Source organism: Chryseobacterium sp. UNC8MFCol, assembly GCF_000482305.1.
GTDB classification, from domain to species: Bacteria; Bacteroidota; Bacteroidia; order Flavobacteriales; family Weeksellaceae; genus Chryseobacterium; species Chryseobacterium indologenes.
On record NZ_AXUZ01000004.1, the window covers coordinates 346028 to 461370 of the forward strand.

Here is a 115343-nt window from a genome sequence, read left to right on the forward strand (position 1 = left end):
CAAGTTTATACTTGGTCCATCGGGTTCGGGTAAATCGTTCTTCACAAACCATATGGTACGGCAGTATTACGAACAGGGCGCACACGTACTGTTGGTAGATACGGGTAACTCTTATCAGGGCTTATGCGAACTCATCAAAGGAAAGACCAAAGGCGAAGACGGTGTTTACTTCACTTATACCGAAGATAACCCGATTGCCTTTAACCCTTTCTATACAGATGATGGCGTGTTCGACATTGAGAAGCGGGAAAGTATCAAAACCCTGATACTGACCTTATGGAAACGTGATGATGAACCGCCGACCCGTTCTGAAGAAGTTGCCCTTTCCAATGCGGTAAGCGGTTATATCGAACGTATCAAAACGGAAGATGTTTACCCGTCATTCAACGGTTTCTATGAGTATGTAAAAGGCGGCTACCGCAAGGTACTGGAAGAAAAGCAGGTCAGGGAAAAGGACTTTGACATTGCCAATTTCCTGAACGTACTCGAACCCTATTACAAGGGTGGCGAGTATGATTATTTGCTGAACTCCAACAAGCAGTTAGACCTGCTTTCCAAACGCTTTATCGTGTTTGAAATTGATGCGATTAAAGACCACAAAATCCTCTTTCCCATAGTTACGATTATCATTATGGAGGTGTTCATCAACAAGATGCGCCGACTGAAAGGTATTCGCAAGCTCATCTTAATTGAGGAGGCTTGGAAAGCGATTGCCAAAGAGGGAATGGCAGAATACATCAAGTATCTTTTTAAGACTGTCCGCAAATTCTTTGGAGAAGCGATTGTCGTAACGCAGGAAGTGGACGACATCATCCAGTCGCCTATTGTCAAAGAAAGTATCATCAACAACTCCGACTGTAAAATCCTGCTTGACCAACGCAAGTATATGAACAAGTTTGATGATATACAGGCGATGTTGGGGCTTACTGACAAAGAGAAAGGGCAGGTACTTTCCATCAATATGAACAACGATGCAAGCCGACTTTACAAAGAGGTTTGGATTGGCTTAGGTGGTACGCACTCGGCAGTCTATGCCACCGAAGTTAGTTTGGAGGAATACCTCGCCTATACGACCGAAGAAACCGAAAAAATGGAAGTAATGCAGCTTGCTGCTGAACTGGACGGCAATGTAGAACTCGCCATTAAGCATATCGCAATGCAAAGGCGGGACAATTCAAATCAATAGTCATTAACAATTTAAAAATTCAGAAACAATGAAAAAAGTATTGTATCTGGTGTGTACGGCACTGATGCTTGCCGTAGCACCGTCAGCAAAAGCCCAGTTTGTAGTTACTGACCCTGCAAACCTGGCTTCAGGAATTATCAACTCTGCGAACGAAATCATACAGACTTCTTCGACCGTGAGCAATGTGATAAAGAACTTCAACGAAGTGAAGAAAGTGTACGACCAGGGTAAGGAATATTATGACAAGCTGAAAGCCATCAACAACCTTGTGAAAGATGCCCGTAAGGTGCAACAAACGGTATTGTTGGTGGGCGATGTGTCTGAAATGTATGTGCAGAATTTTGGCAAGATGATGAACGACCCAAATTTCACACCGCAGGAATTAGTCGCCATCGGCAATGGTTATTCGGCACTGCTCAATGAAAGTACGGAACTGCTGAAAGAATTGAAGCAGATTATAACCTCTTCAAGCCTTTCGCTAAATGACAAAGAGCGTATGGATATTATTGACCGAGTGTACAAAGAAGTTAAGGATTACCACAGCCTTGTACGCTACTACACCAATAAGAACATTTCTGTAAGCTACCTAAGAGCGAAAAAGAAAAACGATGCCCAAAGAGTGCTTCAACTCTACGGAACTGCTAACCAAAAATACTGGTAAAAATGGAATGGGATAATCTTCACGAACTCCTGCGTTCGCTTTATGACGATATGATGCCGCTTGCAGGCGATATGGCGGCAGTAGCTAAGGGTTTGGCGGGATTGGGAGCATTGTTCTATGTGGCATTAAAGGTTTGGCAGGCTTTAAGCCGTGCCGAACCTATTGATATGTTCCCTTTGCTGCGCCCGTTCGCTTTAGGGCTTTGTATTATGTTCTTCCCGACCATCGTATTGGGAACCATCAATGCAGTATTAAGCCCGGTGGTAGTAGGAACCCACCAAATACTGGAAGACCAGGTGCTTGACCTGAACAAGCTGCAACAGCAGAAAGACCAGTTGGAATACGAGGCAATGGTAAGGAACCCCGAAACCGCCTATATGGTATCAGACGAAGAGTTTGATAAAAAACTGGACGAACTGGGATGGTCGCCCTCCGACATTGGAACAATGGCGGGTATGTATATGGACAGGCAAGCCTACAAGATAGAGAAAGCCATAAAGGATTGGTTTCGCAATCTATTGGAAATACTCTTTCAGGCGGCGGCTTTGGTCATTGATACCATACGAACGTTTTTCCTGATAGTCCTCTCCATACTCGGACCAATAGCCTTTGCTATTTCCGTATGGGACGGCTTTCAGTCCACGCTCTCGCAATGGCTCACGAGGTACGTCAGCGTTTACCTGTGGCTTCCTGTTTCGGACTTGTTCAGCTCAATGTTGGCAAGAATACAATCCCTCATTTTAGAAAGGGATATAGCAATGCTTGCCGACCCCACCTATATACCTGATACGAGCAATACCGTGTACATCATTTTTATGATTATCGGCATCATCGGGTACTTCACTATCCCGACAGTAACAGGTTGGGTAATCCAAGCCGGAGGCGCAGGAAACTTTACCCGCAATGTAAACTCCACAGCAATGAAAGCCGGAAACATCGCCGGAGCAGGCGCAGGCTCAACAGTTGGAAACATCGGCGGTAAACTGATGAATAAATAATCATTAATCATTCTAAAAAATGGAATTTAAAACGCTAAGAAATATCGAAAACAGCTTTAGGCAGATAAGATTATATGCCATTGTGTTTGCGGTTCTCTGCATTGGCGTGGTAGGATACGCCGTATGGCACTCCTACCGCTTTGCAGAAGAACAACGCCAAAAAATCTATGTACTGGATAACGGCAAATCCCTGATGCTTGCCTTGTCGCAGGATGCGAGCATCAACCGCCCGGTTGAAGCAAGGGAACACGTCAGGAGATTTCACGAACTGTTCTTTACCCTTGCCCCTGATAAAAACGCTATTGAAAGCAATATGGGCAGGGCATTCAACCTTGCCGATAAAAGTGCATTTGATTACTACAAAGACTTGTCGGAAAAGGGCTATTACAGCCGTATCATTTCAGGGAACGTGCAGCAACGCATAGAGGTGGATAGTGTGGTTTGCAATTTCGACAACTATCCCTATGCAGTGCGCACCTATGCCAAACAGTTCATCATCCGGTCAAGCAACGTAACCAGGCGTAACCTTATTACTACCTGCTATCTCGTCAACTCCGTTCGTTCCGACAATAATCCGCAGGGCTTCAATATTGAAAAATTTGCAGTCGTTGAAAACAGGGACATTGAAGTTATCGAACGCTAAAAACAATCTTATGGAAGCATTATCAGATTTAAACACGTTCGCAAAAATCCTTACTGACAAAGGATATAACGGGTATTTCCATACGCAGGGTGCGTATGCCGGAAAGCTGAAAGACAGCATCAGCGAATATCTCGAAAGTTGCCAAAAAGGTGCAGACAGTTTACCTAAACAGGACTTGTTGCTGACAGGCTACCTACAATGGTCGGGCGATGACAAGCCCCGTGTAGAATGCAATATGTGGGTAAAATACCTGAATGGCAAATTCTCTCTTAGCCGAATGGAAATAGCCAAGAAAGACGGCTTTGGGCAATTACTCAAAAAAACGGAACTGGCAAACCTGTCAGTCATATCCGCACCCAAATTAACGGAAGCGGTCGCACTGGTCAACAATGAGCCAAAGCAAAAGGCGGTTAAAAGTCCTAAACGTTTCAAGCTATAACACAGAAATAATATGGCTATGAAAAAATTAAGAGCAAATATGGACAGGTACTTTGACAAGTTGGACAAACGTTGGCAGGCATTACCCTTGCGCAAGCAACACCAATATACGCTGTACTTCTTTGTGGGTTACCTGCTGCTTACCGTAGCGGTCATTGGCAAAGTGATGTACGATACTTCAAAGTCCGGTCACGATATGGTCATTGAGCATATCGAAAACCCTGTCCTCAAAAGTAAAAACCCTGCAAGGTTGCAGGATAGTGTATCAACAATTTTAAAAAATCAGATTTATGAAAGAAAATGAGAACAAAAAATCGGTTGTTCGGGTAACCGAGGGAAGCCCGAAAGAAACCGCTGATGTGCTGCAAAACGGCACACAGAATAACAAGGAAAAGCTCAAAAAGCCTTTAATCTTTGGCTTAATGGCGATTGTCTTCGTGGGTTGTATGTACCTCATATTTAAACCGTCCGCAGATAAAAAGGCAATCGAAAACGTTGGGCTGAACGATGCCGTACCACAGGCTACGGGCGCAGGAATGCCTGCCGACAAAGGCAAGGCTTACGAGCAGGAAATGCTCGAACGTAAAGAGCAGGAAAAACGCAATGCCCTTGCAACGCTTTCTGATTACTGGAATACGGAAGATAAGAAAGAGCCGACCGATGAGCAGTTTCCTGACGATGAGGAAAGCAACGGCTTTGGCGGTGGTGGCAGAAATTCGGGAAGAAGCGGCAACCCTGCTTTGAACAGCTATCGAAATACCCAAAGCGCATTGAGTTCCTTTTATCAGGATGATAACGCTGAAACAATGGAACTCCGTAAGCAAGTGGACGAACTTAAAGCAAAGTTGTCGGAAAAAGATGTGCCACCTGTGGCCACCGTTGACGACCAACTCAAATTAATGGAGAAATCCTATGAAATGGCAGCAAAATATCTTCCGCAAAATGCCAATACCGGAAACGCTGCTCCTGCCAACGGTGCAACTCCTGCTGCTGCGGGTGCTAATCAAAAAGAGCAATTTGTATCGTTCACGCCCACAAGAAAGAACATCGTATCAGCCCTGTACCGTGAACCGTCGGACAGTGCCTTTGCAGCCGATTGGAGCCAAACAAAAAACAGGGGGTTTTATACCGCAGGTTCTACCGAACAGGCAATACAACCTAAAAACAGTATCAAAGCCTGTGTACACGAAGCCCAAACGGTAGTTGGCGAAACGGGTGTGCGTTTACGACTGTTAGAGCCTGCTAAAACCCCGCAACGTACCATACCAAAAGGAACGATTGTAACAGCTAATGCAAAATTTCAGAATGGCAGGCTACAATTAAAAGTTACCTCCGTAGAACTGGAGGGCAATATCATTCCGGTAGATATAACCATTTACGATTTGGACGGACAGCAAGGCTTGTACGTTCCGTATTCGCCCGAAATGAACGCCCTTACCGAAATGGCGGGCAATATGAGCCAGACAGGAGGAACAAGCGTAATGCTTACGCAGAATGCCGGACAACAGGTTGCCGCAGACTTAAGCCGTGGCGTGGTACAGGGTATTTCGGGCTATTTCGCCAAGAAAGTAAGAACGCCAAAAGTTACACTCAAAGCAGGCTATCAGGTCTTCCTTGTATCTAAAAAATAATGTTGAACTCAAATAAATAAAACAATGAAAAATCATTTAAAAACCTTTTGGGCAATTGCCCTGATACTCGGCTTTGCCGTAACAACTTATGCACAGGATAGTGCAACTGCAAAAACACCGCTTGCATTGGGCAAGATAGAACCGTATCGTATGGAAGTTACCTACGATAAAACTTCGCACCTGATTTTCCCGACCGCCATCCGTTACGTGGATTTGGGCAGCGAATACCTGATTGCAGGTAAGGCTGAAGATGCCGAAAACGTATTGCGTGTAAAGGCATCGGTAAGGGACTTTGAGCCGGAAACGAATTTTTCCGTTATCACGAATGACGGGCGTTTTTACAGCTTCAACGTGTATTACAGTTCCTACCCGGAGGCATTAAGCTACGACCTGCTCACAATGCAAAAAGCGGTGGATAAAGCCAACGGTAACGATGTGCTTTTTGAGGAACTGGGTAACAATTCTCCCTCACTGGCAGGCTTGCTACTGGAAACCATTTACAAGAAAGACAAGCGCATTGTAAAGCATATCGGGGCTAAGAGTTTCGGCATTCAGTTTATCCTCAAAGGCATCTACATCCACAACGGTAAATACTATTTCCATACGGAATTGAGAAACCGTACCAATGTGCCGTTTCAGATTGATTTTATCAATTTCAAAGTGGTGGATAAAAAGGTAGCCAAACGTACCGTAGTGCAGGAACATCCTTTAACGCCTTTGAGAACTTACAAGCCATTGGACGGCATTGCCGGAAAATCGACCGAACAAAACGTGTTCCTGTTAGACCAGTTTACCATTGCCGATGATAAGGTGCTGCTGATTGAGATTTTCGAGAAGAACGGGGGCAGACATCAAACATTGCAGGTCGAAAATTCCGATTTAATCAAAGCTCGTTTGATTGACGATATGTACCTGAAATTTTAATAACCCTTTAAAGCAATAACAAGAAAATGAAAAAGTATATCTATACCGTGCTGCTTGTCCTGATAGGCATTACGGCTGCACAGGCGCAAAGGATGCTGCCGAAGCAGAAAGGATTGGAAATAAGTGCAGGTGTAATGTCAAATGATAAGATTGGCAATGATTACTACATCAGCGCAGCAATGACGGTAAACGGTAAGAACGGCAACTATCAGCTTTGGGCGTTGGAATATACCCACCAGTACCACGAGTATAAAGACCTCCGCATACCGCAGGAAACCTATTCCGCAGAGGGTGGTTACAGCTTCTTCCTGTTAGGCGATGCCCGTAAGAACATTACGCTGAACTTCGGAATAACAGGCGTAGTCGGTTATGAAAGCATTAACCGTGGCGAAGCGATGTTGTATGACGGAGCGAAAATATTGAGTGAGGACAACTTCATCTATGGAGCTGGCGGACGGCTCACTTTTGAAATCTACCTGTCAGACCGATTTGTGTTAGTCCTACAAGGACGTACAAAGATTTTGTGGGGTACAGACTTGGAACAGTTCCGTCCGTCCGTAGGTGTGGGATTAAGGTTTAATTTTTAAAACGTAAAACAATGATAGGAATATTTAATAAATTCAGAATAGGTTTACTGCCGATATATGTATTGCTGGCAATCCTCACAGCTTCGGTTACGTTGGTATCTTGTAGCAAAGATGATGAACTCGAAATACAGAACGATTTTCCTTTTGAGGTCAACGTGATGCCAGTGCCTAAAGAGGTTGCCAATGGGCAGACCGTAGAGATACGCATTACCATACAGCGAACAGGCAATTACAGCAATACGCAATATTTTCTCCGCTACTTCCAATTTGACGGACAGGGAACACTTAGATATTACGATGAACCGCCTTACCTGCCGAACGATTTGTATTCGTTACCAACTGAACAATTCAGGTTGTATTACACTTCCACGTCCACCGTATCACAGTCCTTTGAGGTTTGGATTTCGGATAGCTTCGGGAACGAAAAGCAATTGAGCTTTCAGTTTAATAGTAGCGATTAAGTGCAACATAAGCGAAGATAAAAACCGACTTTACAGGTCGGTTTTTTGCTTTTCGACTTTCGGCATAGGATGTTTTTGTTTAATTTTACTTGATATAATTATAATCAATATGGATGCGGTTACTGCTCAATTAGTGCTTGGTATTATTCCGCTTGTTATCGGGATAGGGCTTATCTATTGGATAAGCCGCAGGAAATTTTACAGACGTAATGCTGTAGGTGCGGAGGGTTTTTCGAGCTTTGAAGCATCTGTATTTATCCGTTTTATAGAACGTGTTGGCAAGTGGATTGCCTACGCTTTGATTATTATCGGTATTCTTTTCATTTGGTCGTATTCGCAAATGAAAAAAGATAGAGAGAAAAAACAACAGGAAGTAAAAACGGAACAACAACGATAACTAAGCCTATTAGCTTTAAAAACCAAAATAAAGTTTGCGAGGCAGCACAATCAATTTTTATCTAACTTTGCAGAATGAAATTTATATCTTTAATATTAGCCGTCTATGTATTGCTGTTATCAGCCGTACCGACTTTTATTGAGGATAAATGTATGCAGGAACATACCACCGAGCAAGGACAAAACGAACAGGACGACCAAGATTGCAATAAGGGATGTTGTTCGCCATTTTTTAGCTGTAATACCTGTACAGGATTTGTTTTAACTACTTTTCATTTCTCTATCACACATTCAGTAAAAGAACCGCAAAGAAAATTAGGCACAATGCCAACACCACCTATTTCTGATTTTCCCTTTTCCGTTTGGCATCCCCCACAACTTGCTTAATGTATAGTGCTTTCGGCACAAACTAATTGCAAGTGGTGTATCGCACCACTATCATTTATTTATTCACATTAAGTATCATTTTTACAATGAAAAAAATACTCATTGTGTCATTTTTTATGGCACTCAACCTTTGTGTATATGCACAAAATACATTCAAAGCTGTAATAAAAGACAGCGAGAAAAAAGAGCCTTTAATGGGTGTAACTGCACAGATTACAGGCACAACAATCGGAACAACTTCCGATGAAAACGGACAAATCATATTAACAGGTATTCCAAACGGTTTACAGGAAATTCAATTTAGTTATATTGGTTTTGCCCAACGTACCGACAGCTTTAATTTTCCGTTAGCAGATACAACCCCGATTGAGATTTTACTTTATGAAAGTTCAACGGAGTTAGACGGTATTGTTATTTCATCAACAAGAAGTACAAGAACTATACAAAATATCCCTACACGCATTGAGTTTATAGGAAGTGAGGAGTTAGACGAAAAAGGCAATATGAAAGCAGGGGATATTCGTATGCTTTTGAGTGAGAGTACAGGTATTCACGTACAAACCACATCGCCCACAAGTGCCAACGCAAGTATTCGTATTCAAGGGCTTGACGGACGATATACGCAAATTTTAAAAGACGGTTTTCCTATTTATTCGGGTGCTTCAAGTGGGTTAGGCTTGTTGCAAATTCCACCGCTTGACTTAAAGCAGGTTGAAGTTATTAAGGGTTCAACATCTACGCTGTACGGTGGTGGAGCAATAGCAGGTTTGGTAAACCTGATTTCCAAGACACCAACGGAAGAAAGGGATTTGCGTTTTCATTTAAACGGAACATCGGGCAGAGGTTTAGACATCAACGGTTTTTACGGACAGAAGTTTAAGAAAATCGGAACAACAATATTTGCTTCGCATAATCGTAATGGAGCTTACGACCCTGCACAAATCGGGCTTTCTGCCATTCCTAAATTTGAAAGGTATGTACTGAACCCTAAATTATTTGTTTACTTCAATGATAAAACAAAAATGAACTTTGGTATTAACACCACCATTGAAAACCGTTTGGGTGGCGATATGCTTTACATCAAAGGCAAAGGCGATAACACACACCAATATTTTGAAGAAAACAAAACACAACGCTATTCTACCCAATTTGTTTTTGACCATACTGTAAACGAAAACAGTTTTGTACAGATAAAGAACAGCGTAAGTTATTTTAACCGCAATACAGCTATTCCCAATTACGAGTTTGAGGGAACACAAACAGCCACTTTTACGGAAGCAAGCTATACCCACAGCAAAGAAAAATCAGAATGGGTAACAGGCGTTAATGTTTGGACGGACAATTTTAAAGAAAAGCAGATTACCGCATTTCCTTTGAGAGATTACAACCAAACCACATTCGGGGCTTTCGTTCAAAATTCTTTTAAGGCTACGGATTGGCTTCAATTAGAGACAGGTTTAAGAACAGATTACGTGATAGATTATGGAGCTGTTTTTTTGCCAAGAGTATCGGCATTGTTTAAGATTGCAAACGGATTGACTTCACGTATCGGGGGCGGATTTGGCTACAAAACACCAACCATTTTTACCGAAGAAAGCGAACGCATACAATATCAAAACGTAATGCCTATTGATGATAATACCAATAAATTAGAAAAGAGCTACGGAGCAAATGCTGACATAAATTACCGTACTAATATTGGCGATGATTGGACATTTAGCATAAATCATTTATTCTTTTACACCTATTTGGATAACCCTTTGTTGCTTCAAAATATAACTGCAAATACTTATCAGTTCATCAATTCATCGGGCTACATTCATACCAAAGGAACAGAAACAAATATCAAAATCGGTTATGATGATTTTAAATTGTTTTTGGGCTACACTTTTACCGATACCCGATTGATTGAAAACGGAACAAATACCGAAAATCCACTAACACCAAAACACCGCATTAACTCTGTACTTATGTATGAAATAGAGGATAAATGGAAAATCGGTTTGGAAGCCTATTATTTTAGTCCGCAAAAGCTCAATGACGGAACAACAGGAAAAGACTATGTTATATGTGGCTTTATGGCTGAAAAAATTTGGGAACGGTTTTCTTTGTACATCAACTTTGAAAATTTCTTTGATACAAGACAGACACGTTTCGACAACATTTATACAGGTACAATAACCAACCCTGTTTTTAAAGACATCTATGCACCATTAGACGGATTTGTAATTAACGGAGGAATAAAATTTAGACTTTAAGAAGATGAATAAAACCATATTTAATATAACAAAAATGGATTGCCCAAGTGAGGAGCAATTAATCCGTATGAAACTGCAAAACTTTGATACGGTAAAGTCATTGGAATTTGATATTCCCAATAGAAAACTAAATGTTTACCATAGTGGAAACCCAGAGCCGATTTTTTCAGCTTTGGAAACCTTGAACCTAAATACAACGCTGATTTCAACCGAAGAAACTAACGGAGTTGTTGAAACAGATACAAGCAATAGCCAACGGAAACTACTATGGACGGTATTGATTATCAATTTCGTTTTCTTTGGATTGGAAATGTTGTTCGGTATTTTTTCCAACTCAATGGGATTGGTAGCGGATAGCTTGGATATGCTTGCCGATAGCATCGTTTACGCATTGGCTTTGTTTGCTGTTGGGGGTACGATTGCAAGAAAAAACAATATCGCCAAATTTGCAGGTTACTTTCAAATCCTGTTAGCCGTTATCGGTTTTGTTGAAGTTATCAGACGTTTTATCGGAATAGAAGCGATGCCCGATTTCAAAACAATGATTATTGTTTCTGTTTTGGCATTGATAGCCAACGTACTTTGTCTTTACCTGTTGCAAAAGAACAAAAGCAAAGAAGCACATATGCAGGCTTCGATGATTTTCACGTCAAACGATGTTATAATCAATTCGGGAGTTATCGTTGCAGGTTTTTTGGTTCATTGGCTTAATTCAAACTATCCCGATTTGATTATCGGAGCTATTGTATTTGTGGTTGTGGCAAGGGGAGCGTATAGAATATTGAAATTGGCGAAGTAGAACCGCAATAAATCACAGCCTCGGTTTTTTCGGGGCTTTTTTATACCAATCCCTACTATACAATGCCAAATACTGCCTTTCAAAGCCAATCAATACCACATTTTCCAACCTTGCAATATGCCTTTATAAATTCGACTTCCACAGAAAAATTGAGCAGACTATGGAAGTTATCGCTATACAAAAATCCGCATTGGACGGAATGAAGAATGAGCTAAGGGAACTTTTGGAAATGACCGAAAATGCCACGAGGAAATACACGCCGATTTTCAAAAAGGAGAAATGGCTCGATAACCAGGAAGTGTGTTTGATGATGAACATTACCAAACGGACTTTGCAGACCTATAAGGACAAAGGCTTATTGCCTTATTCCAAACTGAACCGTAAAAATTATTATAAACTCTCGGACATACAGGCTTTGCTCAAAGCCGGGCAGCCCTACAATACAAACGACAATGGACTTATTAACGAATGACACCGAAGAAATCATCGCCCATCAGGAGATGATAATGCAGTTGCGAAACCGTATCGAAGAAATATTAAAAAACTATCGTCCTGTAATGAACGGAGAAATTTATTTGTCGGGCGAAGATGTGTGCGAACTGCTCCATATCAGCAAACGGACTTTACAGCAATACCGTGATGATAATATCCTGCCTTATATACAGATAGGGGGCAAAATAATTTATAAGGAGAGTGATATTCTGACAATCCTGGAACGGAACTATATCTCCAATAATACAAATAACAAATAGCCAATTTTAGTACAGATTAATACTTTCGTATCAGAACGAGTTTAGTATCTTTGCTTTTGAAAATATAGAAATACTTAAAGTGTTTTTGCTTTAAGTCCCACATTGAAAACTGGTAATTTTTAAGACAACGGGACAGATAAGTAGGAACGCTCACGTTATAGGCGTGGGCGCTCGCTTATTCGTTGTCGGGTATACCAGTGCCTCAATGTCGGTAAGTGTGGTTGCCTGCGCTTTCTTTTTTGTGCAGGGCTACACTAACATTAAAACTGGTAGTATGGAAACTGTAAATACCCCTAAAGCAATCGGCATTGCATTTATCAACGATAAACGCCTAATAGTTGATTTAGCCTATAACGACCTTGTCACTTCAGGAATTGACGTATTGTTCCGTTCGGAAGACATTAAAGACGGAATATCTCAACTGTCTGCATTAAAGGAACTTCCCCAAATTTGTATTATTGACCTTGATTTTTACGATAAGAATGTGCTGGCACAGCTTCAAGAACTAAGGACACTATACCCAATCATTAAACTGATTGGGCATAGTGATATTGATGCTGAAAAAGTCGTAAAATCTCTTTTGGAAATGGGTTTTATGGGCTATTTGCTTATTGGTAGCGATGTGTATGATTTTAAGAAAGCCATTGAGGTTGTTACTAATGGTGGTAAATATTTTAGTGTGGGAATAGCAAAATTTGCACAGGAATACTTTACTAATAACTAAGATTGCTTTTTTAAATCTGTAATTTTTATTTGGACAATATTGTTGTTATTTATTCCAAGTTGCAATAGTGTTTCTTTATGTGCTTGCTTCTCAAGCTCACTGTAATACGAAACATTCCAAATTACATTTTCATTTAGTTTGGCTTTTAATACCTCAAAATATTTTAAATCTACTTCTGAAATAGAATGCCCTAAGACAATAACTTTTTCAACTTCAGTAAGATTGGTAAAAAAAACAATATTGTTTTCGATAATTGAAGCCGTATTTTTAAATGCCTTTGTATAATAAGATAGTATTTCTTGTTTGGCACTTTCATAAGAATAGTCATATTCATCAGCCTTTTGCTCACGCCATTCGTATAATTCTTCTTCGCTTAATCCTTGTGGCGGTTCTTCTTCTTTCTCATCAAAATTTGCAGGGTCAGTTCCGTGTCCTAAAATAAGAGTACAATTGTCTATATCTGCTCTGTTATGAATATAGGTTATTCGTTCTTCGGGAATGCCGTAGCTTTCCTGTAGTGTTTTAGTATAATTGAAATTTAAAAAATGGCTATCGTCTTCTAAGTCAATTAGCACATCATCAGAAATACTTTCGTATTTGACTTCAAGAATAAACTTATTAAAGTCGCTAATTAGAGTGGTCGTTAAATCCTTAATGATTTCTTCCATCTCTATCTGATAACTATGCCAATCTCTATCTCGAAAATCTTCAGCACCAGGGCGAGCAATTAAGTCGGAATTATCGTCCAATACCGATAAATAATCCAAGTCAGCTAAGGCTTGCTCAAATCTTGACCATAACGCATACTCTTCATCTGTCAATTCAGGATTTGTAATATCAGGAAGTCCATAATAATTTAATAAGAGTTCATAAACCTCACTATCATTTTCAGCCAAGTAGTTTGCAAAACTTTGATACCTTGTGTCTAATTTATGATGGATGTCAAATCCATTACCAATAACGTATAATGTTTTCATTAATTCAGTTGTTTAATCTATTTTTTGGGTTATAAACCACTTCGTTTTCCAAATATCGGGCTTAACTTATCCCAAAATTGCTGTTCAAGAATTTCGACAATGAAACGTTCAATAATTTCATTGCTTTCTGAAATGACTTCGTATGCAAAAATATTCAAATCGTATTCTAAACAATTGTCCCACTTGCATAAATGCAAACTATAAACCCGATTTCCTTCTGTGCCAAGATGGTTCTTAATTCTTGTCTTGAAATCAGTCGTTGAGCTTCCAACATATAATATATCTGATGAAGTCTTGTTGTACCGGGAAAGGTTAACACGGTCTTTATTCTTTACTTTTAGCTTATTTGCTGATTGATAATCTTCAAAATAATCAATCAGCGTGCTTAAAATTTTCGGGGATTTAATCTGAATAATATAAATGAGTGGATTGTCGCTTTTAGGAATTTTATGCAAATAATTTGAGAGCGTTTTCCTATCTCTATATTCCGATGAATGAAAGGAAATTTCACAGAACGGTCTAACTGTTATTTTTGAAATTTGCTTGGCTATATTCAATGCAAACTCTTCAGATTGCTTTACAATATGTTCACTGTCAATTTTCATTAAATAATTTTCTTTCTTTTTAAGGTGTTCAATTTTACTTTTTCTCTACTTAATTCGTCATCCCAAAAAAACACTGCCGATTGATGATTTCTATTTTGCGATGAGGGATAAATAATCCCCGATATTTTATTCTTCCTATTTTTATTGAATGGATACCTTAAAAATTCAGTCACAACTTGAGTTGGAACGTATTCGGTATGTTCTTTACCATCCTTAATAATTTGTTGCGTTATATCCCTTACAAATGAGTATAGAAATAAAATAAGGTAATATCGTTTCTTGTCCTTAATGCCGAAAATACTTGGAATTTTTGGGAGCTTATTAAAATCAACAACAACCTGATTTTCTAAGGTTTCAAATTCCGCAATCGTTACATACCTTTTGTATTTATCTGTCCTGCTTATTGTTTCTAAAATTGCTGTATCATCATCAAAAGCGGAATAAAACATTGATATTCCTGAAGGGCTAAACCTATTTGGATAAATTGCTTTTTTGTTAGGGGGAGCAGTGATTTCGTTAAAATCTATAATTTTTGTTTTGAAGTCGTGTTGTCTACAACGATAAAGTTTTGTTCCTGCCGGGATAATCCTGATTATATTTAATTTTGATATAAGTTTACCAACCTCTTGTAGTATTTGCAAGGCTTTAGGAAGGCTGCTGTCTGCTGATGAAAAAAGGTAGCGGGATTTATGTTTGATGATTTCTTTAAAGTAATTCCACTGAAATTCTAAATCATCTTTAATATTGTCGTAATACAGGTCAGGTTGAGCCCAAGCAATATCTTCAATTGAATTAACAATATCTTCAATAACCTCAAAAGGTTCAGCATTTAACTCTATGTGTTCTTGTATAAGTTCGTCAGGGGTATAGATTTCTCCAAGATAACCTCCCTCTCTTGAATTGTAACTCATAAAGTTGGCGGCATCTTCATAGAAATTTGAAATACCATCCATAATAAATTCCATTAAATCTTCAAGAGAAACTACTTTTAGTTCCTTAGCGCAATAATCACAATAACCATCGTGATAGTTTTGCCTAATAAAGCGATTAATGCTTTTATCATCAAAATGTTTGATACAAATATTCTTATCTGGAATATTGCTTAAATTTCTACTTTCTAATTCAAGCCATCTCTGTTTAACTCCTCCCATATATTAATTTGCAGTTTTTGCTATAAAACAAATTTAGCAAATTTAAAAAAGTGCATTAACCCAGATTTATGAAAATTCAAAATCAATTAGTCAGTGTCTTTTCTTTGTTCGCTGATTAAGAAAGGAAGTTATTATTATTATTATTATTATTATTATTATTATTATTATTATTATTATTATTATTATTATTATTATTATTAACCAATCATTGGGATAATGAATATCCCAAACAATAACGCTGCAACCTGTTTGGTAAAATGGAGAAGAAAAAGGAATTGTGTAGTGGTGCATTTTACTAAAGGGGATTGCTCCCATTTAAAGCAAAAAGACTGCCCGACCATCGGGAGGATCTGTCTTTTTGCCGCCCGACTTTTTGGGTCGTACGGTGTTTTAATTTTTCGGCTTGTTTAACTGTTCTCTTAAAGCTATTAATTTCTTGTGCATATCTGTCCAATATGCCTGCCTTTCCTTGTCGCTTTTCACAGGTGGATTATGCGGATATTCTTTATACCACCCAGTTTGTTGAATAGCTTTTTTAAGGTCAGTAACCTCAATCCAGTTCCCGTTTTTATCTCTAATTTTCATTGTGCTGAATTTTAGCATTAGCCATTTTACGCTCTAACAATGTGTCGAGAATTTCCCACTCGCTGTCATACTCCTTGCCCTCAAAATGGTAGGTATCTGTTTCCTCGTCTAATTCGTAACTGTCAAAGTCCTGGCTATCTAAGCAGGTGTCGTTTAGTATGCCGTTTTCAAATATTGCCTGACCATATACTAAGCATCCTAATTCCTCATAGTCCTGTGTGAAATTCACTTTGAAATGTTCGGCTATCTGCTTTACCGCTTCCGTGTTTGGCGACCATTTTGTTTCATACTGAAACACGCCCGCACTTTCATTATCCTGACTGATATTGTAGAAATAATCTCCGTGCGTGTCCTGTACGAAATCGGGTAATTGCCCGCAGTCGTCTTTATGTTCCTGTTCAGCCATTGATTTGAATAGCTGTGTTATCTGTTCGATTGCTTCGGGTGTTCCCTCAAAAATAACCCAGTTGTTGCACCAATTAGCCATAATTATTTATCGTTTAAGGTTATCTGTAAAAATTTGTCGCTCCCGAAAAGCAGGTGTATCGCCTGTTTTAATTGCGGGTCGCATTGTGCATCATCTGTATATTCAATCAGGCAGTGAATAGCGAAAATTGAATTGTGTCCGTCAAAAAAATGGTCTGTAAACCAGTTCGGGCGTTTCCAAAGAGGTTCATTTTGGGCTGTTCCTTTTTGTGCATTCTGCACAAGCCTGTACCAAAATTCAGCGGTGAAAAATCCCTTTTGATACCAACCCTCACGGAATGCTGTTTCATTTTGCAGGAAGTAGTCGCATTGCGTTTTTATAGCGTTTTGCAGGTTCTCCAGTTCTGCGGGAAAAAGTTTGCACAACAAGCCCGCTTTATCGAGGTTGTCCATTTTATCTAATGCTTTCATATCTTTTATTTTTAGTAGGCGACCACCTTTGCAGGCAGTCGCCTTTGATGATTAATTGAAGTTGAAAATCTCTGCTCCTGAATAGGCAAAGTCTGTACACAGTTCAAAGGCTTTTTGTGTCTTTAGCTGTGCTGTACCGCCCATTACAATGGATTGTAGTTTGGCTTCGCCATCCCTGTAATTGCGTACATTCTGAAAGTAACCTGTAACGGCATTGTAAGTCCCGAATAATGTGCCTTTGGTAGTTGCCATTTGTTGGGTGTCGCTTATCATAGCGTATTCAAAGGCATCATCTACGGTGTTTTTGAACACGGTGGAAACTTCATCTTCCGCACCTTTTTTGAGCAGGTTAAACGTTTCTTTGTTCGGGCAAAGTGCCAACTGGATTAGCTTTCTTACTTCTCGGTCTGTTACCCTTACTTTAGCCCAGTCATTAAAAATGTTCTCTAACTGTGTGCTTAGGGTGTTGGCAAGTCCCATAACCTTGTGAGCGTTTTCAAGGCGTTGTTTTGCTCCTGACGTGTGTTTGATACGCACTACGTTGGTCATACTCCGCAATGAAGCGTTAAGGGTGTTTTGGCATACGATACGGATAGGGGTAAATGCTGCGGTAATACTTCCGCTACCGTCGTGGCTTGTGGTTAAGAAAATGTACTTTTCTGTTACGTCGTCGCCGTTACCTACACGGATATAGTCGGGTAGCTTGGCAGTGATAAAAATGCGTTCCCCGTTGCCCAATGCCCCTGCGGTTTCGTACAATATTCCCTCGCCTCCACCTACAATAGCATCAAAGAAATTAAATGCCTCACGGTTTTGTACGATATGGTAGTCTTTGCCTACTACGCCTAACGGTGTATTGGTGTCGGTGCGAAGTGTGGCGAAACTGTTAGGTACTAAGATGTCGTTGGCTTCAATCAGTTCTCCGCTGTCGCCTATGCTCATTGTTCTGCCCTGTGTAAACAGTGGGGATTTGATAACCTCGTAATCTAAACCTGCGTGTACTATTGCTTCCTCGCTTGTTGGGTACTGCTCTACGATTTGCCCCAAACCGTGCCACGCTTTTTGTTGAACGCTGAAGAATGAATGACGTCCTGTTTGCTCGTTGAAATTGATGTTGTGTGCCATAATGCTAAAATTTTGATGTTTGAAAAATGTTATTTACTCACTCGCTTTCCTCGTTTCCCGCTTCCTGTTGTGGTTTGCTCCGCTTCGCTTCGCATAAATTTTTCCAAAAGAAAAACCGGAAAAAAGAAAGCAGATAATCCAAGCGGGCTAAGCGGAAAACCAAAAGGAAACGGAATAAGTCCCGGAGGGTGGCAAGGCAACACACAGCAATTCGGCGAAGCCAGCATTTTGCCTTGCCATTATGCCGTAGTCTTTTGGTTGGGCGTGTGGGGTGGCTGCCCGCTATAACTTAGCTGCCTTTTTACCGGTTGATTGTGGAAATTTTCTGTTCTAAATTTTTATAGCATTAATGACCAGGCTATGATAGCCTGTAATAGAGATTTGAAAAATGGAATAGCAGGGAGCGTTAGATAAGGGTTTCGTTTTTCAATTTTCTATTTCTGAAGTAGGTAATAAGCTCTTTTACAGCGTTGGATTGCGTAGAGGAAAGTAAATGTGCTTTACCTACACAAAAAGTATAGGCATAAAAAAAGCAGAACCGTTAAGTTCTGCTCATTGTGATTAACTAAAAGCTGATTAGATTGCCATCATAAACGCTTCTTCCATCGCCTTAAATTTAGGGGTAACTAAATCCATATCCTTACTGATTTTTTGGCTTGTGATTTTAGCATAAATCTGTGTAGTGGAAATATTTTTATGCCCCATCATTTTGCTAAGGCTTTCAAGCGGTACGCCCTCGGTCAAAAACATTGTTCCGAAAGTATGCCTTGCTGTGTGAAAGGTTACTTTTTGCTCCGTAATGATTTCTGCTTTTTCAACCAGTTTACCTATGTGCGTATTGCAGGTTGCATTGGTCGGAACTGGAAAGATAAATTCATTCCTTGTCGTACCCTGATATTTCTCAATGATACGTTTAGGTATTTCCATTAACCGAACATTGGAAGCAATATCTGATTTTTTTCTTCTGCTGATAATCCACTGATGACCGTCAAAAAAAGATTGAATGTTGTTCCTTGTCAGTTTCTTAATATCCGCATAAGCAAGTCCTGTAAAGCAACTGAAAATGAATAGGTCTTTTACAAGTTCATATCGTGGGTGCGATGGTGCGCACATCATCAACCTTTCTACATCTTCTTTAAGGATATAACCCCGGTCGGTTTCTTCCATATTGATTTCGTAATCCTGAAACGGATTATCACGTATCAAGCCTTTTTTAATAGCCAGTTCCACCAGACTTAATACAGGCATAGTGTAAACCCAAACCGTATTATGGGAAGATTGTAAATCGTACCGGAGGTAAAAATCAAACTCACGGATAAAATCGGCAGTCAATTCCCGAAAAGCCATATCATCACGATGATAGCGTTCTTTTATAAACGTGGTAAGATGATTGTAAACCGTGATATACTTGTTGTAGGTGCTTTGTGAGCGTTCTGCCTTTTCGACCAATTTTTTAAAACCCTCATTTTGGTCGCTGAAAACTTTAAGAATTGCATCATCCATTACACCTACACCCAAAAACGATAGCTTTACTTTTTGGGCGGTCGCAAAGCCCTCGTGCTTCAGCATATCTTCATAAATCTTGTCGATGCGCCCACGTATATTATCCAGTTTTTTATTGATGCTTAATGCCTGCGCACTTTTTCCCTGAACTCTTCCGTGTTTTAAATCCCAGTTATTGGGGTTTATTTCTAACTTTGTTCCGAAAGTTTTAGGGGTTCCGTCAATGGTAATACGTGCCATAATCGGGGCATTACCGTTCTTTTTCAGTTCGTTCTTTTTCAGGTAGAAAAGTAGTTTGAACGTGGATTTTTTTGTCTGTTCCATAACTCAAATATTTAACGTTTAAAATTAAATTACATTGAGTTACAAGGGAATGTAGAAAAGGGTGCAAAAAGCTGAAATATAATCAGTTAAGCTATGTAGTTACCTTTATCAATCGGTAACGAATTAGTAACTTAACCTTGTCATTTTAAGCCCAAAACCTATCAGACACCGACTTCCGAACTAAGACTACTATTTTTATAAAGCCTTGTATAGCAACGGTTTTAACCGTTTTGCTTATTTTTGCTTTTTACTAATCTTTTTTTTCAAAAAAAGAGATCTATGATCAATTCATATAATTAAGTAAAAAATAATTCCATAGATCCAAAAAACATAGATGGAGGAGTAAAAAAAGCCCAATCCAAGACTTTTTAATATATTTCCTTTACATTTTCCCGAGTTCTTGAATATCAACCTCAATGCCCTGAAAAATATCCAGTACAACATGGCACTTAAAGACAAAACAGCAGACCAGAAAAAGAGTCCGAGTAATGGTAAAAGAAAAATGAGCAAAATTGAAAATACAATCCATAAAACAACAGAAAGCACAGCGCCTCCTATTCCATCTCCTGCGTCGGGTGGATCAAAGTCAAAGCCATCTATTGTTGGAGCCTTATCTGCATAACGTTTAATTCGTTCTTTATTCAGGATATTTCCTATATTATCTTTTAGTCTTAAACCATAATACAAACCAATGCTTATAAATAAGAAAAAAGATCCTGCAAGAATGGATGTTGATAAGATGGAATTCTGGAATAAAGAACGATGAGAAGCCATCCCGGAAATCCACACACAAAGGATTACCAACGTAATGATTGCTAATGTAGAATAAAACAGAAGTTTTGTTGGCAGAAGTTGTTTCCCTGAAGGTTTCATTAAATGAGATCCCTATTAAAAAACTTTGGCTCCGTTCAGCCTGACGATGCTAATCCTATAGTTTTAACGGTGTCATGCTGAGCAAAGCCAAAGCATTTATTTTTGTTTTGAATTTACTTTAAATTGTTCAAAGCATTTTCCAGTTTCGGAAGCATTACTTTGATTTCATCTACAGCCAGTCCTCCTACTGAAGCGCGGAACCAAGGCTCTGATTTATCTTCTCCAAAGGCAGAGAATGGTACTAAAGCAACACCCGCTTCATTGATCAGATAGAATACAAGGTCGGAGGAGTTTTCAATGACAGCTCCGTCAGGTTTTGTTTTTCCGATATAGTCAAGTTTGATCGTAAGGTATAATGCTCCCATAGGCTCAATGCTGTCTACTGCCAAACCTTTTCCTTTTAAATCCTGAACTCCGCCGTGAAGAACTTTTAAGCTTTCTTCCAGTTTCGCTTTGAAATCTTCTACGAATACGTTTACGTTTTCAGGATTTTCATAAAACTTTGCAGTCGCTTCCTGTTCAGGTTTTGGTGCCCATGCTCCTACGTGTGTAAGCAGAGCTTTCATTTTATCAATGATATGAGCCGGTCCGAATCCCCATCCTACACGTACTCCGGTTGCGGCAAGACATTTTGAAATCCCGTCGATATAGATGGTATAGTCTTTCAATTCAGGGAAAAGAGAAACCGGATCTACGTGTTCTGCACCAAAAGTAAGGTTAGAATAGATCTGGTCATACATAAGGTATAACGGTTTTTCATCTGCTCCTCTTTTTTTGTTTTCGGCAATGACCAATTCACAGATATCAGAAAGTTGCTCTCTGGTAAACATCGTTCCTGTCGGGTTCAATGGTGAACAAAGTGCCAATAGAACAGCCCCGTCCAGATGTGGTCTCAGGTCATCTGCTGTCGGAAGGAAATTGGTTTCAGGTTTTGTTTTTACTTCTACAGCAGTGGCAGAAGTAAGGTACGCATAGTGATTGTTGTTCCATGATGGTGTAGGATATACTACTTTATCTCCTTCATCAACGATTGTTTTGTACACAGCATAGATCAATGGTCTTGATCCTGCGGTAATCAAAATATCATTAGGGGAATAGTCCAGGTTCCATCTGTTTTTTAAGTCTTTGGAAACTTCTTTTCTTAAAGATAAAAGTCCGTTGGCAGGAGGATAATTTGTCAGGTTATTCTGATAGGCTTTCTGAATCTCTTCCTTCAGCAATGCCGGAATAGGATAGATATTAGAATTCAGGTCACCAATAGTAAGATTGGCAATTTCTGCTCCTTTTGCTTTTAGATCATTTACTTCGTTACCAATTTTTACAATTTCAGAACCGATCAGGTTCGCTGCTAATTTTGAAACTTTCACTTTATTCTTATTTAAAATTTACTAATATTTTTTTACATTGATTTCATTATCTATCTTATTTTCAGAAACATGAACATCAAATCGGCTATTAGTTCTTTAGTTTTTATAGTTATAGGATTCACTAATTCCCGGAAGATAGTGTTGGAGTTTTCACCTCACAAACCGCAGTTTCCTTTTTACAGGAAACTATAGTAATGAACAGTATCAACTGTTGTTTTCAGGGTCTGCCAGTGAAGATTAATCCAGTTGTAAATCTGTTTTAACTGCACCTATTTTAGCTTCCAATGATTTTAATTTGTCTCTGAAATCAGCCTCAGAACTGATTGCATCTTTTACTGAAACATAGAACTTGATTTTCGGTTCTGTTCCTGAAGGCCTTACACATACTTTTGTTCCGTCCTGAGTGTAGTAAATCAATACATTCGAGGAAGGGATGTCATTCATTACTTTTTTCTCGTTTGTTGAAACGGTAAAGCTTGTTTGTTCTTTAAAATCCTTAATTTCTTCTACCGGAGAACCTGCCAGTTCTTTTGGTGGATTTTCACGGAAGTTTTTCATCATATTCTGAATTTCTTCAGCTCCTTCTCTTCCTTTTCTTACAATATTGATCAATCCTTCATAATACATTCCTAAGTCTTCGTAGATCTCAATCATGTATTGGTACATTGTTCTTCCATTGGCTTTGCACCATGCCGCAATTTCGCAAGCTAAAAGAATACTTCCGCAAGAATCTTTATCACGAACAAAATCTCCGGTCATAAATCCGAAACTTTCTTCTCCGCCACACACAAATTTTTGTGTTCCTTCGGCTTCACGGATCATTTTTCCGATCCACTTGAATCCTGTAAGACCTACTTTACATTCAACTCCGAACTTCTGTGCGATATCATAGAAAATGTCGGAAGTTACAATCGTAGAACCGATGAATTCTTTTCCGGTAATTCTTTCCTTTTTTCTCCATTCGTTCAGGATATAATACGTAAGGATTGTGTTGGTCTGGTTACCGTTCAGCAATTGCATTTCACCATCAAGATTTCTTACGGCAATTCCCAACCTGTCTCCGTCAGGATCTGTTCCTATTACGATATCTGCATTGGTGATTCTCGCGAGATCCATAGCCATTTCCAATGCTGCAGGTTCTTCCGGGTTTGGAGAATCTACTGTCGGGAAATTTCCGCTTGGAATCATTTGCTCTTTTACAAGATCTATTTTTTTAAATCCTGCCTTTTCAAGAGCTTTTGGAATGGTAGTATATGTTGTTCCGTGAATGGAAGTGAAAACAATGTTTAAGTTTTCTTTTCCTACATTCTGATAGGTAGAGTTTTCGATGCAGGCATCGATGTACACTTCATCCTGCTCCTCTCCGATCCATTCGATCAGTTCGTCATTTCCGTCGAATTTAATTTCATCAAATTTTACAGAATAAACTTCTTTGATGATCGCTTCGTCATTGGGCGGAACAATTTGAGCTCCGTCATTCCAATATACTTTATACCCGTTGTATTCGGGTGGATTGTGAGAGGCTGTCAATACAATTCCTCCGTTACATTTTTTATCACGAACCGTAAAAGACAATTCAGGCGTAGGTCTGTGATCTTTGAAAAGTAGCACTTTAATTCCATTTGCTGTTAAAACATCAGCTACTAATTTTCCAAATTCTTTTGAATTGTGACGAACGTCGTAAGCGATTGCCACCTTAATCTCTTCTCCTTTGAACTGCTCCAGCATGTAGTTGGCCAATCCCTGAGTTGCCTGTCCCAGAGTATATTTATTTAAGCGGTTGGTTCCTACACCCATAATTCCACGCATACCTCCCGTCCCGAATTCCAATTCTCTGTAAAAAGAATCTTCAAGATCAGGGGAATTGCTGTCGATTAAAGCTTGTACTGCATTTCTCGTTTCTGCATCGAAAGTATCACTTAACCAAAGTTTCGCTTTTTCTAATGTGTTCATATTTGTACGTTGTTCTTTTATAATTTGTAAAGTTCCTAGTTTAATGTATGCTGTTTTTTTAATCCAGCTTTTTATTTTCAACCCTGGTGGTTTTTTCCACTTTAAATGCTCTGATCGGATCGTTGTAATAGATAAATTTTGCAGTGTTTTGAATATGACCTTTTAAAGAATCTTTGACGTTTACCTCAGCATAATTCCCATTTTTAGAGTCAATATTCAGATTGGTGATTTTCCAGTAAGGAGCGATCAGACTGGCTGTATCGGATATTTTAATTACTGCATCTTTTGTTAATCCCAAAAAGTTGGCTCTACTCCTATTCTGCATTTCCACCTCTGCTCTTCTGGTATTCACAGAACCCATGAAAGTAGCGTAATTTTTTAAATTCAGTTTAAAATTATCTGTTTTTATTTCACTTGAAATATTCATTTCCACAGAATCTGAAACGGCTACTTTTTCAAGATTATATTTTGAATAAATGGTTACATTGTAAAAATCAACCCCTTTTGTACCTCTTTTTTCTTTGATAGAAAGGGTTTTATCTTCCACATCCACATCAAGGTTTCCTGCCACATTCGGGTAGGTTTCTATTTCTACAAAATTCTTTGGTCCTCTGGCATAAAATACACGGAATTTACCCTGTAGGTCCAGATTAACAAATTCGGGGACATCCACATCTTTCTTTTCAATATTCCCTTTCGGCGTAACTTTTCCACAGGAAACTACAGCAACCAGCATCAATGTGCATATTATTTTCTTCATATTTACTTTACAATATTCTGTTACTTCATGATTATTAAGCATGAACATTCTTATTGGGAGTTTTCAAAGTCATTTGAATGGCTCATTTCAGAAAACTCACAACATATTCTTTAACAAAAATAGGATTAAAATTTTTAAAAAACTTTGTCTTTTGGCAATAAAATACCTGATAATTGACAATTTTTTGCTTTTCGGTTTTTTTATTATTAGGTTCTATTAACAAAAACACCCCGGGAAAATTTCCCGAGGTGTTTTTTATTTTTATTGATATTATTTATTGCTTATACCGTTTCAGCTGAAGCCGAACAGATAGCCAATGTTACAAGAATTGCCACCAGAATAAGTCCGATAATTAAAGGTTTCCAGATGGGTTTCTTTGGATATTGCCATTCATTGGGAAAATATTTCGGAACAAAATAATCGGATAATAAAGCTCCCCCTGCGAATCCGCAAACATATGCAATGGCACTGATAGGTTTTTCCGGAATATTAATAACAATAGCCGTGAGTATCGTAATGACAACGGAAATTCCCAGTGTGGTATAAGCTTCTTTCTTCCTGTTGACGCTCATCAGGTTTTGAAACAACAGAACGCCTCCAAACAGGGTGGAAAGAAAGATAGAAAATCCTAAAATTGCTTTTTTTGAATAGATTTCGGGCAGCTTCTCTTCCATTATATCACTTCGTCAATATTGTAATTCTTATGCTCACGGTTAGTTCGGATGATCATCTCTCCTAAGAATCCGGCAACGAATAACAATGTTCCTAAAATCATCATGGTTAAGGCAATAAAGAACCACGGATTATTGGTAATTAAATGACCGTAAATTCCTCTGGCTACGTCAATAAGCTTTGAAATTCCCAGCCAAAGTGCCGAAAGAAAACCGAAGATAAACATCAGCGTTCCTACAGCTCCGAAGAAGTGCATCGGTCTTCCTCCGAAACGACTCACAAACCAAAGGGTTACCAAATCAAGAAAACCTCTGATAAATCTTTCGGTTCCAAATTTTGAAGTACCATACGGTCTTGCCTGGTGCTGTACTTCTTTCTCAGTAATTCTTCTGAATCCTGCATTAGCAGCCAATACCGGAATATAACGGTGCATATCTCCATATACATCGATGGATTTTACAACCTGCTTTTTATACGCTTTCAGCCCGCAGTTAAAATCATGAAGATAAACTCCTGAAACTTTTCTTGCTGCTGCATTGAATAATTTTGACGGAACATTTTTGGTCATCACATTATCAAAACGCTTCTTTTTCCATCCTGAAACGATGTCATAATTATCGTTGGTCACCATTTTATACAGCTCAGGAATTTCTTCCGGAAAATCCTGTAGATCAGCATCCATGGTAATCACTACCTCTCCGTTTGTTCTTTCAAAAGCAGCATGAAGGGCTTGTGATTTCCCATAATTTCTGGAAAATTTAATCGCGTGGATCTGAGGATACTGTACTTTCAAATTCTCGATAATGCTCCACGACAAATCCGTACTTCCATCGTCTACAAACCAGATTTCATAGGATAAGCTGTTGGATCTGCAGACGTTATCAATTCTTGAAAAAAGCTCTTCCAGAGAGTCTTCTTCGTTCAGTAACGGAATAACTATAGATAAATTCATTTAATCTTTAATAAAAATTAGGCTTGATTTGTTTCCTCGGGTTGATGAATTGTTCTTGTTCTGAAAAATGCTCCGAAAAACACCGACAAAACTACGTAAAATATAAGAATTGCTGCAAAATATCCTGAAAAATGACTTGCGGTAAGCATATCTTTTCCTTTAACGGCTTCCGGTGTGAAGCTCTGTAACCTTTCTTTGTATTTCTGATCAAGCTCATCAATATCTTTCTGATGCTTCATAATCTTTCTTGCAGAAGTATATTCTGTATCCAATTCTGATTTTTGTCTTTGAACGTACTGATAGTTTAAGAGTTTTTTTGCATCGGTGTCGGCAAAGTTTAAAAAGGCATAAATACTGAAAATGGAAAGAATTCCTCCGATAAACATCGGGACAAAAGCTCTTTTGAAAGCTTCTTTAAAGCTTACTACTCTATGGGTGTTCCAGTATGATTTTACAGACCAGAAAGCAGCTCCGGCATATAAAACAGGTAACACAAAAGCATTGGCCTTCAGTGAGATATCGAAATAATTAATTCCTGAGAAAAAGGTATATACTACAAAGAAAACGATCATTGTAGCGATAAAAAGTATAATTCCTAGTGTTGATGGACTTTTAGTCATATTTAAATTTTTAGAAAAAAGTTGAAAAATTATTCCCCTTAATGTCAGCTGTTTAGCTCTACGACTGCATTTTTTCTACTAATTTTCTTTGATAAAGTTTTGAAGTTTATAAATATTTCCTACCTTTGCAACGGCAAGTCCTAAACAACCAGCTCCTGAGAATCCTCCAGGGTGGGAACGCAGCAAAGGTAATCGGTCGTAGCGGTGTGATTTAGGTAGCTTGCCATTTTTTTTTGTCTTAAAGTAAGAAGAGAGGTAATTTGATAATTATCTTTTTTTGTTTTTAATACCTTACGCATCACTTTCATTTTTTCTAATTTTCAGTTTACCTCTGTCAATAATTGATTAAAATTCGAACGTCTCTCCCAATTTTGGTAAAACAAGTTCTACATTTTTGTCTGCAAAATGCTTCAATGCACTTTCATGATTGATTTCAATCGCAGGGAATGTATCAAAATGACATCCGATTACTTTGGGAGTCTTTAATAATTCTGCCGCAGCAAAAGAAGCTTTTCTAGGACACATTGTATAGTGACTACCGATCGGAAGGATAGAAAGGTCTAAATTCCCGTATAATCTTGGGAACAGCTCCATATCTGCCATCACTCCGGTATCTCCCGCCAAATAGATATTCTTACCTTCAGGAAGTCTGAAGATATACCCTACAGGAACGCCTCCATAGCTTCCATCCGGGAAAGAACTTGTATGGTGAGCCGGAACCATGGAAATTTTAAGATCGTCGATTTTTGCCGATCCTCCTAAGTTCACATCATCAATATTTTTAGCCTGTTTGAAGTAACCACATACTTCCGGTACTCCGATCAAGGTAGCTTCCGGATAATGCTGCAACACTTCCGCTACATCTGCAATATGATCTCCATGGGCATGGGTCAACAGAATATAGTCGATTTTTTGTGCGGCAATATCAAAACCTGACTCCGCTTTTTTGTAATTGTAAAAAGGGTCGCTTAAAATGGTCTTGTCCTTGTAGGTGAACAAGAAGCAATTTTGCCCTAAAAATTGTATTTTCATTGTACGTTTAATTTTAAATTATTATTAAACACAAATGACTCAAATGATTTCACTAATAACACCATAAGGATCGTGACATTCGTGAACGCGTTTCTGTCATCTGTGTTTCTTTAAAACGCAAAGCGTTAATTGAGCTATTTTGAAGGAAATTTATCTTCTATGAGCCTCAGGTTGATTCCATGTTCCAGATACGCCTTACAACCGTCCAAAACCGTCGTAAAACCACCTGTATTGTCATTAATCTGCTTAAGGAGTTCTTCGCCTGTCTGACGAAAGCCGTAGCTCTTAATTACCACAAGAGTTCCGTTTTCCATCTTCTTAAATTCATAGTCTACGTTTACTGACGGCTCGCCCCATTGTGTTTTGATGAGTTGGTTGGGAATAATCCGGAGAACGTTTACTACGTTTTTTACGTTGTACATTTCCCACTCCCAGGTTATGGTCTTACCTTCTTCTAATTTTCCGGTAGATTTTGTAAACCAGAAATTAGTGGTCACTTCAGGGTTGATGAATGCTTCAAAAACATCTTCAACAGGTTTTCTGATAAGCATTTGTGCTTCAACATAGACATTGGAACTCATGATAATAATATTTTAGATTTAGTTAAACAGATTAAGACCTGCTGCTGTAAGGATAGCCATTACAAACGTCATAATTCCTACCTGCTTCAAATATTGATCAAGCTCCTTCGGCTCCTTTACAGACATGATATTTCTTCTCAGTTTTGCTAATGGAAACAACAGGATCATGACGATGAATACATAGTAATTTTGCGCCTGAATAAAGCCATTTACTCCTAAAAAGATCAGAATCAATACCAAAGGAAGCTGTAGCAGGATCATTTCATAGATCATTGCATTTTTGAAACCGATTCTCAATGCAAAACTATTTTTTCCTGATAATTTATCGCTTTCAATATCTCGCATATTGTTGAGATTCAAAACGGCCATACTCATCATTCCCACAGCTGTTCCGGGTAACAACATATCCCAGCTGAATGTTTTTGTAAACAGGAAATAACTTCCACATACGGAAACAAGTCCGAAAAAGATAAAAACAAAAACATCACCCAACCCCATATATCCGTAAGGTTTCTTCCCTACCGTATATCCGATCGCGGCTAAAATACATGCTACTCCCAACCCTATAAACATGTAGAATTCATTCATATATTCAGGAATAAAAGCAACATATAATAAAGCAATAGTTGCAATAAAAGACAGCGCAGAGAAAAGAATGACCGCATTTTTCATTTGTTTTGCCGTAATTTTCCCTGATGCTACTGCTCTTGCTTCTGCTTCATTGATTCTTTTTGCATCGGTTCCTTTTACTCCATCACCGTAATCATTAGCATAATTTGATAGTATCTGATATAAAAGCGTTACCAAAAGTGCCAGAGCAAAAATTCTCCAGTCCCAGATTCCGCCTTCCTGATAAAGTCTCCATTTTGCAATGAAAGCTCCCATAATGATTCCGCTAAGTGATAACGGTAAAGTTCTGAGCCTCGCGGCTTTTATCCAATCTGTCATAATTTATAAGTAATGGGTAATGGGTAATAAGTAATGGTATTATGACACATTATTTATTACGCATCACCAGTGTTATGATATCCACTGATCTTCTCCGAAGTTTGGTTTTCTTTTTTCCAGGAATGCGTTTCTTCCTTCTTTAGCTTCTTCTGTCATATAAGCCAGACGGGTTGCTTCTCCTGCAAAAACCTGCTGTCCCACCATTCCATCGTCAGTAAGGTTCATTGCAAATTTCAGCATCCTGATTGACATCGGAGATTTTGCTAATATTTCCTGTGCCCATTCATAGGCTGTATCTTCTAATTCTGCATGGGGAACTACTTTGTTTACCATTCCCATTTCGAAGGCTTCCTGAGCTGAGTAGTTTCTTCCTAAAAAGAATATTTCACGGGCTTTCTTCTGTCCTACCATTTTTGCCAGATAAGCAGAGCCATACCCTCCGTCAAAGCTTGTTACATCGGCATCTGTTTGTTTGAAAATAGCATGTTCTTCACTTGCCAGCGTCAAATCACATACTACATGAAGTGAATGACCACCACCAACTGCCCATCCCGGTACCACGGCGATCACTACTTTTGGCATAAAACGGATAAGACGTTGAACTTCCAGAATATTCAGACGGTGTCTCCCGTCTTCACCTACATACCCCTGATCTCCCCTTGCCTTCTGATCGCCACCGCTACAGAAAGCCCAACCGCCATCTTTAGGACTCGGCCCTTCTCCTGAAAGCAAAACAACTCCTATTGAAGGATCTTCAGAAGCGTCATAAAATGCATCATACAACTCTGAAGTTGTTTTGGGTCTGAAAGCGTTACGCACTTCCGGTCTGTTAAAAGCAATCCTTGCTACTCCATTACATTTTTTATAGGTAATATCTTCGTATTCTTTGGCGGTTTTCCACTCAATCATTTTGTAAAAATTTTTCTCAAAGATACGGAATTACAGAGAATTTTCGGGGTGAAATTTAGCATTCCGGGGTGTTCATTTTTATAAAAAAACCGGAACATTTCTGTTCCGGTTTTTAATTGTGTAGTAAATACGAAGATTATTTGGCTGCAGCGCTTAATTCAGCTTCTTTCGCTTTCATTTCTTTTACTTTATCTATATTCTTTGTTACTACATAAATTTCTTTCAATGTAGTTACAGCATCAATGCTTTTTGGAGCTACTTTGTACCATCCTTCTGCGAATGGAAGAGCTTTAGTAAATCTTTCTCTTCTTGCATCAATGAGCTTAGAAGCTTCATCCGGCTTATCTTTTCTTAAAGCGTTGATATCTGCTACAACTTTACCATCGTCTCCGATAGTTGTGTACACAAGATTCTGGTAAGCTTCAGCAAAATCAGGCTTAAGCTCTATGGCTTTTTTGAATGATTCCAGTGCATCGTTCGTTGTGGCAGGAGTTTTAGCCTGCATCACCCCAAGGTTGTACCAGTTGGTTGCATCGTTAGGGTTTTTAGCTAACTGCTCCTTCAGACCGGTAACAAATTTATCTGTATTTCCTGACTGAAGATATGCTGTCGTCTGAGCTTCTTTAAGTTTAGCATTGTTTGGGAATTTTGCCAATCCTTTTTCAATGATAACAAGAGCTTCATTTGATTTTTTAGCATTAAGAAGCAATGAACTTAGTGTTTCATATAATTCATGTTCTATACTTGGAGTCTGTTCTGTTTTGAAATCAGAGTATTCTGAATTCTTTTTCATAAGATCCCAGGTAGCTTTGTCTAAATTCACAACCTGTCCTGACTTCTTTTCCTTTGCAGTATAGGTAGTTTCTACCCCTGTAAATCCGGAGTTAATCAGATCAGTATATATCTTGATAGATGCATCACTGTTGTTGGCTAATGCATGGCTAAGCCCTGCATAATACATATAAATTTTATTATCCTGACCATTTGCTTTCAATAAGTCGTAGATTTCTACAAACTTAGGGGCAGCAACGGCATAATTTTTAGCATTATATGCATCCATAGCAGCTTTGTTAGCAGCCTGGAGCTGAGCATTTATATCACCTTTCTGCCCGAAAGCAAAAGCTGAAGCTACGATAGCCATTCCTAAAATTAGTTTCTTCATAATAACTATTTTATATTTAATTGTACAATTTATTCTTCAGAATCAGAATTTCCGTTTTCTTCTGCAGAGGTTTCATTATCATCTTCAAGGTTATCAAATAATGAGCCTACTCCTTCTTCGATTTCCCCTTCCAGTCTTTCTGCTCCTTCTTCAATCTCTTCAGAATCATCTTCTACCTCCTTATCCATTTCTACTTTGGCAATGGCAGCGATTTCGTCATTTTTCTTAAGATTGATCAGTCGTACTCCCTGAGTATTTCTTCCCATTACTCTCATTTCGTCCATTCCCATTCTGATGGCAACTCCTGATTTATTGATAATCATCAATCCATCTTCGTCTGTTACATTTTGAATAGCAATCAGATTTCCTGTTTTTTCGGTAATGTTTAGGGTAATAACTCCTTTTCCTCCTCTGTTCGTAATTCTGTAGTCTTCTACTGCAGTTCTTTTTCCATATCCTTTTTCAGATACTACAAGTACAGTTTCGTTCTCTACATCATTCACAACAATCATACCAATAGCTTCATCACCGTCTTCAAGCAAGATTCCTCTTACCCCGATCGATCCTCTACCTACTTCTCTTACTTTTTCTTCAGGGAAACGGATACACTTACCGTTTTTAGTAGCAATCATAATCTGAGAAGATCCATTGGTAAGGTAAGCTCCTAATAACTGGTCATTATCTCTGATCTCAATGGCATTCACCCCGTTTACCCTTGGTCTTGAATAAGCTTCCAATGATGTTTTCTTAATAGTACCGTTTTTGGTTACCATTACAACACTCATCTGGTTTACGTATTCAGCATCCTTAAGGTTGTTGGTTCTGATGTATGCTTTAATTTTATCATCCGGTTCAATATTGATCAGGTTTTGCACTGCTCTTCCTTTTGCTGTTTTTGAACCTTCAGGAATTTCAAATACTCTTAGCCAGTAACATCTTCCTTTTTCAGTAAAGAACAACATATACTGGTGGTTGGTTGCGGAAACAATGTACTCCAGGAAGTCAGAATCCCTTGTTGTAGCCGCTTTGTTTCCTACACCTCCTCTACTTTGGATTTTATATTCTGAAAGAGAAGTTCTCTTCACATATCCGGCATGTGAAATCGTAAGAACTACGGATTCGTTCGGAATAATATCTTCAATAGACATTTCTCCTCCTGAATAGTCGATTTCCGTTCTTCTTTCGTCGCCGTATTTTTCTTTGATTTCAATCAATTCATCCTTGATAATCTGGAATCTTCTTGGCTCATTGGCTAAGATATCTTCTAAATTCTCAATCTCTTTCATGATGGCATCATATTCGTCACGGATCTTATCAAGCTCCATTCCGGTCAGACGAGCCAATCTTAGATCAAGAATTGCCTGGGCCTGGATTTCAGATAATTCAAAGGCTTCAATCAAGCCTTCTTTTGCAGCCTGAGGGTTTGCACTGTGACGGATAATAGAAATCGCTCTGTCAAGAGCATCTTGGGTCCCGATCACTTTCATGAATCCTTCCAGGATATGGGCTCTTTCTTTCGCTTTCTTAAGCTCAAACTGGGTTCTTCTTACAATAACCTCGTGTCTGTGATCTACAAAGTGATGGATAATATCCTTCAGGTTCAGCTGCTCAGGTCTTCCGTGTACCAATGCAATATTGTTGACACTGAAGGAAGTCTGAAGAGCGGTATATTTATATAAAAGGTTCAGAACAACATTCGGGATCGCATCATTTTTCAATTCATATACAACACGAAGTCCTGTTCTGTCTGATTCATCTCTGATCTCGTGGATTCCCGGAATTTTATCGTCTTTCACAAGCTCGGCAGTTCTGGCAATCATATCTGCTTTGTTGACCTGATAAGGAACTTCGGTAACGATAATAGCGTTTCTGTTTCCGATTTCTTCAAAATTAACTTTAGCTCTTAGTACCACTCTACCTCTACCGGTATGGAAAGCATCCCTCACTCCGTCATATCCGTAGATAATCCCACCTGTGGGGAAATCCGGAGCAATGATGTGCTGCATCAGTTCGTCGATGGTGATTTCTTTATTGTCGATATAAGCACAGATAGCATCTACAGACTCGGATAAGTTGTGCGGTGCCATATTGGTTGCCATACCTACAGCAATCCCTGATGTTCCGTTTACCAAAAGGTTGGGAACTTTTGTTGGCATTACCGTTGGCTCCTGCAAGCTATCATCGAAGTTATTCTGGAAGTCAACCGTTTCTTTATCAAGGTCTGAAAGAACCTCATCAGAGATCTTTTTTAATCTTGCCTCCGTGTAACGCATTGCTGCAGGCGGGTCACCATCCATTGAACCGAAGTTACCCTGTCCGTCTACCTGAGGATAACGTAGGCTCCAGTCCTGCGCCATTCTTACCATTGCATCATATACAGAGGAATCTCCGTGTGGGTGATATTTACCCAAAACATCCCCAACAATTCTAGCAGATTTTAAATATTTTCTATTAGAAAAAACCCCTAATCCATACATACCATAAAGCACTCTTCTATGAACGGGTTTCAAGCCATCTCTTACATCAGGTAACGCTCTTGAAACGATAACTGACATCGAATAATCGATATAAGATGACTTCATTTCATCAACAATGTTGATAGGAATCAGTCTTTCTCCTTCTTTTTGCATAAACAAATTTTATTATAATGATAGTCAGGCTTTTAGCTGTAAGCCTGAAAATTATTTATTTCCAATTTTTATTAACGGGCTAATTTACGAAAAAAATGCCGATTTTTGCCCTAGAATTTATCCACAAAATCTTAAAAATTCTTAAAATATGAGCGTATTAAGTATAACTTTCCACTGCACGAAAGATAATCTAGAAGAATGGGAAAATTATATTGATGAAACCCTGGTTTTGATGACCGAAAATCTTATGGATGTCAACAAATATATTTTATCTGAAGTTCATAGTGATTATATTGATGAAGGAAAAAATTATAATTTGCTGTTGGTCTTTGATAATGATGAACTGAGAAATGATTTTCTTGAAAGTGAATTGAAAAATATAGCGGAGCGAATTGAAGCTCAATTCGGACAGGAAGTACTGATCTTCGACACGCTCCTGAATCCGAAGAAATCTAAGCTGTAAAGCTACAAACAAAAAGCACTGAAATTTCAGTGCTTTTTGTTATCTGTGATGTCTATGGCCACGACCTTTGTGGTGATGCCCGCGATCGTCATTAATATATACCCGGTCTGCATGACCAGGAGCATAATACCTGGCACTTCCTCCATATACTCTTTTTGCATGCCCGGGAGGCATTCCTCTTCTGTCATGAACCACACATGATGATAACATGACCACCATCACTACTCCCGCTGCAATTTTCAACATACTTTTCATTATTTCACTTTTTCAAACTTAGTAGCAAAATATATCAATGTTGATGCCAAATCGACTTATTAATTTTTCCGGTTTTTTCTTTAATATCCTCTTCTCTTTTTAACCTGTCCGGGAGCATAATCTTTAGCGCTTCCTCCATAGATTTTTTTGGCTTGTCCGGGAGGAATTTTATTTCCATTATGATAGCCATTATATCCCCTATTGTCGTATGCCACACATGATGTTAACATCAATGTCACAATAAGGACTCCTGTAATTTTACCTATATTTTTCATTATTTTCACTTTTCCAGTCTTAACGGTGAAATATATCAATGTTGATGCCAAGATATTTTTAACGTAAGAATTGTAAATAAATAGTTGATAAAATCAAACCAGGATGATGATATTTATAGCATTTCACTTCTTTTTTCAAACATGATAACGTCTTTCCATACACCGTTGAGTTTTCCTAATCTTTTGCGAACTCCCACTATTCTGAAGCCGTTTTTCTGGTGAAATTTAACTGAAGCGTCATTGTCAGAGAAGATGTTGGTCTGTAATGTCCAGAATCCGTGGTCCTCGCTATCTAAAATCATCTTTTTAAGCAATACCGAACCCAATCCCTTTCCCTGATATTCATTATCGAAATAGATACTTACTTCCGCCACTCCTTTGAAACATTCTCTTTTGCTTACCGGCTTTAGGGCACACCATCCCACGACTTTATTATCTTCGTTTTCGAGTACCCAGCGGCAATCATTAAAATATTCCATATCCCAGGCCTCAGCGGTTGGAATTTCTGTTTCGAAAGTGGCCATTCCGCTATCCACACCTTGTTTAAAGATTTCCAGCACACGGCTTTCGTCGCTGGGAAGCATTTCTCTTAATTCGTAATTCATTGCGTTTAGTGATATTTTCTTTTTATTTTTCTTTTAATCCTTGCATAATGGGTCTGTTTACTTTTTCCGTCTTCAGAAACCACACTGATATTCCCGTCTACTTCCAGAACAGATAATTTTACATGTTTTATATCTTCAATACCATGTTCACGAATAGCTTCCTCCAGTTCGTCCTGTGTAATTTTTACACGGTTTAAAGCCGTCTGATCCGCAATTCCGTCCCTAATCAATATGACAGGTTCATCTTCCATAAAGGTTTCGAAAGAACGGCTTGAGAACATTAACCGTTTCAAAATGAAATTAGCTAAAAACAGGACGAGCGCAGCCACAATGCCACCTTGTAATGATGTGTCGGGTCCTACCATTGCGTTTTGAACTGCATTGGAAATCAAAAGCAACAAAACAACATCCCCGGCATTAAGCTGAGAAAGCTGATTTTTTCCAAACAGACGAATTCCGATTACCATAAACAGGTAAACACAAAGGGAACGGACTGCAACGTTGAGAATAGGATCCACTATTTTTTTATCTACTCAAATGTATTGATTTTTTACGATTGATGCGAAAAGTATTTATTGCATTTACGGAATAAAATACACAAAAGCAGTCAGGATAAAATCCTCCTGTAAGAGACTTTGCCCGTTACTTAAATATATTACAGCTTTGGTATATATTTTGAACCCAAAGTGTGAGTAAATACACAAATCATGATGAAACAATTTCTGGTATATCTTGGTATTTTATTTTTCGCTATCTCCTGCAATAAAAAGGGAGAGTCAGCTGCATCAGTCAGTGACAGCATTAGCATTACAGCAAAGATCAATGCACTGTACAGCCAGTATGGGAAGTCTAATGAAATGGTTTACAAGCAACCAATTCCGGGCGATTTATTTTCAGAAGGCCTGAAAAAAGAACTGGAAAAAGCCATAGAAACTTCAAAAGCAGATATAGAAAAAGTGAAAAAGAGCGCCCATCCGGACGAGAAACCCCTGATATTTGAAGGAGCCATTTTTTCAAGTTTATATGAGGGCTTTACCAGGTATAAGATTCAATCCACAGATATTCATGATACAACAGCTGATGTGACGGTTCAGTTTGAATATAATCAGGCTACTCCTCATGTAGTATGGACGGATAAGGTACATTGTATCAAGGAAAATAACCAATGGAAAATAGACAATATCAGTTTTGATCCGATAGGGAATTCAGGAAACCTGAAGATAAGACTTTCTGATTTTATTCAAAATACGCCTTAATAGAAAAACCGCTTTTGGAAGCGGTTTTATATTTTTTTACGGACATTGAACGATTGGAACGTCACTGCAAAAAACTTTATTTGCCCATTCGCAATACGTGCAGTATTGTTTAGGTTCTCCTCCGTACACTGATTTCAAATCTGACTTCGTCAGTTTCTTTACATTTTTCATATGGTTTTAATTTTATGGTATTTCAAAAATATATCTATTTTATACCTGATATATTATAGGTTTACCATAAAATTTTACAAGATTATCACCCATATTATAAAATGAAAACATTTTTGAAATACGCAACTCATACAATTCAAAGGAGATAGGATTTTTGACCGTTTTTTTCTTTGCTATCTGTTATTAATCTCGACAGTTACCGGCATCACGTAAGTATAGGCAACCATATTGTCACTTAGTTTTCTGCGGTCTACTCTATAATCCAGTTCACTGAGAACGGTTTCAATTTCTTTGCTTACAGTTTTGCAGTCTCCTGTTGAATGTACATTGACAATTTTTCCGTTATCCGCAATATCAAATTTTACTACGGAATTCACTGTTCCCTGTTTATAGTCTGTATTGGTAAGATCAAAATTTTCAACCAGCTTATTTCTAATATCGTTAAAGGTTTCATTTTTATTCAGTTGGATTTCCTCTATGGTATTGTGGTCTGTAGCCTGAGCCTTAACCGTATTGGATACTGTTGCGAATCCACAAACAAAAAGTGCTGCCATTATTATTTGAATTCTATTTTTCATAACTATTTGGTTTTAAATATTATACTAAACTTATTCTGAACCTCTTACCAAAGTTATTAAAATTATTCATACTAAATTCATATTGAGTTAACATTCAGTTAACATTAAAACATAAATAACTGATTTTCAATTAAATAAATTTTAAATAATTGAAAAATTTAATATTGGAACCTCTTGAAAACAAAAAAAGAATCTGCTTTTGCAAATTCTTTTTTATAAATATATTACTATTATCTTACTCCAGTTCCCTCTTCAAAAACTTCCCAGTCAGGCTTTTCTTTGATTTTACAATTTCTTCAGGAGTTCCCTGTGCTACAATCTGCCCGCCGTGTTTTCCTCCTTCCGGTCCTACGTCGATGATATGATCTGCCAATTTGATGACATCCATATTATGTTCGATGATGATGAATGAATTTCCTAGTTCTACCAGTTGATTAATAGCATCCATCAAAATTTTCACATCTTCAAAATGAAGTCCTGTAGTAGGTTCATCAAGGATATAAAGGGTGTTTCCGGTTTGTCTTTTTGCTAATTCGGTTGCCAGCTTGATACGTTGGGCTTCTCCTCCTGAAAGGGTTGTTGATTGCTGTCCTAAGGTAATGTATCCTAATCCGACATCCTGTAAGGTTTTAACTTTGGCAAAAATCTTAGGAATCGGCTGGAAAAATTCTACGGCTTCATCAATCGTCATGTCCAGTACATCAGAAATGGATTTTCCCTTGTAACGAACTTCAAGGGTTTCCCTGTTAAAACGTTTTCCATTACAGGTTTCACAATGAACGTAAACATCGGGAAGGAAGTTCATTTCAATCACCTTTAATCCTCCGCCCTGGCAGGTCTCACACCTTCCACCTTTTACGTTGAAAGAGAATCTTCCAGGTTTGTAGCCGCGGATTTTACTTTCCGGCAATTCTGCGAAAAGGTTTCTGATGTCGGTAAACATTCCTGTATACGTAGCAGGATTGGAGCGCGGTGTCCTTCCGATCGGAGTCTGGTCTACATCTACAATTTTGTCGATATTTTCCAGGCCCTCAATTTTTTTGTACGGTAGAGGTTCCTGAACGGCTCTGTAGAAATGCTTATTCAGGATCGGATATAAAGTTCCGTTGATCAGGGAAGATTTTCCGCTTCCTGAAATTCCTGTAACGACAACTAATTTTCCAAGGGGAACATCAAGGGTTACATTTTTAAGGTTATTTCCTGTCGCTCCTTTCAGTACAATATTTTTGCCACTTCCGGCTCGTCTTTCTGCCGGAATTTCGATCTTTCTTTTTCCGTTGATATATTGTGCAGTAATGGTATCTGCCTTTAATAAATCTTTCGGTTTTCCCTGCCAAAGTATTTCACCTCCAAATTTTCCGGCTTTCGGGCCGATATCCAATACCTCATCGGCTTCGAGAATCATATCTTTATCGTGTTCTACCACCAATACTGAATTTCCGATATCCCTCAGGTTTTTCAGTGAGTGAATCAGTCTTTCATTGTCTCTCTGGTGAAGCCCGATACTTGGCTCATCAAGAATATACAGGACATTCACGAGCTGAGATCCGATCTGAGTGGCCAGACGAATCCTTTGTGATTCTCCTCCTGAAAGGGTTTTTGAACTTCTGCTCAGGCTTAAATAATCTAACCCGACATCTAAAAGGAACTGAAGTCTTGTTTCAATTTCCTTTAAGATTTCGTGAGCAATAATTTTATTTTTCTCCGAAAATTTATCTTTAACATCAGCCAGCCATTCTTTTAAATCAGCAAGACTTAAAGCATTGACCTCAGCAATATTTTTTCCGTCAATTTTAAAGCTTAAGCTTGAAGGCTGAAGACGGGTTCCGTGACATTCCGGACAGGTTTCTTCTGTGGTAAAATGTCTTTCCAGTAAAATAGCTTCGTACGATTCCCTCTCATCAATAATCTCTTCCATGAAAGCAATCAAACCATCGAAACTGATCTTTATTTTCTTGGTGATTCCTGCATACTTAAGGTCTTTATTGAATTCTTTGTGACAACCATTATAAATATAGTCTAATGCTTCATCAGGAATATCCTGTAAAGGAGTTGTCATTCCAAGACCAAAGATCTCGAGGATATTTTTGATCTGTGACAGAATCCATTTGTTGGATTTGATATCTTCCAATGGCAAAAGCCCACCCTGGTTGATGGATAATTTAGGATTGTCTACGAAGTAATCTGTATTGATCTTTTTAATCATTCCCAGCCCCTTACAATTGGGGCAGCTTCCTTTCGGAGAGTTGAACGAGAATGTATTCGGTTCCGGCAATGCTAATGAATGTCCGGTTTCAGCATCCATAAGGTTTTTGGAGAAATACTCAATTTCTGAACTTCCGAGTTTCTGGATTCCTATAATTCCTTCTCCCATTTCCATTGCTGTCCGCAATGATTTTTCCATTCTACTTTCGGAAGCTTTTTCTCCAATGATCCAGCGATCGATTACAATATCGATATCATGGGTTTTATAACGGTCAAGTTTCAGGTCGTATTCGATATCCTGAACTTCGCCGTCTATTCTGGCCTGCCCGTATCCTTTTTTGGCCATCTGTACAAAAAGTTCATGATAATGTCCTTTCCTGGATCGTACTACAGGAGCCAGCAACATGATCTTTTCTGTTTTGTAATTCTGCTTGATGGTTTCAAGAATCTGCTCTTCGGTATAGCTGACCAGTTTCTGACCTGTTGTTAATGAATATGCATCAGATACTCTTGCATACAAAAGACGCAGGAAATCATAGAGTTCGGTAACCGTTCCTACAGTAGAACGGGGATTTTTATTGGTTGTTTTCTGCTCAATAGCGATCACAGGAGAAAGTCCTTCGATTTTGTCTACATCAGGACGCTCCAGGCCTCCTAAAAACTGACGTGCATAGGCAGAGAATGTTTCTATATACCGACGCTGGCCTTCTGCAAAGATGGTATCAAAAGCCAGTGAAGATTTTCCACTCCCGGAAAGACCGGTGATTACGACCAGTTCATTACGCGGGATTTTTACATTAATATTTTTTAGATTGTGTTCACGAGCTCCGTAAACTTCTATATATTCTGTTGATTTGCTCATAATTCGGGATGATTTTGCCTGAAAATCACAACGTGCAAAATTACGGAAATTTTGTGGAATTTTTTTAACTATCTCATGGATAAAAGTTATACCTGCCCGATCGTTTTTGCCACTCAAATTATGAAATGAAGCTGAAAGTGGCCGAGACCATGTTCTGAGACTGTTTGTTTTTGGTGAATAGAAATAAAAAAGACTGATATTATTTGTATCAGTCTTTTTTTGAATATTTTTATTTCACAAACGTATTGTAAGCACTCAAGACGCTTTCATAAGAGGAATCCATCTGTTGAATATTGCTATCCGGGATCTTACCGGCTTCTTTGGAATCTCTGATGAGCTTTCTATAATTATCTACAAAACCTGAGGCAGTTTTGTTAAAGCTTTCAAACTGAGATTTTTTATAAGAATACTGCTGGTCTTTTACATTGAAATCCATTTTGGAATTGGCTTCTACCAGTCTTGCAAATTCATCATATTTTTTCTGGGCTTCAGCCTCATTAAATTTTCCTTCATATTGTTTCCCTAAAAGATCAATCACTGAATCTAAAGAATTCATCACATTTTTGGATGAGATGATATATTCTTTCATGGGATGGTCTTTTAAAATCACTTCTTCTGCGGCATCTGTAGCAGGTTTTATCTTTGCCATCACATTTTCCCCTGCTGTGAATAAAGCATCTGCATCAGCTTCAATTTCTTTTTTGATGGCTTCTGCCTTTGCCCCTTTATCATCTTTATAATCCTCAGAATTCATATAAGACTTAAGTTCCTCGACTTTTTTTTCTATATTTTCTTTTTTGGCTTTATAGGTATTAAAATCGGCTTCAATAGCAGCTTTATCTTTTCCAAATCCGGAAGGAACTTCTTTAATCTTTGAAATCGTATAATCCATGGAGCTGGTGATAATAGGCATAATCATCACTCTTCCTCCTTTGGACTTTACTACTGCTTCTTCTGTATATTTTAAGATTCTCTCAATATGTTTGGAAGTATTTTTGTAGGAATCAACAAAATTATTATTAAAATCAATAATAGAATTGGCTTCCGTCTCTCCTCCCAGGTTTAAGACAGCATTACCAATTTTTTCTGCGCCTTTTTTACAACTTACGGCAGTAGCTGTCAGAGACAGGGCCATTGCCAACACGATAATCTTTCTCATATTTTATTCGTTTTGCTTTTCATTTATATATCCTGAAAATCAATATCTTCATTACTTATCTTTACTATATATTCAATCCCATCTATTGCTTTTGCAATGATCTGGTTTCTGATAATATTAGCCATATTTTCCCAATAGGCTCTTCCGTAAAAGGAATAATTCTGTGGAATAATCTCTACTTCAACGGTTCTTACAAAGCCTTCTTTAGGTTTATTGCTGATCATGGTACCTCTTCTGACTCTCACTTCTCTGAGTTCATCTTTCAGTATCATACGGCAATAATTTTTAACATCTTCAAGAGAAATAATCTTATCTCTTGTTGTCAGCGCATATTTATACGCCTGAATGCTATCTGTCCCTTTCTGTTCTTCCGAGCCGCCTAAGGTTTCTGTAAGCAAGACAACCGTCTGCGATTTCAGCTGATTGGAAAGTTCGGTGCCCGGACGCATATGATTGGCAAGTGTACAGTGGGTAACCCAAAACGCCGCATAGGTATGGTCTGTTTTTTCTACAGGCTCCATAATGACGTAGTTCAGCTCCTGTCTGATATTTCTTTTGGCATTGTTAACTTTCTGCACCATTGATTTCATCTTATCAGACATCTCACTGAGCACGCCTTTTACATTATCCCTGTTTAGTAAGGAAAATGCTGCAATCTCGTCTCTTGTCAATTCAAGAACATTCGCGATCATGTCTACGGCATTTCGATTGGTGAAACGTTCCATTCCTCCTTTTCGTACGGTATATAAACCTTTTTTCAGATCATCAGCAGGTGTGAAAGGGATTTCTGAGTACTTTCTTCCATCACCGTCCTGAACTTCATCTACATACAGGAAATGTTCTCCTTCATCTGTTACCAGAGGGATGTTATTTCCCATGATATCGAGACTGTATTCTGTTTTTTTCCAACCTCTGTTGTAGATCGGGAAAGCATTGAGTACAAATGAAAAGTTATCCAGGATTTCTGCGGAAAACTGCGGTGGAAACTCAAAAGTAAGCCATAAGTACGGTTTATTGTCCAGATATCTTGTAATCTCCTCTTTTTCGGCAAGGAAATCAAGATTTTGAGGAAGCTGGCCGGGTGCTGAAACTAGGCTTTGAGAAATTCCTGTCACTTCAATAAATTTATGGCGATAGATACTCTTGATATCTTCAATTATTTTATTACGGATCGACTGTTCTTTAAACATTTGTTCGTACCCGTCAGAATGGCTTTCGGTAAGATAACTCAGTCCTTCTCTTACAAACAAAGGGTTTCCGTTGCTGGAAACGGTAATATACGGTAACAGTTTATACACAAAATCCAGGTGTTCAAAAGCCGGATTTGAGCAGAAAATACTTAAATATTTAGGGAAGTTTTCACTGATATATTTGCTGCTATCAATTCCTATGGTAATTTTTCTGTAATCTTCAGTTCTTCCCTGAAACCTTGCAATAGGAATCTTATTGAACCTGTCGTCAATACTGTAGCAGGTATTTCCCACAAACATTACAGAGGTATGAACTTTATTGATCCGCACATTGCCTACGGGTGTAAAGGGAATGTTCAACTGCTTATCTGATTCTGATTTTACCGTGGAAGTCATTTGTTTACGGAAGAAAAATTCTGTGTGCTCCAGTAAAACTTCTGAGGAATCGTAAGGCTGCGTAAACGCAACTGCGTGGGCCGGTATAGGATGAGTATATATAGATGGGGTCAGCAGTTTTGCCAGTTTTTCTAAAATTCGGGCATTCACTGTCTGTATTTCATTATTCGCTTTAAAGACTTCTGTGCTGAATGCGTCTATGAGCAATTTTACAAAAGGATCCAATGACTGCGGGCTTTTCAATCCCCAGACTTTAGTTGCATTCTGAAGCATTCTTGCTTTTACAGATTCTTTAGAATAAATATTCTGATCTAAATTCATGATTTCTTAGCTGTTAAAAATATTAATCAATAGACATCGGGCTCAGGAACAATTCTGTTGAAAAACTGAAACGTTCTCCTGTTTCCTCCATTTTGGCATTGATGGCAATTCTTACTTTCTTTTTAATTTCTGTGTGTTCTTTGGTGTCGTAGCTGTGTTCTACGAATTGGATATGAGCATCAATCTGCGGGTGTACAATTCTTGGTTCGTATTCCTGAATTTGTCTGCGAAGGCTTTTGATAAAAACATTTTCCCAGACGGCACTTGTAACTCCGTTGTCGAATTCCAGGTTCCAAACGTCGTTTCCGTAGTTTTCATCATATCTGTTTTCTCCCTTTTTGGTGGTGATCAGCAGCATAATATTGTGAGCTATGCTTTCTCCCATATCGCAGGTATCGATACTTCCGCCTTCGGTCATTAAAGTAGACGGCACGAAAGGCATTCTGTAATTTGGTGTATCCATAACTTTTTGTTTTTACTTCATGGTTGTGTTTACTTAAAAACGAAAGACCAAAATACAAATTTTCACTAAATAATTATTACAATACCTTAAAATATTATTCAAAAACAGGGCTTTCAAAACAAATTGAAAGCCCTGCATTGGTTATTTTTAGTATGTCATTCTATGGGTTTTGATCTTTATTCTTCCGGTTAATAAAATAATATACCGGCAGTCCCAGTAAAACCATGACAAAGCCCGGCCAGGTGTATTGTTGTTTGTAAATCAATAACAAAATACAAAAGCCTGTTCCTATTACAAGATATATAATCGGTGTTACCGGATACAGCCATGTTTTATAAGGTCTTTCAAGGGCAGGTTGCTTTACCCTTAGATAAATAACTCCGAAAACAGTAATCATATAGAATAAAACGATTACAAAAGAAATCATATCAAGAAGGTTTCCGTACTGCCCGCTCAAACAAAGGAGCGAGGCCCAGATTCCCTGCATCCAGAGAGCATTTTCCGGGACTTCATTTTTATTATTTTTAACAGCTGACTTAAAGAACATGCCGTCTTTTGCCATGGTCTGAAAAACCCTGGCTCCGGCTAAAATCAATCCGTTATCACAACCAAAAGTTGAAATCATCACCAGTAAGGCGATAATAATGGTTCCTGCACTTCCAAAAATATTCTGTGAAGCTCCTACTGCTACCCTGTCTGTCACAGCAAAGGCAATTCCATCCCTGTCCAGCGCATTTAAATAGACAAAATTGACGGCGATATAGAGAATCATCACAGCAGAAGTACCAAAAATCATTGATTTTACGACATTCTTTTTAGGATTATCAATTTCTCCGGAAACAAATGTTACGCTTTCCCAGGCTACCGAACTGAACACAGATCCTACCATGGCAGCTGCAATACCTCCCAATAAAGTCATTCCTCCGATAGATTCCCAACCTTCTTTAAGAAAATTCCCCTGTATATCTTTCTTAAGATTACTGAATGCGCTGGAACCGAAACTGAAATTTTCTGCCAGATGAGAAGCATTTACAAGGATAAAACCTAGGGCGATCAGTCCTAATAAAGCTATAATTTTAGAGCCCGTAAATATATTCTGAAGAAATTTTCCACTTTCTACACCTCTGGTATTGATGTAGGTAAGAAGAAGTATCACGGCTATGGCCAGAATTTGCATCCAAGTGATTTTAAACTCTCCACTTTGAAACAAAGGGGCAGCATCGTTAAGTGCGGGAATAAGGTACGCGGTATATTTACCAAAAGCCATGGCTACTGCAGCGATTGTTCCCGTCTGTATCACGGTAAACAGTCCCCAGCCATACAGGAAACCCATTTTTTTTCCGAAAATTTCCTTCAGGTACGTATATTGTCCTCCGGCTTTAGGAAACAGTGCGGAGAGTTCACCATAACTGATAGCAGCTGCTACCGTCATGACTCCGGTGATAACCCATACTACAATAAGCCAGAATCCGGAGCCCAAATTACGCATCATATCAGCGCTTACAATAAAAATTCCGCTTCCGATCATGGATCCCATTACGAGCATAATGGCGTCCCATAGTTTCAGTTTTTTTTGCATAGTCAAGTATAGGCGTCAAATATAAACAAATCTGCCTTTTATTTTGAAATTTGTTTAAAATTTACCAAAACACATTATTTTTATCATTTATTATTCTGTTATGATTCGGTTTTAATTAGTATTTTTGGAAAAATTATTAAAAATGAAATTCAAAGCTTTATTATTGGCTGCGACAGTAAGTGTTTCTTCATTGGCTTTTGCCCAGGAGGTGGGGCCGCCGGCAGGGAATGCACTGGTAGGTGATACTTATGGAGGTGAGGTTTCTTCATCTGTTGAATCTAAAGCCATTACGGTAGATAAACTGAGCAAGCAACTTAAAAAAGACAACAAAAAGGTTGAAAATGTTGCCATTAAAGGAAAGGTAACGGATGTTTGTGATAAAAAGGGATGTTGGCTTACCATTCAGACGGAAGACAATTCAAAGTTTTTTGTTAAAATGAAAGACTATGCTTTCTTTGTACCGACGGCTTTAAAAGGTAAAAATGTAGTATTGGAAGGAAGCGCTGAAAGAAAAGTAACTTCTGTGAATGAACAGAAGCATTATGCGGAAGATGCTAAAAAACCTCAGGCTGAAATTGATGCTATCACGCAGCCTAAAGAAGAAATCAGATTTGTAGCTAACGGAATTAAAGTGGTTAATTAGACTTTACTATATCCAGAAAAGCACATTGAGCAAATTCAATAATAAAACAGAAGCTCCGGGATAGATTCCGGAGCTTCTGTTTTTATAAGATTTGGATAAAATCTTATTTCAATTTCGTGTTGAGATCTTTTATCAACTTAGAGAAATATTGTTATCTTAACAACAAAATTATGATCTTAAGAAGCTTTAAAAAAGCTTTGTTAAAAGTTTCGGCAATCCTTCGGATTGCCGAAACTTTTACTCTTCAATTGTAAAATCTACGGCTGCATCCAATTTGGGATACTTATTGGCAGAAATAAATTTTTTCCCGGTACAGTCTATTTCCAACCATCCTTTTCTTCTTCGTACTTCACCGGCTTCCATTACGAAAGGAACAAAAGAGATTTCATCTTTTCCATCTTCTTTTATTTCTCTGTACTGAACCGCGATATCCAGGATACACTCATGCTCTGTATTAAGTTTTACGTTTCTATAGATAATATCGTAGTGCGTTTCTTTATTTTCAGGAATTTCAAGATAGCTCTCCCATCCTGTTGTATCAGAATTAAGTTCACACATTGCCTTCAATGCATAATAAAGAGCAATAGTATAATATTTTCGGGTTTCTTTTCTGGTATAGTCATCTATAAAGTGACCACCTTCGAATAAAATGGTAGGCATTCCTCCTTTAATGAAATTATCTCCCGTAGAAGTTGGATAAAATTCATCAGAATATCTTCCGATATGGTTCGGGATCATTTCTTTCAGGTGGTTAAAGACACTTCCGATCACTGCCATACATTTCTTCCTGTTTTCGGTTACCGTACGCTCCACATTTTCGGAAGGTGCTAAAAAAGAAAGGGTAGCAGGATGAGTACCGTCTGTAGTAAAGATTGTTCTCTGCTCGTGTAAATTTAATGCATAATCATATTTCTTTGCAGCCACGGCATTTTTAAGATATTTAATCTCCTTGCTGGCTTCGTTATGAAAATCTCTGTTAAGATCAATATCTGCTGCATTCAGTCTGGTCCATCGTTCAGAACCGTCCGGGTTCAGCATAAAAATAAAATCCAGTTTGATTTTACTGAAAAGGTCATCTTTTAGCTCAGGAGCAGTATCAAGGCTTTCCAAAAGATCGAGCATCGCATGGGTGGCATTGGATTCGTTTCCGTGCATCTGTGACCAGGCGAGAACCTGAATGTTACCGGTACCGACGCTTAGCCGGTAAATAGGCTTACCCAAATAGGATGTTCCTATCTGTTGAATATAATCGCTGAGATTGGTCTGTAGGTAAAAAAATAATTTTTCAGGGGAAATATAGCGATTTGAGAAATCAGGGGTTGGAGTATAGATCTGTTCAAAATTCATTGTTGGAATAGTTTACAAAAATCAAATTTAACCATTTTCAAGGATAAAAAGAGGATTAACATTAGTAAACGAAGGCAAAAATCAATAATTTACAAATGTGTCGGCCTATAAATTCGATTTACATAGGTTAAATATTATTTGATTTTACAATAAGCAAAAGATTAACAATCGTAACATTGTTAAACACTTGGGTGTGACAAATTGTCTGTGGATAAAAATGTGGATTGCGAATATTTTAAACACATACATTTAATATTATAATTATCAATTAGTTACACTGATTATTTAAATAATTTTTATAAGATTACTTGAAGTAATAAAATAGCTGTTTTAGGCCGAATAGGTATAATTTTTTTAAACAATCCGGATGACGAAAAATCTAAAAATTCAGCCATTTATATAAATGTAAAACGATAAAAAATCAGAAATTTAAGATCCATTATCTTTCTTGATTTTAATTTGCTCTTACTTTTCCATTTCGTAAATTAAAGACCATATTTTTGTATCATACTACGGGTTACAATTTATTATTTGGGTGTTTACATAAGTAATTTACAAGATAATTTACCATTGTATATCAATATAAACTATTATATAACAGAAAATTATACCTTATTATTCGTTTTTTAACCGATATGTAGCGCAAAGTATTATTTACGGTTGTAAATATGTATAAAAAGGATATTTATCAGTCAAATACCCCTCTTATTTGATGGAAATTCACAATATTAAATCCCTTTATAGGATCATTATGGTTAAACTCAACTTTCCTCCAGAACCTTTTTTGCTTAGTGATAAATGTAATAATACAAATATAATTAATACATAAATAACTGGTTTTTAAACATATATATTTTATTTACAAATGTATATTATTAAAATAATTCATAGTTTACATTTGTAGTTTGCTTTTGTAAATTTATTGTTTTACATTTGTAACATAATAGAAAGTTTATTTTTATGAGTCTGAACGAAAGAATTTCCAAAGTGATAGAGTATTCCCGACTTACTCCTTCTGAATTTGCTGATGAGATCGATGTACAACGTTCATCCATTTCGCATATTACCTCAGGAAGGAATAAACCTTCTCTGGAGTTTATCGTAAAAATAAAGTCCCGTTTCCCGGAACTTCTTTGGGATTGGTTGGTTACCGGTGAAGGAGAAATGTTACAACCGGAATTACCGGAAACGGAAGAAGCACCTGCTGCGGAGGACGATGAGAAAATAAAAACAACTCCTCTACCCGATCTTTTTACCATGATCAATACCGATGATGATTTTGGAGCGGATGAGACTGAAGCAGAGCCTCTAAAAGTAAGTCCCGGAGAATCGTTTATACCGTCCGGGAATAAAGCTCCTGAAAAAATAAACGATTCTCAGCGATTAGAAAATTCAAGTGAACAAATATTAAGTCAAATGTTTGGTAATCAAGAGAATAAGATAAAACGTATTGTCTTGTTTTATGATAACGGAAAATTTGAAAGTTTTGAGCCATAAAAAACCTGATCAAAGAAAATGATCAGGCTAAAAAATATTTGAAGAAGAAAACTAAAGCTATTTGCTTTACTTTATTGTTAAAATCTTAGTGCCATGCTAAGAAGCTGCTTTTTACCTCTCCAGCTTCCGGCTTAAGTCATTAGCATCTAAAAATTTTTGGATATGATGAGTAAGTGATTATTACTTTTCCTGACACGGAGATTATTCTGTCACGGGAAGATAAACAACAATCATTGAAGATATTTTTCATGCATTAGTTTTTTATGATTATACCAAATATAATAATATTAAATTAAATTAGCAACAAAAATTAATTTATTTTAATAAATAATTAACCTTTAAGTGATTTAGGATTATTATTGTTAATCGGAATCTATAAAACCTGATATGGTAACCAGAGCTTTGTATGAATGTTTTAAACGGAAAAACAGATATTATTTTCTTCCGGATCGCGTTCATAGAGCTTTTCCTTATTCTTATCCATAAAAAAACCCGCGAGATTGCGGGTCTGTATTATATTTTACAACAATTTTTATTGCTTTTTTCTTCTTTCCAGTTCTTTCTGAATCAATCCAAGCTCTCTTCCGGTTTGTCCGGCTACAGAAGTATTTTCTCTTGCTCTTCTTGTAAGATATGGCACCACATCCTTAACAGGGCCATATGGAAGGTATTTAGCCACGTTATAGCCTTTATTGGACAGATAGAAGGTGATATTATCACTCATTCCGTAAAGCTGTCCGAAATAAACGTGTGGATTACCGTTTTCCATCGATTTAGCCTTCATCTTATCCATGATCAATTCTGACGAAATTTCATTATGGGTTCCGAAGAATGCCGATACTTTATCCAGATGATCCATCACAAAGTCAATTCCTGCATTGTAGTTTTTATCAGATGCTTCTTTGGTTGGCTGAATCGGATCAGGATATCCTTTTTCTGCGGCTCTGGCTCTTTCTTTTTCCATGTAAGCACCACGAACAATCTTATAACCGATAAAATAATTCTTTTCTCTGGCTCTTTTAAGATTTTCCTCCATATACTCCAGTCTTCCTGTTCTGTACATTTGGATCGTGTTCCAAACGATAGGCTTTTGCTGGTTATATTTTTCCATCATTTCCTCACAAAGGTGATCTGCTGCATCCTGCATCCAGGTTTCTTCCGCATCAACCATTACTTTTTTATCATTTTCATGACAAAGGGCACATACCTCATCGAATCTTTTTACGACTCTCGCCCATTCTTCTTTCTGGCTTGTCGTAAGTTCTGCTCCTTTTCCAACCGCTTCGTAGATATCAATTCTACCAAAAGCTGTAGGTTTAAATACAATAAAAGGAATTGCCGGATTTCCTACCGAGAACCTTACAATATCCTTAATTTCTTTACATACTGCATCAAAAGTTTCTTCATCTTCCTTACCTTCAATAGAATAATCGAAGATACTTCCCACTCCTCTTTTGAACAATTGTTTAACCACTTTCATGCTCTCTTCACGGGTTTCTCCTCCGCAGAATTGCTCAAATAAAGTGTTTTTCACAATTCCTGTAACGAAAGGAAAATTATGATGTACTGTGAAATTAAGGACAGAAGTTCCAAGGCTTGTAAGAGCAGGCTGTTCAATCATTTTAAACATCCAGTACGCCTTTCTTAATTGTGCATCAGATTTATCTGCAAATGCAACTTTAGTATCGTTAAAAATGGGCATTCCTATTTATTAAATTTAGTTATGCAAAGGTAATAATAACCTTAGTTTATTTAAAGATTTTTTTTACAATTTATGCTCTATTCCGTTTAAAAGCATTGCAATAATTCCTACAAAAACCCAAAATCGCAAAATATTCAAAGTCAGGAAGTTACTTCTCCTTGAAGAATTTAAGAAGAGATAAATGCAAAAAATCATCACAAATAATCCTGCGGCAAAGTAATAGGCCATGAAGCCTGATACCCCTGTTCTGGTAATTATTTTCATCGAAACAGCCATAGTCACCACCAATAAAGTGATCAGAATTGCTTTCGTGTTCCTGCTTTTAAAGTAATTGGGAATGGTTGTGTAGCCGAATGTCTTATCTACGGTCCTGGTGAGCGTGTCTTTTACAATGTCAATACATAAAAGAATAAGGAAAAGAAATACGGCCATCAGGAATACCTTTTTAGAAAAAGTTTCATAATACACCATCATTCCAAAAAAAGGATATAGGGTAAGGCTTACAAAAGTAAGATTGTTTATAATCAAGATACGGCTCAGTTTATGGCTGTAGAACCACATAAAAAACTGATAGACCACAAAAAACAGGAAAACATTATGGGAAATCATCCATGCCACACCCAGCGAGATAGCGCTCAGCCCCAGGTAAGCATACAGAAAATATTTCTGCTTGATAAAACTCTGAACCCTTGTTCTGAAAGGTTTTACGATGTGATCTTTTTCCAGATCATAAAACTGATTAATAATTCCTCCCGCCAAAATGGTAAGAACCGTGCAAAAGATAATGCCGTGAACTTTAAAATCGAATACAAAATTCCGGAAACTTTCCTCCTGGTTGAAGAGGAAAAAGGTAGAAACATACAGGGCAAAGGTAAGCAGAGCGGCTACAAAGAACCTTGCTCCGAGCAAAAAGCCCACGAATTGTGAAAATCTGTAAAATAGAGATTTTGAGACATAATTTTTAGATTGGAAAGTTTCTTTTTCAGAATTCATTTCCAACCTGTTTAAAATCTGTAAATCACCTCTTTTTGGAAGCCATCAAGCATTTTTTCTGCTTTTTCATAGTCTTTGGTAAATCCAAGGATGTAGCCTCCGCCGCCACTTCCGCAAAGTTTAAGATAATAGGCATTGGAATCCAGTCCTTTTTTCCAGATGTTAAAAATACTTTCCGGAATCATCGGACGGAAATGTTCGTAAGCCCAATAGGAGAGTTTTTTGAGGTTTCTGAAGAAAGGATTCATATCTTTTTTCAGGAACGAATCAATACATGCGTTGTTATAACGGATAAATTCTTCTTTAAGCGTCTTGCGGAAACCTTCTGTTTTCATTTTTTCAAAGAAAATCTGAATCATCGGTCCTGTTTCTCCCGTAATTCCTGAATCAATAAGGAAGATTGCTCCTTTTCCCTCTTCTCCTTCGGGGATAGATACCCGGTCTAAATTTTCTTTATTTTCGATCAGAATCGGCAGGTTCATATAACAGATCAAAGGATCCATTCCTGAACTTTTACCATGGAAATAGCTCTCCATTTCCCCGAAAACAGCTTTTAATTTTTTGAGATTATCTTTTGATATATTTTCAGGATTTGATTTACTGACCGAATATTTTTCAAAAATAGCGGCTACCAAAGCTCCTGAACTTCCCACACCATATCCCTGAGGAATATTGGAATCAAAGAAAAGCCCATTGGCAATATCATTTTTGAAGGCTTCAATATTCAATTTGAAATCATCAGAAAGATCAAGGGTTGTAAGATAATCTGAATATTTTTGCAGATGTCTGTTGGAGCTAAGTTCAAATTCAGAACTTAAATCTGAGAATTTTAAAGTTCCTTTATAGAAGCTGTATGGTACAACAAGCCCCTGGGAATCTTCAATCATTCCATATTCTCCGAACAGAATTATTTTTGCATAAAATAAAGGGTTGGTCATATTGACAATAAATCTTTTTGCAAAGTTAAAAATTATTCCGCTGAATATAAACAAAATTCAGGCCGAATTGCTGCCTGTTTTGATTTAATGTATTTCTAAATGATAAAAAATCCTGATAGCCCCAGGTTTTATGAAGTTAATCCCTGTAAAATTATCGTTGTATCAACTTTTTCTTTATAGTTTGAATCGATGAAAGATTAATTTCCTGCTTAGTCCTTTTCAAGATGAAGACAACATAATAATTGAAATTTAATTTAATAAAATAAAAAAAGACGTTAAAATTAACGCCTTTACTTTTTTATAATGTTTCTCTATCTTTTCTCATTTTCACCTTAAGGAAGCGAATCAATATTAGTCCTGCCCCGAAAAATATGGTCATTGACAAAGCAGCAATACGCATATTATTAAAATGTTCAATCAATGTGGCAAAAATAAATGTTCCGATAATAATTGCAATTTTTTCCAATACATCGTAAAAGCTGAAATAAGTTGTATTTTCCATAGAATCTTCCGGAAGTAATTTAGAATATGTAGATCTCGACATAGCCTGAAGGCCACCCATCACTAATCCTACTACTGCAGCTACTCCGTAGAACTGATATTCTACCGTCGGATTTTCCTTGTTCAGGAAATAAGCCCAGAGACAGGCCACAATCCATAATATAATGGCTATTGAAATTACGTTTTTGTTTCCGATTCTTTTTGACAGTCTGGAGAAAATAACGGCACCGATGATTGCTTCGATCTGAATGACCAGAAGTGTACCAATCAGTTTATCCTGTGCCAGGTTAATTTCACTTTTTCCAAACAAGGTAGCCATCAGGAAAATAGTCTGCATACCGACACTGTAGAAAAAGAAACTCGATAAGAAAAATTTCAGATTCCGGTCCTTGAAAAGCTCCCCGCCCACTTTAAACAGTTCATGGAAACTCTCTTTGGCAATATCGATATAAAAGCTCATATTATCCTTCAATACTTCAAAAAAGCCTCCCTGCTCCTCATGTTTTTTAAAGATGTTTTTATAGTTCAGCAATACTAAATCTTTGGGCAGTTTTTCTTTTACGTTTCCAAACTGTGGAAGATGTTTGAATGTGTATTGGGAAAAGCCAAACCACCACGCTCCGGTTAATAAAAAGCTGATTCTTGTAAATAATAGCTGTTGTGCCGCACCTTTGGCAAAAACCTGAATTAAAATCAAACATAAAACGACTAAAACGACAGAGCCAATGTATCCATACACATATCCTCTTGCAGAAAGGGCATCCTGTCTATCCGGTGTGGCAATATCGGGCAAGAATGAGTTGTAAAATACAAGACTCCCCCAGAATCCGACACTGGCCGTAATGCTAAAGAGAAGCCCCAGAAATACATTATGCATTCCGGTAAACATCGCAAGCCCCATACAGGAGGTAGCACCCAGATAGCAGAAAAACTGCAGGAAAGATTTTTTATTCCCGATGGTATCTGCCAAAGAAGATAAAAACGGAGAAAGTAATACCACAATAAAGAATGATATCGTTAAAGAGTATCCGTATACGGCATCGGGCTGATATTCTTTTCCAAAGATTTTAATCATGTGTCTTACCGGTACATCAATCCATTTTTTTGTTTCCACTATATACTCTTTTTTCTCGTATGCAGTGGTAAGGATGGAGTAATAAATAGGGAAAATGGTAGAGGTAATAACCAAAGAGTAGACAGAATTTGCCCAGTCATATACAGCCCAGGCTTTCATAATCTTCGGATTATTTTTTATGTTTTTAGGCTGTCGATTCTCAGTTTCAGACATTTCAGATAAATATTAGTAGCACAAAAATAAAAAAACCATTAAGAAATGGATAAGTTTTTAGAAAAATTATCTATTCCTTAATGGTAATATATTATTAAACAGAATATTACATATTTTCGATAACGATAGCAGAAGCACCTCCACCACCGTTGCAGATCGCTGCTGCCCCGTATTTAGCATTATTCTGCTTCAATACATTGATCAATGTAACAATAATTCTTGAACCTGAACTTCCCAGTGGGTGTCCTAAAGCTACAGCTCCTCCGTTTACGTTTACTTTTGAAGCATCTAATCCCAAAATTTTGTTATTCGCTAATCCTACTACAGAGAAAGCTTCATTAAATTCAAAGAAATCGATATCTGAAAGCTCCAGTCCTGCTTTTTTAAGAGCGATCGGCAATGCTTTAGCCGGTGCTGTTGTAAAGTTTTCAGGTTCTTGTGCAGCATCTGCATAAGAAACGATTTTAGCCAGGGGTTTAAGGCCTAATTCTTCCATTTTTTCCTTAGAAACAAGAATTAAAGCAGAAGCTCCGTCATTCAAAGTAGAAGCATTGGCTGCAGTCACTGTACCTTCTTCTTTTTTGAAAACCGTAGGAAGAGTTCTGATTCTGTCGAAGTTGACAGCTTTATACTCTTCATCTTCAGCAAAGATCACAGGATCTCCTTTTCTCTGCGGAATGGAAACCGGTACGATTTCGTCATTGAATTTACCTTCACTCCAGGCTTTTGCTGATCTGTTGTAAGATTCAATGGCAAAATTATCCTGATCTTCTCTGGTAATGGTATAATCTACCGCACATTTCTCTGCACATACTCCCATATGTACCTTATTGTAAACATCGGTAAGACCATCCAGAACCATACCGTCCTGCATTTTGATATCGCCTAATTTTGTAGCAACTCTTGCGTTATAATAGTGAGGAACCAAAGACATGTTTTCCATACCTCCGGCAACAATTACGTCTGCATCACCAGCTTTGATCGCTTGTGCAGCCATAGTTACAGCCTTCATTCCTGAAGCACATACCTTATTTACTGTAGTAGAAGGTGTATTGACTGAAAGACCTGCTCCTAAAGCTACCTGACGTGCAGGTGCCTGTCCTTCTCCTGCCTGCAATACGTTCCCCATATAGATTTCCTGAACCTTGTTTGGGTCAAGACCAATTTTGTCTAATGCTCCTTTTACGGCAGTAGCTCCCAGTTTTGTAGCGGGAACTGTCGATAAGCTTCCCATAAAACTCCCCATAGGTGTTCTTACTGCGGAAACGATGAATACTTCTTTCATGTAGATAATTTTTATTTTTAGCTAAAAAGGAACGAGTGTTCCACTTCGATAGATAGATTAATTTATTTTTCTTTTATATAAACTACATCAAACTGAGAGCCCTCAATTTTCATGTTAATTTTAATCAGGTTATCCTGAGTAGCAACAATGGTGTTGCTGAAGACATCTCCGATCTGCGCAGGATCGTCTTTATCAGATTTCTCTGCAACAGTTGCTTTATAATGGCAATCGTCCTGAAACACGAGTGTTGATTTTATAAAATCTTTTCCGTTATTAAAATATTCAGTCTGGACGTTATCCTCAATGGTCATATACCAGACAGATTCCGGATAGTTAACGCGCAGAAATTTACCTTCTTTAATCTGGGTACATCTCGGCGGGTTGTCGGGCTTTTTTTGATCGGTCGCCTGGGCCTGAGCCTGCAAAGCCAGCAATCCTAACATTCCTGTTGAAAATATTTTAAAAAAACTCATATTTATACCTTTCTGGTGTTATTTACTTTTTTACTATTTCCTGCAGCAACCATCAAAAAGGCTCCTAGAAATTCTATGATCCATCCCCACTTTAGCTTCACTATTCCTGCAAAGGTTTCTCTCCAGGATTTAAAAGGTAAAAAGCTGAAATATTGCAGAGACTGCATTTTCACAGCAACCAGTGTTAAAGCAAATAAAAGAAGAAGAAGAAGAACTCCAAAAAACCTTACTGTTTTTGCATTGTTATTTACGATTCCAAAAGCTGCACATGCTGCAAAAACCCAGCAGGCAATGGCCAGATAATGGTCAAGTTTCCAGTAATTCCAGTTTCCGATCACAGGAACGTGCACCAGGGGAAGAAAACTTCCCACAACCACCAATAATAATCCTAATAATTGAATATTTTTCATATTTACTAAAGTGCCAAAATACGAAAAAAAACACATTTTCAAACCATCTGTTATCAATCTAAAAATTACATCCCCTAACACTCATTAGCTTCAATAAAAAACATATAAAAGTATATATTTATCAACAATACCAACCATACGTTGATTTAATTGAAATTAAACATCTTACCGGATGTGCTTTTTATATTACTTTTTTCTATCCGGAAACCGGCATTAATGATTTGAATATTTTATATAAAAAAATTGCACTTCCTGTACGAAAGTGCAATTCTGTATTTTACAATTATATCTGATTAATGACTTACTGAAGATACGTCTTCAGGCTTGTGTTTATGCCTGAACAGTATCGCAAAAAATATGGCAAGAACCAACGCATAGATGGCAAAGGAAAGCCATATCTGCTGCCAGTCTTTTACCATTACGACAGTAGAAAGGCTGCCATCGGTATTTACTACGGTATTGAAACTATTTTTCAAAATCTCAATAAAAGTAGGATTATCTGAAGTTGTATCCAGATAAGCAGACAAATCTGAAGCGGTAGTAAATTTACGGGTAAAGAACTTATCGATAGCCCAGCCTGCAATATAACTTCCAAATACAGCTCCAAAACCATTGGTCATCATCATAAACAATCCTTGTGCTGACGAACGGATCTTCTTATCTGTGGTGGTTTCTACGAAAAGGGAACCTGAGATATTAAAGAAGTCAAAAGCCATCCCGTACACAATGCAGGAAAGAATGATAAGAGATAATCCGAAACCTTCCGGAACTCCGTAGGCAAAGAATCCAAATCTCAACACCCATGCCAGCATAGACATCAGCATTACTTTTTTGATCCCGAATTTCTTCAGGAAGAAAGGAATTGCCAAGATAAACAAGGTTTCTGAAACCTGAGAAATTGACATGATAATGGTTGATCTCTGTACGACAAAAGAGTCGGCATATTTAGGAAAATGGGCAAATTCACTTAAAAAGACATCTCCATAGGCGTTCGTTAGCTGAAGTGCTGCTCCCAAAAGCATGGAAAATAAAAAGAATAATGCCATTTTATAGCTTCCAAAAAGCTTAAATGCATTTAATCCTAACTGTTCGGATAACGGAGAGTTTTTATCGATTAATTTTTGCGGAGGACATTTCGGTAAGGTAAGCGCATAGATTCCTAAAAATATAGCTACCGCACCTCCAATGTAAAACTGACCTTCTGTTGCTTTGTTTCCACTAAGATTGGTGATCCACATCGCTACAATAAAACCAATGGTTCCCCACACACGAATCGGCGGAAAATCTTTTACTACATCAAAATTATTATTTTTAAGAATGGTGTAGGAAATTGAGTTGGCCAAAGCAATGGTTGGCATATAAAAACACATTGCGACAAGCATTACCGAAAAAAATGAATTCGGGTCTGCAGAGTGCGGCAAAATGAAAAGAATAATCCCATACAGGATATGTAATACTGAAAAAATACGCTCGGCGTTTACCCACCGGTCAGCAATAATTCCAGTAATGGTAGGCATGAAAATAGAAGCAATTCCCATGGTTCCGAAGACAGCACCAAACTGTGTTCCTTCCCAGTGTTTTGTGCCAAACCAGAAGTTTGCCATCGTAATCAGCCATGCTCCCCAAACGAAAAACTGGAGAAAACTGAGGATGGTCAGTCGTAATTTTAAATTCATAGTTTATATAAAATATCTCTTTTTAGTCAATTTTCTTTTTCCTCCTCTTGATTTCTTCCTGAATTTCAAGGGCCGTATCATAATCTTCTTCTTTAACAGCATCATCGAGTAATTTCTGAAGCTCTTCCATAGAAAGGGACTTCAGATTATCTTCAGTCTGTACTGTTTCTGAGAAGCCCTGTTCTTCTTTTGAAACATCTTCCAGTTCCAGTAAAATTCCGGCTTCATTTAAAACCTGCTGTGTGGTAAAAATAGGCGCGTCAAATCGTACGGCCATTGCAACAGCATCAGAAGTTCTGGCATCAAGAATGAGTTCTTCTTCGGTAACTTTATTTTTGAAGTTAATATTTGAAAAGAAAACACCATCTACAATTTGGTAAATGATAACAGAAACCAATTCGTAATTGGCAGAAACTATAAATTTTGTGAATAAGTCATGGGTAAGTGGACGCGGTGGATGGATGTCTTTTTCCAGTCCGAGAGAGATAGACTGAGCTTCGAAATTTCCTATAACAACAGGTAATTTTATGTGTGTTTCTTCATGCTCCAGTAACAATGCGTACGCCCCCGATTGGGTTTGGCTGTACGATATTCCGCGAATAATTAGCTGCTTATAATCCATAATTGCAAATATAGATTAATTTTTTATTGTGATTTTACTTTTTACACAAAAATAAAAGCCCGGAAAGCCGAGCTTTTATTGTATTATATCCGATTCAATGGTGATTATGAATTTTCTTTCTCCCATCCTTTGAATAAACAATCGATTGGCGGGTCGGATTCAGTATTACCATTTATCTTTTTATCCTTTTAACGCCTTGATTTTCTCTGTTAATGCAGGAATGATCTGGAAGGCATCTCCTACTACCCCGTAATCGGCAGATTTGAAGAATGGTGCTTCTGCGTCGTTGTTGATTACTACGATAGTTTTTGAAGAGTTTACTCCGGCAAGATGCTGGATAGCTCCTGAAATACCAATAGCAATATAAAGGTTTGGAGCGATAGCTTTCCCCGTTTGTCCCACGTGTTCAGTGTGAGGTCTCCATCCGATATCAGAAACCGGCTTAGAACATGCTGTAGCAGCTCCTAAAACGTTTGCCAGATCTTCAACCATTCCCCAGTTTTCAGGACCTTTCATCCCTCTTCCTGCAGAAACAACGATCTCAGCTTCTTTAAGGTCTAATTTACCTGAGCTCTGCTCATGAGAGATCACTTTAGTGTCTTCATTAGCTACAGAAAGGTTTTTAACTTCTTCTGAACCTGATACAGCGTTTTCTTTAACACCGAAAGCATTCTGAGAAACGGTAACGATTACTCCGTTTCCTTCAGCTTTTGCATGCATGAACCCTTTTCCTGAGAATGCTCTTCTTTTTACCTGGAAAGGCGAAAGGCTTTCAGGAGCTTCCAAAGCATTGGTAATTAAAGAATAATTCTTCATTACTGCCAGCATTGGAGCGATTGAAGAAGCGTCTGTCGTGTGAGGGAAAACGATAATGTTTCCGTCTGCCACTTCGCTTACTGCCTGAGCATATGCTTTAGCAGAGAAGCTTTTAAGACCTTCGTCTTTGATATTGATTACATTGGATGCTCCATATTTGTATAATAAATCTGAAGAATCCGTAGGGTTTACAGAGATTGCCGTAACGGTATCTCCTGCTTTATCTGCAACAGCTTTAGCATAAGAAACTGCTTCAAAAGCTGCTTTTTTGTAAACTCCGTTTATATTTTCTGCGTATACGAATACTGCCATTTTCTTAAATTTAAAGATTAAAAAATTAAAGGATTAAAAAGATTAGATCACTTTAGCTTCCTCGTGAAGCAGTCTTACCAATTCATCTAAATTATCCGGAGAAACCATTTTCACAGCTGCTCTTGCAGGCACGCTGTCATAAGATACTCCCTGAACTTTTACTTCAGAAGAAGTAGGCTCTACCACCTGCAAAGGTTTTGTTCTTGCAGACATAATTCCTCTCATATTAGGAATGATAAGGTCTTTCTCGTCTACTAATCCTTTCTGGCCTGCAATAATTGCCGGTAATTTTACAGAGATAGTTTCTTTACCTCCTTCAATTTCTCTTACTGCAGTAGCTTCACTTCCGTTCACATCCAGTCCTACAGATGCATTTACGAAAGGCTGGTTTAATAATTGGGCCACCATTCCCGGAACAGAGCCTCCGTTATAATCGATAGATTCTTTACCACAAAGAATCAGGTCATATCCTCCGTTTTGAGCTACTGCAGCGATTTCTTTCGCTGTAGAATAGCTGTCTTTAGGATCAAGATTTACTCTTACAGCATCATTAGCTCCGATCGCTAAAGCTTTTCTGATGACAGGTTCTGTAGCGGCATCTCCAACATTAATTACTGTTACGGTAGCCCCCTGAGATTCCTGAAGTTTAATTGCCTTTGTCAACGCAAATTCGTCTAGCGGGTTGATTACCCACTGAATTCCGTTTTTGTCGAAAGCAGATTTATCTGCTGTAAAGTTAATTTTGGAAGTAGTATCCGGAACACTACTAATACAAACTAATATTTTCATATGTTGTTCTTAATTTTTTTATTTGGTAGATGTAACCTTTCGGTTGCATGTGTACTATTTTATTTTCCCTCTCCAGGCACAAAATATTGAAAGTTTATGCAGAGATTTTGTTCGAATTAATTTTTGCTAATATAAATAAAAAATATATTATGCATGCATAATACTTATTAATTTATTATTCAATACATTAAATGTACTTATTTAGCAGGTTGTGTTGCTCTAAACTCTATTTTGCTGGGCAAAACCCTCGGATTCATCTTTACAATATCCAGTATCAGATCTCCCATATCCTGTGGCTGAATCTTCCAGCTGTCTTTTTCCGAAGGAGTATTTCCGTTGAAATGAGTGGCAACGGAACCCGGCATGATCACAGTTGATTTGATGTTATATTTTCTAAGGTCAATCATAGCAGCCTGTGTAAAACCTACTACACCGAATTTTGACGCATTATATCCTGTTCCGTTTTCAAAGAAATTGGCGCCTGCCAGGCTTGAAATCGTGATATAATAGCCTTCGGTCTTTTTAAGCTGTTCCACAGATGCTTTTAAAGTATAAAAAACACCTGTCAGGTTTGTGTCTATCATATCATTCCATTCTTCAGCTGTAAGCTCGTCTACAGGCTTAAATATCCCCAGCCCTGCGTTGGCAATCACATAATCAAGTCTTCCGAATTTTTCAAGCACGTACCGTACTGCTTCCTGCTCGCTTTCAAGACTTCTCACGTCGGAAACAATCCCCAGTACATTTTCCGAAAACTGTCTGAGTTCTTCCTCAGCTTTCAAGACATCTTCTCTCTTTCTTCCTGAAAACGCTACGGAAATACCATTTTCAAGCAAAACTTTAGCAATCCCGAACCCTATTCCTTTGGTTCCTCCCGTTATATAAGCTGTTTTAATTTCTGACATACGTAAAATTTAATGCTCTAAAATAACAAAAACGCTCCAATTGGAGCGCTACAATGAGACTAAGATTTATCAGTTATTTTTTATAAACTTCATAGCGGTTTTACCTTCATCTGTTTCCATAGTAATAAGATAACTTCCGGCCATCAGATTTTTAAATTTGTCTATGAAAGGTAGAAACTCTCCTATTGTATTCCAAACTAAAAATGCAAATAGTATGAAAACAAGCCAGAATGAGCAATAAAAAGGTATTTAACTTGTTTAATTTTAAAAAAAAATCAGTTTTGATGAATATTTTACAGTTTCGGAAATTAAAAAACAAATCACCATTTCCATTTTTTACAATACAATATAAACTTTACTTATTTTTTTATAAACTTCTCTGTAAAAATTTTGGCATCTGTTTCTATAGTAAGAATATATTCTCCCGCAGGTAAGTCCTCTACTTTTATCTGATTTTCATGGAGCCTGACATCAACGCTTTTCCCCGTCAGTTCGATGGCTTTTACCTGTCTGATCTTATGTAGGGTCCTTATTTTCACCACATCTGATGAGGGATTCGGATAAAGCTGTATCTCCTTTTCAGCCGGCTTAGAATCTTTGACAGCCATCATCAGTTCGGTATTGATCTTAATATTATCCACATACGCTGTCCCTACAGCATTGTCGTGTACAAAACGGAGCTGATCAATATTAACGGGATTTACAACCGTTCCTGTGAAAACCTGTACGTCATTAAGATAGTATTTTACCTCCGCAGGCGTCCCGACTACCTTGAATCTGTACCATGTATCAGGAGACCAGTTTCCTGAAGCCGGAACAAGTGTCTGAATTCCTGACAGTGTATGTAAAACTTTGATCCCACCTGTGTTGTCAAAATCCATCCTGACAATATATTGCTCTCCGAGAGCATCCATCGCCTGAAATCCAAACACGGAACCATCAAGCTGGGACATATTAATATCAAATGAAACGGAGAAGTTCGAAAAATCAAGAGGCGTCTGCAGGTTGTAAAATCCTCCGATAATGGGTTGCGTCTGAGTTCCAAAAACCGGTTCTTTAACGATCTTTAGAGAATAGTTACCAGCACTGGCCATATCCTGACTGATCATCTGATGGGTTACATTGGCGGGTATATCTCCTGTTGGAGTGCTGATCCACAATCCCTGCCCGTTAATATCACCTGTTGTAAAGCCTTCATAATCTTCAAAAGAGACTGATTGTTGTGCTATAGAAAGCGCAGAAAGCAAAGAAAATGCAATTGAGTAAAATGTTTTCATAAAATTCAAGTTTTGTATTAAAATTATAAACTTTCCTTGAATAGTGAAATAACTTACTAATAAATAAAAATAAATCATTTATTATCAATTAATTTAATTTTTATTAACTAATAATTCAAACTTATAACATTATTAAGTATAAAGTAAAAACATCTGTCTTCTTTTCTGTAAATAAATATTTTGCCAGCGATACATGGAATCTAGTGAGAGAGAAACCAGGTTTTCCTGCATACTTCCCTAAACTAAAACAAGCCGTCTCATTTCTGAAACAGCTTGTTTTTATAGGAAGCAAAATGCTATTTTGAATAGTTTTCAAAGAATAGCGGAATACTTTCAATCCCTTTATAGAAATTAAATAATCCGTAATGCTCATTTGGTGAGTGGATGGCATCAGAATCTAATCCGAATCCCATCAACACAGATTTAGCATTTAAAACTTTCTCAAACATGGCTGTGATCGGAATACTTCCTCCACTTCTGTAAGGTAATACCTCTTTACCGAAAGCGGTTTCCATAGCTTTTTTAGCTGCTAAAAACTCTTTAGTATCACTCTGTAATACGTAAGGCATTCCTCCATGATGAGGAGTTACTTTAACTTTTACGGTATCCGGAGCAATTTTTTCAAAATATTTTGTGAATTTCTCTGTAATTTCTTCCGGAGTCTGATAAGGAACCAGACGCATTGAGATTTTAGCAAAAGCTTTTGAAGGAATTACTGTTTTGGCGCCTTCTCCTGTATATCCTCCCCAAATACCATTACAGTCAAGGGTAGGACGAATGGAAGCTCTTTCAAGGGTGGTATACCCTTTTTCTCCTTCAATATTGCTTAATCCGATTGATTTTTTGTATTCTTCAGGATTATCCTTCAGTTTGTTCATTTCTGCTCTGTCAGCGTCTGAGACAACTTCCACATTATCGTAGAAGCCATCAATGGTAATATGTCCGTCTTCGTCAATAAGGTTGGCAATCATTCTTGAAAGCACATGAATAGGATTTGGCACTGCCCCTCCGTAAAGTCCTGAATGTAAGTCCCTGTTTGGTCCTTCCACCTCTACTTCAACGTAGCTTAGTCCCCTTAAACCTGTGGTTACAGTGGGCTGTTCATTGCTGTAGATATGAGTATCTGAGATCAGAATACAGTCACAAGATAATTTTTCCTTATTCTCGTTAACGAAATCCCCAAGACTTACCGATCCTACTTCTTCTTCTCCTTCAAGGATGAATTTAACGTTACAAGGAAGCGTATTGGTTTTCATCATGGCTTCAAAAGCCTTTAAATGCATAAAAAACTGACCTTTATCATCGGCTGATCCCCTTGCAAAAATAGCGCCTTCAGGATGTAGCTCAGTTTTCTCGATATAAGGTTCGAAAGGTGGTTTTCTCCATAATTCCAACGGATCTGCAGGCTGCACATCATAATGTCCGTATACCAGTACCGTAGGAAGGTTTTTATCAATGATTTTCTCTCCAAAAACGATAGGATACCCTTTGGTTTCGCAGATTTCAACATTGTCGGCACCTGCGTTTCTAAGATGCTCTGCGCATACATCCGCACATTTCAACACATCGTTTTTATAGGCAGGATCTGCGGAAATAGAAGGGATTCTCAATAACTCAAATAATTCATCTACGAAACGCTGTTTGTTTTCGTTGATGTAATTTAATGTCTCTTGCATTGTAAAAATTTGTTTGGTTAAAATTAAAAAAAATGCCTTGCAGGAACAAGCAAAACAAAGGATTTTTCCAATAAATCACTTCAATCGCATTCATGACCCGGTTAATCATTTTTTGTAATAAAAAAATGCCCTGTAGCAAACAGGGCATTGTATATTGTATACTAATAATTAGTGTTCAGCTTTTGGAGCTTTTTCTGCTTCAGCAGGTTTTGCAGCAGCACTGTCTTTTTTAGGTGCTTCAGCTTCAGGCTTTACAGCAGCAGCCTCCTCTTTGTGATCTGCAGCAGCTTCATGACCGTTTCCGTGAGCTTCTGCACCTCCCTGAGGATCATCTGAGTATCTTTCTACTCCATCTTCCAGCTTTATAACTGCTTTATTTCCTCCTTCCGGCACTTTTTTACAGCTTACAGCTACAGTTGCAATCGCTAAACATATAACTAATTTTTTCATATGTAAATTTATTTTTTAAAAGTTCATATGGAATCGCACTTTATTCTGATTACCTAAACAGCGGGCGATTTCATGCTTAAATTTTTGATTGCCCAAAAGTAAGAAATCCTGCTTTTTTCGGCAACATTTTTAGACTGATTTTAATATAATTTTTCCTTTTTTGGATTGTGTAAAAATAAGGTAGTCCTTTCCACCGTCTTTTAAGCCATATTTCTTTTTGATTTCTTCGGGTTTTAAAGGATAGTTTTTTGAAATAATATTAAACTGCTCTTTCTTTTTAATTTCTTTAGAATCAATCATTTTCATTTCAAAAATCCGTCCCGGAAAATTTTTCACCTTTTCCGAAGACGTATAAAAATGACTGTTGGGATGTAGTTTTTTTAATCCGAATTTCTGAGAAATTAAATTAAATACACCAGCCTTTAAAATGGAGTTATTGGGAATATAAATGAATTTTTCAGGATCAGTGTATTCCGACTGGGCGTTTTCTTCTTCCCCAAATTCATATGTAAAGACAGATTCTCCGCTTTCAAGATTCACACAATGGCAGATAATATCCTTCGAAACCTCTTTTGATAAAAAAGCAACGACTTCCTTCACATCATTTTTTAACGCAATGATATCAATCCTGAAGATATCCGGTACAACAGAGATAAGATACTTGAGATCAATTAACGGAGATAATTTGATCACTACCTCAGAGGAAATGGACAATAATTTTTCCTGAATTTCAAGGATGTTCGGAGAAAGGTCTTCTAAAAGGAAAACTTTATTTTTATTCTGGTCTCTTCTTGCAGGATCGAGATAAATCACGTCGAATACCTCATGATTTTCTTCTAAAAAATCTTCCAGTTTTCTGTTGATAAATCTTGCCTTCCTACCTAGGACACTCCAATTATGCTCTACAGTCTCCAAAAGTTCAGCATTTTGCTCTATTAAAGTGATGTCTTCAAAATTCTGAGATAAATACCAGGCATCAATTCCAAACCCACTTGTAAGATCGATAAATTTCTTCCCCCGCAGGATCTCAGATTTGTAGAGAGCTGTTTTTTCGGATGAAGATTGCTCCAGATTGAGTTGTGGAGGAAAAATGATACCTTCTTTCAGTAAAAACGGAAATTTCTTTTCTGCCACCTGCTTTCCTTTAATCTGTTGCACAATTTCATGCATGGAAACCTCAGGAAACGGAGATTTTTTTAACAGTAATGAGTGCAGATCAGTTTTTAGATTTGCACTGATATAGGTTTGAATGTCTTTATTTAGTAATGTATTTCCCACAAATAGCATGGATTTTCAAAGATGATTATGCTTAAATCAGTTAAAATGAAAAGATTGTTCTTTACATTTTTCAAGATTATTTTATATTCCCTTTTAATCTAAATCACCATTTATTTCTTAAAGATGTTTTCATCAATAGGATCAGTGTTAAAATGCTCCAGTTTAAATCTGTAAGCCTCAAAATACCTGATTCGATAAAAATACATCTGAATTCAATGTCATTGGAGGTTGAGTCTCGGTTTTAAGCCGTTATTTTCAAGTTTATAAGCTAAAAATTTTGATAAAATTTCTCCTATAGTTCCGGCCCTGGCTCAAAATCTTGTTAGAAAATGACGATGTAATCAAATTACCTCTTATAGAAAATATAGTCCGTTAATATCGGTGCCAAGCCATTCTGCTTAAGCAAAGAATTAATTTGCCCCCTGTGATAAGTAGAATGGTTCACTGCATGAAAAAGCATTTCAAAAATACTATTTTCAAATTTTGTTCCTCTTGAATTCTGATATTCTATTCTTTTATCCAAATCAAGGTTACTGATAATGTCTATACTTTTAAGAAAATTCTTATGATCAATCTCCTGCAGGGACTCCAGAGGATTGATCTGCCAGACCTCAAAGGTAGATTCTCCCAGTATCCTGGCATTCCAGATCTGTTGTGCGTTAAGGGTATGATTAATCAGACTGATTGTTTTATCATCTATCAGTTTTCTGTTCTCAGAAATAACTTTAATCATTTCAGCATTGAAATGATGAGTGTACTCAAATAAATCTATCAGTTTTTCTTTCATTATTCAAACATTTCTGCCCAACGAACGGCTTTTATTTCTTTTTCGTTGTATAGATCTGCGATCGACTTTTTGACGTCCAATTTGGGGTATAAATTCACTCCGATCAGCTTTATTTTACCTTCTTCAATCCACTGCTGTTCTTTAACTGCATGATCGTAGATTTTTTTCTGGATAATTCCTTGACGTAACAACTCAAGATATCCACCGGTTTCTTCTATTTCTACAAATAAAGCCCAGGATTTTTCAGCGATCTGTCTGGTGATGTCTTCCACATAATAACTTCCGTTGGAAGCGTCTTCAAACACATTGATGATACTTTCGTATGCTAAAACAATCTGCTGTTTAAAAGATATCTCCTCTGAATTACCGGTACTTCTGTCTACAAGGTAATTGTTTGAGAATACCGCATCTGCCCCACCAATCATAGCCGAAGCAAGTTCAAGGGTGGAACGGATCAGGTTGTTCTCGTTATCAGAGACCGCTTTGTTTCTTAAAGAGGTTTCTGCAAAAATGTAAGGAACTTCGTCCAGCCCATATTCTTTGGAAAGCTGGTTAAAAACTATTTTAAAAGCTCTTAATTTTGCCATTTCAAAGAAATAATTTCCTCCTACAGCGATTCTGAAAACTAGTTGATTGATAATATCAGTGCCATATTTCTCAACCAGTTCTTTAGTTTTGGCAAGTGCGATACCAAGCTGTTGATAGATAGCTGCTCCTGCATTCTGATGCAAGGACACATCTACGCAAATGCTTCTTTTGAATTCTTTTGCCAACAGTTCTTTCGCCAATTGATCATCAATACTTCCCTCATGCTCATTAAATACATCGATCAAAGAAAAGTACTGGTCTTCTTCTTTGGGACTGATGTGTCCTGCAAGATCTTTGTTGTTAACAAAAATGGTCTTTTCTTCCAGGTTTTCAACGTTCTGATCAAAAATAAATGCAAATACTTCTTCTTCCAGACTTTCATGGTAGCTGGCTACGAGATGGGTGCTTTCTTCAACTCTCGGTAGGTTCACCAAAGGTTTCTTAACTTCTGTATAAAAGGGTTTTACTTCTATTCCTTCAAGGTTTTCTTTTTCTAAAATAGGGTAAATATCCTCCGTTTTAAGCTGTTTTTTTACTAAGCTTTCCCAGTTTGGAAGTGTATTATCTGACATTAGTTTTATGTATTTGTGAATGGTCAACGGTGAATGGTCTGAAATGGAGAGGCAAAAGCCTACTGACCAGTCACCATTGATCTGATTTATTCAACTTTTATTATTTTTTGGCGACTTTTGTACTGTCTACTACCAAAATGAAGATCTCTTCATTCGGCTTTTTCATAAAATAATTTTCTCTTGCGTATTTTTCTTTTTCTGATTTGTTGTTCATCAGTTTTTTATAAAAAGCATCGTTCTTCTCGTATTCTTTTTTGTAATACTGCAGCTGCTCTTCATATTTATGAATCTCACCATTCAGTTCATTGATCACAAGAAATGAGGTTTTGTCAAAGAAAATCATCCATACCAAAAACAGACAGATCGTAATGGTATATTTATTCAGAACATATTTTTGGATAAGTTTGAATGTTTCAGATTTCGGCTGAATGTCTTTGATAAGTTTGTTTTCTTCCATTTTTTAATGTTTTTTCAACGAGTTTTTAATAACGGTAGTTAAAAAATCAATGGCTACGGAATTCTGTTTCATATTGGGGATAATAAGATCGGCATCATTTTTAGATGGCTCGATGAATTCCTGGTGCATTGGTTTCAAAGTGGTCTGGTAGCGATGGAGGACTTCACTCAGATCTCTTCCTCTTTCCTGGGTATCTCTTCTGATCCTCCTTATCAGCCTTTCATCAGAATCTGCATGAACGAAAACTTTCAGATCAAATTCTTTCAGTAATTCTTTATTGGTCAATACAAGAATTCCTTCTACTACCAATACATTTTTAGGTTCTACAGTGACATGATCTCCTGTTCTGGAATGTGTTACAAAGCTATAAATCGGCTGTTCGATAGACTCGTTATTTTTTAAAGCTTTCACATGTTTTATCAGCAATTCAAAATCTATGGACTTCGGGTGATCATAATTGAGCGCTTCCCTTTCTGTCAGAGTAAGATTTGGATTATCATGATAATAATTATCCTGAGAAAGGATATTCATTCCTTCAATATCAAGCTGCTGAAGTATCTTGTCAACAACTGTAGTTTTGCCGGATCCTGTACCACCGGCAATTCCTATTACAAGCATTATTTTTTGTTTCTTTATAGTTGGTACAAATATACTATTTTCGATAAAATGTGACAATGCAGAGAGCGAAATTGAGTAATCAGGAAATTCTTATATTCTGAAGGTAAAGAAATTAGTCGCAAAAATTATGACAATCTCAAAAGTTGGGTGGGTTTACATGAAAAAACTGCTTTTTTAGCTTTAATCTTTTTCTTTAAACGCCAGGAATACGCTGGGATTTATAAAATTGTATGAATATTTTTCTTTCGCAAGGGTATTTCAGCAATGGACCTGACTAAGTGCTTATGCTATGCGAACGGAGCTTTTACTCTTTTAATTAATAACTTTAAGAACTCTGTATTAAAATAATTTATGAGCACAATAAGAACCGAAGGTCAATTTAGAATACTCATATCATAAGATTCTTCCTTCATCGGAATGACAATAGCATATCTTGGAGTATCCATAAAAAGTTTTCACAAAAAAACCCGGTCAAAATATGGACCGGGAATTTTTTTATACGATTTCACTTGTTAATTCGCGTGAAAGTAATTTTTCGTGCATGGGCTTCAAAATATCTAATGAGCCAGTTTTTACGGTACATTTGCCCTTATAGTGGACAAGAATTGTACATTGTTCTGCCTGTTCCAGGGTATGCTTACATATTTCAATCAGGCTATCGATTACATAATCGAAGGTATGAACATCATCATTATGCAGCACCAGTTTATAAACGTCATCCGTATCATCCAGTACAAGAACTTCTTCTTCGTACTGACGTTTCGGGTTTTCGTAATCTTTTATTGTATTGTAAAAATTCATTTCAGCTGTTTTTTAAACTTCACCAATTTTGTCTGCCAGGCTATCTATGGCATTCGGTTCCTGATATACAAGCTCTACAAGTTCAACGCTTTTATTGTTCATTTTCAAAATTTTGAAATGATAGTTGTCAAGATCAAATTCCTGGTTTTCTTCAGGAATTTCTTCCAGCTCATACAGAATAAATCCTGCCAATGAGTTGTATTCGCTTTCTTCGGAAAGAGGCAGTTTTTTAGGCAAGAATTCGTTGATTTCATCCAATGGCTGTGTAGCCTGTACCCAATAGGTATTCTCGGCTATTTTATCAACAATCTTCTCTTCATCATCTTCTTCATCCTGTATTTCACCTACCAGTTCTTCTAGGATGTCTTCTAAGGTAATGATACCTTCTGTACCTCCAAATTCGTCGATAACAATAGCAATGTGCTGCTTTTTAAGCTGGAAAGTTTTCAATAAGTCTGAAACTTTTTTGCTTTCCACCACGAAAAAGGCGTCACGCATCAGGTCTTTAAGGTCTTCATGATCCAGATCTCCCTTTCTTTTCACGAATTCTCTTATAATTTCCTTAGTGTAGAAAATTCCGATCACATTATCAATAGAATCAAGGTATACCGGGATACGTGAATATCCGCTATCCATAATTTTGTTGATGATATCATTTACATCCTCTTCAAAGTCGATGGACGTAATATTTTGTCTTGGAACCATGATCTGTTTGGCAGAGTGATCTGTAAAATCAAATGCATTTTTAATGATCTCATAGTTCTCTTCTTCAATTTCCCCACTGTCTGCACTCTGTTTTACCAAAAGCTGAAGCTCTTCCGTAGAGTGAATTTCCTGCTCAGAAGCCGGATGTATTTTGATCAGTCTTAAGAAACCATTTGACATTGAGTTCATCAACCAGATAAACGGTTTGAAAATCGTGTAAAAAATTCTCAACGGGACAGCGGTTGCCATCGTGGTAGCTTCCGATTTTCTGATCGCAATTGATTTGGGAATAAGCTCACCAAATACAATATGCATGATGGTAATCAGTACAAAACTGATGATCAGTGAAACCGAAGTAATGGTTGCCTGGCTCATCTCAAAATTGAGAGAATGGAAAATATTTTCAACAATATGATGCAAAGCACTTTCTCCTACCCAACCCAGGGCAAGGGAAGCCAATGTAATTCCTAACTGAGTAGCAGAAAGATATTCATCAAGGTGTTTGATAATATGCTCTGCCTGTTTTGCCATAGAGTCTCCCTCAGCGGCTTTTAATTGAATTTGAGAGTAACGAACTTTAACAATTGAAAATTCTGCGGCTACGAAGAAGCCATTGAGTAAAACAAGAAATAAGGCCAGCAAAAGCCTGACTATGTCCGAGTCCATTTAGAAGTTGTATAAATTTTATTAAGTACAAAGATATGTAAAATATAAATAACCTGAATCTGCTATATCTTTTTTCAATGAGGATTTTTGAAAGATAAAAATGAAGCTTTATAATATATGTATTTTGAATAAAAAAAATATTCTAATATCTTTCCTTCAAAACATGCATTACAGACGATTTTACAGTATCAAATATCGTTTTTAAACTTTTTCACATAAAAAAAGCACCGATAGTATCGATGCTTTTTTATTATATCAGAATAATTCTTTACGAATTTTTCAAAGCTTCTGCTCCGGAAACAATTTCCAAAATTTCATTGGTAATTGCAGCCTGTCTTGCTTTGTTGTAGAAGATCACAAGATCATTCTTTAAAGCCTGAGCGTTGTCTGTTGCTTTGTGCATTGCCGTCATTCTCGCTCCGTGCTCTGATGCTATTGAATCTAAGATTGCTTTGAAGATCTGAGTTTTGATAGACTTTGGAATCAAATTATCAAGAATCTCAGCTCTGTTCGGTTCAAAGATATAGTCTGTTTCAACCTCTGATTCTGTGTTTTCAGGCATTGAGATCGGAAGAACCTGTTCTGTAGTTACTTCCTGAGTTGCAGCATTAACGAATTTATTGTAAATAACATATACTTCGTCAAATTTCCCTTCTGTGAAACTTGTCATTACTCCTTCAACAATGTGAGCAACAGTATCAAAGTTCATGTTATCATACACAGAGCTTCCATTGGCATATACCGTACGACTTTTTCTTACTGCATCATATACCTTTTTTCCAACAGGAAGAACTTCAATCTCATATTGAGAATTGTTCTGAAACTGAAGGTTAAGCTCTTTTACGATTGAAGAGTTAAAAGCTCCCGCAAGACCTCTGTTTGAAGTAACAGCGATGAAAAGTATTCTTTTAACCTCTCTTTTCTGAGCATATACAGAAATCTGATCAGGATCTGAGCTAGAATTTACATTCTGGATAAGCTCCTGTAATTTTTCAGAATATGGTCTTAGCATTACGATTGCATCCTGTGCTTTTTTAAGTTTCGCAGCGGAAACCATTTTCATAGCACGTGTAATCTGCATCGTAGATGAAATTGACGTAATTCTGCCTCGTATTTCTTTTAAGTTTGCCATTAATGTGGGTTCAAAGTTTAAGGTCTAAAGTTTAAGGCTTAAAACATTATATTTTAAACCTTAAACATTGAATTTTTTTAGTTGTATTTAGAAGCTAAATCGTTAGCTGCCTGCTTAAGAACGCTTGTAATATCATTATCGATTTTCCCAGCTTTAATTGCAGCCATTGTATCAGGGTGCTTGGATCTTAGGAATTCGATGTATTCAGTTTGGAATTCTTTTACTTTTCTGATAGGAACGTTTCTCAACAAGTTCTCAGTACCTGCGTAGATCATAGCTACCTGGCTGTCTACAGGAAGTGGAGAGTTAACCGGCTGCTTAAGAAGCTCTACGTTTCTTTCTCCTTTAGAAATTACTGCCAAAGTAGAAGCATCAAGGTCAGAACCGAATTTAGCAAACGCTTCCAGCTCCTTGTACTGAGCCTGGTCAAGCTTCAATGTACCGGAAACTTTTTTCATTGATTTGATCTGAGCGTTACCTCCTACTCTCGATACAGAGATACCTACGTTGATCGCAGGACGAACCCCTGAGTTGAATAGATCAGACTCCAGGAAGATCTGTCCGTCTGTAATAGAGATTACGTTTGTAGGGATATATGCAGAAACGTCACCAGCCTGAGTTTCGATAATCGGAAGTGCCGTTAATGAACCACCACCTTTTACAATTGGTTTCAGAGACTCTGGTAAGTCATTCATCTGGCTTGCAATATTATCATCAGCGATTACTTTTGCAGCTCTTTCCAATAGTCTTGAGTGAAGATAGAAAACGTCTCCAGGGTAAGCTTCACGGCCCGGTGGTCTTCTTAAAAGTAGAGAAAGCTCACGGTAAGCAACAGCTTGTTTAGATAAATCATCATAAACGATAAGCGCCGGTCTACCTGTATCTCTGAAGAATTCACCGATAGCAGCACCTGCCATCGCAGAATATACCTGCATTGGAACAGGATCTGATGCGTTAGCCGCAACGATTACAGTATATGCTAAAGCTCCTTTATCAGAAAGAGTTTTAACGATTTGTGCTACAGTAGAAGCTTTCTGACCGATAGCAACATATATACAATATACTGGCTGACCAGCATCAAAGAATTCTTTTTGGTTGATGATCGTATCGATCGCAACAGTAGTTTTACCTGTTTGTCTGTCACCGATGATAAGCTCTCTTTGTCCTCTTCCTACAGGGATCATAGAGTCGATTGCCACGATACCTGACTGTAAAGGCTCAGTTACCGGCTGTCTGAAGATAACTCCAGGAGCCTTTCTTTCCAATGGCATTTCGTATAATTCTCCAGTAATAGGACCTTTACCATCGATAGGGTTACCAAGAGTATCCACTACTCTTCCTAACATTCCTTCTCCTACTTTGATAGAAGAGATTCTGTTTGTTCTTCTTACTGTATCCCCTTCTTTTACTAATTTACTTTCACCAAGTAGAGCAACACCTACGTTGTCTTCTTCAAGGTTAAGTACAATACCTTCTACATCACTAGAAAATTTCACCAACTCTCCGTATTGTACGTTTTCTAACCCGTATACACGAGCAATACCATCACCGATGGTTAAAACTGTACCTACTTCCTCAACGTTTGATTGAGTATCGAAGTTGGCCAATTGCTGTTTTAAGATCGCAGATACTTCTGCCGGATTTATTTCTGCCATTGTATGGTTGTTTTTCTTAATTTAATTGAAAATCTTTTTTAACTTGGTTAAGTTTAGTCTTCACAGATGCATCTACCTGCTGGTCACCTACTCTTAGAACATATCCTCCAAGAATTTCCGGTTTTACAGTCACTGTAAGATCAAAGTTTGAATCAGCATTTACAAGATTGGTGGATCTTAAAATCTGATCAAGGTTTTCTTTTGAAAGCGGAGTTGCTGTGGTAAGCGTTACTCTCTGTACACCGCTAAGATCTTCAACTTTATTGATGAATTCCTGTGCAATGTTTTTCAATTGGTTCTCACGACCGTGTTTGATCACTAATCTGATCAGGTTTTGAGAAGAAACAGATAAACCTTTGAATATTTCGTTTGCTACTTCTATTTTCTTCTTAGAATCGATGTAAGGAGTAAGGAAAAATTTGTTTAAATCTTTAGATTCAGACATTACCTTTACTACATCTTTCATTTCTGAAAATACAGTAGCCGTTTGACCTGCTTCATTGGTGAAGTCAAGTAAACCTTGTGCGTATCTTTTAGCTACTTTAGATGTAAGCATTCTTAGTTAAGGTTTGATTTGTTTAAATAATTTTGAACTAATTCGTTTTGAGCTTCGCTGTTGTCTAATTTTTGTTTCAAGATAGACTCAGCAATGTTCACAGATAAAGTACCGATTTGAGTTTTGATGTCTGCCATGGCAGCATTTTTCTCAGCCTGGATAGTCTGCTTGGCAGCTTCGATCAATTTGTCTCCTTCAGATTTAGCAGCATCTTTAGCTTCTCCTACGATTCTGTCCTTAATCTCTCTAGCTTCTTTAAGGATAGCATCTCTTTCGATTTTAGCTTCACGAATAATTCTTTCGTTATCTTCTTTTAAAGTTTCCATTTCTTTTCTAGCCAATTTAGCTTGATTAAGAGCATCAACAATAGAAGTTTCTCTGTCGTTGATAGACTTTAAAATAGGTTTCCAAGCGAATTTACCTAACAGAAATAATAACGCTAGAAAAATAACAGACTGGATAATAAATAATCCTGATGAAAACTGATGAATTAATTCCATTATATAAATGTATAAATAATTATTACTTTTTTTAAAGAATCATTACCTGCAACCAACCGTTGCAGATAATGATTTGAGTTTAATTAGTTTACTGCGAATAGAGCAGCAAACGCAACACCTTCTACAAGTGCAGCTGCGATAAGCATAGCTGTTTGGATTTTTCCAGATTGTTCAGGTTGTCTAGCGATAGCTTCAAGAGCAGCAGCTCCGATTTTACCAAGACCGATACCTACACCTAGTACTACGATACCAGCACCTACAATTTTAGGGATTTCCATAATATATAATTTTAAAAAATTTGTTTAAATACTATTAATTTCAATTTGATTAGTGAGCTGCGTGGTGTTCATGCTCATGCTCTTCCACTGCCATTCCGATAAACAAAGCGGATAACATCGTAAAGATATATGCCTGAAGGAATGCTACCAATACTTCCAATAAATAAATTACTAATGTTAAGAACGGGAATGCTACACCAGCAATAAAGTTCTTGAATACATAGATCAAACCGATCAAACTCATTACCACGATGTGACCTGCCGTCATGTTGGCAAAAAGTCGGATCATCAATGCAAATGGCTTAGTGATTGTTCCTAATAATTCGATAGGAAGCATGATCAGCTTCATTGGCACTGGTACTCCCGGCATCCAGAAGATGTGTTTCCAGTAATCTTTATTGGCAGAGAATGTAGTAATAAGATATGTAAGGATAGCAAGGAAGAATGTCATTGTAATATTACCTGTAACATTGATTCCGAAAGGCATCAATCCTAAAACGTTAAGGAAAAGAATAAAGAAGAATACCGTCAATAAATAACCCATAAATCTCTTATACTTATGTCCGATGTTTGGAATAGCCACCTCGTCTCTCACAAAAATAATCAGTGGCTCCAAGAATCTTGCTGCTCCTGTAGGGATAGCAGACTTCTTGTAAGATTTAGCCATTCCTGTGAACAACGCCAACATAAAGATTGACACTAATAAAATAATCAGTACACTTTTTGTAATTGAAAGATCTAATGGTTTTTCATTAGTCGGATGACCGTGATCATCAAGAGTTATTGTTCCTGCTGCATCCGTCTTATAAATCTTTTCGTGGTGCAACACATAAAAAGATCCGTCTACTTCAGTCGGCTCACCGTGCATAAAGCCTTCTTTATTACTCATGAAAGCGTGAAAACCGTTATCATAAATAATAACCGGAAGAGGGAAACCGATATGGTGACCATCTTTGTCAACCATCAATGTGAAATCATGAGCATCCAATAAGTGATGATCGATGAATTCTTTGTTTTCTTTACTTACTTTGTCTTTCTCTGAAAGCTCTTGAGCAGGAGCCGCCCCAGCAGTAGCCTCGCCGTGCTGTGCAGACACCAAGTTTAATACAAAAATACTGTAGAATAAAACTGCGAATTTCTTAAACATTGATAGGTTTTTTTCGTTGTGCAAAAATATAATATTTTTTCTAGTTTCAATAAATAATTTTACTGTTTTTTATCATGATTAATGAGCTTGATTGCATAGTACGTAAGCAGTGCTGTCAGGACGAAATATGGCATGATAAAATGAAATTTATAGCCCGGGATCGTCTCAAAGTTCAATTTTTTCCTGATTAAGTACATTAAACCGAATTTTAAAAGGATCAAACCGATAACCGATAATCCTAAAAATTCAGGGGCTACTCTATTGATCAGAATAATCAGGGTAATCATCATCATAAACATGACACTCAGGAAAAGATAAAATTTAATGATGATTATTTCATCAAGATGAAAAACAAATTTCCATAGAGAAAAATGAATGAGGAATGTTAAGAACAGTAAGACGACTACAAGAATATTAGGATTAGATTTCATTCTCTATTTATTTTCGTCCATGATATAAACCATGGCCAATTTTAATTGATCGCAAAAATAGACTTTTTCTATCGTATTATCCTATGATTTGATAATTATCATTTTTATCTATATATAATATGGTACATACCAATCAAATAATCTGTTTGACACCGTAGAAAAAAAATATTTTTTCCTATTCACATCATCAGCAAAACTAACATTACAAAACCACACATCAGAGGGCAAATTCTACTTTTCAAAAGAGCATTATTGACAATCAGACGGTTATTCTACTTGTCTAATTCTATTTAATCGCTGACATTTATAAATTCAGACCACTTAATTTATAAATGTAGAGATTCATTGTTTTCAGTATAGAAAGGGGCTGCGTAAGTTTGCTCAACAAGAATAAAAGGTTCTGCCTTATAAAATTTACTATACACCTAGGAATATATAGTGTCTGCTATTTGGACAGAATTAAATAGCTATCAAAAGAATTCCCTGATATAAAATATGGAGTTCAATATTTTAAAAATTAATAATATGAAATTCAAATTCGATTTGAAATCAGATCTAAAAAAAATGGAAAAGCATTCTGATTCATTACAAGACAAATTCCTGAAAAACGAAATGAGTAAAACAATTAAAGGAGGAGGAGGCCCTCCTGAAGATCCTTATGATGAAGCGTGGTCGAATAACTGGTCTAACCTCGGATGGCCTAATGCATGGTCAAACGGATGGAGAAATGGTATTAAGTGGTAGAAACTAAAAGCATCAATTTTGGGTCTGTTACAAAACAGACCCATTTAAATTAGAAAAAATAGAAATGGAAGTAAAAATTGTTGTATTAAAAATTGCGAGCAGATGTAATTTGAATTGTTCTTATTGCTATATGTATAATTTGGGCGATAACACCTATAAAAACCAGCCTAAACTAATGAGCAAAGAAACAATTGAAAATATTTACAATAGAATTATTGAACATTGTGAAGAACACAATATTAAAAACTTCAGTATTATTCTACACGGCGGAGAACCATTGTTAGCCGGGCAAAAATACATAGAAGACTTTGTAAATACAGGAAACAGAATGGCTGAAGGAAAAGTAAACTTCAGGTACAATCTTCAAACTAACGGCATCTTACTTAATGAAGACATCGTCAATTCCTTGGAAAAATTAAGAATAGATATAGGAGTAAGCCTTGACGGTCCCAAAGAAGTAAATGACAAAAATAGATTTTATCATAACGGAAAGGGATCTTATGATGATGTGATAAAAGGCATCAATGTTTTACTTAATAATAAATCTTACAAAGAACGTACTGGATTATTATCAGTAATGAATATCGATTCCGATCCTATTGAGTCCTATGAGCATATTAAAAGTCTGGATTTAAAAGGCGGTGATTATTTATTTCCTTACGGTACATACGACAATCCGCCAATAGGAAAAACGGAAGGCACTGAAAATACATATTATGCAGACTGGCTGATCAAAATTTTCGATACATGGTACAACGAAAAGGAAGAAACAAGACCCTCTCTCCGGTTATTTGGAGATATTACCACTTCCATATTAGGTAATGATCTTATGGCAGATTATCTCGGAAACAAAAACAATGAAGTACTAGTTATTGAAACCGATGGTTCTATGGAAGCTGTAGATGGACTGAAATCCTGTGGAGACGGCTTTACAAAAACAGGTGCCAATGTAAGTTCCTTTTCTATTAATCAGGCTTTAGACACGCCTCTAGCCAAGCTTTATCATCATAGTCATAAACATTTATGCAAGCAATGCAGATTATGTCCTATTAATGAAACATGTGGCGGCGGTGATTTAGCCAACAGATACTCTTCCGAGAATGGCTTTGATAATCCTCCCATTTATTGTTCAGATCTAGAAAAGCTGATTTCCCATATTCAAAACAGAATAATAGACAGATTACCGGAGCAACTTGTAGAAGAAGCCGGAATAGAAAGATTAACTCCTGAAAAAATTCAAAAAATAAGAAATCAAAATATTATTGAAGATACCGCAGTTTACACAGACGAACTATTAAGTCATTTTTACGCAAAAGCTTAGCATTTATAAACATATATCGTCTGCATAAATAAGAATTTTAAAATTAATTCCTTATTTTTGCAAACCTATAATTTACAATACATATGTTTAATAGTTTACAGGATAAATTAGACAAGGCATTACATAATATTTCCGGACGTGGAAAAATTACCGAAATCAATGTAGCGGAAACCGTAAAGGAGATCCGTAGAGCATTAGTGGATGCCGATGTTAACTATAAAGTTGCAAAAGACCTTACGAAAAGGGTTCAGGATAAAGCCTTAGGAGAAAACGTTCTTACTTCCCTTACTCCTGGACAGTTGATGACTAAGATTGTTCATGATGAGTTGGTTGATCTGATGGGAGGTTCTCAGGAAGGGATCAATCTTTCAGGGAAGCCGACCGTGATTCTTATTGCAGGTCTTCAAGGTTCCGGTAAGACAACTTTCTCAGGAAAACTTGCCAATTATCTACAAACAAAAAGAAATAAAAAACCTTTGCTGGTAGCATGTGACGTATACCGTCCTGCGGCGATTGACCAGCTAAAAGTATTGGGAGGACAGATTAATGTTCCCGTATATACTGAAGAAGGCGCTACAAATCCTTCTACCATTGCTGAAAATGCCATCAACTTTGCGAAAGCCAATAATCATGACGTAGTTATCGTGGATACAGCGGGTCGTTTGGCGATTGATGAGCAGATGATGAACGAAATAAAATCTGTGCATTATTTCATCAAACCACAGGAGACGCTTTTCGTAGTAGACTCTATGACAGGTCAGGATGCTGTGAATACTGCAAAAGCATTTAACGATGCTTTGAATTTCGATGGGGTTGTTTTAACCAAATTAGACGGTGATACAAGAGGGGGTGCTGCCCTGACGATCCGTTCCGTGGTTGAAAAACCAATCAAATTTATCTCTACAGGTGAAAAAATGGAAGCTTTAGATCTTTTCTATCCGGAAAGAATGGCAGACAGAATCCTGGGAATGGGAGACGTTGTTTCCCTGGTAGAGAGAGCCCAGGAGCAGTTTGATGAAGAAGAAGCCAAAAAACTTCACAAAAAGATCGCTAAAAACGAATTTGGTTTTGACGACTTCCTGAAGCAGATCAACCAGATCAAGAAAATGGGTAACATGAAGGACTTAATGGGAATGATCCCCGGAGTTGGAAAAGCAATTAAAGATGTGGAGATCAGTGATGATGCTTTCAAGCACATTGAAGCAATTATCCACTCCATGACTCCTGAAGAAAGAAGAAGACCCTCTATCATCAACACTCAAAGAAAGAACAGAATTGCCAAAGGTGCGGGAAGAAAAATTGAGGATGTAAACCAACTGATGAAGCAATTTGACCAGATGGGTAAAATGATGAAGATGATGCAGGGACCTCAGGGAAAGCAGATGATGCAGATGATGAGCAAAATGCCGAATATGCCGGGAATGGGCGGAATGTTTGGAAAATAATCCAAAAAACGAACCTATTAAAATACAAAATCCGACTCAAAAGCGAGTCGGATTTTTTTATTTTGGTCTACAATAAATAAAATTATTTATCTGATTTTTGTGCTTTACCTCTGATGAAATAAGACATTCCAATGTTAACTCCGAAAGTTTTAACGTTGGTTTTAACCTCTTTATTCAATACTGTCTCTTTATTGGAGAACTGATCATAAGAAAGCCCTAAATTTAGTCCTAAAGATGGGGTTGCCATATAAGTTACTCCTCCTTTCACTTTCCATGCCAGCCCGTCTGTTGTTGTCTCATTTTGCAATAACGGATCGCCAATATACCCTCCATCACTCTTAAACTTTGTCGTATTCGAGGAATATCCTATGCCTGCTCCTAGGAACGGTACAAATTTCGTAGAATTGGTGAAATAATAGGTAGCTGTAGGCATTACAGAAAAAGTAGAGCTTGTAGATTTATTGCCTTCAAACTTAGTGGTCGTAGTCAGATAGCTCAGTTCCACGCCAACAGCCAACTTATCAATGACAAAATATCCTACAGAAGGAGAAATGGAAAAAGTATTTGTTTTAGGACCATCAATAGACTGACCGGCTACCTTTATTGTAGAGGTGGTATTATTGAATCCCATTCCTGTGTTTCCACTGATTACCCAATCTCCTTTAGTCATCTGAGCGTTTGAAAGTCTGAAAAGTGCTACAGCACCTGCTAATAAAAGTTTATTCATGATTATTAAAAATTTGAGCAAATATAAAAAAACCCCAAGAAAATCTCAGGGTTTTATGTGCTATATGTTTTGTTTATTATTTTGCAAATACATACTTAACTCCGAAAGTTACAGCTTTTAAGTTTAAACCGAAGTCATAGTTGTTTACTCTCTTAGCTCCGTCAACATCCACTTTAGAAGTGTTGTATCCGAATTCACCGATAGTAGCTTCGATAGTCCAGTTTTTGTTTAAGAAATAATCTAAACCTGGCTTAATGTTAACACCGATAGAAGTTTTGTTGTATTTATCAGAAGATGAAACAACAGATGTACCAGCTCCTGTAGTAGTTGTAGCAGTTTCTTCGTATTTAGTTTGACCAAATGCCATTGGAACTTCTAATTGACCGAAAATATATAATTTATCAGATAAAGTCCAATATTTTCTTACGAATGGAGCTACAACGAATGCAGATTCAGTATCTTTAGTTTTTAATACTGTGTTACCTGCTTTATCTTCAGTTGTTTTAGTGTTAGCGTTTTGGTAACCAAGTCCTAAACCTACTGCTAAGTTAGTGTTTACGAAATATCCAACAGTTGGAAGAATTTTGAAATTTTCATCTCTTTGATCCTTAGCATTATTATACTCTTTTTGAGAATAATTTACTTGTCCTGATAAATATGTAGTTCCTTTAGCAATCTGAGCGTTTGATAAACCGAAAAGTGCAACAGCACCCGCTAATAATATTTTTTTCATTTTAAAAAATTTTTAATACTTTCTGGGGGCAAATTTACAGTGGCCTCCACGAATATTAAAATTTGTTAATGTGATTAATATCACTAGTATTTTTAAGCATTTTATAAAAATAAATCATATAAAATAACCCGCTTTGAGTTTTTCACAATATTATGAATAAAAAAATCACAATTTATCAACCGGATCCCGATATGTTTACTCTTTTGTATTTGTTAATTTCCCCTAAAAACATCCCAATTTCATCCAAAAGTTAACGGTAGAGAGTTAAAATATTAACTTATAGGCCATTACCTTTAAGATTTTAAACACCTGTTTATAATTAAAAAGGGAAGTTTAATGAGTGATCAGTATCTAAAGTTGGAGACTGGGTAAGTGGTTTGGTTACTCTGAATTTAAACTGTTGTCCTTTATCCCCTTTAAGGTACATTCTAAAGCTTTACAAAACGCAAAGGCAAGATTCTATTCCTTAGTGATGAAAGGATTAAGAAACCATAAAATCACTGATGAGCCTTTATGGACAATACTTGTGCTTAGAAAGAATCCATAAAGTTGATTTCAATTCTTTGTTTCCCTAAAATTACTCGTAAACTTTGTGTTGCATTGGAATTATATAGATATAAATATTCCAGCTTTCCGGTTTTTGAGATTGTTACCTTACTATTGCAATTCAGAACTAAAAATTAGACTAAGCGTGTAAAAAAGCGGAAGCTCCGGCCTTGCGGCCGGAGCTTCCCTCAATATGATCAATAATCTCCTTATTTTAAGAAGAAATTATATCCAAGGTTGACAGCTCCTACATTCCAGCTATCTCTGTACCATCCGTGATCACGTCTGTTGCTCACAGACTGGTATCCTAAATACAACTCGCCGGTCTTCATTTGATATCCGAATTTTGGCTGAGCGTAGAATCCACCATCTACCCCATCCTTCGTAGAAATACCATATCCAAGGTCTAATCCTACAAAAATAGGTGCTCCGGCAAATTTATACTTCCCGGAAACCGCTACAGGAATAAACCCGAAATCATCGAAGTGATCTTTTCCAAAGAAATGAGAATATCCTGTGGTAACTCCAAGATCAAGTCCTTTAGTGATATTCCACATATAAGCAGCATCTACGCCTAATGTAAAGGAAGATACGTCAGATGCATCAGATACAGGAACACCAATATGCCCACCGATTTTAAAACCTTCCTGTGCCTGAGCTGCACCTCCTAAAAGTGCAAAAGCACCTAGTACTAATAGCTTTTTCATTTTTTTAGTAGCTTTTAAATTAAGGCCACAAAATTACTAATTATTTTCATCAAAACAGCACATTCAACGTTTGATATACCATACAATAAAAAACAGGACAAATTTTGTCCTGTTTTTTATCAATTATTGGTTACATTCTTAGTTCCCTCCGAACTTGAAACCTACACCTACCTGAATAAAGCTATTTGTCAGTTTGTACCCTCCTTCAGCATGTTTTGCTAAGTTTGATACACCCAGGTTATATCTTGCATCAAAGAAGAGTCCGTTCTCCAACATATATTCAGCACCTAAGAAAGGTGCCAGGTTTAAAGTATTCAGCTGATCTTTAATATCAGTCTCATCACTTCCCTCCAGCTCAACCAATGGTCCCAGTCCCAAATCAGCAGAGTATTTTTCTTTTGCGGCAAGGATCAAACCAACATTAGCCCCTGCAGAAACAGATAACCCTTCAGTAATGAAGTATTTCGCTGAAATAGGAATCAATAAGGTATGGTAAGTTTGTTTTGCTTTAACGTTTAAAAATGTAGTTGGATTATTTGGATCAGCCGTTTCTATTTCCATTTTTCCACCAAGTGGAGAATATAAAAGTTCTCCCTGAAGCGCAAATTTATCACTCAGCTTATATTCTACCAATCCACCGATATAATAAGTATGCAGGGGATCAGAAGTTTCAGAGTGACCATCACCTTTCGCCTTTAATGTAGAATAGGAATATCCGGCTTTAGCACCAAATCTTACTTCCTGAGCGTTTACATTTGCTCCTAGAACAGCGACTGCTGCAATAAGTAAAAGTTTTTTCATTGTTAACTAGTTTTTAATTAAGGATTGCAAAACTAATTAATTTTTTCAAATTAACAAATTTTAATAAAATAATTAAACGTTAATAGAAATTTTATGAAAACTTTTACATTTACTTAGGAGTCGTTTCTCAATCTCTTATCCTCATCGTTATAAGCCAAAATAATTTTTCTTACCACAGGGTGTCTTACCACATCTTCCTCCGTAAGATGTACAAAACCGATTTCTTTCACTCCGTGAAGGATCCTCATCGCTTCTTTTAACCCTGATTGCTGGTTTTTCGGAAGGTCAATCTGGCTTGGATCTCCTGTAATAATAAACTTCGCATTCATCCCCATTCTTGTCAGAAACATTTTCATCTGTGCATGGGTTGTGTTCTGAGCTTCATCAAGAATTACAAAGGCATCATCAAGCGTACGCCCTCTCATAAAAGCCAATGGAGCTACCTCAATTACCTTTTTCTCCATAAAACCTTCCAGCTTTTCATGAGGAATCATATCACGAAGCGCATCATAAAGGGGCTGTAAATACGGATCCAGCTTTTCTTTAAGGTCTCCGGGTAAAAATCCAAGGCTCTCCCCCGCTTCTACAGCAGGTCTGGTTAAAATAATTCTTTTTACTTCCTTATCTCTTAATGCTCTGGCAGCTAAGGCAACACTCGTATAGGTCTTTCCTGTCCCGGCCGGCCCAATTGCAAACACCATATCCTTTTTCTCTGTCTCTTTAACAAGCTTTTTAAGATTGGTGGTTTTGGCTTTAATAATTTTTCCATTGACTCCCTTTACAATAATATCCTGATCAAAAACCAATTGTTTTTCGTTTTCATCTTTAATATTAAGGATATTTTCAACGTCTTTCAGACCTATTGAATTGTTTTTAGAGATAAAGTTTACAATGTCATCCAGTTTTTGTTTCAGTATATCTAAAGCCTCCTGATTCCCCATAGCAAAGATAAAATGATCTCTTCCTGTAATTTTAATGGTCGGAAAGCTTGATTTTATTAAGTTGAAATATTGGTTATTAACTCCATAAAAGATTTTTGGATCGATATCTTCCAAATCAAATGTTAATTCAAACATGCAGTATTTTTATTTTTAGATTTTAAAATTAAAGCTTTTTTTTTAAATTTATATGAAATTCTTTTCAACAATCTTTCGGGCTTTCTTTTTATTTTAAATAACTTTGCAAGACTACACTATTCTATAAATTGCTCATGTCAATTATTACCCTTACTTCGGATTTCGGAAATTTGGATTACAGAGTTGCTGCTGTGAAAGGCAGTATTCTGTCTCTAAATCCTGAGGTTAATATTATTGATATAACCCACGATATCCAGGCTTTCAACCTTATACAGACTTCGTACATTGTACGGAACGCCTATAAATATTTTCCTAAAGGATCTATCCACATCCTAGCCGTAGACAGTTTTTATCACAAATCAAGAAAAAATATTCTTTACAAATCAGACGGTTCTTACTTTCTGGCGGCAGACAACGGCCTGTTGAGCCTTATATTTTTTGATATTAAACCTGAAGCCATATACGAGCTCACGCTGAATAATCGGTTTGATGATGTCATCGACTTTACTTCTACGGATATTTTTGTTCCTGCTGCGGTACATCTCGCTAATGGCGGACTTCCTGAAGTTATAGGAAGAAAAATAGATACCGTAAAGCAACTGATGTTCCCGAGAGCGGTTTACAATGAGTCTGAAGCCATGATTATCGGAGAAGTGACTTATATTGATAATTTCGGAAATATAATATCAAATATCAATAAAGATTTTTTCGAAAATATCAGCAAAGGATACAATAGTTTCACCATAAAATTCAGGAATCTTAGCCTTTCCAGAGTCTTTTCCAGTCATACGGAGGTTGTTTCCGACTGGGAAAGGGAGACCGAATTCCATGGGCAATCGGCGGCCATTTTCAATGACAGTCAGTTATTGGAGCTGACAATTTACAAAGGAAGTAAGAAAAACGGGGCTAAAAGCCTGTTTGGATTGAATGTAGGTGAAAATATTTACATTGAATTCACCTAAGATTATATATTTCATAAAAAAACCGATTTTTTTTATATATTTGTCAAAATCTAAAAATCAAAAATGGCAGAATACAAATTATTGCTTCCTTCCATGGGAGAAGGTGTTATGGAAGCGACAATTATCACTTGGTTATTCAATGAAGGTGATAGCGTAAAAGAAGATGACTCTGTAGTAGAAATTGCTACAGATAAAGTAGATTCAGACGTTCCGACACCTGTTTCGGGAAAAATTATTAAAATTTTAAAGCAAAAAGATGAAGTTGCCAAAGTAGGTGAGGCCATTGCTATTTTAGAAATTGAAGGAGAAGGTACCGCTTCAGAAGAAGTAAAAACTGAAACTCCTGCTGCTACCCCCGATGCAGAGACATTAAAAACGATTGAAGAGCCTTTACAGACTGTGGCTGCTTCTAACGTAGAATTCTCAGGAGACCTTTATTTATCTCCATTAGTAAAATCAATTGCACAACAGGAAAAAATTTCTGAAACTGAACTGAAAACCATCAAAGGAAGCGGTTTGGAAGGAAGAATTACCAAAGAAGATATATTAGCGTACGTTGCCAACAAAGGAAACCAGCCTGCTCAGCCTGCAGCTGCAGCCCCTGTAGCATCTACTCCTCAGCCGGCAGTTTCTGCTCCTGCAGCAACGATTACCGCTGGTGCAGGTGATGAAATCATTCCAATGGACAGAATGAGAAAGATCATCGCTGAAAACATGGTAAAAGCAAAACAAATCGCTCCGCATGTTACTTCTTTCATTGAAACTGACGTTACCAACGTTGTAAAATGGAGAAACAAAAACAAAGCGGCATTCGAAAAACGTGAAGGTGAAAAACTGACTTTCATGCCTATTTTTGTTAAAGCTGTTGTTAAAGCGATCCAGGATTTCCCAATGATCAATGTTTCTGTAAGTGGTGAGAACATCATCAAAAAGAAAAACATCAACATCGGTATGGCTACTGCCCTTCCGGACGGAAACCTTATCGTACCTGTTATCAAAAATGCTGACCAGCTTTCACTTTCAGGGCTTGCCAAAGCTATCAATGATCTGGCATACAGAGCGAGAAATAAGAAATTGAGACCTGAAGACACTCAGGGAGCTACCTATACTATTTCTAACGTAGGAAGCTTTGGAAACCTTATGGGGACCCCGATTATTCCTCAGCCTCAGGTTGCTATTTTAGCCATCGGAGCTATCGTTAAGAAACCGGCTGTTCTAGAAACTGCGGATGGTGATGTGATTGCTATCAGAAACTTAATGTTTATGTCTCACTCTTACGACCACAGAGTGGTAGACGGTTCTCTGGGGGGAATGATGCTGAAACATGTTCACGACTACCTTGAAAACTGGGATTTAAACACAGAAATATAGTATATCCCTTCAGATCAGTTAAAACTTTACATTAATAACCAAAAACAGACAGATTATGAAAAACGCGACGATCATTGCTATACTATCACTATGTGCCATTATCCTTATTGATATTATTCAGCTTGCATCCAGCTTTTTTGACTTCTATTCGATGAATCTGTTTCGTGTTTTTGGAGTGTTAAATCTCCTTGGTTATATCGGGATCCTGCAATTTTTTGTTACACTCTACAACAAACAGAAAGAATGAGCCCCGAACTAAGAGAGCTTTTTGAAATAAAACAGGGCAACGAAAAGAAAGCGGAACCTGGGGGACAAAATGTAACACGACACATTTTGATCCGTCTGGCAGTGCTGATCTTCGGAACTGTTGTTTTTGCCATTGCAATGAGTCAGGCAAAAGGATGGGACGGACTGGCCTATCTGATCTTTATGATGATTTTCCATGGTTTGTGGTTTCTGTTCATCATTATTGAAGCTACGGTTCTCCAAAGCAAGGATAAATTAGCGCTCAGGAATGTTAATCTGATCTTTGCCGGTAGTATATTACTGATCTACGGTATAGCAGCCGCCCTCTTTTTTGGCGGATCTTAAAAATAAACAACTACAGAATCTCACTCTTTACGGGTGAGATTTTTTTTGGATTGAAATAATATTTCTCAAAATTTTACCGTAATTTCATCCAACAAAACCGACAAATGCTGAAAATCCTTATTCTGATACGAAAATCCATCAAAAACTCCTTTGACAATATCCGCAATGAGCAGTTGAAATACAACCTGCTTCAGGCTATTCCGTTTTGGATAGGATCAGTTATTACAGGTTTCCTTGCGGTATTGTATGCGCAAATATTCGCATGGGGAGAAAATCTGATGAATATTATCTTTGAATGGCATGCCTGGATGATTTTCATAATCGCACCTTTTGGCTTTGTACTTTCCTGGTGGCTGGTAAAAGAATTTGCTCCCAATGCTAAAGGAAGCGGTATTCCTCAGGTAATGGCTGCTGTGGAACTTGCCAACCCGAAAGAACACAGAAAAATCAGAAGCCTTTTAAGCCTTAAAATCATCATTTTTAAAATTCTTTCTTCCGTTATTCTCGTCATTGGCGGTGGTGCGGTAGGACGTGAAGGCCCGACGATTCAGATTGCAGGCTCCGTTTTCAGAAAAGTGAATGAATATCTTCCGGAATGGTGGCCGAAGATCTCCAAGAAAAATATGATTATGACAGGCGCTGCAGCAGGTCTCGCAGCGGCGTTCAATACCCCGTTGGGCGGAATTGTATTTGCTGTGGAAGAGCTTTCGAGAACCCATATTAATTACTTTAAAACAGCTTTATTTACCGCCGTCATTATTGCCGGATTGACAGCCCAGACATTGGCCGGATCCTATTTATATCTGGGATATCCAAAAACCAATGATGTTTCTTTAATGGTGATGTTCCCTATTATCCTGGTCGCAGCAACGGCAGGTATTCTGGCGAGCCAGCTTTCTGTGATTATGCTTAAAATAAACGGCTGGAAAAAGAGAAAGTTAACGACAGATAAAGCCAATGTGATATTCCTTGTGGGCTGTGCCCTGATCATTGCATCAATTGCTTATTTTATCAACCACGAAATTCTGGGGTCCGGAAAAGAAATTATGGAAAGGGTTCTTTTTACGAAAGACAAACATGAAGACTGGTATGTTCCCATTTTAAGAATGCTGGGCCCTGCCCTTTCCTTTACCTCTGGAGGCGCGGGAGGCATTTTTGCCCCGGCTCTTACCGCAGGAGCAAGTATCGGATCTGTTATTTCCGGAGCGATTCATCTGACTCCCAATGAAACCAACGTAGTCATCCTGGGCGGAATGGTTGCATTTCTTACCGGAATCACCAGAGCTCCGTTTACATCCGCAATTATTGTCCTGGAAATGACCGACAGGCATTCATTGATATTTCACCTGATGCTTGCCGGCATGGTTTCCTCTATTGCATCTATTCTGGTCAGCAGACATTCGTTGTATGATGTTCTGAAAGTAAATTTCCTTACAGAAATCAGACAACGTGATTAATATATCAGTCTTTTTTCAACATGATTTTCAGATCTTTCATAGCTTCTAAAACATTTTCGGCTGCCTCATAATCTGTTAGTTTAATAACCAGCTTACTTAATGCTCTTTTGGATTTTGTGATTTTATAGGTAACTATATTTAAATAGGCAATATTATCCTTTCTTTTAGAAATGTTATGAAAAGCCACTACTTTGCTTAGGTCCCAAAAATCACCTTCATGAACAATGCGTCCCTTGGCATTAAGGGAATTGATTTTAATATTGTCACCATCAAACTCAGCACGAAGTGATAAATCGTTTCTATCACGGTCAATTCCATAGTCATTAATTTTGGAGACAATAAGATTTTTGGCTTCATCAACAGTTTTATATTTCCCTAAAACCTCTGTTTTTCCATTACTGTATGTTATTTGATAGATTTCAGATTTATCTAAAGAATGAGTGGGTCCTTCGGGATTGTCCAGCTCTTTATAGGTAATTTCGGAAGAACCGACATCTATTAATTTAGCGTCAAAACTACTTCCGTTTTTCTTTGAAATTTTGTCTTGGGAGTATAGAAGATTCCCGGCTACCAGTAATGGTAAAATGTAATAATTAATTTTCATTGTATAATAAAATTTGTTTTTCCTGATTAGAAGTGAAGATCTGAATGCAAAAATCGGTCCCGAACAGTAAAATCCTGTGTATAATCTAACGTTCCTAGTAAACATCGTGAATCAGTTCAAGAAAAATTCTCTTTTATAAAAATTTAATGCCATTCTCTTTAGTGCTTTTTAATTTTCCCACCTTAGCGGGAGGTCGCCAACATTGCTCCGGCAACTTTAAACTTTCAATTATTCCAACAATAATATTGCATATTACAAATATATTCTCTACTTTTGCACCTCGAAATAATTAACAAATTTATTTAACATTATGAACAATTACGAAACTGTTTTCATTTTAACTCCCGTTCTATCTGAGTCACAGGTAGAGGAAGCAGTGAACAAGTATGTAGATCTTATCAAAGAAAAGAACTGCGAAATCGTTGCTAAAGAAAATTGGGGATTGAAAAAATTAGCTTACCCTATCCAATTGAAAAAGAACGGGTTCTATACTCTAATCGAATTCAAAGGAGAAGGTACTATAGTAGCTGATTTAGAGCTAGCATTTAAGCGTGACGAAAGAGTAATCCGTTACCTTACTACAAAACTTGACAAGCATGCTGTTGAGTACGCTGTAACTAGAAGAGCTAAAGTAAAAGCAGCTAAAGCTTAATTAATTAACCCTATTTTTTAAAAAAGACAAGACATGGCAATAGATGAAATGGCTAAACAAGCCTCAGCTGGAGGAGAATCAGAAGTAAAATTCCTTACTCCGCTTGATATCAATACAAAATCTGAAAAGAAATATTGTAGATTCAAAAAATACGGAATTAAGCACGTTGATTACAAAGACGCTGATTTCTTATTACAATTCGTGAACGAGCAAGGTAAAATTTTACCAAGAAGATACACTGGAACTTCTTTAAAATATCAAAGAAAAGTTTCTGCTGCTATCAAAAGAGCAAGACACCTTGCATTACTACCATACGTAGCTGACTTATTAAAGTAAGATATAAAGAAACAAGAAGAAAGAGAAAAGACTTCGGTCATTTTCTCTTTTTTTAAGTTGCTGAATAAATAATTAATTCTAACGATTTTTAGATTAAAGAAAAGAAATAATTTCTAAGACATCAGTCTTTTTTCTTTTTTCTTTGTTCTTTTCTCTAAAACTAAAAAACGGACAACAACAATGGAAATTATCCTAAAAAAAGACGTAGAAAACTTAGGACTTGAGTTTGATACAGTAAACGTAAAGCCAGGTTATGCTAGAAACTTCTTAATTCCTCAAGGAATTGCTCTTTTAGCTACCCCTAAAAACAAAGCTGCTTTAGAAGCTACATTAGAAGCTAGAAAAGAAGAAGAAGCTAAATTAATCGCTACTGCTAACGCTGTAGTTGACCAATTGAAGAAAACATCTATCACGATTCCTGCAAAAGTAGGTACTGGTGATAAATTATTCGGATCTATCAACAACGCTGATCTTTCTGCTGCTTTAGAAAAAGCTGGAGTTTCTGTAGAGAAAAAATATATCAAAATTCCTGGTAACACGATCAAGAGAACTGGTAAATTTGCTGCTCTTATCAGACTTCACAGAAATGTTGAGTACAACTACGAATTCGATATCGTTTCTGATGCTCCGGTTGAAGCTGCTCCTGCTAAAAAGGAAGAAGCTAAATCTGAAGAAGCTTAATCAAACGACTGAGAATTTCTCACCATACAAGACCACTTCAATTTTTGAAGTGGTTTTTTTGTATCACTATACTTTTACTACTCCCATCTTTTTTACGGAGAAAAAACAACCCTTCAGAGAAGGGGAATATAGGAGGTTTTAAGATATACCCGTCATTTTTATAGAGTTACTTTTATCCCAAAGACTCTCCCACCCTCAAACTATCTATCTCCTCTCAATTTCAGCTGATACTCCGTAGGAGCCACCCCGATTACCTTTTTAAAAATATTGCTAAAGGAAGACAGGCTATTGTAGCCCACCATCATTGCAATTTCGTACATATTGTACTTTCCTTCCAACATTAATTCAAGAGATCGGGTAATTCTCAGGGCACGCAGAAAACGGACGTAATTCATCCCTAAAGTCTCTTTAAACTTCCTGGACAGGGTTCTAGTACTCATTCCGAATTCCTTTGCCGTAGACTCTATGGTAAGAGGTTTTTCGAGGTTGGCATGAATGTACTTGGCAATTTTAAGCAGGGTTTCATCTTTTGGGAAGGGATGCTGCACGGGAAATGCCAGCTTTTTATCTCTTTTTTCAGGCAAAACACCTTTTAATGCTTTGAGAAAATAATATTTAGAACTATCGTTTTTTGTGATTTTGCCATTCCATTCTTTTGTATGTAAAATCATCTCTCTGAGGAGATCATTAACCGAATAGATATTAATTTCATCAAAAAAGCCATTTTCACCTTCTTCCTTTTTACAATAAAAATTATATAAATTGACCTTAGGACTCGTTGAAAAAAGATAATGAGGTGTGCCGGCAGGAATCCACATAAAGCATCTGGCCGGAAGATACCAGTGTTTCAGATCAGTAAAAACATGTACGATCCCGCCTTCTGCATACACCAGTTGTGCTGAACTGTGATAATGGATATCTGTGGTAATATTTCCCGTAAGCACATGATACACGTAAAATTCTGCATCTTCGTCTTCCACATCCTTAAAATGGCTGTCATTCATGAAATAAAGGTAAGAATATTTTTTAAATTGGCGTAAATGAGCAAATCTTTTTCTTGTTTCACAAATCATGTCCAGCTGTTACCGTCGTAAATTTGCCCTATCAAAATCAATTTAGCAAAAATCCTTTAATTAATTTATGAATATGATATGTAACGCATGCAGGTATCTGTGCATTGCGTTGTGCTTATTATTGAGCAACCATTTTTACACACAGATGATCGATTACCAGTATCTCAGCCTGAAGCAGGCTGTAGAAATTGGGCTCCAAAACAACAAAAACATCAAGATAAGTCATCTTAAGCAGGAAATGTCCGTTACCAGAGAGAAAGATCTCAAAATGGAAAAACTACCGGACATTGAGTTTCATACGAGCTATATGCAGGTGACAAATCTTTATCAACACCAGGACGGTGTTTTTAATAAAGCCACGACATACAACGCCATCAATGCCATGTATGATTTTACCTTATCCGCTTCTATTCCGGTGTATATGGGCGGAAAAATCAAAAACACAGAGAAAAAAGCCGCTATTGATACGGAAATCTCTTCTTTAAAGACCCATCTGGATGAAAGACAGCTTACAATGGAAATCATTACCGCTTTCCTTCAAATCCATCATTTAAAAGAACAACAGCACCTTATCAGTGATAAAATGAAAGAAGATTCTGTCAATATCAAACAGGTAAAAGCTCTGAAAGCTAATGGTGTGGTAACAGTGAATGAAGTGCTGAGAACGTCATTACAACTCTCCAATCACAAAATGAGCTGGACAGAACTGGATAATGATATTCAGATTGTGGAACACAAACTGAAAACCATTCTGGCCCTTCCGGAAAACCAGGAAATGCACGTCAACACCGAAGATCTTATTTCTGATAAAACGACCATCCCTTTCATTGAGAAATTGACGGAAATCGCCTTAAACAAAAATGAATCGGTTGGAATTACGCACAAAAACCTCTCTCTCAAAGAACTGGATCGGAAGATCACAAAAGCCAACTATCTTCCTAAAATTACAGCCGGCGGAGAATATTTTTTAAAGTATCCGAATATGATGTTCTTTCCCCCTGAACCTTATGCTTATCGCCTGGGTATGATTGGAGTGAATCTCACCTATCCTATCGAAAACCTGTATAAAAACAAGTTTAAAATGCAGGAAGCCAGAGAAAATATTGATTTGGCAAAACTTCAGATCGAGGAGAATGAGGAAAAGATCAGACATCAGGTGTACGAAGCGTATAAAAAGTTTGAAGAAACTGATCAGAAGGTAGCTATAGCGGAAGAAGCCATCAGCCAGGCAAAGGAAAATTACCGTATTGTAAGAACAAAATACGCTAATAAATTAAGCCTTATCACTGAACTTATAGATGCAGACAACGCTTATCTGGAAGCAGAATCCAACCTTATTTCCGTAAAAATCAACAGACAACTAAAATACTATCAACTCCAATATACGATTGGAAACTTATAAAAACTATGGCACAGAAACAACTGACACAAAAGGAAAAAAGAATCAATAAGACGATTAGTTTACTCGCCTGGATCCTGATCATCAGCGGCGTCACGGGAATGATAAGTTTTTATCTTTTTTCAAGAAAGAATGTGACCACCAACGATGCACAGATCGAACAGTATATTACACCTGTTTCCAGTAAGGTTTCAGGGTTTATTAAAACAATAAAATTCAACGAAAATCAGTTCGTTCACAAAGGTGATACCCTGGTTGTGATAGACAACAGGGAATTTATCAATCAGGTGCATATGGCAGAAGCCAGCCTGAGCGCCAATACTGAAAATATTACTACGATACAAAGCAGTGTCAATACAAAAGAAAGTGACACCAAAATTATCGATGCCAGGATTGCCTCTGCAAAAATTGATATCTGGAGAACAGAGCAGGATTTTAAAAGATATAAAAACCTGTTGGCAGAAGATGCTGCCACTGAGCAGGAATTTGAAAATGTAAAAGCTTCTTACGAACAGTCAAAAGCCAACCTGATGGCATTAGAGCAACAAAAAAATGCAGTAAGAGCAGGTGCCAGTGAGCAGCAAACAAAAGTAGCGCCAGCCAAAAGCCAGATTCAGCAAAGCTCTGCTAGCCTGAACAATGCCAGGCTATTTCTTTCTTATACGGTTATCACAGCTCCTTATGACGGATGGGTAGGCAAAAAAACAATCCAGGAAGGCCAGCTGATCAAAGAAGGTCAGGCTTTGGTGCAGATGGTAAGCAAAGAAAAATGGATTATTGCCAATTATAAAGAAACCCAACTTGGACAGATTGACCAGAAACAGGAAGTTATCATTACCGCAGATGCCTATCCGGGTATCGAATTCAAAGGAAAAATTATTTCCGTATCACCTGCTTCCGGATCACAGTTTTCTTTGGTTAAACCGGATAATGCGACAGGAAACTTCGTGAAAATAGAGCAGAGATTTCCTGTAAAAATTATTCTTGATCATAATAAAGAGAACGAAAAACTACTCTCCGGAATGAATGTTCTGGTGAGCGCAAAGAAAATATAATTTGAGGAGGAAAGGATGAATACAAATTATTTTATTCGAATGCGTGTTTAAATTATTGAAAAATTTATTTGAACTATTAATCTCAGCTCAAACTTAAGATTCTGAAAATCGTAAAAAACTTAAAGGTGAATTTACTCGTCATCAAAAATGGCAAATCAATTCATTTTCAAATCTTCAGATATAATAATTTTTCCGCGAAAGGACAAGACTGCAAAATAGCGAATCTGCTAATTTTTTCTTACGCATATTTGCCATTTTACCTTTTACTTTTACTCTTTGCTTTTTTGTCTTTTCGCATTTTTTTAAAGCAAAATTAACAACAACAATTTGCTTTCCCGGCTTCCTTAGCCTCATTAGCTATTTACACAAATCTATGCAACACAATACAGTTTATCATAAATGGTTACCGCAATGGCTGAAACTGCCACTTCTTATTCTGGCGTTATTTCCGCACATCATGCTGTTGTCATTGCTGCATTCCAATAGTGCCTTCACGTCTTCTTTTATGGATGTGGATTCAGACGATATCCAATATCTGATGATGCTGATGTATGGAACATTCGTAGTTACCCTTTTGGTTTTACAGCGTTTTATGTCCTATTTCAGCGTGAAGTATTATGTTCTGCTGATGTCTTCCGTTTCCGTCATTCTCCTGTACATCTTATCGGTCACCCATGACTATCATGTCATCCTGGTCATCCGGTTTCTGGAAGGATTTTTTGGTTTGCTGGAAGGCGCTATCTTTTTGCCTTTGATAATCGCAGAATTAAAAACACGCCACGCCAAAGTGATTGCCTACCTTTTTATGTATTCTCTCATGCTTACCGGAGGCACGGTGACTACCACTCTGCTCAAATCGAGCATTCAGGATTATGACTATCAGCATATGATTCTGATGATGGCATATTTCCATGTTTTTGTTCTGATTCTTGGATTTGTTATTTTCAACAAAAATCGCTTTTTCCCGAAAAAGCCCTTATATCAGATGGATATTCCAAGTTGGTTTTTGTTGTGGGCCTGCCTGCAATCCGGGGCTTATGCTATCGTATATGGAAAGAGGCTGATGTGGCTGGAGTCCGACACTATTATAATCTGCGTGTTTATATTTCTGATTTCAGGAGGTTTATTTATGTTGAAACAAAGGAATTCAAAACGGCCTTTATTCCATTATGAAGTTTTCAGCTCTAAAAATGTGATTGTAGGAATGATTCTGTTTTTTATTTTCTATCTCATCCGTTCGGGGTTAAATAATGTGTACAGCATTATGGCAACCGTTTGGAAATGGCCGTGGGATTATATTGTGAACATCCAGTACTGGAATGTTGCGGGAACATTGCTTGGCGTCCTTTTATCAGCATTTTGTCTGGTACGTGGAATTTCTTCCAGAATTGTTTTCTTTACCGGATTCCTTTTGCTGGCTATAGATTGTGCATGGTTTACATATACTTTTTATCCTGATACGACACTCAGTACGATATGTCCGCCGCTATTTTTGCAGGGAATTGCGCAGGGATTATTATTTACGCCCTTGGTATTCTTCCTGATTTCCGGTATGCCTGAGGAATATGTAGCTAATGCCAGCGCAATGGGTACCACTACCCGCTTCTGGGCAACAGCGATTGGGTATGCCCTCATGCAAAACCTAATGTTATTTTTAACGTTAAAACATTCTGATGTTTTGAGCTTCAATCTTACCGATACCAATCCCGTTTTTTATAGTCAGTGGAATCAGCTTTTCGGTACCCAGATTTCAAAATTACCGGTGAATGAATCCTTATCGATGACCGCGGGAGCTTTTAAAGCAAAAATAACCGCTCAATCTATCCTGCTCTCAAATATGGAAATTTTTACAGGATTATTCTGGCTGGCATTCATAACTGCTCTTCTGCTGCTGCTTTATCATCCGGTAAAAATAGCCGTAAGGAATATTATGTAAAAGAATGAAACCGTACGCCGGAAGTAATCAAGCGTACAATTATTTTCTTACAATAACCGACAATATACCAACATCAAAAAAAACGTCCAGCCTCGCGCTCCCATCTTGCAGCACTATGCACTTTGGCCGATTTCTTGTTGCTTCTCTCAATCAATACTATCACATCAGGATTTACGTTAAAAAACAAAAGCTTACGTATGGAAATTGAAAAAATTTTACAGAGTCAGAGAGAATTTTTCAAGACTCAGCAAACCAAGAGTCTGGCCTTTAGCAAAATGTATCTTGAAAAACTCAAAAATCTTATCATTTCAAATGAAGATCTTCTGTGTGAAGCTATTCATAAAGATTTTGGCAAGTCTAAATTTGATACATTTACTACAGAAATTTCTTTTATCCTGAATGATATTGATTATTACCTGAAAAATTTAAAATCTCTTGCAAAACCTAAGAAAGTAAGCACCAATATTGTCAATCAACTCGGAAACAGTAAAATCTATGCGGACCCTTTGGGCTGTATTCTGGTAATCGGAGCATGGAACTATCCTTATCAGCTTTCCCTTTCACCCATCATTGCCGCCATTGCCGCAGGAAACTGCTGTATTCTTAAACCCAGTGAAGTTGCTGAAAATACAATGAAAGCGCTTTCAAAAATCATCAATGAAAATTTCCCGTCTGAATATCTGTATGTATATGAAGGAGGCATTGATGAGACCACTGCCCTTTTAACATTGAAATTTGACAAAATATTCTTTACCGGAAGTACCAAGGTCGGAAAAATTGTATACAAAGCTGCTGCAGAACATTTAACTCCTGTAGTACTTGAATTAGGTGGGAAATCCCCGGCTATTGTTTCCAAAGAAGCCCATCTTGAAACGGCTGCCAAAAGAATTGTGTGGGGAAAATTTCTCAATGCCGGACAAACCTGCGTTGCTCCCGACTATCTTCTAGTTGAGGAAAGCATTCAGGAACAGTTTCTGGAAATGCTCAGGAAATACATCAAAGAATTCAATTACAGTCCCGATTCAGCGCAGTATACCAGAATTATAAACAAGAAAAACTTTCACCGACTCACTGATCTCATCGATAGGGAAAAGGTATATTTTGGAGGTAGTTATGATGAAGAAAAGCTTTATATTGAACCTACCATCCTGAATCATATCCATTGGGAAGATCCTGTAATGGAGGAGGAAATCTTTGGTCCTATCCTGCCGGTTATCAGCTTTAAAAACTTTACTATTGCAATCAATACCGTTTCCGAACAGGAAAAACCGCTTGCCGCCTATTTATTCACCAAAAATTCAGAAGAAAAAGAAATATTCACCCGAAAACTTTCTTTTGGAGGAGGCTGTATCAATGATTGTGTCATGCATTTAAGCAATGACAATTTACCTTTTGGTGGCGTTGGAAGTTCAGGAATAGGAAGTTATCACGGGAAATATGGTTTTGAAACTTTTTCACATCAGAAATCTGTTCTGGAAAAAGCAACATGGGGCGAACCCAATATCAAATATCCGCCGTATTCTGAGAAAAAATTAAGCTGGATCAGAAAGCTTTTGCGGTTCTAACAGATTCCACAGGTCTTTGGATAATAAAAAAGGTTGCTTCCAGTAGAAACAACCTTTGTAATTTTTATGCTTTAGGTATCCATTCATTAAAGAATGCTTTAACCTTTTCTAAACTGTATCCTTTTCCGTCCTCAAAAACATCACTCTGCTGAACTTTAATCATTTTTCCGTTTTTATCCAACACGATAAAGACCGGATATCCAAATTTATCACCAGGATTGCCATACTGTGCAAAAACTTTTTCATTTTTGTTATCCGGCGAGAAATTCAGGTGATAGTATAAGTAATTTTTATCTACCAATTCCTTCAATTCAGGAGTTGTCTGCACAAAATTATTAAAACGAAGGCACCAGATACACCAGTTTCCTCCTGCCTGAATCATAATATTTTTCCCTTCTTTCTTTGCCTTAGCTACTAATTTATTGATATCTGCCTGGGCATCTGCTTTAGGATTGTAAGGCTTAGGAAGTTTGGCTTTTTCTTCACCTGCTTTCTTTTTCGCCTCTAATTCAGTTTGTTCTGTCGGTACAATAAGAGCATTCTTTTGCTTCCCATTGTCCGGTGTATTCTTTACATCCTGTGAAAAAGCGAAAAAACTTAAACCCAGGAACGCTAATATTGTCATTTTTTTCATAACATAAAAATAAAAAAATAATATTTATCCCTCTGCAAAAATAGAACCATAATTTTATTATCACTAAATTTGCCTGTTTTATGAAATTCCTAATCAAAATATTATTTTTCATCTCCAAACTTCCGCTAAAGATATTGTACATTTTTTCGGATGTTATCTTCTTCCTCAACTATTATCTGGTAGGGTACAGAAAAAAGGTGATCACCCAGAATCTAAGAAATTCTTTTCCAGACAAATCAGAAGAAGAAATCAGAAAAATCCGCAAAAAGTTTTATCTGAATTTTTCAGATTATCTGGTAGAAACTATAAAATCTTTCAGTATTTCTGAGACCGAGGCCCGGGTAAGAATGCAGCATATCAATCAGGATCTGTTTCATGAGGCTAAGCAGGAAGGTAAAAATATTATTTTACTGGCCGGCCATGTTTTTAACTGGGAATGGATTAATGCACTGGCAACCATCATTCCCCAGGCACACTGTCATCCTGTTTACAGAAAAGTGAACAGTGATTTTTGGGAAAATCAGATGAAGAAGGTCCGAAATAAATTCGGGAATGAAGCTCTGGAAGCTAACGAAGTTATCAGACATATTTTCAGATCTCAGAACAATGGAGATGCTGCTTATATGTTTGTAGCAGATCAGACCCCACATTTCTCCCACGTCACCTATGGTTTAGAGTTTTTAAATCAAAGAACTCCTGCTTTCATCGGTTATGATAAACTGGCTACCAGGATGGATCTGGCCTTCATTTATTGTGAGATGAAGAAAGTTAAACGTGGTTATTACCAGGTTAATTATCACAGAATATATCCGGATAACGAAAAGTTTACAGAAAATGAAGTGGTAAAGAAATTTCACAAATTATTAGAAAACACTTTACATAAATATCCCGACAATTATCTGTGGTCACACAGAAAATGGAAATATCAGGATTCTATTAAAACCTACGATTCTGATAAAAAATAGTTGATATACATGCAGAAAAAACTGGCAATTGCCATCTTAAACTGGAACGGTAAAAACTGGCTTGAAAAATTTCTTCCAAGTGTGGTTCAATATTCTCAGAATGCAGATATTTATGTGATTGATAACCTTTCAACGGATGATTCGGTAGCATTTCTTACAACGAAATTTCCTACGGTAAAAGTTATTAAAAATGATAAAAACTACGGTTTTGCCGGTGGTTATAATGAAGGATTGAGATCTATAAAAAATGAATTCTATTGTCTTCTGAATTCGGATGTGGAAGTGACAGAAAACTGGATTGAACCTGTTGTAGAATTATTTGAAAAAGATGCCTCTATTTCAGCTATTCAGCCTAAAATTTTATCTTATTCTGATAAAAAATATTTCGAATTTGCAGGTGCTGCCGGAGGATTGATTGACAATCTGGGCTATCCGTATTGCAGAGGAAGAGTCTTTGAAGAGGTGGAGGAAGATAAAGGGCAGTATAACGATGAGACAGAAATTTTCTGGGCATCGGGATGTAGTTTCTTTATCAGATCCAAAGACTTTTGGGAACAAAATGGTTTTGATGAACGATTTTTTGCCCATCAGGAAGAAATTGACCTGTGCTGGCGGCTGATTAATTCAGGAAAAAAGATTTTTTATACCGGAAAATCTACAATATATCATGTAGGAGGAGGAACATTAAACAAACAGAGCGCCCAAAAGACTTATCTCAATATCAGAAATAATCTTTCAATGATGCTTAAAAACCTTCCTTTTCCTGAATTAGTAGGGTTGATTTTTTTCAGGCTTTGCCTGGACGGAGTAGCGGGAATTTATTTTGGATTAAAGAATGGCTTTCCGCATCTCTGGGCCGTTGTAAGAGCTCATTTCGGCTTTTATGCACAACTTCCCGGAACCTGGAAGCTCCGTCAGAAAAACCAAAAAGAAAAATTCTATCAATCAAAATGGTTGATTTTTAAACATTTTTTAGGCGGTAAATAATTGACTTCAAAAAATGATGCAACTCATAACCATTATGAACATTAACATTGAACTGGAGAACCCGTAAAAAAAACTTACAAAAATGGATTTCTGCGCAATAGATTTTGAAACAGCTACTCACGAGAAAAGTTCTGCGTGCGAAATGGGTATTTGTATTGTTCAGGATTCTAAAATTGTTGAGACCAGAACATGGCTTATCAAACCGCCTAGCTTTCCTTATTTCAATAAGTTTAATATTGCTGTACATGGCATACAGCCGGAAGACGTGAAGGATGCGCCAACCTTTGATGAAATATGGTATGAAGCTCAGGATATGATGTATGGCAGTTTAATGATCGCGCATAATGCCGGATTTGATGCTTCTGTTTTAAGGGGTTGTCTTGAGCATTATGGAATGTTTACTCCCAGTTTAAATTACCTGTGCAGCATTCAATTAGCAAAGAAATCATGGAATTACCTTCCAAAATACGGACTGAAACCATTAGCAGAATATCATAAGATTGATTTCAACCACCACAGGGCCGGAGCTGATGCAGAAGTATGTGCCAAAATATCGCTATTGGCTTTTGAGAGACTCTTCCTCACCAGTAATGATGAAGTGAATGAGTATATGAAAGCGAAAATCAAAAAGCTTTAAATAATAGAGGTAACGGACCCGGGTTCCATTATCTGTACCAATCATTGATTAATAAAGCTATTAATTACTTAAAACTTCAGACAACAGATTGAATTTCGGGATATCAATCTCAAAAGTTTCCTGCGTCTCCATATTTTTAACCAGGTATTTTCCACTCATGTTTCCTACTCCCGAGCGAAGCATTACATTAGAAAAATAAGCAAAATTTTCGCTGGTTCCTATTTCAGGAGTAAGGCCGATAACGCCATCTCCTATAATCTCTGTATATCCAAATCCTACGTCAAAGATTAACCATTTTCTTTTTAATACTTTTATTGGAAAGCCTCCGTCGTTTTCTATAGTTATGTTATATTTGAAAACATAGCGGTTTTCGGATGGATAACTGTTTTTACTATCATATTCAGGTATTACTGAAACTTTGATATTAGAAGTCATTTTTGAGAACATCATAATTGTATTTCCTTAACAGATACAAAAATCTCGCCCTTTTTAAGGCGAGATTGTATATTTATATTATAATTTTATTAAAACTATAATCCAAGGCCTTTTCTTTCATCGCCTCCCAATAGTATTTCAACCGGGTTATCGATACCTTCTTTTACCGCAACAAGGAATCCTACAGACTCTTTACCGTCGATAATTCTGTGGTCATAAGACATGGCCACGTACATCATTGGTCTGATGACTACCTGCCCGTCAACAGCAACCGGTCTCTGGATGATGTTGTGCATTCCAAGGATTGCAGATTGAGGAGGGTTGATGATTGGTGTAGACATCATAGAACCGAAAGTACCACCGTTTGTAATCGTGAAAGTACCACCAGTCATCTCATCAACAGTAATTTTACCGTCTCTTACTTTTACAGCAAGGTCTTTAATGTTTGCTTCTACAGCGCTGAAAGACATGTTTTCTGCATTTCTCAATACAGGAACCATTAATCCTTTAGGACCAGAAACAGCGATTGAAATATCGCAGAAGTCATAGTTTACTTTGAAGTCTCCGTCAATAGATGCGTTTACGTCCGGATACATTTGTAATGCTCTTGTCACTGCTTTTGTAAAGAAAGACATAAAGCCAAGTCCTACTCCGTGTTTCTGAGCAAATTCTTCTTTATATTGCTTTCTTAATCTGAAGATTTCAGACATGTCAACTTCGTTAAACGTTGTTAACATCGCTGTTTCATTCTTCACAGAAACTAATCTCTGAGCGATTTTTCTTCTTAAAACTGAAAGTTTAGTCGTTGTAGTAGATCTTGAACCTGTAGCGGTAAGAGGGCTTCCTCCTAAAGCAGGAACTGCTGCCAATTCAGCATCAGTCTTAGTGATTCTTCCGTCTCTTCCTGTTCCTGAAACCTGTCCTGCATCAACTCCTTTTTCGTCAAGGATTTTCTTAGCAGCAGGAGATGGAGCTCCAGTAGCGTAAGTTTGTGTAGCAGCAGCAACCGGAGCAGCTGGCTTCGGAGCTTCTTGTTTAGCAGGCTCAGCAGCTTTCGGAGCTTCTTCCTGTTTTGGAGCTTCGGCAGCCGGTGCACTACCTGCTGGTTTTGCAGCATCCATATCAATTAAACAAACTACCTGACCTACTTGTACTACATCACCTTCTTCTGCTTTTAAAGTGATAACACCACTTTGTTCTGCAGGCAATTCAAGAGTTGCTTTATCTGAATCCACTTCGGCGATAGGTTGATCTTTTTCTACATAATCACCATCTTTTACAAGCCAAGTTGCAATTTCAACTTCTGTAATTGATTCGCCCGGTGAAGGAACTTTCATTTCTAAAACTGACATATCGAGTATTTTTTATTTTTTAACTGATTATTATTTAAATTAAGCTGTAACGGGTCTTTTTGCAGGAGCATCATCTCTGTCGAAAACTCTGTTGATCACTGCATTCTGGTTTTTCTCAAACATTTTGTGGCTACCCGGAGCAGGAGCACCGCTTGGTACCGGAGAGATTACCTGGATTCCTGTATCTCTGAAGTTTCTTAAGATATAAGACCAAGCTCCCATGTTTTCAGGTTCTTCCTGAGCCCATACCAATTCTTTTCTGTTTTCATATTTATTGAAGATCGCTTCGATAGCATCGGTTTGAAGTGGATATAACTGCTCAAATCTTACTAAGGCAATGTTTTCACAGTTTAATTCTTCTTTCTTTGCTAATAATTCGAAGTATAGTTTACCTGAACAAAGAACTAATTTTTCTACTTTTTTAGGGTCTGCAGTAGGATCGTCTAAGATAGGCTGGAATGAACCGTTTGCAAAATCTTCAAGTGGAGAAACTACTTTAGGATGTCTCAATAAAGATTTAGGGCTCATTACTACCAACGGCTTTCTGAATGCCCATTTCAACTGTCTTCTCAATAAGTGGAAATAGTTGGCAGGAGAAGTGATATTAGCGACTACCATGTTCTCGTTAGCACAAAGGGTAAGGAATCTCTCTAATCTTGCTGAAGAGTGTTCAGCTCCCTGTCCTTCCGAACCGTGAGGTAACAACATCACCAATCCGTCCTGGATTTTCCATTTTTCTTCAGCTGCCGCTAAGTACTGGTCAACGATAATCTGAGCACCGTTCACAAAATCTCCGAACTGAGCTTCCCAGATGGTTAATGTATTCGGAGAAGCCATTGCATATCCGTAATCGAAACCTAAAACGCCGTATTCTGAAAGGTGAGAATTGAATACATCAAATCTGCTTTCTGAAACATGTCTTAACGGGATATATTCTTCTTCTGTATCTTCTGTTTTTACAACGGCATGTCTGTGAGAGAATGTACCTCTTTCCACATCTTCTCCGGAGATTCTTACGTTGTGACCTTCCACAAGAAGCGTAGCATAAGCTAACCACTCTCCTAATGCCCAGTCTAATGAATTTCCTTCAATAGCTTTGATACGGTTTTCAAACAGTCTTGTAATTTTGTTCAGGAATTTTTTATCAGCAGGAAGCGTAGACATTTTAAGTGCTAATTCTTTCAATTTAGCTAAGTCATATTTAGTGTCTACCGGTAGTTGAACTGCTCCTCTTTTTCCGATCGGATAATTTACCCAATCATCTGCCATAAACAGGTCCATTACGTTTTTCTCGATCTCTTTAGAAGCGTCAAAGTCTTTATCTAAAAGCGCTTTAAATTCCGTTTCCATTTTAGCGATCACATCGTTGGAAGTAATGCTGTCTTTAAGTAATTTATCTTTATAAATTTCTCTTGGATTCGGGTGTTTTGAGATGGTCTTATATAAGTTCGGCTGAGTAAATCTAGGCTCATCCCCTTCATTGTGACCGTATTTTCTATATCCTAAAAGATCGATGTAAACATCTTTACCGAATTTTGCTCTGAAATCAGCTGCAAAATGGATCGCATGAACCACAGCTTCAGCATCATCAGCATTTACGTGCATTACAGGAGATTCTGTAACTTTTGCAATGTCTGTACAATATGTTGAAGATCTCGCATCCATGTAGTTGGTGGTAAATGAAACCTGGTTATTTACAACGATATGAACGGTACCTCCTGTTCTGTATCCTTCCAGAGTCATCATCTGAGCCACTTCATAAGCAATACCCTGACCGGCAATAGCACCATCACCGTGGATGATGATTGGCAATACTTTAGAGTAATCTTTATATTTGTCGTCTACTTTTGCACGGCAGATTCCTTCTACAAGAGCTGCTACCGTTTCAAGGTGAGACGGGTTTGGTGTAAGGTTAATGCAAACTTCTTCTCCTGAAGCCGTTTTGATCTTTTTAGAAGATCCCAAGTGATATTTAACGTCACCGGAGAATACATCTTCTTCGAATTCTTTACCTTCAAATTCTGAGAAAATCTGTTTGTAAGACTTACCGAAAATATTGGTAAGCACATTCAATCTTCCTCTGTGAGCCATACCTAATACGACTTCATCCACTCCAAGTTGAGAAGATCTTGAGATCAGCTGATCTAAAGCCGGGATTAATGTTTCACCTCCTTCTAATGAGAATCTTTTTTGTCCTACAAATTTTGTGTGAAGATAATTTTCAAAGGCTACAGCCTGATTTAATTTTAATAAAATTTCTGTTTTTTCATTTGCAGAAAGATTGGGATGGTTTTCGTTTACCTGAAGCCATCTCTTGATAAAATCTTTTTCTTCAACATTGTTGATGTATGTATATTCCACTCCGATAGAATCGCAGTAAATATTTTCCAAGTGCTTAATCAGATCTGCCAGTGTAGCAGGCTCTTTCATTCCTGTTTCTACCGCGCAGTTGAATTTTGTATTTAAATCCTCTTTAGAAAGACCGAAATTCTCGATATCTAAAGTTGGAGTATAGTGTCTTCTTTCTCTAACCGGGTTTGTTTTTGTAAACAGGTGCCCTCTCGTTCTGTAAGCCTCAATAAGGTTTACTACCTTAAATTCTTTTTTGATGTGTTCAGGAACCTCTCCGTTTGATACTGCCTGAGAGATTTGCTGTACTGCCGGAGCAGTGTTGGCCGAAGCCTGAATAAATTGAATGTTATCGTCATCTCCGTAGTTCTCCAAAGCAAAATCGAAGCCTTGAAAGAAGGCTTTCCATGATGGTTCTAAGGAGTCCGGGAATTTTAAGTACTGTTGGTATAAATCCTCAATTAACTGAGAATGAGCTGCGTTTAGGAATGAAAATCTGTCCATTATTACAGTTTATCTATTTATTAAAATTTATTTGTAGAATTAATCTTCAAATTTAATAAAAAAAACCGAGTTAGAACAGTCTAAAACCGTTAAAAAAAGTTAGGAAAAATTTAATTTACAAAAAACTATTTAAATACTGATAATGAGAGCTTTACGTTTACAGGCTCACCTTCCATAGGACGCTCAATAAACGTTTGCCGGATATCTCCGAAGCGCATTTCATCTTTTTTGGCTTTCTGAATGAGTTGCTGGATTGCCTTAATTCGTCCCTCGTAGCCTCCTTTGTAGTACATCACGTAATTTTCTGTCGGATTTATGGTCCTAAAATTAAAATTATTGTCCGTGACTCCGATTTTCTTGGAAAGTGGAATTCCGAGGAAATAAGACACCTCTTTATCTTTATAATTATCGGCATCTGTAATCAGCACAGGATATCCGAATTCATCATCTTTTTTCCCAAGATCCATCGAAACGAAATTATAGATTTTATTATAATTCATCACGATATTTTTGTACAGGGCATCTTTCTTATTGGAGGTACTTACATTAATCCCCAAAATAAGCATATCTTCATCTTTTTCCACCATCAGGCTATCATATTTGATGGCTGCCATCAGATTGTCTTTCTCAACCTTGTTACCCAGAACATTCTTCAGATTAACCATGCTTTTGGTAATATTTTCTGCAAAACGATCTTCTGTCCAGAAATTTTCAACTCTTCTCCAGACCGAAAGTTTGGGAGTATGTACATACCACGTTATTCTGGTCTTTTCTGCTGAGATTGGTTTAAATTTGACATCTACCAGGGTGGGATTGGCATTTTCATCTTCAAAAAGCTGATATTTTAAAGTTTTATTGGGATTTTCATACCTGATGAACATTTCTCCATCGGTATCATTTTTAGGATCTACATAACTGATGGCACTTCCCTGCCCTTCATAGGGCGTATAATAATCGATATCGATAGACTGTGAGCTTGAAAAGAAATTATTCCATCTAGTAAAATTCTGCAGATTATTGAACTGCGCAAAGACTTTTTCAACCGGATAATCGACTTCTTTTTCGATCGTAAAGTTTTTGCTTTCATCTACAAAATAATACATGGAAGCAGCATAAGCACCTCCAAGCAAAATAATAATTACCGTTAATATTTTAAAAATACGCATCGCACAAAAATAATACAAATAAAAAAAGTGACCAATATGCTGATCACTCTTGTTGTATGTTTAACAATAATTAACCTGCTTAAAGGCTGAAAGACGGATGAGGGAAGCTGTAAGTGCTGTTATTCCTATAATTTATCTAATAGTTTGGGTTAAGATTATTCCTATGCTATCAGATTCGCTAAGATTCAGCAAATAAAAACTTGTAGTTATATTACTTTTCAGCAACTTCCGGCTTCCCCACCTATTATCCTATATGCGTCCCGGCAGGCAGTACTGCACCTTTCTTCACCACCACAATACCATCCTGTACAGAATGAGTTCCATAATCGCCGTCCGGAATATGTTTGCCGCCGATGATTTTGACATTGTCGCCGATGTAGCAGTTTTTATCAAGGATTGCCTTTTCTATATAGCAGTATTTTCCGATTCCCATATTGGGGCGGCCAGCTCTGTCGTTGAGGACGATTTCGGTTGTATTCTGATAGAAATCCGCACCCATTACATAAGAATTTACGATGGTACTTCCTTTATCGATACGGGTTCTGTTTCCTATGACTGAATTTTCTATTTTATCAGCCATGATGATACATCCGTCTCCGAAAACTGCTTTACTTACATAAGAACCATTAATTTTCGATGGCGGAAGCATTCTTGCTCTTGTATAGATTGGAGAAGACGAAAACAGGTTAAATTGGGGAAGATCAAGACAAAGATCAAGATTGGCTTCGTAGAATGATTCTATCGTTCCGATATCCGTCCAATACCCTTCGTATTGATAGCTTAATGTTTTATATTTTCCGATTGAGCTTGGAATGATATCTTTTCCGAAATCATCACCGGCCCCTTCTTCAAACATCTTTTTCAGGATATTTCTGGTAAAAATATAGATTCCCATAGAGGCGAGAAACTCCTTTCCTTTATGCTTATTCGCGTCGGATACTTCAGATTTCAGGCCTTCCAGCATATCATAATCCGGTTTCTCGTAGAAAGAAGTAATATTTCCTTCGTCGTCGGATTTCAAAATTCCAAAACCGGTTGCATCTTTTGCATTCACAGGAATCGTGGCGATGGTAAGATCACCCCCATGTTCAATATGAAAGTCCAGCATTTCTCTAAAATCCATCTGATAGAGCTGATCTCCGGAAAGGATCAAAATATAATCGTAATCATACTTTTCAAGATGCTTCATCGACTGGCGAACGGCATCAGCTGTTCCCTGATACCAGCTTTCGTTTTCCACATTTTGTTCTGCAGCAAGAATATCTACAAATCCCTTGCTGAAAATGTCGAAGTGGTAGGAATTTTTAATATGTGAATTTAATGAGGCTGAGTTAAATTGGGTCAGAACCAGGATTTTATTCAATCCCGAATTCAAGCAATTTGAAATAGGGATATCCACTAATCGGTATTTTCCGGCAATCGGTACTGCCGGTTTTGATCTCGAATAGGTTAACGGGAATAATCTTGTCCCTCTGCCTCCTCCCAGTACAATGGAGATTACGTTTCGTTTCATAAATATCTTGCGTGTTTATTTTATTAAATATACAGTTTTATTTTTGGTGTTTACGTGAAAAGTACAGCAATTTATTTTTTCATTTTTTTCATCAGAGCCATAGATTTTCACTTGATAGACTCCGGATTCCTTCAATGGCCATACTTCTTTATCTACGCCGTCAATTTCTATATGGTGTTTTTCAATTTCTGCCCTGAAAGTTTTATTGGTAATCAGAATATCCATAATGTCAGCTTGTGCAATTCCTGCATCAATTATGTCTTTCTCATATTTTATCTTCCAGTCTTCACCGTACTTCTTCTCTATTTTCGCGTAGGTTTTTCTATTTTTATCTTCTATTTTTCGTTCTGTTTTTCCATCGATAGCGCAGCCTGCCGCTTCCTCATATTTTATTTTCCATTTTTCAGAAATACTCTCTGCAAGTATCAGGCGTTCTGTATTTGGATATCCATAATACAAAATGGTAAAGTAAGAGCCATCTCCGGGAATATTATTTTCCTCAGTCAATTCCTTTGTTGTTGTACAAGAAATCATACTTAACATAAGGACTAAAAGAAGAATCTCGCGTATCATATTAACTATTGTATAAAGCCATGTATTTTTCAGCAGATTTTTCCCAGGCAAAATCAAAGCTCATATTGGCTTGAATCAGGTCTTCCATCACTCCTTTCTGGTGATAGATTGCCAAAGCTCTGTTCATTGCATGTACAATATCATCTACTCCGGGATAGGAAAAATTCAGACCCGCACCGCCGGTTGAAATATCTTCTACCGTGTCTCTCAGGCCTCCCGTATATCTTACTACAGGTACAGTACCATATCTCATGGAGTACATCTGATTCAGCCCGCAAGGCTCTACTCTCGAAGGCATCAAAAGAAAGTCTGCTGAGGCATAGATTTTATGGGAAAGATGTTCTTTATAGCCTAGATCTACTGCAAAATTGCTGTAGATATAATCATATTCTTTCAGTTTATTCTCAATATACGTATTACCTGACCCGAGGATCATAATATTTAAAGCGCCATAGCTTTGTTTGATACTTCTCCAGACAACATCGGGCAACAGGTCTGCTCCTTTTTCTTTCGCAAATCTTCCGATAAAAGCAAATAAAGGAAGTTCAGGTTTCAGCCCATATTCTTTACAAAGCTTTTCCTTATTTTTTTTCTTTTGGAGAACGGCATTTTTACTGTTAAAATTAAAATCCAGCATCGGATCTGTTTCAGGATTCCATACTTCAGTATCTATACCATTAATAATTCCATAGGCTTTTCCGAATTCCTGACGCACCAGACTTTCCAAACCACGGAAACTTACAAAAAGCTCTTCCAAATATCCCTCTGATACTGTGGTAAAGGCATCAGCACATTTAATCATACTTGCCAAAGGATTGATCAATCCGTTCCAATCCAGCAGTCCCCATTTGTAATGATCAAATGAAGGCAAATAATTTGCCATATTCCAGCTCATCATTCCCTGATATTCTCCATTATGGATTGTTCCGATGGTTTTTACTCCTTTCAGGAATTCAAATTCAGGGCAATTTCCGACCATGAAAGGCACCAATCCGGTATGGTAATCATGGCAGTGTAAAACATCAGGACGAATTTTCATGGCCGTCAGCCAATGCAATACTCCATGTTGAAAGGCAATGAACTGGAAGCTTTCATCCTGATAGCCGTAGGGATTATCCCTGTCCAGTAATCCCGGAATTTTCACCATATATAATTCAAATCCCAAGACATTTGTTTTTTCTTTCATGACCTGAACCTGCAGCATATTGGGTCCCTGATGAATAAACCCGTCAAAAACCACTTCAAATTCATGATCATAGACAAACGGTTTATTATACCAGGGCATTACTACCTTGGCCACTATGTTTTTTATCTTATTCTGATATTTCGGCAATGCCCCAACAACGTCTGCAAGGCCTCCTACTTTTGCTACGGGATAACATTCTGTACTTAAATGATAGATAACCATGCTTTATCTTCTATGTTTAATTCTGTGTAATTTATATTTTTTGTCTTTATGCTTTCTTAAAATAATTCCAGCGAGCGGAGGTAATTGTATGGTCATCGTTTTCCGGTGACCACGCCATTCTTCATATTTTTCTTCAAGGATTTCTGGCATTACCCCACTACCACTGTAGTGTTCAGCATCAGAGTTGAAAATAACCTTCCAGTGTGTCCCCTGTGAAATACCTATTTTATAATCCAATACCTTTGGAGCCAGATTCAGAATGATCATCAGTTGGTCATCGCGTCTTTTTCCCTTCCTTACATATACATAGACTGAATTTTCAAGATCATCGGCTTCCACCCATTCAAATCCGTGTTTATCAAATTGGTTTTCATAAAAGGCCGGTTCTGTGGTATACAAGCGATTCAGCTCCTTTACCAGATCCTGCAATCCTTTATGTACAGGATATTGCAGCAAATGCCAGTCTAAACTCTTCGTAAAATTCCATTCACCCGTTTGTCCGAATTCATCTCCCATGAATAGAAGTTTCGCTCCGGGATGGGTATACATATATACGTACAAGGTACGAAGATTGGCAAACTTCTGCCATTCATCACCTTTCATTTTATAAATTAAGCTTGCTTTTCCGTGTACGACTTCGTCATGGGACAAAGGCATTATGTAATTTTCATTATACATATACATAGAAGCAAATGTAAGTTTATGATGATGGAATTTCCTATTGCCAAAATCTTCTTTAAAATAATCCAGGGTGTCGTGCATCCATCCCATCATCCATTTCATGCCAAAACCGACTCCACCATCGTGAACCGGTTTTGTGAGTAAAGGAAAATCTGAACTTTCTTCAGCAATGGTTATAATATTGTTTCCAAATTCTTTGTATACTGCCGTATTGAATTCCTGTAGAAAAGCTTTGGCTTCCAGATTTACATTGTCTCCATATATATTGGGTTCCCATTCTCCTTCATTTCTTGAATAATCGAGATGAAGCATAGAGGTGACGGCATCTACCCGTAAACCATCTGCATGATAACGGTCCAGCCAAAACATCGCATTGGAAATCAGAAAAGATTTCACTTCATTCTTACCATAATTGAAAATATGTGATTTCCAGTCAGGGTGAAATCCTCTTTTAGGATCTTCGTGCTCATATAAATGTGAACCGTCAAAGCGATACAATCCGTTAGCATCACCCGGAAAATGGGAAGGTACCCAATCCAGGATTACTCCAATATGGTTTTGATGAAGTTCCTCAATTAAAAACATTAAATCCTGAGGGGATCCAAAACGGGAGGTTGCTGCAAAAAAACCTGTAATCTGGTATCCCCAGCTCGGCTCATAGGGATACTCCATAACGGGCATCAATTCCACGTGGGTAAACCCCATTTCTTTCACATAGGGCACAAGTCTGCCTGCGATGTCCCGGTAATTCAGAAAACGTTCAGGATTATCTTCATCTCTTATCCAGGAACCAAGATGCAGTTCGTACACAGATATCGGTGCTTCAAGATTATTTTTCTTCCAGCGGTTCTCCATCCATTCCTGGTCATTCCATTCATACCAGGTCGTCGAAACCAGTGAAGCTGCCTGAATGTTCTGTTCCCAGCTCACCGCATAAGGGTCACTTTTTTCCAGGATCTCACCTCCTATCGTTTCAATGGCATATTTGTACAAAGTTCCCCACGTGAGGCCTTCAATAAACCCTTCCCAGATTCCTGATTCATCCCATCTGGGAAACAGAATATGGTCTTTATGATTCCAGTTATTAAAATTACCAATAACAGAAACCTTCTTTGCATTGGGTGCCCAAACAGAAAAATAAACTCCCTTTTTTCCTTCTTTTTCCGCAGAATGAACTCCAAATTTGTCATACAGCTTATAATGTCTTCCTTCTTTAAAAAGATAAACATCTTCATCGGTGAAAAGCGTATAGGTTTTAACAGAATTCATCAAGATCGGATTGTATTAATATTTTCCCTGAAACTACGAAAAATACTAACAATAGCAGTTAATTATTCATCAAATAATTATCAAGTTAGTTTTCTTCTTCTTCCTGGGTCTATCAAATATATCAATTTTTAAAATCATTTTTTTATGATCTTAAAGCAATCTTTTTTATAAATTTAGCCATCTAATATTATTAAATACACATTAAACACTCAGGATGAAGTTCGAACTCTATACAGAAGAAAAGGATGAAAGACCGGTTTGGATCACCGGAAATTTCAACAAATGGGACCCGAAAGATGACAATTACCGGCTTACACAAATCGATTCCAGCAATTATTCCATAGAAATTGATGACTCCCTACTTCCTGACGATATTGAATATAAATTCACCAAAGGAGGTTGGGAAAATGTGGAACTCGACCGATATGGAAATATTACGCCAAACCGGAAAGTAAAAAAAGTGATCGGGAAAGTTTCGGACACGGTAGACCAATGGCGATTGAACTGGGGCCCTTTTAAAGAAGAGTTTTCCCCTATTGCAGAAGTGATTTCGGAAGAATTTTATATTCCTCAACTCGACCGGTATCGTAAAGTCTGGGCTTTGTTACCTCATGACTATTATATTTCTAATGAAGCGTATCCTGTTTTATATCTTCAGGATGCCCAAAACCTGTTTAATGAAGGAAGTGATTTCGGTAATTGGGAAATTGATAAAAAATTATCCATACTTTCAGAGTATGGTCGCGGTGATGTGATTATTATTGCTATTGAACATGGCAGCCAGAACAGGATTAAGGAATATATTTTTGATAATGACAATGTAGCCAGTGGCTCAGAGGGAAAAAAGTATATCCGGTTCATTACCGATACGTTAAAACCGTTTGTAGATGAGCATTACCGGACTAAAAAAGACCGTGAAAATACAGGAATCGGAGGAAGTTCATTGGGTGCTCTCATCAGTATTTACAGTGGTTTTCTTTATCCGGAAGTGTATTCAAAACTATTGATCTTCTCCCCTTCCCTTTGGGTGGAACCTAATAATAACTTCCCGATGATGAATTTCAGGGT

119 protein-coding genes and 1 other RNA gene (2 of these 120 running past the window's edge) are annotated in these 115343 nt (G+C 37.4%); 42 read left to right on the top strand and 78 right to left on the bottom strand.

From position 1 onward, the window contains the following. The 17 genes from M030_RS0104770 to M030_RS0104850 all read left to right on the top strand — a co-directional run. Positions 1-1186: the 3' end of a TraG family conjugative transposon ATPase gene (locus M030_RS0104770; RefSeq protein ID WP_002978494.1), read on the top strand. 1319 nt of this gene lie to the left of the window's left edge; 1186 of the gene's 2505 nt are visible here — the last part of the coding sequence; the start codon falls outside the window, past its left edge; its stop codon occupies positions 1184-1186. 28 nt (positions 1187-1214) lie between these two features. Beyond that, entirely contained in the window at positions 1215-1847 is a 633-nt protein-coding gene (locus M030_RS0104775; protein WP_002978496.1) for a DUF4141 domain-containing protein, read from the top strand. Between the two features lie 2 nt (positions 1848-1849). Further along, complete coding sequence (traJ, locus tag M030_RS0104780; RefSeq protein ID WP_002978499.1) at positions 1850-2845, top strand: conjugative transposon protein TraJ; 996 nt, start codon at positions 1850-1852, stop codon at positions 2843-2845. Between the two features lie 19 nt (positions 2846-2864). Beyond that, positions 2865-3488: a conjugative transposon protein TraK gene (gene traK / locus M030_RS0104785; RefSeq protein WP_002978501.1), complete on the top strand. Its 624-nt coding sequence runs from the start codon at positions 2865-2867 to the stop codon at positions 3486-3488. Between the two features lie 10 nt (positions 3489-3498). Next, complete coding sequence (locus M030_RS0104790) at positions 3499-3927, top strand: hypothetical protein (RefSeq protein ID WP_002978503.1); 429 nt, start codon at positions 3499-3501, stop codon at positions 3925-3927. Positions 3928-3945: 18 nt separating this feature from the next. Further along, positions 3946-4230, top strand: coding sequence for a nitrogen regulatory IIA protein (locus M030_RS0104795; protein WP_027372463.1), 285 nt, complete (start codon positions 3946-3948; stop codon positions 4228-4230). Beyond that, complete coding sequence (traM, locus tag M030_RS0104800) at positions 4217-5557, top strand: conjugative transposon protein TraM (protein WP_002978507.1); 1341 nt, start codon at positions 4217-4219, stop codon at positions 5555-5557. Before M030_RS0104795 ends, traM begins: the two co-directional genes overlap by 14 nt. Before the next feature lie 24 nt (positions 5558-5581). Then, a complete protein-coding gene (traN, locus tag M030_RS0104805) occupies positions 5582-6481 on the top strand; it encodes a conjugative transposon protein TraN (protein ID WP_002978509.1) in 900 nt (299 codons plus the stop codon). 26 nt (positions 6482-6507) lie between these two features. Continuing rightward, positions 6508-7068: a conjugal transfer protein TraO gene (locus tag M030_RS0104810; RefSeq protein WP_002978511.1), complete on the top strand. Its 561-nt coding sequence runs from the start codon at positions 6508-6510 to the stop codon at positions 7066-7068. Positions 7069-7079: 11 nt separating this feature from the next. After that, positions 7080-7529, top strand: coding sequence for a DUF3872 domain-containing protein (locus M030_RS0104815; RefSeq protein WP_002978513.1), 450 nt, complete (start codon positions 7080-7082; stop codon positions 7527-7529). Positions 7530-7638: 109 nt separating this feature from the next. Beyond that, on the top strand, positions 7639-7926 hold the full coding sequence (locus M030_RS0104820; RefSeq protein ID WP_002978515.1) for a hypothetical protein: 288 nt from the start codon (positions 7639-7641) through the stop codon (positions 7924-7926). Positions 7927-8000: 74 nt separating this feature from the next. Further along, on the top strand, positions 8001-8312 hold the full coding sequence (locus M030_RS0104825; protein ID WP_002978517.1) for a hypothetical protein: 312 nt from the start codon (positions 8001-8003) through the stop codon (positions 8310-8312). 86 nt (positions 8313-8398) lie between these two features. After that, positions 8399-10570: a TonB-dependent receptor plug domain-containing protein gene (locus tag M030_RS0104830; protein ID WP_002978519.1), complete on the top strand. Its 2172-nt coding sequence runs from the start codon at positions 8399-8401 to the stop codon at positions 10568-10570. Positions 10571-10574: 4 nt separating this feature from the next. Continuing rightward, positions 10575-11369 carry a cation transporter gene (locus tag M030_RS0104835; RefSeq protein ID WP_002978521.1) on the top strand — a complete coding sequence of 265 codons (795 nt, stop codon included), beginning with the start codon at positions 10575-10577 and terminating at the stop codon, positions 11367-11369. Between the two features lie 160 nt (positions 11370-11529). Continuing rightward, on the top strand, positions 11530-11841 hold the full coding sequence (locus M030_RS0104840) for a helix-turn-helix domain-containing protein (protein WP_002978523.1): 312 nt from the start codon (positions 11530-11532) through the stop codon (positions 11839-11841). After that, the gene (locus M030_RS0104845) at positions 11822-12121 is read left to right on the top strand and encodes a helix-turn-helix domain-containing protein (RefSeq protein WP_002978525.1); all 300 of its coding nucleotides are present in this window, start codon (positions 11822-11824) and stop codon (positions 12119-12121) included. The genes M030_RS0104840 and M030_RS0104845 overlap by 20 nt, the downstream gene beginning before the upstream one ends. Before the next feature lie 274 nt (positions 12122-12395). Then, the gene (locus tag M030_RS0104850; RefSeq protein ID WP_034722103.1) at positions 12396-12845 is read left to right on the top strand and encodes a response regulator transcription factor; all 450 of its coding nucleotides are present in this window, start codon (positions 12396-12398) and stop codon (positions 12843-12845) included. On the opposite strand, the gene M030_RS0104855 is transcribed toward M030_RS0104850, so the two are convergent. The 7 genes from M030_RS0104855 to M030_RS0104885 all read right to left on the bottom strand — a co-directional run bounded on the left by M030_RS0104855 (position 12842) and on the right by M030_RS0104885 (position 18185). Beyond that, complete coding sequence (locus M030_RS0104855) at positions 12842-13822, bottom strand: bacteriophage abortive infection AbiH family protein (RefSeq protein WP_002978529.1); 981 nt, start codon at positions 13820-13822, stop codon at positions 12842-12844. The two genes, M030_RS0104850 and M030_RS0104855, sit on opposite strands and share 4 nt — an antisense overlap. A gap of 29 nt (positions 13823-13851) precedes the next feature. Next, a complete protein-coding gene (locus tag M030_RS0104860) occupies positions 13852-14427 on the bottom strand; it encodes a hypothetical protein (RefSeq protein ID WP_002978531.1) in 576 nt (191 codons plus the stop codon). Next, positions 14427-15578 (bottom strand): HEPN-associated N-terminal domain-containing protein, encoded by a 1152-nt coding sequence (locus M030_RS0104865; RefSeq protein WP_002978533.1) that lies wholly within the window; start codon positions 15576-15578, stop codon positions 14427-14429. Before M030_RS0104865 ends, M030_RS0104860 begins: the two co-directional genes overlap by 1 nt. 390 nt (positions 15579-15968) lie before the next feature. After that, positions 15969-16163 (bottom strand): hypothetical protein, encoded by a 195-nt coding sequence (locus M030_RS0104870; RefSeq protein WP_002978537.1) that lies wholly within the window; start codon positions 16161-16163, stop codon positions 15969-15971. After that, positions 16153-16650, bottom strand: a complete 498-nt coding sequence (locus M030_RS0104875; protein WP_002978538.1) for a hypothetical protein — start codon at positions 16648-16650, stop codon at positions 16153-16155. The genes M030_RS0104870 and M030_RS0104875 overlap by 11 nt, the downstream gene beginning before the upstream one ends. A gap of 2 nt (positions 16651-16652) precedes the next feature. Next, positions 16653-17060 carry a hypothetical protein gene (locus M030_RS0104880; protein ID WP_002978541.1) on the bottom strand — a complete coding sequence of 136 codons (408 nt, stop codon included), beginning with the start codon at positions 17058-17060 and terminating at the stop codon, positions 16653-16655. A 51-nt stretch (positions 17061-17111) separates the two neighbouring features. Then, positions 17112-18185, bottom strand: a complete 1074-nt coding sequence (locus M030_RS0104885) for a DUF932 domain-containing protein (RefSeq protein ID WP_002978543.1) — start codon at positions 18183-18185, stop codon at positions 17112-17114. Between M030_RS0104885 and M030_RS25710 the strand changes: the two genes are divergently transcribed. Further along, positions 18144-18473, top strand: coding sequence for a hypothetical protein (locus M030_RS25710; protein ID WP_185097381.1), 330 nt, complete (start codon positions 18144-18146; stop codon positions 18471-18473). The two genes, M030_RS0104885 and M030_RS25710, sit on opposite strands and share 42 nt — an antisense overlap. A 288-nt stretch (positions 18474-18761) precedes the next feature. Here the strand turns inward: M030_RS25710 and M030_RS0104895 are convergent, their stop codons facing one another. The 8 genes from M030_RS0104895 to M030_RS0104935 all read right to left on the bottom strand — a co-directional run bounded on the left by M030_RS0104895 (position 18762) and on the right by M030_RS0104935 (position 27209). Then, positions 18762-20012, bottom strand: a complete 1251-nt coding sequence (locus tag M030_RS0104895; RefSeq protein WP_002978546.1) for a site-specific integrase — start codon at positions 20010-20012, stop codon at positions 18762-18764. Between the two features lie 288 nt (positions 20013-20300). After that, the gene (locus M030_RS0104900; RefSeq protein WP_027372464.1) at positions 20301-20885 is read right to left on the bottom strand and encodes a hypothetical protein; all 585 of its coding nucleotides are present in this window, start codon (positions 20883-20885) and stop codon (positions 20301-20303) included. Positions 20886-20998: 113 nt separating this feature from the next. Continuing rightward, complete coding sequence (locus M030_RS0104905) at positions 20999-22252, bottom strand: pyridoxal phosphate-dependent aminotransferase (RefSeq protein ID WP_027372465.1); 1254 nt, start codon at positions 22250-22252, stop codon at positions 20999-21001. Positions 22253-22489: 237 nt separating this feature from the next. Continuing rightward, positions 22490-24205: a phospho-sugar mutase gene (locus tag M030_RS0104910; RefSeq protein ID WP_027372466.1), complete on the bottom strand. Its 1716-nt coding sequence runs from the start codon at positions 24203-24205 to the stop codon at positions 22490-22492. A gap of 58 nt (positions 24206-24263) precedes the next feature. After that, positions 24264-24965, bottom strand: a complete 702-nt coding sequence (locus M030_RS0104915; protein WP_027372467.1) for a GIN domain-containing protein — start codon at positions 24963-24965, stop codon at positions 24264-24266. 281 nt (positions 24966-25246) lie between these two features. Continuing rightward, a complete protein-coding gene (locus tag M030_RS0104925; protein ID WP_027372469.1) occupies positions 25247-25639 on the bottom strand; it encodes a rhomboid family intramembrane serine protease in 393 nt (130 codons plus the stop codon). After that, positions 25639-26589, bottom strand: a complete 951-nt coding sequence (locus M030_RS0104930; RefSeq protein ID WP_027372470.1) for a glycosyltransferase family 2 protein — start codon at positions 26587-26589, stop codon at positions 25639-25641. The genes M030_RS0104925 and M030_RS0104930 overlap by 1 nt, the downstream gene beginning before the upstream one ends. A gap of 17 nt (positions 26590-26606) precedes the next feature. Beyond that, positions 26607-27209 carry a DUF4199 domain-containing protein gene (locus tag M030_RS0104935; protein WP_027372471.1) on the bottom strand — a complete coding sequence of 201 codons (603 nt, stop codon included), beginning with the start codon at positions 27207-27209 and terminating at the stop codon, positions 26607-26609. 131 nt (positions 27210-27340) lie between these two features. On the opposite strand from M030_RS0104935, the gene ffs reads away from it, so the two are divergent. After that, positions 27341-27438: signal recognition particle sRNA small type (gene ffs, locus M030_RS25235), an RNA gene on the top strand. 116 nt (positions 27439-27554) lie between these two features. Here the strand turns inward: ffs and M030_RS0104945 are convergent. The 6 genes from M030_RS0104945 to gyrA form a co-directional block, all read right to left on the bottom strand. Beyond that, a complete protein-coding gene (locus M030_RS0104945) occupies positions 27555-28241 on the bottom strand; it encodes a metal-dependent hydrolase (protein ID WP_027372472.1) in 687 nt (228 codons plus the stop codon). A 134-nt stretch (positions 28242-28375) separates the two neighbouring features. Continuing rightward, complete coding sequence (locus M030_RS0104950; protein ID WP_027372473.1) at positions 28376-28822, bottom strand: SRPBCC family protein; 447 nt, start codon at positions 28820-28822, stop codon at positions 28376-28378. An 18-nt stretch (positions 28823-28840) separates the two neighbouring features. Further along, entirely contained in the window at positions 28841-29770 is a 930-nt protein-coding gene (gene menA, locus M030_RS0104955; RefSeq protein ID WP_027372474.1) for a 1,4-dihydroxy-2-naphthoate octaprenyltransferase, read from the bottom strand. Between the two features lie 72 nt (positions 29771-29842). After that, on the bottom strand, positions 29843-30679 hold the full coding sequence (locus M030_RS0104960) for a 1,4-dihydroxy-2-naphthoyl-CoA synthase (RefSeq protein ID WP_027372475.1): 837 nt from the start codon (positions 30677-30679) through the stop codon (positions 29843-29845). Positions 30680-30815: 136 nt separating this feature from the next. After that, a complete protein-coding gene (locus M030_RS0104965; RefSeq protein ID WP_027372476.1) occupies positions 30816-31841 on the bottom strand; it encodes a tetratricopeptide repeat protein in 1026 nt (341 codons plus the stop codon). A 29-nt stretch (positions 31842-31870) separates the two neighbouring features. After that, positions 31871-34471 (bottom strand): DNA gyrase subunit A, encoded by a 2601-nt coding sequence (gyrA, locus tag M030_RS0104970; RefSeq protein ID WP_027372477.1) that lies wholly within the window; start codon positions 34469-34471, stop codon positions 31871-31873. A 148-nt stretch (positions 34472-34619) separates the two neighbouring features. Here gyrA and M030_RS0104975 point away from each other — a divergent pair, with 148 nt between their 5' ends. Beyond that, a complete protein-coding gene (locus tag M030_RS0104975; RefSeq protein WP_027372478.1) occupies positions 34620-34934 on the top strand; it encodes a DUF4286 family protein in 315 nt (104 codons plus the stop codon). A gap of 39 nt (positions 34935-34973) precedes the next feature. Here M030_RS0104975 and M030_RS0104980 read toward each other — a convergent pair whose 3' ends face one another. From M030_RS0104980 to M030_RS0104995, 4 genes are all read right to left on the bottom strand, one after another. Next, complete coding sequence (locus M030_RS0104980; RefSeq protein WP_027372479.1) at positions 34974-35189, bottom strand: hypothetical protein; 216 nt, start codon at positions 35187-35189, stop codon at positions 34974-34976. Between the two features lie 80 nt (positions 35190-35269). After that, the gene (locus M030_RS0104985; protein WP_027372480.1) at positions 35270-35464 is read right to left on the bottom strand and encodes a hypothetical protein; all 195 of its coding nucleotides are present in this window, start codon (positions 35462-35464) and stop codon (positions 35270-35272) included. Between the two features lie 113 nt (positions 35465-35577). Further along, complete coding sequence (locus M030_RS0104990; RefSeq protein ID WP_027372481.1) at positions 35578-36069, bottom strand: GNAT family N-acetyltransferase; 492 nt, start codon at positions 36067-36069, stop codon at positions 35578-35580. 5 nt (positions 36070-36074) lie between these two features. Continuing rightward, complete coding sequence (locus tag M030_RS0104995; protein WP_027372482.1) at positions 36075-36587, bottom strand: DUF421 domain-containing protein; 513 nt, start codon at positions 36585-36587, stop codon at positions 36075-36077. A 189-nt stretch (positions 36588-36776) separates the two neighbouring features. Here M030_RS0104995 and M030_RS0105000 point away from each other — a divergent pair, with 189 nt between their 5' ends. After that, positions 36777-37325: a DUF4878 domain-containing protein gene (locus M030_RS0105000; RefSeq protein ID WP_027372483.1), complete on the top strand. Its 549-nt coding sequence runs from the start codon at positions 36777-36779 to the stop codon at positions 37323-37325. A gap of 36 nt (positions 37326-37361) precedes the next feature. Here M030_RS0105000 and M030_RS25240 read toward each other — a convergent pair whose 3' ends face one another. From M030_RS25240 to M030_RS0105030, 7 genes are all read right to left on the bottom strand, one after another. Further along, the gene (locus M030_RS25240) at positions 37362-37496 is read right to left on the bottom strand and encodes a bacteriocin-like protein (RefSeq protein WP_074941826.1); all 135 of its coding nucleotides are present in this window, start codon (positions 37494-37496) and stop codon (positions 37362-37364) included. 173 nt (positions 37497-37669) lie between these two features. Next, positions 37670-38074, bottom strand: a complete 405-nt coding sequence (locus M030_RS0105005) for a hypothetical protein (protein ID WP_027372484.1) — start codon at positions 38072-38074, stop codon at positions 37670-37672. Between the two features lie 235 nt (positions 38075-38309). Then, positions 38310-41141 carry an excinuclease ABC subunit UvrA gene (gene uvrA, locus M030_RS0105010; RefSeq protein ID WP_027372485.1) on the bottom strand — a complete coding sequence of 944 codons (2832 nt, stop codon included), beginning with the start codon at positions 41139-41141 and terminating at the stop codon, positions 38310-38312. Positions 41142-41370: 229 nt separating this feature from the next. Then, complete coding sequence (locus tag M030_RS0105015; protein ID WP_027372486.1) at positions 41371-42300, bottom strand: DUF3829 domain-containing protein; 930 nt, start codon at positions 42298-42300, stop codon at positions 41371-41373. A gap of 23 nt (positions 42301-42323) precedes the next feature. Next, a complete protein-coding gene (locus M030_RS0105020; RefSeq protein ID WP_027372487.1) occupies positions 42324-44207 on the bottom strand; it encodes a type VI secretion system baseplate subunit TssF in 1884 nt (627 codons plus the stop codon). A gap of 22 nt (positions 44208-44229) precedes the next feature. Next, complete coding sequence (locus M030_RS0105025) at positions 44230-44670, bottom strand: GPW/gp25 family protein (RefSeq protein WP_027372488.1); 441 nt, start codon at positions 44668-44670, stop codon at positions 44230-44232. Positions 44671-44830: 160 nt separating this feature from the next. After that, a complete protein-coding gene (locus M030_RS0105030; protein ID WP_027372489.1) occupies positions 44831-46249 on the bottom strand; it encodes an APC family permease in 1419 nt (472 codons plus the stop codon). A 142-nt stretch (positions 46250-46391) separates the two neighbouring features. On the opposite strand from M030_RS0105030, the gene M030_RS0105035 reads away from it, so the two are divergent. Next, complete coding sequence (locus M030_RS0105035; RefSeq protein ID WP_027372490.1) at positions 46392-46892, top strand: DUF4920 domain-containing protein; 501 nt, start codon at positions 46392-46394, stop codon at positions 46890-46892. 237 nt (positions 46893-47129) lie between these two features. Here M030_RS0105035 and M030_RS0105040 read toward each other — a convergent pair whose 3' ends face one another. Beyond that, positions 47130-48239: a M14 family zinc carboxypeptidase gene (locus M030_RS0105040; protein ID WP_027372491.1), complete on the bottom strand. Its 1110-nt coding sequence runs from the start codon at positions 48237-48239 to the stop codon at positions 47130-47132. Between the two features lie 960 nt (positions 48240-49199). On the opposite strand from M030_RS0105040, the gene M030_RS0105045 reads away from it, so the two are divergent. Beyond that, positions 49200-49736: a helix-turn-helix domain-containing protein gene (locus tag M030_RS0105045; RefSeq protein ID WP_027372492.1), complete on the top strand. Its 537-nt coding sequence runs from the start codon at positions 49200-49202 to the stop codon at positions 49734-49736. Between the two features lie 532 nt (positions 49737-50268). Here the strand turns inward: M030_RS0105045 and M030_RS0105050 are convergent. The 29 genes from M030_RS0105050 to M030_RS0105190 form a co-directional block, all read right to left on the bottom strand. Next, positions 50269-51438: a proline dehydrogenase family protein gene (locus tag M030_RS0105050; RefSeq protein WP_027372493.1), complete on the bottom strand. Its 1170-nt coding sequence runs from the start codon at positions 51436-51438 to the stop codon at positions 50269-50271. Between the two features lie 63 nt (positions 51439-51501). Next, positions 51502-52431, bottom strand: coding sequence for a UbiA family prenyltransferase (locus tag M030_RS0105055; protein WP_027372494.1), 930 nt, complete (start codon positions 52429-52431; stop codon positions 51502-51504). A gap of 11 nt (positions 52432-52442) precedes the next feature. Then, complete coding sequence (locus M030_RS0105060; protein WP_027372495.1) at positions 52443-53369, bottom strand: mevalonate kinase; 927 nt, start codon at positions 53367-53369, stop codon at positions 52443-52445. A 298-nt stretch (positions 53370-53667) separates the two neighbouring features. After that, entirely contained in the window at positions 53668-55158 is a 1491-nt protein-coding gene (locus M030_RS0105065; RefSeq protein WP_027372496.1) for an MFS transporter, read from the bottom strand. Between the two features lie 106 nt (positions 55159-55264). Beyond that, a complete protein-coding gene (locus M030_RS0105070) occupies positions 55265-56443 on the bottom strand; it encodes an acetyl-CoA C-acyltransferase (protein WP_027372497.1) in 1179 nt (392 codons plus the stop codon). A gap of 62 nt (positions 56444-56505) precedes the next feature. Continuing rightward, on the bottom strand, positions 56506-56916 hold the full coding sequence (locus M030_RS0105075; RefSeq protein ID WP_123840927.1) for a hypothetical protein: 411 nt from the start codon (positions 56914-56916) through the stop codon (positions 56506-56508). Between the two features lie 2 nt (positions 56917-56918). Next, a complete protein-coding gene (locus tag M030_RS0105080; protein WP_027372499.1) occupies positions 56919-57326 on the bottom strand; it encodes a hypothetical protein in 408 nt (135 codons plus the stop codon). Between the two features lie 293 nt (positions 57327-57619). Beyond that, positions 57620-59002 carry a nucleoside permease gene (locus M030_RS0105085; RefSeq protein ID WP_027372500.1) on the bottom strand — a complete coding sequence of 461 codons (1383 nt, stop codon included), beginning with the start codon at positions 59000-59002 and terminating at the stop codon, positions 57620-57622. A 22-nt stretch (positions 59003-59024) separates the two neighbouring features. Beyond that, the gene (locus tag M030_RS0105090; RefSeq protein ID WP_027372501.1) at positions 59025-59624 is read right to left on the bottom strand and encodes a bifunctional nuclease family protein; all 600 of its coding nucleotides are present in this window, start codon (positions 59622-59624) and stop codon (positions 59025-59027) included. Positions 59625-59804: 180 nt separating this feature from the next. Further along, positions 59805-60752 carry an electron transfer flavoprotein subunit alpha/FixB family protein gene (locus M030_RS0105095; RefSeq protein WP_027372502.1) on the bottom strand — a complete coding sequence of 316 codons (948 nt, stop codon included), beginning with the start codon at positions 60750-60752 and terminating at the stop codon, positions 59805-59807. A 42-nt stretch (positions 60753-60794) separates the two neighbouring features. Then, positions 60795-61541 carry an electron transfer flavoprotein subunit beta/FixA family protein gene (locus M030_RS0105100; RefSeq protein ID WP_027372503.1) on the bottom strand — a complete coding sequence of 249 codons (747 nt, stop codon included), beginning with the start codon at positions 61539-61541 and terminating at the stop codon, positions 60795-60797. 197 nt (positions 61542-61738) lie between these two features. After that, positions 61739-62446: an SDR family oxidoreductase gene (locus M030_RS0105105; RefSeq protein WP_027372504.1), complete on the bottom strand. Its 708-nt coding sequence runs from the start codon at positions 62444-62446 to the stop codon at positions 61739-61741. Between the two features lie 359 nt (positions 62447-62805). Continuing rightward, on the bottom strand, positions 62806-63723 hold the full coding sequence (locus tag M030_RS0105110) for a T9SS type A sorting domain-containing protein (RefSeq protein ID WP_027372505.1): 918 nt from the start codon (positions 63721-63723) through the stop codon (positions 62806-62808). Between the two features lie 296 nt (positions 63724-64019). Beyond that, positions 64020-65399 (bottom strand): dipeptidase, encoded by a 1380-nt coding sequence (locus M030_RS0105115; RefSeq protein WP_027372506.1) that lies wholly within the window; start codon positions 65397-65399, stop codon positions 64020-64022. Between the two features lie 168 nt (positions 65400-65567). Beyond that, positions 65568-65849, bottom strand: a complete 282-nt coding sequence (locus tag M030_RS0105120) for a hypothetical protein (protein ID WP_027372507.1) — start codon at positions 65847-65849, stop codon at positions 65568-65570. Between the two features lie 129 nt (positions 65850-65978). Then, a complete protein-coding gene (locus tag M030_RS0105125) occupies positions 65979-67136 on the bottom strand; it encodes a class I SAM-dependent methyltransferase (protein WP_027372508.1) in 1158 nt (385 codons plus the stop codon). Positions 67137-67473: 337 nt separating this feature from the next. After that, the gene (locus M030_RS0105130; RefSeq protein WP_027372509.1) at positions 67474-67914 is read right to left on the bottom strand and encodes a DinB family protein; all 441 of its coding nucleotides are present in this window, start codon (positions 67912-67914) and stop codon (positions 67474-67476) included. Continuing rightward, positions 67914-69074 carry a methylmalonyl-CoA mutase family protein gene (locus M030_RS0105135; RefSeq protein WP_034722106.1) on the bottom strand — a complete coding sequence of 387 codons (1161 nt, stop codon included), beginning with the start codon at positions 69072-69074 and terminating at the stop codon, positions 67914-67916. Before M030_RS0105135 ends, M030_RS0105130 begins: the two co-directional genes overlap by 1 nt. Positions 69075-69174: 100 nt before the next feature. Further along, a complete protein-coding gene (locus M030_RS0105140; protein ID WP_027372511.1) occupies positions 69175-69531 on the bottom strand; it encodes an FtsB family cell division protein in 357 nt (118 codons plus the stop codon). 3 nt (positions 69532-69534) lie between these two features. After that, positions 69535-70149: a uridine kinase gene (gene udk / locus M030_RS0105145; RefSeq protein WP_027372512.1), complete on the bottom strand. Its 615-nt coding sequence runs from the start codon at positions 70147-70149 to the stop codon at positions 69535-69537. Positions 70150-70644: 495 nt separating this feature from the next. Then, a complete protein-coding gene (locus M030_RS0105150; RefSeq protein WP_027372513.1) occupies positions 70645-70950 on the bottom strand; it encodes an ATP-dependent Clp protease adaptor ClpS in 306 nt (101 codons plus the stop codon). A gap of 12 nt (positions 70951-70962) precedes the next feature. After that, entirely contained in the window at positions 70963-72321 is a 1359-nt protein-coding gene (locus M030_RS0105155) for a hemolysin family protein (protein WP_027372514.1), read from the bottom strand. Positions 72322-72589: 268 nt separating this feature from the next. After that, entirely contained in the window at positions 72590-73453 is an 864-nt protein-coding gene (gene atpG, locus M030_RS0105160) for an ATP synthase F1 subunit gamma (protein WP_027372515.1), read from the bottom strand. A 77-nt stretch (positions 73454-73530) separates the two neighbouring features. Further along, complete coding sequence (gene atpA / locus M030_RS0105165; RefSeq protein ID WP_027372516.1) at positions 73531-75108, bottom strand: F0F1 ATP synthase subunit alpha; 1578 nt, start codon at positions 75106-75108, stop codon at positions 73531-73533. Between the two features lie 16 nt (positions 75109-75124). Then, a complete protein-coding gene (gene atpH / locus M030_RS0105170; protein WP_027372517.1) occupies positions 75125-75664 on the bottom strand; it encodes an ATP synthase F1 subunit delta in 540 nt (179 codons plus the stop codon). 2 nt (positions 75665-75666) lie between these two features. After that, positions 75667-76164, bottom strand: coding sequence for a F0F1 ATP synthase subunit B (locus tag M030_RS0105175; protein ID WP_027372518.1), 498 nt, complete (start codon positions 76162-76164; stop codon positions 75667-75669). Between the two features lie 83 nt (positions 76165-76247). Beyond that, complete coding sequence (atpE, locus tag M030_RS0105180) at positions 76248-76442, bottom strand: ATP synthase F0 subunit C (RefSeq protein ID WP_002979108.1); 195 nt, start codon at positions 76440-76442, stop codon at positions 76248-76250. Positions 76443-76491: 49 nt separating this feature from the next. Next, positions 76492-77589, bottom strand: coding sequence for a F0F1 ATP synthase subunit A (gene atpB, locus M030_RS0105185; protein WP_027372519.1), 1098 nt, complete (start codon positions 77587-77589; stop codon positions 76492-76494). 59 nt (positions 77590-77648) lie between these two features. Continuing rightward, positions 77649-78020 (bottom strand): hypothetical protein, encoded by a 372-nt coding sequence (locus M030_RS0105190; protein WP_027372520.1) that lies wholly within the window; start codon positions 78018-78020, stop codon positions 77649-77651. 525 nt (positions 78021-78545) lie between these two features. On the opposite strand from M030_RS0105190, the gene M030_RS0105195 reads away from it, so the two are divergent. The 3 genes from M030_RS0105195 to ffh all read left to right on the top strand — a co-directional run bounded on the left by M030_RS0105195 (position 78546) and on the right by ffh (position 81530). Next, positions 78546-78764, top strand: a complete 219-nt coding sequence (locus tag M030_RS0105195; protein ID WP_123840926.1) for a hypothetical protein — start codon at positions 78546-78548, stop codon at positions 78762-78764. A gap of 64 nt (positions 78765-78828) precedes the next feature. After that, positions 78829-80085: a radical SAM protein gene (locus M030_RS0105200; RefSeq protein WP_081806292.1), complete on the top strand. Its 1257-nt coding sequence runs from the start codon at positions 78829-78831 to the stop codon at positions 80083-80085. 83 nt (positions 80086-80168) lie between these two features. Beyond that, entirely contained in the window at positions 80169-81530 is a 1362-nt protein-coding gene (gene ffh, locus M030_RS0105205; protein ID WP_027372523.1) for a signal recognition particle protein, read from the top strand. An 82-nt stretch (positions 81531-81612) separates the two neighbouring features. Here ffh and M030_RS0105210 read toward each other — a convergent pair whose 3' ends face one another. From M030_RS0105210 to M030_RS0105235, 5 genes are all read right to left on the bottom strand, one after another. Beyond that, complete coding sequence (locus M030_RS0105210; protein WP_027372524.1) at positions 81613-82257, bottom strand: outer membrane protein; 645 nt, start codon at positions 82255-82257, stop codon at positions 81613-81615. Between the two features lie 76 nt (positions 82258-82333). After that, the gene (locus tag M030_RS0105215; protein ID WP_027372525.1) at positions 82334-82990 is read right to left on the bottom strand and encodes an outer membrane beta-barrel protein; all 657 of its coding nucleotides are present in this window, start codon (positions 82988-82990) and stop codon (positions 82334-82336) included. A gap of 755 nt (positions 82991-83745) precedes the next feature. Continuing rightward, on the bottom strand, positions 83746-84243 hold the full coding sequence (locus M030_RS0105225; protein WP_027372526.1) for a hypothetical protein: 498 nt from the start codon (positions 84241-84243) through the stop codon (positions 83746-83748). Positions 84244-84381: 138 nt separating this feature from the next. Next, positions 84382-85044, bottom strand: a complete 663-nt coding sequence (locus M030_RS0105230) for a porin family protein (RefSeq protein ID WP_027372527.1) — start codon at positions 85042-85044, stop codon at positions 84382-84384. A gap of 113 nt (positions 85045-85157) precedes the next feature. Continuing rightward, on the bottom strand, positions 85158-86120 hold the full coding sequence (locus M030_RS0105235; RefSeq protein ID WP_027372528.1) for a PhoH family protein: 963 nt from the start codon (positions 86118-86120) through the stop codon (positions 85158-85160). A 134-nt stretch (positions 86121-86254) separates the two neighbouring features. On the opposite strand from M030_RS0105235, the gene M030_RS0105240 reads away from it, so the two are divergent. From M030_RS0105240 to M030_RS0105260, 5 genes are all read left to right on the top strand, one after another. After that, a complete protein-coding gene (locus M030_RS0105240) occupies positions 86255-87082 on the top strand; it encodes an S-adenosyl-l-methionine hydroxide adenosyltransferase family protein (protein ID WP_027372529.1) in 828 nt (275 codons plus the stop codon). Between the two features lie 63 nt (positions 87083-87145). Beyond that, positions 87146-88453: a dihydrolipoamide acetyltransferase family protein gene (locus M030_RS0105245; protein ID WP_027372530.1), complete on the top strand. Its 1308-nt coding sequence runs from the start codon at positions 87146-87148 to the stop codon at positions 88451-88453. A 55-nt stretch (positions 88454-88508) separates the two neighbouring features. After that, the gene (locus tag M030_RS0105250; RefSeq protein ID WP_027372531.1) at positions 88509-88700 is read left to right on the top strand and encodes a hypothetical protein; all 192 of its coding nucleotides are present in this window, start codon (positions 88509-88511) and stop codon (positions 88698-88700) included. Beyond that, positions 88697-89044 carry a hypothetical protein gene (locus tag M030_RS0105255; RefSeq protein ID WP_027372532.1) on the top strand — a complete coding sequence of 116 codons (348 nt, stop codon included), beginning with the start codon at positions 88697-88699 and terminating at the stop codon, positions 89042-89044. Before M030_RS0105250 ends, M030_RS0105255 begins: the two co-directional genes overlap by 4 nt. Before the next feature lie 104 nt (positions 89045-89148). Next, entirely contained in the window at positions 89149-90501 is a 1353-nt protein-coding gene (locus M030_RS0105260) for a chloride channel protein (protein WP_027372533.1), read from the top strand. Positions 90502-90505: 4 nt separating this feature from the next. Here M030_RS0105260 and M030_RS0105265 read toward each other — a convergent pair whose 3' ends face one another. After that, complete coding sequence (locus M030_RS0105265; protein ID WP_061084681.1) at positions 90506-91105, bottom strand: hypothetical protein; 600 nt, start codon at positions 91103-91105, stop codon at positions 90506-90508. A gap of 310 nt (positions 91106-91415) precedes the next feature. Between M030_RS0105265 and rpsF the strand changes: the two genes are divergently transcribed. The 3 genes from rpsF (at position 91416) to rplI (ending at position 92774) form a co-directional block, all read left to right on the top strand. Next, positions 91416-91757: a 30S ribosomal protein S6 gene (rpsF, locus tag M030_RS0105270; RefSeq protein ID WP_027372535.1), complete on the top strand. Its 342-nt coding sequence runs from the start codon at positions 91416-91418 to the stop codon at positions 91755-91757. A gap of 33 nt (positions 91758-91790) precedes the next feature. After that, positions 91791-92093: a 30S ribosomal protein S18 gene (gene rpsR, locus M030_RS0105275; RefSeq protein WP_002979091.1), complete on the top strand. Its 303-nt coding sequence runs from the start codon at positions 91791-91793 to the stop codon at positions 92091-92093. Between the two features lie 180 nt (positions 92094-92273). After that, positions 92274-92774 carry a 50S ribosomal protein L9 gene (gene rplI, locus M030_RS0105280; RefSeq protein WP_027372536.1) on the top strand — a complete coding sequence of 167 codons (501 nt, stop codon included), beginning with the start codon at positions 92274-92276 and terminating at the stop codon, positions 92772-92774. 200 nt (positions 92775-92974) lie between these two features. On the opposite strand, the gene M030_RS23760 is transcribed toward rplI, so the two are convergent. After that, complete coding sequence (locus tag M030_RS23760) at positions 92975-93847, bottom strand: helix-turn-helix domain-containing protein (protein ID WP_228375186.1); 873 nt, start codon at positions 93845-93847, stop codon at positions 92975-92977. 145 nt (positions 93848-93992) lie between these two features. On the opposite strand from M030_RS23760, the gene M030_RS0105290 reads away from it, so the two are divergent. The 4 genes from M030_RS0105290 to M030_RS0105310 all read left to right on the top strand — a co-directional run bounded on the left by M030_RS0105290 (position 93993) and on the right by M030_RS0105310 (position 99802). Beyond that, complete coding sequence (locus M030_RS0105290; protein WP_027372537.1) at positions 93993-95249, top strand: TolC family protein; 1257 nt, start codon at positions 93993-93995, stop codon at positions 95247-95249. A gap of 5 nt (positions 95250-95254) precedes the next feature. Continuing rightward, positions 95255-96301, top strand: coding sequence for an HlyD family secretion protein (locus M030_RS0105295; RefSeq protein ID WP_027372538.1), 1047 nt, complete (start codon positions 95255-95257; stop codon positions 96299-96301). Positions 96302-96674: 373 nt separating this feature from the next. After that, entirely contained in the window at positions 96675-98237 is a 1563-nt protein-coding gene (locus M030_RS0105305; RefSeq protein WP_027372540.1) for an MFS transporter, read from the top strand. 197 nt (positions 98238-98434) lie between these two features. After that, entirely contained in the window at positions 98435-99802 is a 1368-nt protein-coding gene (locus M030_RS0105310) for an aldehyde dehydrogenase (protein WP_027372541.1), read from the top strand. 64 nt (positions 99803-99866) lie between these two features. On the opposite strand, the gene M030_RS0105315 is transcribed toward M030_RS0105310, so the two are convergent. Continuing rightward, complete coding sequence (locus M030_RS0105315; protein ID WP_027372542.1) at positions 99867-100436, bottom strand: thioredoxin family protein; 570 nt, start codon at positions 100434-100436, stop codon at positions 99867-99869. 80 nt (positions 100437-100516) lie between these two features. Between M030_RS0105315 and M030_RS0105320 the strand changes: the two genes are divergently transcribed. The 3 genes from M030_RS0105320 (at position 100517) to M030_RS0105330 (ending at position 103025) form a co-directional block, all read left to right on the top strand. Further along, positions 100517-101401 (top strand): lysophospholipid acyltransferase family protein, encoded by an 885-nt coding sequence (locus tag M030_RS0105320; RefSeq protein WP_027372543.1) that lies wholly within the window; start codon positions 100517-100519, stop codon positions 101399-101401. Between the two features lie 9 nt (positions 101402-101410). Continuing rightward, complete coding sequence (locus M030_RS0105325; RefSeq protein ID WP_027372544.1) at positions 101411-102388, top strand: glycosyltransferase family 2 protein; 978 nt, start codon at positions 101411-101413, stop codon at positions 102386-102388. Between the two features lie 82 nt (positions 102389-102470). After that, positions 102471-103025 (top strand): 3'-5' exonuclease, encoded by a 555-nt coding sequence (locus M030_RS0105330; RefSeq protein WP_027372545.1) that lies wholly within the window; start codon positions 102471-102473, stop codon positions 103023-103025. A gap of 60 nt (positions 103026-103085) precedes the next feature. Here the strand turns inward: M030_RS0105330 and apaG are convergent, their stop codons facing one another. From apaG to glgB, 8 genes are all read right to left on the bottom strand, one after another. Beyond that, the gene (apaG, locus tag M030_RS0105335; protein ID WP_227533069.1) at positions 103086-103460 is read right to left on the bottom strand and encodes a Co2+/Mg2+ efflux protein ApaG; all 375 of its coding nucleotides are present in this window, start codon (positions 103458-103460) and stop codon (positions 103086-103088) included. 95 nt (positions 103461-103555) lie between these two features. Further along, positions 103556-104812 (bottom strand): 2-oxoglutarate dehydrogenase complex dihydrolipoyllysine-residue succinyltransferase, encoded by a 1257-nt coding sequence (gene odhB / locus M030_RS0105340; RefSeq protein ID WP_027372547.1) that lies wholly within the window; start codon positions 104810-104812, stop codon positions 103556-103558. Positions 104813-104851: 39 nt separating this feature from the next. Continuing rightward, positions 104852-107665, bottom strand: coding sequence for a 2-oxoglutarate dehydrogenase E1 component (locus tag M030_RS0105345; RefSeq protein ID WP_027372548.1), 2814 nt, complete (start codon positions 107663-107665; stop codon positions 104852-104854). A gap of 125 nt (positions 107666-107790) precedes the next feature. Further along, entirely contained in the window at positions 107791-108831 is a 1041-nt protein-coding gene (locus M030_RS0105350) for an SRPBCC family protein (RefSeq protein ID WP_027372549.1), read from the bottom strand. Positions 108832-109075: 244 nt separating this feature from the next. Then, positions 109076-110344, bottom strand: a complete 1269-nt coding sequence (locus M030_RS0105355; RefSeq protein ID WP_027372550.1) for a glucose-1-phosphate adenylyltransferase — start codon at positions 110342-110344, stop codon at positions 109076-109078. A gap of 15 nt (positions 110345-110359) precedes the next feature. Further along, a complete protein-coding gene (locus M030_RS0105360) occupies positions 110360-110917 on the bottom strand; it encodes a hypothetical protein (protein ID WP_155860236.1) in 558 nt (185 codons plus the stop codon). Position 110918: 1 nt separating this feature from the next. Then, positions 110919-112325, bottom strand: coding sequence for a glycogen synthase (locus M030_RS0105365; protein WP_027372552.1), 1407 nt, complete (start codon positions 112323-112325; stop codon positions 110919-110921). Between the two features lie 3 nt (positions 112326-112328). Continuing rightward, entirely contained in the window at positions 112329-114275 is a 1947-nt protein-coding gene (gene glgB, locus M030_RS0105370; protein ID WP_027372553.1) for a 1,4-alpha-glucan branching protein GlgB, read from the bottom strand. 214 nt (positions 114276-114489) lie between these two features. Between glgB and M030_RS0105375 the strand changes: the two genes are divergently transcribed. After that, positions 114490-115343, top strand: partial view of an alpha/beta hydrolase gene (locus tag M030_RS0105375; RefSeq protein ID WP_027372554.1) — the 5' portion only. Its footprint extends 268 nt past the window's final position; the window shows 854 of its 1122 coding nt (coding positions 1-854); it begins with the start codon at positions 114490-114492; its stop codon lies beyond the right edge, outside the window.

What these genes read in the sequence shown, in the direction of transcription:
- M030_RS0105295 (WP_027372538.1), top strand. Translation starts at nt 95,255, where the DNA reads ATGGCACAGAAACAACTGACACAAAAGGAAAAAAGAATCAATAAGACG.
- apaG (WP_227533069.1), bottom strand. Translation starts at nt 103,460, where the DNA reads ATGACTTCTAATATCAAAGTTTCAGTAATACCTGAATATGATAGTAAA.
- M030_RS0104880 (WP_002978541.1), bottom strand. Translation starts at nt 17,060, where the DNA reads ATGAAAGCATTAGATAAAATGGACAACCTCGATAAAGCGGGCTTGTTG.
- M030_RS0104865 (WP_002978533.1), bottom strand. Translation starts at nt 15,578, where the DNA reads ATGGGAGGAGTTAAACAGAGATGGCTTGAATTAGAAAGTAGAAATTTA.
- M030_RS0105110 (WP_027372505.1), bottom strand. Translation starts at nt 63,723, where the DNA reads ATGAAAACATTTTACTCAATTGCATTTTCTTTGCTTTCTGCGCTTTCT.
- M030_RS0105000 (WP_027372483.1), top strand. Translation starts at nt 36,777, where the DNA reads ATGATGAAACAATTTCTGGTATATCTTGGTATTTTATTTTTCGCTATC.
- M030_RS0105150 (WP_027372513.1), bottom strand. Translation starts at nt 70,950, where the DNA reads ATGAATTTTTACAATACAATAAAAGATTACGAAAACCCGAAACGTCAG.
- M030_RS0105310 (WP_027372541.1), top strand. Translation starts at nt 98,435, where the DNA reads ATGGAAATTGAAAAAATTTTACAGAGTCAGAGAGAATTTTTCAAGACT.
- M030_RS0104845 (WP_002978525.1), top strand. Translation starts at nt 11,822, where the DNA reads ATGGACTTATTAACGAATGACACCGAAGAAATCATCGCCCATCAGGAG.
- M030_RS0105115 (WP_027372506.1), bottom strand. Translation starts at nt 65,399, where the DNA reads ATGCAAGAGACATTAAATTACATCAACGAAAACAAACAGCGTTTCGTA.
- M030_RS0105035 (WP_027372490.1), top strand. Translation starts at nt 46,392, where the DNA reads ATGAAATTCAAAGCTTTATTATTGGCTGCGACAGTAAGTGTTTCTTCA.
- M030_RS0104980 (WP_027372479.1), bottom strand. Translation starts at nt 35,189, where the DNA reads ATGAAAAGTATGTTGAAAATTGCAGCGGGAGTAGTGATGGTGGTCATG.
- M030_RS0104950 (WP_027372473.1), bottom strand. Translation starts at nt 28,822, where the DNA reads ATGAGTTCCAATGTCTATGTTGAAGCACAAATGCTTATCAGAAAACCT.
- M030_RS0104870 (WP_002978537.1), bottom strand. Translation starts at nt 16,163, where the DNA reads ATGAAAATTAGAGATAAAAACGGGAACTGGATTGAGGTTACTGACCTT.
- M030_RS0104925 (WP_027372469.1), bottom strand. Translation starts at nt 25,639, where the DNA reads ATGGAAGAGAAGCTGCCCGAAATCTATTCAAAAAAAGCAATTTTAGGA.
- M030_RS0104790 (WP_002978503.1), top strand. Translation starts at nt 3,499, where the DNA reads ATGGAAGCATTATCAGATTTAAACACGTTCGCAAAAATCCTTACTGAC.
- M030_RS0105355 (WP_027372550.1), bottom strand. Translation starts at nt 110,344, where the DNA reads ATGAAACGAAACGTAATCTCCATTGTACTGGGAGGAGGCAGAGGGACA.
- rplI (WP_027372536.1), top strand. Translation starts at nt 92,274, where the DNA reads ATGGAAATTATCCTAAAAAAAGACGTAGAAAACTTAGGACTTGAGTTT.
- atpG (WP_027372515.1), bottom strand. Translation starts at nt 73,453, where the DNA reads ATGGCAAACTTAAAAGAAATACGAGGCAGAATTACGTCAATTTCATCT.
- M030_RS0105135 (WP_034722106.1), bottom strand. Translation starts at nt 69,074, where the DNA reads ATGTCAGATAATACACTTCCAAACTGGGAAAGCTTAGTAAAAAAACAG.
- M030_RS0105105 (WP_027372504.1), bottom strand. Translation starts at nt 62,446, where the DNA reads ATGTCAGAAATTAAAACAGCTTATATAACGGGAGGAACCAAAGGAATA.
- M030_RS0105305 (WP_027372540.1), top strand. Translation starts at nt 96,675, where the DNA reads ATGCAACACAATACAGTTTATCATAAATGGTTACCGCAATGGCTGAAA.
- M030_RS0105070 (WP_027372497.1), bottom strand. Translation starts at nt 56,443, where the DNA reads ATGAAAGAAGTATTCATCGTTTCCGCAGTAAGAACACCTATGGGGAGT.
- M030_RS0104855 (WP_002978529.1), bottom strand. Translation starts at nt 13,822, where the DNA reads ATGAAAACATTATACGTTATTGGTAATGGATTTGACATCCATCATAAA.
- traJ (WP_002978499.1), top strand. Translation starts at nt 1,850, where the DNA reads ATGGAATGGGATAATCTTCACGAACTCCTGCGTTCGCTTTATGACGAT.
- M030_RS0105080 (WP_027372499.1), bottom strand. Translation starts at nt 57,326, where the DNA reads ATGAAAAATATTCAATTATTAGGATTATTATTGGTGGTTGTGGGAAGT.
- M030_RS0105245 (WP_027372530.1), top strand. Translation starts at nt 87,146, where the DNA reads ATGGCAGAATACAAATTATTGCTTCCTTCCATGGGAGAAGGTGTTATG.
- M030_RS0104965 (WP_027372476.1), bottom strand. Translation starts at nt 31,841, where the DNA reads ATGAAGAAACTAATTTTAGGAATGGCTATCGTAGCTTCAGCTTTTGCT.
- M030_RS0104860 (WP_002978531.1), bottom strand. Translation starts at nt 14,427, where the DNA reads ATGAAAATTGACAGTGAACATATTGTAAAGCAATCTGAAGAGTTTGCA.
- M030_RS0105095 (WP_027372502.1), bottom strand. Translation starts at nt 60,752, where the DNA reads ATGGCAGTATTCGTATACGCAGAAAATATAAACGGAGTTTACAAAAAA.
- M030_RS0104885 (WP_002978543.1), bottom strand. Translation starts at nt 18,185, where the DNA reads ATGGCACACAACATCAATTTCAACGAGCAAACAGGACGTCATTCATTC.
- gyrA (WP_027372477.1), bottom strand. Translation starts at nt 34,471, where the DNA reads ATGCAAAAAGAAGGAGAAAGACTGATTCCTATCAACATTGTTGATGAA.
- M030_RS0105330 (WP_027372545.1), top strand. Translation starts at nt 102,471, where the DNA reads ATGGATTTCTGCGCAATAGATTTTGAAACAGCTACTCACGAGAAAAGT.
- M030_RS0104815 (WP_002978513.1), top strand. Translation starts at nt 7,080, where the DNA reads ATGATAGGAATATTTAATAAATTCAGAATAGGTTTACTGCCGATATAT.
- M030_RS0105225 (WP_027372526.1), bottom strand. Translation starts at nt 84,243, where the DNA reads ATGAAAAAGCTATTAGTACTAGGTGCTTTTGCACTTTTAGGAGGTGCA.
- M030_RS0104910 (WP_027372466.1), bottom strand. Translation starts at nt 24,205, where the DNA reads ATGAACACATTAGAAAAAGCGAAACTTTGGTTAAGTGATACTTTCGAT.
- M030_RS0104795 (WP_027372463.1), top strand. Translation starts at nt 3,946, where the DNA reads ATGAAAAAATTAAGAGCAAATATGGACAGGTACTTTGACAAGTTGGAC.
- M030_RS0104825 (WP_002978517.1), top strand. Translation starts at nt 8,001, where the DNA reads ATGAAATTTATATCTTTAATATTAGCCGTCTATGTATTGCTGTTATCA.
- atpE (WP_002979108.1), bottom strand. Translation starts at nt 76,442, where the DNA reads ATGGAAATCCCTAAAATTGTAGGTGCTGGTATCGTAGTACTAGGTGTA.
- M030_RS0104935 (WP_027372471.1), bottom strand. Translation starts at nt 27,209, where the DNA reads ATGACTAAAAGTCCATCAACACTAGGAATTATACTTTTTATCGCTACA.
- M030_RS0105325 (WP_027372544.1), top strand. Translation starts at nt 101,411, where the DNA reads ATGCAGAAAAAACTGGCAATTGCCATCTTAAACTGGAACGGTAAAAAC.
- M030_RS0105265 (WP_061084681.1), bottom strand. Translation starts at nt 91,105, where the DNA reads ATGAAAATTAATTATTACATTTTACCATTACTGGTAGCCGGGAATCTT.
- M030_RS0105050 (WP_027372493.1), bottom strand. Translation starts at nt 51,438, where the DNA reads ATGCCCATTTTTAACGATACTAAAGTTGCATTTGCAGATAAATCTGAT.
- M030_RS0105210 (WP_027372524.1), bottom strand. Translation starts at nt 82,257, where the DNA reads ATGAATAAACTTTTATTAGCAGGTGCTGTAGCACTTTTCAGACTTTCA.
- M030_RS0104945 (WP_027372472.1), bottom strand. Translation starts at nt 28,241, where the DNA reads ATGAAAATACAATTTTTAGGGCAAAATTGCTTCTTGTTCACCTACAAG.
- M030_RS0104835 (WP_002978521.1), top strand. Translation starts at nt 10,575, where the DNA reads ATGAATAAAACCATATTTAATATAACAAAAATGGATTGCCCAAGTGAG.
- M030_RS0105260 (WP_027372533.1), top strand. Translation starts at nt 89,149, where the DNA reads ATGCTGAAAATCCTTATTCTGATACGAAAATCCATCAAAAACTCCTTT.
- M030_RS0104990 (WP_027372481.1), bottom strand. Translation starts at nt 36,069, where the DNA reads ATGAATTACGAATTAAGAGAAATGCTTCCCAGCGACGAAAGCCGTGTG.
- M030_RS0105250 (WP_027372531.1), top strand. Translation starts at nt 88,509, where the DNA reads ATGAAAAACGCGACGATCATTGCTATACTATCACTATGTGCCATTATC.
- M030_RS0105200 (WP_081806292.1), top strand. Translation starts at nt 78,829, where the DNA reads ATGGAAGTAAAAATTGTTGTATTAAAAATTGCGAGCAGATGTAATTTG.
- ffh (WP_027372523.1), top strand. Translation starts at nt 80,169, where the DNA reads ATGTTTAATAGTTTACAGGATAAATTAGACAAGGCATTACATAATATT.
- M030_RS0105345 (WP_027372548.1), bottom strand. Translation starts at nt 107,665, where the DNA reads ATGGACAGATTTTCATTCCTAAACGCAGCTCATTCTCAGTTAATTGAG.
- M030_RS0105230 (WP_027372527.1), bottom strand. Translation starts at nt 85,044, where the DNA reads ATGAAAAAACTTTTACTTATTGCAGCAGTCGCTGTTCTAGGAGCAAAT.
- M030_RS0105020 (WP_027372487.1), bottom strand. Translation starts at nt 44,207, where the DNA reads ATGAATTTAGATCAGAATATTTATTCTAAAGAATCTGTAAAAGCAAGA.
- traK (WP_002978501.1), top strand. Translation starts at nt 2,865, where the DNA reads ATGGAATTTAAAACGCTAAGAAATATCGAAAACAGCTTTAGGCAGATA.
- M030_RS25710 (WP_185097381.1), top strand. Translation starts at nt 18,144, where the DNA reads ATGACGTCCTGTTTGCTCGTTGAAATTGATGTTGTGTGCCATAATGCT.
- traN (WP_002978509.1), top strand. Translation starts at nt 5,582, where the DNA reads ATGAAAAATCATTTAAAAACCTTTTGGGCAATTGCCCTGATACTCGGC.
- M030_RS0105005 (WP_027372484.1), bottom strand. Translation starts at nt 38,074, where the DNA reads ATGAAAAATAGAATTCAAATAATAATGGCAGCACTTTTTGTTTGTGGA.
- M030_RS0104840 (WP_002978523.1), top strand. Translation starts at nt 11,530, where the DNA reads ATGGAAGTTATCGCTATACAAAAATCCGCATTGGACGGAATGAAGAAT.
- M030_RS0105090 (WP_027372501.1), bottom strand. Translation starts at nt 59,624, where the DNA reads ATGGATTATAAGCAGCTAATTATTCGCGGAATATCGTACAGCCAAACC.
- atpA (WP_027372516.1), bottom strand. Translation starts at nt 75,108, where the DNA reads ATGGCAGAAATAAATCCGGCAGAAGTATCTGCGATCTTAAAACAGCAA.
- rpsF (WP_027372535.1), top strand. Translation starts at nt 91,416, where the DNA reads ATGAACAATTACGAAACTGTTTTCATTTTAACTCCCGTTCTATCTGAG.
- M030_RS0105120 (WP_027372507.1), bottom strand. Translation starts at nt 65,849, where the DNA reads ATGAAAAAATTAGTTATATGTTTAGCGATTGCAACTGTAGCTGTAAGC.
- atpB (WP_027372519.1), bottom strand. Translation starts at nt 77,589, where the DNA reads ATGTTTAAGAAATTCGCAGTTTTATTCTACAGTATTTTTGTATTAAAC.
- M030_RS0105140 (WP_027372511.1), bottom strand. Translation starts at nt 69,531, where the DNA reads ATGGAAGAAAACAAACTTATCAAAGACATTCAGCCGAAATCTGAAACA.
- M030_RS0104915 (WP_027372467.1), bottom strand. Translation starts at nt 24,965, where the DNA reads ATGAAGAAAATAATATGCACATTGATGCTGGTTGCTGTAGTTTCCTGT.
- M030_RS25240 (WP_074941826.1), bottom strand. Translation starts at nt 37,496, where the DNA reads ATGAAAAATGTAAAGAAACTGACGAAGTCAGATTTGAAATCAGTGTAC.
- M030_RS0105315 (WP_027372542.1), bottom strand. Translation starts at nt 100,436, where the DNA reads ATGAAAAAAATGACAATATTAGCGTTCCTGGGTTTAAGTTTTTTCGCT.
- M030_RS0105025 (WP_027372488.1), bottom strand. Translation starts at nt 44,670, where the DNA reads ATGGATACACCAAATTACAGAATGCCTTTCGTGCCGTCTACTTTAATG.
- M030_RS0105085 (WP_027372500.1), bottom strand. Translation starts at nt 59,002, where the DNA reads ATGAATTTAAAATTACGACTGACCATCCTCAGTTTTCTCCAGTTTTTC.
- M030_RS0105130 (WP_027372509.1), bottom strand. Translation starts at nt 67,914, where the DNA reads ATGAAAGAAAAACTGATAGATTTATTTGAGTACACTCATCATTTCAAT.
- M030_RS0105320 (WP_027372543.1), top strand. Translation starts at nt 100,517, where the DNA reads ATGAAATTCCTAATCAAAATATTATTTTTCATCTCCAAACTTCCGCTA.
- M030_RS0105065 (WP_027372496.1), bottom strand. Translation starts at nt 55,158, where the DNA reads ATGTCTGAAACTGAGAATCGACAGCCTAAAAACATAAAAAATAATCCG.
- rpsR (WP_002979091.1), top strand. Translation starts at nt 91,791, where the DNA reads ATGGCAATAGATGAAATGGCTAAACAAGCCTCAGCTGGAGGAGAATCA.
- M030_RS0104775 (WP_002978496.1), top strand. Translation starts at nt 1,215, where the DNA reads ATGAAAAAAGTATTGTATCTGGTGTGTACGGCACTGATGCTTGCCGTA.
- traM (WP_002978507.1), top strand. Translation starts at nt 4,217, where the DNA reads ATGAAAGAAAATGAGAACAAAAAATCGGTTGTTCGGGTAACCGAGGGA.
- M030_RS0104960 (WP_027372475.1), bottom strand. Translation starts at nt 30,679, where the DNA reads ATGATTGAGTGGAAAACCGCCAAAGAATACGAAGATATTACCTATAAA.
- M030_RS0105125 (WP_027372508.1), bottom strand. Translation starts at nt 67,136, where the DNA reads ATGCTATTTGTGGGAAATACATTACTAAATAAAGACATTCAAACCTAT.
- M030_RS0105255 (WP_027372532.1), top strand. Translation starts at nt 88,697, where the DNA reads ATGAGCCCCGAACTAAGAGAGCTTTTTGAAATAAAACAGGGCAACGAA.
- M030_RS0105175 (WP_027372518.1), bottom strand. Translation starts at nt 76,164, where the DNA reads ATGGAATTAATTCATCAGTTTTCATCAGGATTATTTATTATCCAGTCT.
- M030_RS0105195 (WP_123840926.1), top strand. Translation starts at nt 78,546, where the DNA reads ATGAAATTCAAATTCGATTTGAAATCAGATCTAAAAAAAATGGAAAAG.
- M030_RS0104810 (WP_002978511.1), top strand. Translation starts at nt 6,508, where the DNA reads ATGAAAAAGTATATCTATACCGTGCTGCTTGTCCTGATAGGCATTACG.
- M030_RS0105360 (WP_155860236.1), bottom strand. Translation starts at nt 110,917, where the DNA reads ATGATACGCGAGATTCTTCTTTTAGTCCTTATGTTAAGTATGATTTCT.
- M030_RS0104985 (WP_027372480.1), bottom strand. Translation starts at nt 35,464, where the DNA reads ATGAAAAATATAGGTAAAATTACAGGAGTCCTTATTGTGACATTGATG.
- M030_RS0105060 (WP_027372495.1), bottom strand. Translation starts at nt 53,369, where the DNA reads ATGACCAACCCTTTATTTTATGCAAAAATAATTCTGTTCGGAGAATAT.
- odhB (WP_027372547.1), bottom strand. Translation starts at nt 104,812, where the DNA reads ATGTCAGTTTTAGAAATGAAAGTTCCTTCACCGGGCGAATCAATTACA.
- M030_RS0104820 (WP_002978515.1), top strand. Translation starts at nt 7,639, where the DNA reads ATGGATGCGGTTACTGCTCAATTAGTGCTTGGTATTATTCCGCTTGTT.
- M030_RS0105350 (WP_027372549.1), bottom strand. Translation starts at nt 108,831, where the DNA reads ATGCGTATTTTTAAAATATTAACGGTAATTATTATTTTGCTTGGAGGT.
- M030_RS0104875 (WP_002978538.1), bottom strand. Translation starts at nt 16,650, where the DNA reads ATGGCTAATTGGTGCAACAACTGGGTTATTTTTGAGGGAACACCCGAA.
- M030_RS0104975 (WP_027372478.1), top strand. Translation starts at nt 34,620, where the DNA reads ATGAGCGTATTAAGTATAACTTTCCACTGCACGAAAGATAATCTAGAA.
- M030_RS0105215 (WP_027372525.1), bottom strand. Translation starts at nt 82,990, where the DNA reads ATGAAAAAAATATTATTAGCGGGTGCTGTTGCACTTTTCGGTTTATCA.
- udk (WP_027372512.1), bottom strand. Translation starts at nt 70,149, where the DNA reads ATGCTTGTAATAGGAATTGCCGGTGGTACAGGATCCGGCAAAACTACA.
- menA (WP_027372474.1), bottom strand. Translation starts at nt 29,770, where the DNA reads ATGACAGATTGGATAAAAGCCGCGAGGCTCAGAACTTTACCGTTATCA.
- M030_RS0104900 (WP_027372464.1), bottom strand. Translation starts at nt 20,885, where the DNA reads ATGAAACCTTCAGGGAAACAACTTCTGCCAACAAAACTTCTGTTTTAT.
- M030_RS0105030 (WP_027372489.1), bottom strand. Translation starts at nt 46,249, where the DNA reads ATGCAAAAAAAACTGAAACTATGGGACGCCATTATGCTCGTAATGGGA.
- M030_RS0105045 (WP_027372492.1), top strand. Translation starts at nt 49,200, where the DNA reads ATGAGTCTGAACGAAAGAATTTCCAAAGTGATAGAGTATTCCCGACTT.
- M030_RS0105235 (WP_027372528.1), bottom strand. Translation starts at nt 86,120, where the DNA reads ATGTTTGAATTAACATTTGATTTGGAAGATATCGATCCAAAAATCTTT.
- uvrA (WP_027372485.1), bottom strand. Translation starts at nt 41,141, where the DNA reads ATGAGCAAATCAACAGAATATATAGAAGTTTACGGAGCTCGTGAACAC.
- atpH (WP_027372517.1), bottom strand. Translation starts at nt 75,664, where the DNA reads ATGCTTACATCTAAAGTAGCTAAAAGATACGCACAAGGTTTACTTGAC.
- M030_RS0105075 (WP_123840927.1), bottom strand. Translation starts at nt 56,916, where the DNA reads ATGAGTTTTTTTAAAATATTTTCAACAGGAATGTTAGGATTGCTGGCT.
- M030_RS0104895 (WP_002978546.1), bottom strand. Translation starts at nt 20,012, where the DNA reads ATGGAACAGACAAAAAAATCCACGTTCAAACTACTTTTCTACCTGAAA.
- M030_RS0105290 (WP_027372537.1), top strand. Translation starts at nt 93,993, where the DNA reads ATGATCGATTACCAGTATCTCAGCCTGAAGCAGGCTGTAGAAATTGGG.
- glgB (WP_027372553.1), bottom strand. Translation starts at nt 114,275, where the DNA reads ATGAATTCTGTTAAAACCTATACGCTTTTCACCGATGAAGATGTTTAT.
- M030_RS0105365 (WP_027372552.1), bottom strand. Translation starts at nt 112,325, where the DNA reads ATGGTTATCTATCATTTAAGTACAGAATGTTATCCCGTAGCAAAAGTA.
- M030_RS0105190 (WP_027372520.1), bottom strand. Translation starts at nt 78,020, where the DNA reads ATGAAATCTAATCCTAATATTCTTGTAGTCGTCTTACTGTTCTTAACA.
- M030_RS0104930 (WP_027372470.1), bottom strand. Translation starts at nt 26,589, where the DNA reads ATGAATTTATCTATAGTTATTCCGTTACTGAACGAAGAAGACTCTCTG.
- M030_RS23760 (WP_228375186.1), bottom strand. Translation starts at nt 93,847, where the DNA reads ATGATTTGTGAAACAAGAAAAAGATTTGCTCATTTACGCCAATTTAAA.
- M030_RS0104850 (WP_034722103.1), top strand. Translation starts at nt 12,396, where the DNA reads ATGGAAACTGTAAATACCCCTAAAGCAATCGGCATTGCATTTATCAAC.
- M030_RS0105155 (WP_027372514.1), bottom strand. Translation starts at nt 72,321, where the DNA reads ATGGACTCGGACATAGTCAGGCTTTTGCTGGCCTTATTTCTTGTTTTA.
- M030_RS0105240 (WP_027372529.1), top strand. Translation starts at nt 86,255, where the DNA reads ATGTCAATTATTACCCTTACTTCGGATTTCGGAAATTTGGATTACAGA.
- M030_RS0105055 (WP_027372494.1), bottom strand. Translation starts at nt 52,431, where the DNA reads ATGAATTCTGAAAAAGAAACTTTCCAATCTAAAAATTATGTCTCAAAA.
- M030_RS0105100 (WP_027372503.1), bottom strand. Translation starts at nt 61,541, where the DNA reads ATGAAAATATTAGTTTGTATTAGTAGTGTTCCGGATACTACTTCCAAA.
- M030_RS0105015 (WP_027372486.1), bottom strand. Translation starts at nt 42,300, where the DNA reads ATGAGAAAGATTATCGTGTTGGCAATGGCCCTGTCTCTGACAGCTACT.
- M030_RS0104830 (WP_002978519.1), top strand. Translation starts at nt 8,399, where the DNA reads ATGAAAAAAATACTCATTGTGTCATTTTTTATGGCACTCAACCTTTGT.
- M030_RS0105040 (WP_027372491.1), bottom strand. Translation starts at nt 48,239, where the DNA reads ATGAATTTTGAACAGATCTATACTCCAACCCCTGATTTCTCAAATCGC.